109 protein-coding genes and 1 tRNA gene (2 of these 110 only partly in view) are annotated in these 115343 nt (G+C 54.8%); 66 read left to right on the top strand and 44 right to left on the bottom strand.

Going from position 1 to position 115343, the window contains the following annotated elements; all coding sequences use genetic code 11:
- Nucleotides 1-635, bottom strand: partial view of a substrate-binding domain-containing protein gene (locus KO486_RS09155; RefSeq protein WP_216036925.1) — the 5' portion only. It extends 394 nt beyond the left edge of the window; 635 of the gene's 1029 nt are visible here — the first part of the coding sequence; its start codon is at nucleotides 633-635; its stop codon lies off the left edge, out of view.
- Nucleotides 636-868: 233 nt separating this feature from the next.
- Between KO486_RS09155 and KO486_RS09150 the strand changes: the two genes are divergently transcribed.
- From KO486_RS09150 to glpK, 7 genes are all read left to right on the top strand, one after another.
- Entirely contained in the window at nucleotides 869-2164 is a 1296-nt protein-coding gene (locus KO486_RS09150; RefSeq protein ID WP_216036924.1) for an ABC transporter substrate-binding protein, read from the top strand.
- A 92-nt stretch (nucleotides 2165-2256) separates the two neighbouring features.
- Complete coding sequence (locus KO486_RS09145; RefSeq protein WP_216036923.1) at nucleotides 2257-3264, top strand: sugar ABC transporter permease; 1008 nt, start codon at nucleotides 2257-2259, stop codon at nucleotides 3262-3264.
- 28 nt (nucleotides 3265-3292) lie between these two features.
- Entirely contained in the window at nucleotides 3293-4450 is a 1158-nt protein-coding gene (locus KO486_RS09140; protein WP_216036922.1) for a carbohydrate ABC transporter permease, read from the top strand.
- 13 nt (nucleotides 4451-4463) lie between these two features.
- Complete coding sequence (locus KO486_RS09135; protein ID WP_252734631.1) at nucleotides 4464-6122, top strand: alpha-amylase family glycosyl hydrolase; 1659 nt, start codon at nucleotides 4464-4466, stop codon at nucleotides 6120-6122.
- Between the two features lie 18 nt (nucleotides 6123-6140).
- Entirely contained in the window at nucleotides 6141-7229 is a 1089-nt protein-coding gene (ugpC, locus tag KO486_RS09130; RefSeq protein ID WP_216036921.1) for a sn-glycerol-3-phosphate ABC transporter ATP-binding protein UgpC, read from the top strand.
- A 20-nt stretch (nucleotides 7230-7249) separates the two neighbouring features.
- A complete protein-coding gene (locus tag KO486_RS09125) occupies nucleotides 7250-7993 on the top strand; it encodes an RlmE family RNA methyltransferase (protein WP_216036920.1) in 744 nt (247 codons plus the stop codon).
- A gap of 9 nt (nucleotides 7994-8002) precedes the next feature.
- Nucleotides 8003-9493, top strand: a complete 1491-nt coding sequence (glpK, locus tag KO486_RS09120; RefSeq protein ID WP_216036919.1) for a glycerol kinase GlpK — start codon at nucleotides 8003-8005, stop codon at nucleotides 9491-9493.
- Nucleotides 9494-9496: 3 nt separating this feature from the next.
- On the opposite strand, the gene KO486_RS09115 is transcribed toward glpK, so the two are convergent.
- The 5 genes from KO486_RS09115 to KO486_RS09095 form a co-directional block, all read right to left on the bottom strand.
- Nucleotides 9497-9694, bottom strand: a complete 198-nt coding sequence (locus KO486_RS09115) for a hypothetical protein (RefSeq protein ID WP_216036918.1) — start codon at nucleotides 9692-9694, stop codon at nucleotides 9497-9499.
- 114 nt (nucleotides 9695-9808) lie between these two features.
- Nucleotides 9809-10159: a DUF5368 domain-containing protein gene (locus KO486_RS09110; protein WP_216036917.1), complete on the bottom strand. Its 351-nt coding sequence runs from the start codon at nucleotides 10157-10159 to the stop codon at nucleotides 9809-9811.
- 12 nt (nucleotides 10160-10171) lie between these two features.
- Complete coding sequence (locus KO486_RS09105; RefSeq protein ID WP_216036916.1) at nucleotides 10172-11485, bottom strand: FAD/NAD(P)-binding oxidoreductase; 1314 nt, start codon at nucleotides 11483-11485, stop codon at nucleotides 10172-10174.
- A gap of 294 nt (nucleotides 11486-11779) precedes the next feature.
- Nucleotides 11780-12547, bottom strand: coding sequence for a glutathione S-transferase family protein (locus KO486_RS09100; RefSeq protein ID WP_216036915.1), 768 nt, complete (start codon nucleotides 12545-12547; stop codon nucleotides 11780-11782).
- 68 nt (nucleotides 12548-12615) lie between these two features.
- Nucleotides 12616-13353, bottom strand: coding sequence for a sulfite exporter TauE/SafE family protein (locus KO486_RS09095; RefSeq protein ID WP_216036914.1), 738 nt, complete (start codon nucleotides 13351-13353; stop codon nucleotides 12616-12618).
- Nucleotides 13354-13576: 223 nt separating this feature from the next.
- On the opposite strand from KO486_RS09095, the gene KO486_RS09090 reads away from it, so the two are divergent.
- The gene (locus tag KO486_RS09090) at nucleotides 13577-14515 is read left to right on the top strand and encodes a TAXI family TRAP transporter solute-binding subunit (RefSeq protein ID WP_216036913.1); all 939 of its coding nucleotides are present in this window, start codon (nucleotides 13577-13579) and stop codon (nucleotides 14513-14515) included.
- 154 nt (nucleotides 14516-14669) lie between these two features.
- On the opposite strand, the gene KO486_RS09085 is transcribed toward KO486_RS09090, so the two are convergent.
- Nucleotides 14670-14757 (bottom strand) — tRNA-Ser (locus tag KO486_RS09085).
- Nucleotides 14758-14910: 153 nt separating this feature from the next.
- On the opposite strand from KO486_RS09085, the gene KO486_RS09080 reads away from it, so the two are divergent.
- Nucleotides 14911-15741 (top strand): DUF2059 domain-containing protein, encoded by an 831-nt coding sequence (locus KO486_RS09080; RefSeq protein WP_216036912.1) that lies wholly within the window; start codon nucleotides 14911-14913, stop codon nucleotides 15739-15741.
- Here KO486_RS09080 and KO486_RS09075 read toward each other — a convergent pair.
- Nucleotides 15738-16685 carry an acyltransferase family protein gene (locus tag KO486_RS09075; protein ID WP_303435032.1) on the bottom strand — a complete coding sequence of 316 codons (948 nt, stop codon included), beginning with the start codon at nucleotides 16683-16685 and terminating at the stop codon, nucleotides 15738-15740. The two genes, KO486_RS09080 and KO486_RS09075, sit on opposite strands and share 4 nt — an antisense overlap.
- A gap of 257 nt (nucleotides 16686-16942) precedes the next feature.
- On the opposite strand from KO486_RS09075, the gene KO486_RS09070 reads away from it, so the two are divergent.
- Entirely contained in the window at nucleotides 16943-19294 is a 2352-nt protein-coding gene (locus tag KO486_RS09070) for a DUF4214 domain-containing protein (RefSeq protein ID WP_216036910.1), read from the top strand.
- Nucleotides 19295-19317: 23 nt separating this feature from the next.
- Here the strand turns inward: KO486_RS09070 and KO486_RS09065 are convergent, their stop codons facing one another.
- Nucleotides 19318-19668 (bottom strand): hypothetical protein, encoded by a 351-nt coding sequence (locus KO486_RS09065; protein WP_216036909.1) that lies wholly within the window; start codon nucleotides 19666-19668, stop codon nucleotides 19318-19320.
- Nucleotides 19669-19864: 196 nt separating this feature from the next.
- On the opposite strand from KO486_RS09065, the gene rplU reads away from it, so the two are divergent.
- The 8 genes from rplU (at nucleotide 19865) to KO486_RS09025 (ending at nucleotide 26191) form a co-directional block, all read left to right on the top strand.
- On the top strand, nucleotides 19865-20617 hold the full coding sequence (rplU, locus tag KO486_RS09060) for a 50S ribosomal protein L21 (RefSeq protein ID WP_216036908.1): 753 nt from the start codon (nucleotides 19865-19867) through the stop codon (nucleotides 20615-20617).
- Nucleotides 20618-20628: 11 nt separating this feature from the next.
- Entirely contained in the window at nucleotides 20629-20898 is a 270-nt protein-coding gene (rpmA, locus tag KO486_RS09055) for a 50S ribosomal protein L27 (RefSeq protein ID WP_216036907.1), read from the top strand.
- Between the two features lie 141 nt (nucleotides 20899-21039).
- On the top strand, nucleotides 21040-21588 hold the full coding sequence (locus KO486_RS09050; protein ID WP_216036906.1) for a GNAT family protein: 549 nt from the start codon (nucleotides 21040-21042) through the stop codon (nucleotides 21586-21588).
- Entirely contained in the window at nucleotides 21585-22190 is a 606-nt protein-coding gene (locus KO486_RS09045; RefSeq protein ID WP_216036905.1) for a LysE family translocator, read from the top strand. The genes KO486_RS09050 and KO486_RS09045 overlap by 4 nt, the downstream gene beginning before the upstream one ends.
- Nucleotides 22187-22744 carry a GNAT family protein gene (locus KO486_RS09040; RefSeq protein WP_216036904.1) on the top strand — a complete coding sequence of 186 codons (558 nt, stop codon included), beginning with the start codon at nucleotides 22187-22189 and terminating at the stop codon, nucleotides 22742-22744. The genes KO486_RS09045 and KO486_RS09040 overlap by 4 nt, the downstream gene beginning before the upstream one ends.
- Before the next feature lie 71 nt (nucleotides 22745-22815).
- Nucleotides 22816-23850: a GTPase ObgE gene (obgE, locus tag KO486_RS09035; RefSeq protein ID WP_216036903.1), complete on the top strand. Its 1035-nt coding sequence runs from the start codon at nucleotides 22816-22818 to the stop codon at nucleotides 23848-23850.
- On the top strand, nucleotides 23838-24941 hold the full coding sequence (proB, locus tag KO486_RS09030; RefSeq protein WP_216036902.1) for a glutamate 5-kinase: 1104 nt from the start codon (nucleotides 23838-23840) through the stop codon (nucleotides 24939-24941). Before obgE ends, proB begins: the two co-directional genes overlap by 13 nt.
- On the top strand, nucleotides 24941-26191 hold the full coding sequence (locus KO486_RS09025) for a glutamate-5-semialdehyde dehydrogenase (RefSeq protein ID WP_216036901.1): 1251 nt from the start codon (nucleotides 24941-24943) through the stop codon (nucleotides 26189-26191). The genes proB and KO486_RS09025 overlap by 1 nt, the downstream gene beginning before the upstream one ends.
- Here KO486_RS09025 and KO486_RS09020 read toward each other — a convergent pair.
- A complete protein-coding gene (locus KO486_RS09020) occupies nucleotides 26188-26805 on the bottom strand; it encodes a histidine phosphotransferase family protein (protein ID WP_252734630.1) in 618 nt (205 codons plus the stop codon). The two genes, KO486_RS09025 and KO486_RS09020, sit on opposite strands and share 4 nt — an antisense overlap.
- A gap of 12 nt (nucleotides 26806-26817) precedes the next feature.
- Between KO486_RS09020 and KO486_RS09015 the strand changes: the two genes are divergently transcribed.
- The 3 genes from KO486_RS09015 (at nucleotide 26818) to KO486_RS09005 (ending at nucleotide 28686) form a co-directional block, all read left to right on the top strand.
- The gene (locus tag KO486_RS09015; RefSeq protein WP_216036899.1) at nucleotides 26818-27000 is read left to right on the top strand and encodes a DUF3553 domain-containing protein; all 183 of its coding nucleotides are present in this window, start codon (nucleotides 26818-26820) and stop codon (nucleotides 26998-27000) included.
- An 85-nt stretch (nucleotides 27001-27085) separates the two neighbouring features.
- Nucleotides 27086-27856 (top strand): GNAT family N-acyltransferase, encoded by a 771-nt coding sequence (locus tag KO486_RS09010; RefSeq protein ID WP_216036898.1) that lies wholly within the window; start codon nucleotides 27086-27088, stop codon nucleotides 27854-27856.
- Complete coding sequence (locus KO486_RS09005) at nucleotides 27853-28686, top strand: lysophospholipid acyltransferase family protein (protein WP_216036897.1); 834 nt, start codon at nucleotides 27853-27855, stop codon at nucleotides 28684-28686. Before KO486_RS09010 ends, KO486_RS09005 begins: the two co-directional genes overlap by 4 nt.
- Here the strand turns inward: KO486_RS09005 and KO486_RS09000 are convergent.
- Complete coding sequence (locus tag KO486_RS09000) at nucleotides 28654-29280, bottom strand: thiamine phosphate synthase (protein ID WP_216036896.1); 627 nt, start codon at nucleotides 29278-29280, stop codon at nucleotides 28654-28656. The genes KO486_RS09005 and KO486_RS09000 overlap by 33 nt on opposite strands.
- Before the next feature lie 92 nt (nucleotides 29281-29372).
- Here KO486_RS09000 and KO486_RS08995 point away from each other — a divergent pair, with 92 nt between their 5' ends.
- The 3 genes from KO486_RS08995 (at nucleotide 29373) to KO486_RS08985 (ending at nucleotide 32920) form a co-directional block, all read left to right on the top strand.
- Nucleotides 29373-30110 carry an RNA methyltransferase gene (locus tag KO486_RS08995; RefSeq protein ID WP_216036895.1) on the top strand — a complete coding sequence of 246 codons (738 nt, stop codon included), beginning with the start codon at nucleotides 29373-29375 and terminating at the stop codon, nucleotides 30108-30110.
- A 197-nt stretch (nucleotides 30111-30307) separates the two neighbouring features.
- Nucleotides 30308-31447: a heme A synthase gene (ctaA, locus tag KO486_RS08990; RefSeq protein ID WP_216036894.1), complete on the top strand. Its 1140-nt coding sequence runs from the start codon at nucleotides 30308-30310 to the stop codon at nucleotides 31445-31447.
- 3 nt (nucleotides 31448-31450) lie between these two features.
- Entirely contained in the window at nucleotides 31451-32920 is a 1470-nt protein-coding gene (locus KO486_RS08985) for a carboxypeptidase M32 (protein ID WP_216036893.1), read from the top strand.
- Here KO486_RS08985 and KO486_RS08980 read toward each other — a convergent pair.
- Nucleotides 32917-33699 carry an enoyl-CoA hydratase gene (locus tag KO486_RS08980; RefSeq protein WP_216036892.1) on the bottom strand — a complete coding sequence of 261 codons (783 nt, stop codon included), beginning with the start codon at nucleotides 33697-33699 and terminating at the stop codon, nucleotides 32917-32919. The genes KO486_RS08985 and KO486_RS08980 overlap by 4 nt on opposite strands.
- A gap of 54 nt (nucleotides 33700-33753) precedes the next feature.
- Between KO486_RS08980 and KO486_RS08975 the strand changes: the two genes are divergently transcribed.
- The gene (locus KO486_RS08975; protein ID WP_216036891.1) at nucleotides 33754-34176 is read left to right on the top strand and encodes a PaaI family thioesterase; all 423 of its coding nucleotides are present in this window, start codon (nucleotides 33754-33756) and stop codon (nucleotides 34174-34176) included.
- A gap of 62 nt (nucleotides 34177-34238) precedes the next feature.
- On the opposite strand, the gene KO486_RS08970 is transcribed toward KO486_RS08975, so the two are convergent.
- Complete coding sequence (locus KO486_RS08970; protein WP_216036890.1) at nucleotides 34239-34466, bottom strand: DUF1127 domain-containing protein; 228 nt, start codon at nucleotides 34464-34466, stop codon at nucleotides 34239-34241.
- A gap of 98 nt (nucleotides 34467-34564) precedes the next feature.
- On the opposite strand from KO486_RS08970, the gene KO486_RS08965 reads away from it, so the two are divergent.
- The 3 genes from KO486_RS08965 (at nucleotide 34565) to rpsI (ending at nucleotide 37087) form a co-directional block, all read left to right on the top strand.
- Nucleotides 34565-35965 carry a PLP-dependent aminotransferase family protein gene (locus KO486_RS08965; protein WP_216036889.1) on the top strand — a complete coding sequence of 467 codons (1401 nt, stop codon included), beginning with the start codon at nucleotides 34565-34567 and terminating at the stop codon, nucleotides 35963-35965.
- 157 nt (nucleotides 35966-36122) lie between these two features.
- The gene (gene rplM / locus KO486_RS08960; protein WP_216036888.1) at nucleotides 36123-36584 is read left to right on the top strand and encodes a 50S ribosomal protein L13; all 462 of its coding nucleotides are present in this window, start codon (nucleotides 36123-36125) and stop codon (nucleotides 36582-36584) included.
- A complete protein-coding gene (rpsI, locus tag KO486_RS08955) occupies nucleotides 36584-37087 on the top strand; it encodes a 30S ribosomal protein S9 (protein ID WP_216036887.1) in 504 nt (167 codons plus the stop codon). Before rplM ends, rpsI begins: the two co-directional genes overlap by 1 nt.
- A gap of 175 nt (nucleotides 37088-37262) precedes the next feature.
- Here the strand turns inward: rpsI and KO486_RS08950 are convergent, their stop codons facing one another.
- The 11 genes from KO486_RS08950 to guaA form a co-directional block, all read right to left on the bottom strand.
- Entirely contained in the window at nucleotides 37263-38222 is a 960-nt protein-coding gene (locus tag KO486_RS08950) for a choice-of-anchor A family protein (RefSeq protein WP_216037552.1), read from the bottom strand.
- A gap of 370 nt (nucleotides 38223-38592) precedes the next feature.
- Nucleotides 38593-39210 carry a TetR/AcrR family transcriptional regulator gene (locus KO486_RS08945; RefSeq protein WP_216036886.1) on the bottom strand — a complete coding sequence of 206 codons (618 nt, stop codon included), beginning with the start codon at nucleotides 39208-39210 and terminating at the stop codon, nucleotides 38593-38595.
- Nucleotides 39203-40087: a polyphosphate kinase 2 gene (gene ppk2 / locus KO486_RS08940; RefSeq protein ID WP_216036885.1), complete on the bottom strand. Its 885-nt coding sequence runs from the start codon at nucleotides 40085-40087 to the stop codon at nucleotides 39203-39205. The genes KO486_RS08945 and ppk2 overlap by 8 nt, the downstream gene beginning before the upstream one ends.
- 51 nt (nucleotides 40088-40138) lie before the next feature.
- Nucleotides 40139-41122 carry an alpha/beta hydrolase gene (locus KO486_RS08935; protein ID WP_216036884.1) on the bottom strand — a complete coding sequence of 328 codons (984 nt, stop codon included), beginning with the start codon at nucleotides 41120-41122 and terminating at the stop codon, nucleotides 40139-40141.
- A gap of 79 nt (nucleotides 41123-41201) precedes the next feature.
- Nucleotides 41202-42170 carry a homoserine O-succinyltransferase gene (gene metA / locus KO486_RS08930; protein ID WP_216036883.1) on the bottom strand — a complete coding sequence of 323 codons (969 nt, stop codon included), beginning with the start codon at nucleotides 42168-42170 and terminating at the stop codon, nucleotides 41202-41204.
- Nucleotides 42171-42211: 41 nt separating this feature from the next.
- Nucleotides 42212-43087, bottom strand: a complete 876-nt coding sequence (locus KO486_RS08925) for an ATPase (RefSeq protein WP_216036882.1) — start codon at nucleotides 43085-43087, stop codon at nucleotides 42212-42214.
- A gap of 91 nt (nucleotides 43088-43178) precedes the next feature.
- Complete coding sequence (locus tag KO486_RS08920) at nucleotides 43179-44231, bottom strand: outer membrane protein transport protein (RefSeq protein WP_216036881.1); 1053 nt, start codon at nucleotides 44229-44231, stop codon at nucleotides 43179-43181.
- A 118-nt stretch (nucleotides 44232-44349) separates the two neighbouring features.
- Complete coding sequence (locus KO486_RS08915) at nucleotides 44350-45237, bottom strand: DMT family transporter (protein WP_216036880.1); 888 nt, start codon at nucleotides 45235-45237, stop codon at nucleotides 44350-44352.
- Between the two features lie 73 nt (nucleotides 45238-45310).
- Nucleotides 45311-45658: a hypothetical protein gene (locus KO486_RS08910; protein ID WP_216036879.1), complete on the bottom strand. Its 348-nt coding sequence runs from the start codon at nucleotides 45656-45658 to the stop codon at nucleotides 45311-45313.
- A gap of 22 nt (nucleotides 45659-45680) precedes the next feature.
- Nucleotides 45681-46238, bottom strand: a complete 558-nt coding sequence (locus KO486_RS08905) for a YdcF family protein (protein ID WP_252734629.1) — start codon at nucleotides 46236-46238, stop codon at nucleotides 45681-45683.
- A gap of 98 nt (nucleotides 46239-46336) precedes the next feature.
- Nucleotides 46337-47914: a glutamine-hydrolyzing GMP synthase gene (gene guaA, locus KO486_RS08900; RefSeq protein WP_216036878.1), complete on the bottom strand. Its 1578-nt coding sequence runs from the start codon at nucleotides 47912-47914 to the stop codon at nucleotides 46337-46339.
- 162 nt (nucleotides 47915-48076) lie between these two features.
- On the opposite strand from guaA, the gene KO486_RS08895 reads away from it, so the two are divergent.
- On the top strand, nucleotides 48077-49630 hold the full coding sequence (locus KO486_RS08895) for a trimethylamine methyltransferase family protein (protein WP_216036877.1): 1554 nt from the start codon (nucleotides 48077-48079) through the stop codon (nucleotides 49628-49630).
- Between the two features lie 6 nt (nucleotides 49631-49636).
- Here the strand turns inward: KO486_RS08895 and KO486_RS08890 are convergent, their stop codons facing one another.
- Entirely contained in the window at nucleotides 49637-49975 is a 339-nt protein-coding gene (locus tag KO486_RS08890; protein WP_216036876.1) for a DUF6477 family protein, read from the bottom strand.
- A gap of 215 nt (nucleotides 49976-50190) precedes the next feature.
- On the opposite strand from KO486_RS08890, the gene KO486_RS08885 reads away from it, so the two are divergent.
- From KO486_RS08885 to KO486_RS08875, 3 genes are all read left to right on the top strand, one after another.
- Nucleotides 50191-51222 carry a DUF6456 domain-containing protein gene (locus KO486_RS08885; RefSeq protein WP_216036875.1) on the top strand — a complete coding sequence of 344 codons (1032 nt, stop codon included), beginning with the start codon at nucleotides 50191-50193 and terminating at the stop codon, nucleotides 51220-51222.
- A gap of 100 nt (nucleotides 51223-51322) precedes the next feature.
- Nucleotides 51323-52279 carry a lipoyl synthase gene (gene lipA / locus KO486_RS08880; protein ID WP_216036874.1) on the top strand — a complete coding sequence of 319 codons (957 nt, stop codon included), beginning with the start codon at nucleotides 51323-51325 and terminating at the stop codon, nucleotides 52277-52279.
- Nucleotides 52280-52336: 57 nt separating this feature from the next.
- Complete coding sequence (locus KO486_RS08875; RefSeq protein WP_216036873.1) at nucleotides 52337-53173, top strand: endonuclease/exonuclease/phosphatase family protein; 837 nt, start codon at nucleotides 52337-52339, stop codon at nucleotides 53171-53173.
- A gap of 2 nt (nucleotides 53174-53175) precedes the next feature.
- Here the strand turns inward: KO486_RS08875 and KO486_RS08870 are convergent, their stop codons facing one another.
- The 3 genes from KO486_RS08870 to hpt all read right to left on the bottom strand — a co-directional run bounded on the left by KO486_RS08870 (nucleotide 53176) and on the right by hpt (nucleotide 55160).
- On the bottom strand, nucleotides 53176-54045 hold the full coding sequence (locus tag KO486_RS08870) for a cytochrome c (RefSeq protein WP_216036872.1): 870 nt from the start codon (nucleotides 54043-54045) through the stop codon (nucleotides 53176-53178).
- A complete protein-coding gene (locus KO486_RS08865) occupies nucleotides 54045-54497 on the bottom strand; it encodes a cytochrome c (protein ID WP_216036871.1) in 453 nt (150 codons plus the stop codon). The genes KO486_RS08870 and KO486_RS08865 overlap by 1 nt, the downstream gene beginning before the upstream one ends.
- 102 nt (nucleotides 54498-54599) lie before the next feature.
- Complete coding sequence (gene hpt / locus KO486_RS08860; protein ID WP_216036870.1) at nucleotides 54600-55160, bottom strand: hypoxanthine phosphoribosyltransferase; 561 nt, start codon at nucleotides 55158-55160, stop codon at nucleotides 54600-54602.
- Nucleotides 55161-55243: 83 nt separating this feature from the next.
- On the opposite strand from hpt, the gene KO486_RS08855 reads away from it, so the two are divergent.
- From KO486_RS08855 to KO486_RS08840, 4 genes are all read left to right on the top strand, one after another.
- A complete protein-coding gene (locus KO486_RS08855) occupies nucleotides 55244-55687 on the top strand; it encodes a type II toxin-antitoxin system RatA family toxin (RefSeq protein ID WP_216036869.1) in 444 nt (147 codons plus the stop codon).
- Nucleotides 55688-56477: 790 nt separating this feature from the next.
- Complete coding sequence (locus KO486_RS08850) at nucleotides 56478-59876, top strand: ExeM/NucH family extracellular endonuclease (protein WP_216036868.1); 3399 nt, start codon at nucleotides 56478-56480, stop codon at nucleotides 59874-59876.
- Between the two features lie 260 nt (nucleotides 59877-60136).
- On the top strand, nucleotides 60137-62725 hold the full coding sequence (locus KO486_RS08845; RefSeq protein ID WP_216036867.1) for an AAA family ATPase: 2589 nt from the start codon (nucleotides 60137-60139) through the stop codon (nucleotides 62723-62725).
- Nucleotides 62726-62826: 101 nt separating this feature from the next.
- The gene (locus KO486_RS08840; RefSeq protein ID WP_216036866.1) at nucleotides 62827-63831 is read left to right on the top strand and encodes a VPLPA-CTERM sorting domain-containing protein; all 1005 of its coding nucleotides are present in this window, start codon (nucleotides 62827-62829) and stop codon (nucleotides 63829-63831) included.
- Nucleotides 63832-64169: 338 nt separating this feature from the next.
- On the opposite strand, the gene KO486_RS08835 is transcribed toward KO486_RS08840, so the two are convergent.
- The 4 genes from KO486_RS08835 to KO486_RS08820 all read right to left on the bottom strand — a co-directional run bounded on the left by KO486_RS08835 (nucleotide 64170) and on the right by KO486_RS08820 (nucleotide 67607).
- Nucleotides 64170-65351 carry an ammonium transporter gene (locus tag KO486_RS08835; RefSeq protein WP_216036865.1) on the bottom strand — a complete coding sequence of 394 codons (1182 nt, stop codon included), beginning with the start codon at nucleotides 65349-65351 and terminating at the stop codon, nucleotides 64170-64172.
- Between the two features lie 143 nt (nucleotides 65352-65494).
- Complete coding sequence (locus KO486_RS08830) at nucleotides 65495-65974, bottom strand: CinA family protein (protein ID WP_216036864.1); 480 nt, start codon at nucleotides 65972-65974, stop codon at nucleotides 65495-65497.
- Nucleotides 65971-66471 carry a phosphatidylglycerophosphatase A gene (locus KO486_RS08825; protein ID WP_216036863.1) on the bottom strand — a complete coding sequence of 167 codons (501 nt, stop codon included), beginning with the start codon at nucleotides 66469-66471 and terminating at the stop codon, nucleotides 65971-65973. Before KO486_RS08825 ends, KO486_RS08830 begins: the two co-directional genes overlap by 4 nt.
- A complete protein-coding gene (locus KO486_RS08820; protein WP_216036862.1) occupies nucleotides 66468-67607 on the bottom strand; it encodes a bifunctional 2-C-methyl-D-erythritol 4-phosphate cytidylyltransferase/2-C-methyl-D-erythritol 2,4-cyclodiphosphate synthase in 1140 nt (379 codons plus the stop codon). Before KO486_RS08820 ends, KO486_RS08825 begins: the two co-directional genes overlap by 4 nt.
- Nucleotides 67608-67767: 160 nt before the next feature.
- Between KO486_RS08820 and dusB the strand changes: the two genes are divergently transcribed.
- The 9 genes from dusB (at nucleotide 67768) to hflX (ending at nucleotide 79580) form a co-directional block, all read left to right on the top strand.
- A complete protein-coding gene (dusB, locus tag KO486_RS08815; protein ID WP_216036861.1) occupies nucleotides 67768-68733 on the top strand; it encodes a tRNA dihydrouridine synthase DusB in 966 nt (321 codons plus the stop codon).
- Nucleotides 68730-69794 carry an ATP-binding protein gene (locus tag KO486_RS08810; RefSeq protein WP_216036860.1) on the top strand — a complete coding sequence of 355 codons (1065 nt, stop codon included), beginning with the start codon at nucleotides 68730-68732 and terminating at the stop codon, nucleotides 69792-69794. Before dusB ends, KO486_RS08810 begins: the two co-directional genes overlap by 4 nt.
- On the top strand, nucleotides 69795-71156 hold the full coding sequence (locus tag KO486_RS08805) for a response regulator (RefSeq protein WP_216036859.1): 1362 nt from the start codon (nucleotides 69795-69797) through the stop codon (nucleotides 71154-71156).
- 151 nt (nucleotides 71157-71307) lie between these two features.
- The gene (locus KO486_RS08800; protein WP_216037550.1) at nucleotides 71308-73524 is read left to right on the top strand and encodes a PAS domain-containing sensor histidine kinase; all 2217 of its coding nucleotides are present in this window, start codon (nucleotides 71308-71310) and stop codon (nucleotides 73522-73524) included.
- A gap of 11 nt (nucleotides 73525-73535) precedes the next feature.
- Complete coding sequence (locus KO486_RS08795) at nucleotides 73536-74942, top strand: sigma-54 dependent transcriptional regulator (RefSeq protein WP_216037549.1); 1407 nt, start codon at nucleotides 73536-73538, stop codon at nucleotides 74940-74942.
- Between the two features lie 65 nt (nucleotides 74943-75007).
- Nucleotides 75008-76384, top strand: a complete 1377-nt coding sequence (gene trkA / locus KO486_RS08790) for a Trk system potassium transporter TrkA (protein WP_216036858.1) — start codon at nucleotides 75008-75010, stop codon at nucleotides 76382-76384.
- 24 nt (nucleotides 76385-76408) lie between these two features.
- A complete protein-coding gene (locus KO486_RS08785) occupies nucleotides 76409-77920 on the top strand; it encodes a potassium transporter TrkG (RefSeq protein ID WP_252734628.1) in 1512 nt (503 codons plus the stop codon).
- 125 nt (nucleotides 77921-78045) lie between these two features.
- Entirely contained in the window at nucleotides 78046-78282 is a 237-nt protein-coding gene (gene hfq / locus KO486_RS08780; protein WP_216036857.1) for an RNA chaperone Hfq, read from the top strand.
- Between the two features lie 2 nt (nucleotides 78283-78284).
- Nucleotides 78285-79580 carry a GTPase HflX gene (hflX, locus tag KO486_RS08775; protein WP_216036856.1) on the top strand — a complete coding sequence of 432 codons (1296 nt, stop codon included), beginning with the start codon at nucleotides 78285-78287 and terminating at the stop codon, nucleotides 79578-79580.
- A 90-nt stretch (nucleotides 79581-79670) separates the two neighbouring features.
- On the opposite strand, the gene KO486_RS08770 is transcribed toward hflX, so the two are convergent.
- Complete coding sequence (locus KO486_RS08770; RefSeq protein ID WP_216036855.1) at nucleotides 79671-82136, bottom strand: penicillin acylase family protein; 2466 nt, start codon at nucleotides 82134-82136, stop codon at nucleotides 79671-79673.
- A 112-nt stretch (nucleotides 82137-82248) separates the two neighbouring features.
- On the opposite strand from KO486_RS08770, the gene KO486_RS08765 reads away from it, so the two are divergent.
- Nucleotides 82249-83121, top strand: a complete 873-nt coding sequence (locus KO486_RS08765; RefSeq protein ID WP_216036854.1) for an NAD(P)-dependent oxidoreductase — start codon at nucleotides 82249-82251, stop codon at nucleotides 83119-83121.
- 8 nt (nucleotides 83122-83129) lie between these two features.
- Here the strand turns inward: KO486_RS08765 and KO486_RS08760 are convergent, their stop codons facing one another.
- Nucleotides 83130-83558 (bottom strand): hypothetical protein, encoded by a 429-nt coding sequence (locus KO486_RS08760; protein ID WP_216036853.1) that lies wholly within the window; start codon nucleotides 83556-83558, stop codon nucleotides 83130-83132.
- A 31-nt stretch (nucleotides 83559-83589) separates the two neighbouring features.
- On the bottom strand, nucleotides 83590-84591 hold the full coding sequence (locus tag KO486_RS08755; RefSeq protein ID WP_216037547.1) for a GlxA family transcriptional regulator: 1002 nt from the start codon (nucleotides 84589-84591) through the stop codon (nucleotides 83590-83592).
- A gap of 183 nt (nucleotides 84592-84774) precedes the next feature.
- Between KO486_RS08755 and KO486_RS08750 the strand changes: the two genes are divergently transcribed.
- Nucleotides 84775-86145, top strand: a complete 1371-nt coding sequence (locus KO486_RS08750; RefSeq protein WP_216036852.1) for a class II 3-deoxy-7-phosphoheptulonate synthase — start codon at nucleotides 84775-84777, stop codon at nucleotides 86143-86145.
- 7 nt (nucleotides 86146-86152) lie between these two features.
- On the opposite strand, the gene KO486_RS08745 is transcribed toward KO486_RS08750, so the two are convergent.
- The gene (locus KO486_RS08745; RefSeq protein WP_216036851.1) at nucleotides 86153-86854 is read right to left on the bottom strand and encodes a PAS domain-containing protein; all 702 of its coding nucleotides are present in this window, start codon (nucleotides 86852-86854) and stop codon (nucleotides 86153-86155) included.
- Between the two features lie 225 nt (nucleotides 86855-87079).
- Between KO486_RS08745 and KO486_RS08740 the strand changes: the two genes are divergently transcribed.
- The 11 genes from KO486_RS08740 (at nucleotide 87080) to phoB (ending at nucleotide 97665) form a co-directional block, all read left to right on the top strand.
- Nucleotides 87080-87967, top strand: a complete 888-nt coding sequence (locus KO486_RS08740) for a YicC/YloC family endoribonuclease (protein ID WP_303435041.1) — start codon at nucleotides 87080-87082, stop codon at nucleotides 87965-87967.
- Nucleotides 87968-87971: 4 nt separating this feature from the next.
- Nucleotides 87972-88622 (top strand): guanylate kinase, encoded by a 651-nt coding sequence (gene gmk, locus KO486_RS08735; protein ID WP_216036850.1) that lies wholly within the window; start codon nucleotides 87972-87974, stop codon nucleotides 88620-88622.
- Between the two features lie 12 nt (nucleotides 88623-88634).
- Entirely contained in the window at nucleotides 88635-89159 is a 525-nt protein-coding gene (locus tag KO486_RS08730) for a gamma carbonic anhydrase family protein (RefSeq protein ID WP_216036849.1), read from the top strand.
- Entirely contained in the window at nucleotides 89152-90333 is a 1182-nt protein-coding gene (locus tag KO486_RS08725) for an aminotransferase class I/II-fold pyridoxal phosphate-dependent enzyme (protein ID WP_216036848.1), read from the top strand. The genes KO486_RS08730 and KO486_RS08725 overlap by 8 nt, the downstream gene beginning before the upstream one ends.
- A 9-nt stretch (nucleotides 90334-90342) precedes the next feature.
- Entirely contained in the window at nucleotides 90343-91386 is a 1044-nt protein-coding gene (locus KO486_RS08720; protein WP_216036847.1) for an ATP-binding protein, read from the top strand.
- Between the two features lie 138 nt (nucleotides 91387-91524).
- The gene (locus KO486_RS08715) at nucleotides 91525-92562 is read left to right on the top strand and encodes a substrate-binding domain-containing protein (RefSeq protein WP_216036846.1); all 1038 of its coding nucleotides are present in this window, start codon (nucleotides 91525-91527) and stop codon (nucleotides 92560-92562) included.
- A 119-nt stretch (nucleotides 92563-92681) separates the two neighbouring features.
- On the top strand, nucleotides 92682-94154 hold the full coding sequence (pstC, locus tag KO486_RS08710; protein WP_216036845.1) for a phosphate ABC transporter permease subunit PstC: 1473 nt from the start codon (nucleotides 92682-92684) through the stop codon (nucleotides 94152-94154).
- Nucleotides 94154-95476, top strand: coding sequence for a phosphate ABC transporter permease PstA (gene pstA, locus KO486_RS08705; RefSeq protein WP_216036844.1), 1323 nt, complete (start codon nucleotides 94154-94156; stop codon nucleotides 95474-95476). The genes pstC and pstA overlap by 1 nt, the downstream gene beginning before the upstream one ends.
- A 22-nt stretch (nucleotides 95477-95498) precedes the next feature.
- Nucleotides 95499-96260 (top strand): phosphate ABC transporter ATP-binding protein PstB, encoded by a 762-nt coding sequence (gene pstB / locus KO486_RS08700; RefSeq protein WP_252734627.1) that lies wholly within the window; start codon nucleotides 95499-95501, stop codon nucleotides 96258-96260.
- A 12-nt stretch (nucleotides 96261-96272) separates the two neighbouring features.
- A complete protein-coding gene (gene phoU, locus KO486_RS08695) occupies nucleotides 96273-96977 on the top strand; it encodes a phosphate signaling complex protein PhoU (protein WP_216036842.1) in 705 nt (234 codons plus the stop codon).
- 4 nt (nucleotides 96978-96981) lie between these two features.
- Nucleotides 96982-97665: a phosphate regulon transcriptional regulator PhoB gene (phoB, locus tag KO486_RS08690; RefSeq protein ID WP_216036841.1), complete on the top strand. Its 684-nt coding sequence runs from the start codon at nucleotides 96982-96984 to the stop codon at nucleotides 97663-97665.
- Here the strand turns inward: phoB and KO486_RS08685 are convergent.
- The 4 genes from KO486_RS08685 to KO486_RS08665 form a co-directional block, all read right to left on the bottom strand.
- Nucleotides 97662-98477 (bottom strand): ABC transporter permease, encoded by an 816-nt coding sequence (locus KO486_RS08685; RefSeq protein WP_216036840.1) that lies wholly within the window; start codon nucleotides 98475-98477, stop codon nucleotides 97662-97664. The genes phoB and KO486_RS08685 overlap by 4 nt on opposite strands.
- Nucleotides 98474-99565: an ABC transporter permease subunit gene (locus KO486_RS16440; protein WP_252734684.1), complete on the bottom strand. Its 1092-nt coding sequence runs from the start codon at nucleotides 99563-99565 to the stop codon at nucleotides 98474-98476. Before KO486_RS16440 ends, KO486_RS08685 begins: the two co-directional genes overlap by 4 nt.
- A gap of 171 nt (nucleotides 99566-99736) precedes the next feature.
- A complete protein-coding gene (locus KO486_RS08670) occupies nucleotides 99737-100885 on the bottom strand; it encodes an ABC transporter ATP-binding protein (protein WP_216036839.1) in 1149 nt (382 codons plus the stop codon).
- Nucleotides 100886-100951: 66 nt separating this feature from the next.
- Nucleotides 100952-102040 (bottom strand): polyamine ABC transporter substrate-binding protein, encoded by a 1089-nt coding sequence (locus KO486_RS08665; RefSeq protein WP_216036838.1) that lies wholly within the window; start codon nucleotides 102038-102040, stop codon nucleotides 100952-100954.
- Between the two features lie 191 nt (nucleotides 102041-102231).
- On the opposite strand from KO486_RS08665, the gene KO486_RS08660 reads away from it, so the two are divergent.
- Nucleotides 102232-103629: an aspartate aminotransferase family protein gene (locus tag KO486_RS08660; protein ID WP_216036837.1), complete on the top strand. Its 1398-nt coding sequence runs from the start codon at nucleotides 102232-102234 to the stop codon at nucleotides 103627-103629.
- Nucleotides 103630-103638: 9 nt separating this feature from the next.
- On the opposite strand, the gene KO486_RS08655 is transcribed toward KO486_RS08660, so the two are convergent.
- A complete protein-coding gene (locus tag KO486_RS08655; protein ID WP_216036836.1) occupies nucleotides 103639-104535 on the bottom strand; it encodes a hydrogen peroxide-inducible genes activator in 897 nt (298 codons plus the stop codon).
- A 96-nt stretch (nucleotides 104536-104631) separates the two neighbouring features.
- Between KO486_RS08655 and katG the strand changes: the two genes are divergently transcribed.
- From katG to KO486_RS08620, 7 genes are all read left to right on the top strand, one after another.
- Entirely contained in the window at nucleotides 104632-106818 is a 2187-nt protein-coding gene (gene katG / locus KO486_RS08650) for a catalase/peroxidase HPI (protein ID WP_216036835.1), read from the top strand.
- A 187-nt stretch (nucleotides 106819-107005) separates the two neighbouring features.
- The gene (locus KO486_RS08645) at nucleotides 107006-107782 is read left to right on the top strand and encodes an ABC transporter ATP-binding protein (protein ID WP_216036834.1); all 777 of its coding nucleotides are present in this window, start codon (nucleotides 107006-107008) and stop codon (nucleotides 107780-107782) included.
- Nucleotides 107779-108495, top strand: a complete 717-nt coding sequence (locus KO486_RS08640) for an ABC transporter ATP-binding protein (protein ID WP_216036833.1) — start codon at nucleotides 107779-107781, stop codon at nucleotides 108493-108495. The genes KO486_RS08645 and KO486_RS08640 overlap by 4 nt, the downstream gene beginning before the upstream one ends.
- Nucleotide 108496: 1 nt before the next feature.
- Nucleotides 108497-109444, top strand: coding sequence for a branched-chain amino acid ABC transporter permease (locus tag KO486_RS08635; protein ID WP_216036832.1), 948 nt, complete (start codon nucleotides 108497-108499; stop codon nucleotides 109442-109444).
- Entirely contained in the window at nucleotides 109444-110544 is a 1101-nt protein-coding gene (locus tag KO486_RS08630; RefSeq protein ID WP_216036831.1) for a branched-chain amino acid ABC transporter permease, read from the top strand. Before KO486_RS08635 ends, KO486_RS08630 begins: the two co-directional genes overlap by 1 nt.
- A complete protein-coding gene (locus KO486_RS08625) occupies nucleotides 110541-111731 on the top strand; it encodes an ABC transporter substrate-binding protein (RefSeq protein ID WP_216036830.1) in 1191 nt (396 codons plus the stop codon). Before KO486_RS08630 ends, KO486_RS08625 begins: the two co-directional genes overlap by 4 nt.
- A gap of 351 nt (nucleotides 111732-112082) precedes the next feature.
- Nucleotides 112083-112835, top strand: a complete 753-nt coding sequence (locus KO486_RS08620) for an autoinducer binding domain-containing protein (protein ID WP_216036829.1) — start codon at nucleotides 112083-112085, stop codon at nucleotides 112833-112835.
- Nucleotides 112836-113234: 399 nt separating this feature from the next.
- Here the strand turns inward: KO486_RS08620 and tsf are convergent, their stop codons facing one another.
- From tsf to KO486_RS08605, 3 genes are all read right to left on the bottom strand, one after another.
- Entirely contained in the window at nucleotides 113235-114107 is an 873-nt protein-coding gene (tsf, locus tag KO486_RS08615) for a translation elongation factor Ts (protein ID WP_216036828.1), read from the bottom strand.
- A 77-nt stretch (nucleotides 114108-114184) separates the two neighbouring features.
- Complete coding sequence (gene rpsB / locus KO486_RS08610) at nucleotides 114185-114970, bottom strand: 30S ribosomal protein S2 (protein ID WP_216036827.1); 786 nt, start codon at nucleotides 114968-114970, stop codon at nucleotides 114185-114187.
- A 248-nt stretch (nucleotides 114971-115218) separates the two neighbouring features.
- Nucleotides 115219-115343 carry the 3' end of a diguanylate cyclase gene (locus KO486_RS08605; protein WP_216036826.1) on the bottom strand. It continues 1003 nt past the right edge of the window, so 125 of the gene's 1128 nt are visible here — the last part of the coding sequence; its start codon lies beyond the right edge, outside the window — the gene reads right to left on this strand; its stop codon occupies nucleotides 115219-115221.

The raw sequence follows: 115343 nt of genomic DNA, 5'->3' as shown, positions 1-115343 counted from the left end.
GAGAGGCCACGCGCTTTCAGTCCGTCCTCATAACCCAGTCTGCGGCGATGCGCGAAGTCCATATCTTCTAGGCCATTGATAAGACCAATTCGGCGATGCCCTAGGTCGATCAAGAACTCTGTGGCCCGTGTAAAGGCGCGTCGGTTGTTCACGTCCAGCCAGCTATAGTCGGTTTCAACACCCGATGCCCGACCGTGGACAACAAAGGGCAGGCCGATCTCTTGAAGGAGAGGTATGCGCTCGTCGTTTATCCTTGGACCGTGAAGAATGACACCATCCACGGTACCTCGTGTTTTGAAGGCACGATAGACCTTTTCTTCGTTACCATCTTCGACGATTGACAGGACCATTTCAAAATTGTTGGCGGCGTAAACTTCACCCGCACCCGCGATAAAGTCGCCGAAGATCGGATTAACAACCTCGTGGCGGTTCGCGATTGGAATGACGTGTCCAATCGCATGAGACCGACCAGTGGCTAACCCTTTTGCGCGGGTATTCGGGCTGTAGTTATGCTGCTTGGCAAAAAGCTGAACTTTTTCTCGGGTTGCTTCGCTCACCTCTGGGTAGCCGTTCAGCGCACGGCTGACGGTTGTTTGGGACAATCCCAGCTTTTCAGAGAGTTCTTTGAGGTTCATATGTTCTTTCAAACCGCTTTGGACGCGAAGGTGCTAGTATTCTTGAAGGCATACTCTGATGAAATCAACCGTTTTTAACTTATATTTATTATGCAGTTGCAGCATTTTACGTTGATTGACTCTCTCGATTCTTTGAAGCATGTTCAGGATATCCAAAGCGCTTTGGGAGCGAGGCGCAGGGTAGGAACCTTTTAAAACAACGGGTGAAACCACCCGTCTAGGGAGAATCAACAATGACAAGATCTTTATATGCGGGCGCAGCAATTGCAGCTCTGACAGTTGGAATGGCACAGGCCGACGGTCACGCAGCAGATATTTCCGGTGAAACAATTACTATCGCTGGGCCATTCCTGAGCCCGGAAGCTGACAACCTCGAAGCCGTGCTGGACATTTTCGAGGAAGCTACAGGCGCGACGGTCACATACGTCGGATCCGACAGCTTTGAGAGCCAGGTCGTGATCGACATCGAAGGCGGGTCCGCGCCAAATCTTGCGGTTTTCCCACAGCCAGGCTTGGCGTCCGATCTTGCGGCGCAAGGGCATTTGACGCCACTTCGCGACGGTACCGCCGATTGGATCGTAGAGAACTACGCTGCGGGTCAGTCTTGGGTTGATCTGGGCACATATGCCGACGCAAGCGGTGCCGACAACCTTTACGGTTTCTTCTTTCGTGTGAACGTCAAATCCTTGGTTTGGTATTCTCCTGAGAACTTTGAAGATGCTGGATACGAAATCCCTGAGTCCATGGAAGAGCTGATTGCGCTGTCCGACCAGATCGTTGCCGATGGCGGCACACCCTGGTGTATTGGTCTGGGGTCTGGTGCGGCGACAGGTTGGCCTGCAACGGACTGGGTCGAAGACATGATGCTGCGCACGCAGGAACCAGCTGTTTATGATGACTGGGTTAGCAATGCGATGCCGTTCAACGATCCTAAAGTGATCGAAGCTATTGATGCCTTCGGCATGTTCGCACGTAACGACGACTATGTAGCGGGTGGCGCTGGTGCGGTTGCAACAACTGACTTCCGCGACAGTCCAAAGGGTTTGTTTGACAGCCCGCCACAGTGCTACATGCACCGTCAGGCGTCCTTCATTCCGGCATTCTTCCCTGAAGGGACAGAAGTTGGCGAAGACGCTGATTTCTTCTACTTCCCAGCCTTTGCTGAACAAGACCTTGGAAAACCGGTATTGGGGTCCGGTACATTGTTCGCGATCACGGAAGAATCCGAAGGTGCGCACCAGTTGATCGAATTCCTTCGTTCAACTGAGGCACATGAGATGTGGATGTCTAAGGGTGGTTTCCTTACGCCACACTTGTCCGCTGATCTGTCCGTCTTTGGATCTGATTCCGAACGTGGTCTGAACGAAGTTCTGCTTAACGCTACGACGTTCCGCTTTGACGGATCTGACCTTATGCCGGGTGGTGTAGGTGCAGGTACGTTCTGGACTGGTATGGTTGATTATGTTGGTGGCGCAGATGCCGCAGACGTAGCGACATCCATTCAGGAAAGCTGGGACGCTTTGCAGTAAGCATTGGATTGTTTGACAACGGGTGGCGCAAGAGATTGCGCCACCCTTTATTGACAGCAGACTATCTTTAAGGCTCGGGGGAGGAGAACGACATGCATCCAGCGCTCTTAGGCGTAATCACGATTGTGATCGGTGTATCAGGGTGTGTTGGCTATTTTTACGGTGCCAACCTGTTGCTCGACAAAGTGATATTCCCCGCCAGAGGCCCGAACATGGGCCGCAATATTAACCGCCGTGAAATGATCCGCCCTTGGATTTTCCTGTTTCCTGCAATGTTGGGGCTGGGGCTGTATCTGGCTTATCCGGTCTTTGCGACGCTGCGGCTTAGTTTTTTGGAACGTGGGGCAGGTGATGTCTACACCTTCGTTGGGTTCAAAAACTACGTTCAGATGTTTGCCGAAGATAAGTTTATGGAAGCCTTGCGCAACAATATCCTCTGGCTCGTTGTGGTGCCTGCTGCGTCAACGGCGTTCGGCCTGTTGACCGCGCAATTGACCGACCGTTTGCGCTGGGGAAACTTTGCCAAGTCGGTTGTCTTTATGCCCATGGCGATTTCATTCGTTGGTGCGGCTGTTATTTTCAAACTGATCTATGAAGCCCGTCCCGAAGATGTGGCGCAGATCGGTGTGCTGAACCATCTTTATCTGACGTTCGGCGGCGATGCGCCCCAGCAATGGTTAACGATCCCGTTTTGGAATAACTTTTTCCTGATGGCGGTGTTGATCTGGATCCAAACGGGGTTTGCCATGGTGATCCTTTCGGCGGCCCTGCGTGGTATTCCGGAAGAAACCATCGAAGCCGCAGTCATTGATGGTGCGAACCCGTTCCAGATTTTCTTTAGGATCAAAGTGCCTCAAATCATGAGCACAATCGTAGTTGTTTGGACCACAATCACCATCGCCACGCTCAAGGTGTTCGACATCGTGTTCGCCATGACCAACGGGCAATGGGAAACGCAGGTTTTGGCCAATTACATGTACACAAAGATGTTCGTGGCCCGCGATTGGGGCATGGGATCCGCGTCGGCGATGATCATCATGTTGCTGGTGATGCCGATCCTTGTGTGGAACGTCTACAATGCCCGTAAGGAGATGCGCTGATGGCCCTCGACCCTAAGGGAGAAGAATAATGGATTCATTAGCTGGCAAAAAGCCTGCAGTCGTTTGGGCGCTGAATATTTCGGTGTTGGCACTGGTGCTGTTGTGGTTGTTCCCGACGATGGGGCTGTTTGTATCTTCGTTCCGAACGAGTGAGCAAATCACCTCATCGGGCTGGTGGGCCTCTCTGTTTCCGGCAGAGCAAACCTTGCAACTGCGCGCCCTTGATCCTGATGATTTCCGGATCGAGACCTCAGCAGGGGTGTTTGTCGTAGAAGGCAACATCAATGAACGAGACGCCGATCCCCTCGAAATTACGACTTGGGGCACGTCTTCGCGCGATCCTGCTGCTTTTGTGGCCGGAGAGACGTCAGACCTTGGCGATGGTGAAACAATGACCCTTAGCCCAGACGGAACCTACATCTGGCAGGGCAATGACGATCAGATGTCTGGCCGCGGACAACGCCTCTTTGTTGTGGCGACGGTCCCGCCGGAGTTCACTACGGATAACTACAAGAACATCCTTTTTAGCCCGACCAATTCTGAAAACATGGCCAAGGCGTTTTTTAACACACTCACGGTTGTTATCCCTTCGACTATCATCCCGATCCTGATTGCGGCCTTTGCGGCCTATGCTTTGGCTTGGATGGATTTCCCTGGTCGAGCGCTTTTGGTTGCTGCGGTTGTAGGCCTGTTAGTCGTGCCGCTTCAGTTGGCTTTGATCCCACTTCTTCAGCTTCACAATGCGATTGGGATCGGGAAAGGGTATCTGGGGGTATGGATGGCGCACACCGGATTTGGTTTGCCCTTGGCGATTTATCTGCTGCGAAATTACATGGTCGGCTTGCCGCGCGACATCATCGAGAACGCACGTGTGGATGGCGCGACCGAGTTCCAGATTTTCACGAAAATCATTCTGCCGCTCAGCTTTCCCGCCCTCGCGTCCTTTGCGATTTTCCAGTTCTTGTGGACTTGGAATGACCTCCTCGTGGCGTTGGTGTTCCTGATCGACAGTTCAGGCAATACAACTGTGATGACAAAACAAATCGTAGAATTGCTGGGCACCCGAGGCGGCGACTGGGAGGTTTTGGCCACCAGTGCGTTTATCTCGATCGCGGTGCCACTGGCTGTTTTCTTTATGATGCAAAGATACCTCGTGCGAGGCCTGCTGGCTGGCTCGGTTAAATAGAAAGACAACGAAGATGACGAAGATGGCGCAGGTTATGGCCGGACATTTGGACAAAGACGCTGATTGGTGGCGCGGTGCGGTGATCTATCAGATCTATCCGCGCAGCTATCAAGACAGCAATGGGGACGGCATTGGCGACCTTGCAGGGATCGTGCAGCGCTTGCCCTATATCGCCAGCCTCGGTGTTGATGCGATCTGGATTTCACCGTTCTTTACGTCGCCGATGAAGGATTTCGGTTATGACGTATCCGACTACTGTGACGTCGACCCGATGTTTGGCAAGTTGTCCGATTTCGACGCCGTGGTCGCCAAAGCCCATGACCTTGGTGTCAAAGTGATGATCGATCTGGTGTTGTCACACACGTCAGATCAGCACCCGTGGTTCCAAGAAAGTAAGGCCGACCGCACCAACGATAAGGCCAACTGGTATGTCTGGGCCGATCCCAAAGAAGATGGGACACCCCCCAACAATTGGCTTTCAATCTTCGGGGGGTCTGGATGGCAATGGCATGCTGGACGTGAACAGTATTACTACCACTGTTTCCTGACCTCACAGCCTGATCTCAACTTTTGGGAACCCGCCGTTCAAGATGCATTGTTGGACGTGGCGCGGTTCTGGCTAAAGCGCGGCGTGGATGGGTTCCGTTTGGATACGATCAACTTTTACACCCACGACAAAGAATTGCGCGACAATCCAGCACTGCCTAAGGACAAACGTAATTCCACGATTGCGCCCAGTGTGAACCCATACAATCACCAAGAGCACCTTTATTCAAAAAACCGCCCCGAAAACCTCGACTTCTTGCGCAAGCTTCGTGCGGTGATGGTTCCATATAATGCCGCCGCCGTCGGTGAGGTTGGGGATGCGCAGCGCGGCCTTGAGATCATGGGCGAATACACTGCGGGCAATGACCTGATGCAAATGTGTTATGCGTTCGAGTTTCTTTCCGGCGAGCAACCATCAGCGCAGACCGTGGCAGATGTAATGGCACGCGTTGACAGCGAGGCTGCGGATGGTTGGGCCTGTTGGGCCTATTCAAACCATGACGTTGTTCGCCACGCGACCCGTTGGGCATTGTCACCAGATGCGCAGCGTTTGTTCACAACTATGATGATGTGCCTGCGCGGGTCCGCCTGTATTTATCAGGGCGAAGAACTGGGACTGGGTGAGGCAGAGGTCGCATACTCAGATCTACAAGACCCTTATGGCATCGAATTCTGGCCAGAATTCAAAGGCCGTGATGGTTGCCGCACGCCCATGGTTTGGGAACCCAGCAACCAGAATGGCGGCTTCAGCACGGCGCAACGCCCTTGGTTGCCGGTAAGTCCTGATCACATCGCCAATAGCGTAGCCGCGCAGGAGGATGATCCAAATGCGATCATCCACCATTACCGCCGCGCTATCGCATTGCGCCACGCACACCCGGCGTTGACCAAAGGCGATCATGATGGCGTGAAAGCGATAGGTGACATTGTCTATTTTACTCGTAGCCTCAATGGGGAGAAGGTGTTCTGCGCCTTTAACGTTGGGGATGCTCCCGCTGATTTGGCGCTGCCCAAAGGCGCGTGGGAGTCGATTGCACAAGACCTCAGCGGTGCGGATGCGCCGGTAGGCGATACACTTACTCTGGCGCCGTGGCAGGTCTTTATTGCCGCGTCCCCGTCGAATTAATGTACAGGAGATCCTAAGATGGCTGATCTGAAGCTGACAAACGTTGGTAAGACCTACGGCGGCGCTGTGAATGTCCTCAACGACATCAACCTAGATATCAAAAAGGGTGAATTGATCGTATTTGTCGGTCCATCTGGCTGCGGTAAGTCCACCTTGCTGCGGATGATTGCGGGCCTTGAAAAAATCACCGACGGGGAACTGCAAATCGACGGACAGGTCGTCAATGATGTGCCGCCAGCCCAGCGTGGTATCGCCATGGTGTTCCAGTCGTACGCGCTTTATCCGCATATGACCGTGCGCGACAACATGAGCTTTGCGATGAAGCTGGCCAAGAAACCAAAGGCCGAAATTGACGCTGCGATCGAGAACGCCGCGCGGATTTTGCAGTTGGATGACTATCTGGACCGCCTTCCAAAGGCGTTGTCAGGCGGGCAGCGCCAGCGTGTGGCGATTGGCCGGTCCATCGTACGTGACCCAAAGGTTTACCTGTTTGATGAACCTCTTTCGAACTTGGACGCAGCCCTAAGGGTCGCCACACGGATCGAGATTGCCCAGCTCAAAGAATCCATGCCTGACAGCACAATGATCTACGTAACCCACGATCAGGTCGAAGCGATGACATTGGCGACGCGGATTGTTGTGCTTGCCAATAAGGGGATCGCGCAGGTCGGCACGCCGCTAGAGCTGTATGAGCGGCCAGAGAATGAATTCGTTGCGCAGTTTATCGGTTCTCCAGCCATGAATCTGCTGGCGGGCGAGATCATTGAGACGGGAGCGGTGACGAAGGTGCGTCTGGACAGTGGTTTGATGGTGGCCTCTGCCGTGCCGACGCAGACCGCCGACAAGGGGCTAAAGGTCAATGTGGGTGTTCGGCCAGAGGATATGGTCGTCGCTGCAGGGGATGCCATTTATGAGGGCACTGTCAAGTTTACCGAAGCCTTGGGCGAAGTGACGTTGTTGTATTTCGAAACGCCAGTGGATGGTGAACCAATGTTGGCGAAACTGCCCGGCATTCATCAGGGTCTGCGCGGGAGCACCGTGCGGGTCTGTGCCGCGCCGGAAAAGGTCCAGATTTTCGCAGGCGGGCAATCTCTTTACTACCGCTAAGGCGCGGGGTAATCGGGGGTATGGTAAAAAAACCGACATCACGCGCAGGCAAAAACACATCAGGCCGCGGACAACGCGACCTGACCGTAAAGGTAAAGACCGCCCGCGGGCGTAAAATCGGCTCGACCATGTGGTTGCAACGGCAGTTGAACGACCCGTATGTGGTGCGCGCAAAGGCTGACGGATATCGTGGCAGAGCGGCCTATAAGATTTTGGAATTGAATGAAAAGTTCAACTTCCTGACCCCCGGTAAGCGGGTCGTTGATCTGGGTGCTGCGCCAGGTGGTTGGTGCCAAGTGGCTGTGCCGAAGATCAATGCGTTGGGTGAACGCAAGGGAAAGCCGATTGGCACGATCCTTGGCATTGACCTTCAAGAAATGGAACCAATCCCGGGTTGTGAACTCCATGTGCTTGATTTCATGGAAGACGACGCGGACGTAAAGGTTAAAGAATGGCTCGGTGGTAAAGCTGATATCGTCATGAGCGATATGGCGGCGTCTGCGTCGGGTCATAAACAAACCGACCACAACCGCATCATGGCTTTGTGCGAAACTGCCGCTTATTTCGCGTTTGATGTGCTGGATGAGGGCGGTACATTTGTCGCCAAGGTTCTTGCCGGTGGTGCAGAAGCCGAATTGCAGCGTATGTTGAAAGTGAACTTCAAGAAAGTTCAATACGTTAAGCCACCTTCTTCACGTTCCGACAGTTCTGAAAAATTTGTTGTGGCAACAGGGTTCCGTGGAACCCAAGAGGCCGACGACTAGGAGAAATACATGCCCCATATCCTCGCGATTGACCAAGGGACCACATCCAGCCGCGCAATTCTGTTTGATGGGGATATGGCGATCGCCCATGTGGCGCAGAAGGAATTCACGCAGATTTATCCGCAATCGGGTTGGGTCGAACACGACCCCGAAGAAATTTGGGAATCTGTTGTGTCAGTCTGTTCGGATGTCGTCGCCAAAGCGGATGACATCGCTGCGATTGGTATTACCAACCAGCGCGAAACCACAATCATCTGGGATCGCGAGACCGGAAAACCGATCCATAACGCGATTGTCTGGCAGGATCGTCGTACAGCTGATTTCTGCGAAGACCTAAAGGCCGATGGATTTGAGGCTGAAATCACTGCCCGCACAGGGCTCTTGGCAGACCCGTACTTTAGCGCAACCAAGGTAAGGTACATCTTGCAAACCGTTGAAGGAGCGCAGGAAAAAGCGGAGGCGGGCCAGTTGTTGTTCGGCACCGTCGACAGTTTTCTGATCTGGCGGATGACCCGCGGAAAACGCCATGTCACGGACGCCACAAACGCCGCGCGCACAATGCTGTACAACATCCGTGAAGGCGCGTGGGATGACGTGATTTGCAAGCGCTTGGGTATTCCGATGTCGATGCTGCCAGAGGTTCTGGATTGTGCGGCTGATTTCGGGACCACGGATATGTTTGGGCCAGACCTGCCGATCTTGGGCGTTGCGGGCGATCAGCAGGCGGCGACGATCGGGCAGGCGTGTTTTGAACCGGGGATGTTAAAATCCACCTATGGGACAGGATGTTTTGCACTGCTCAACACGGGCGATGAACTGGTTCAAAGCCAAAACCGGATGCTCGGCACGATTGCCTATCAACTCGATGGCAAAACCACTTACGCGCTTGAGGGGTCGATCTTTATCGCTGGCGCTGTGGTGCAATGGCTGCGCGATGGATTGGGGATAATTAAAGACGCGAAAGAAACTCAAACCTTGGCGGAGAGCGCTGATCCGTCGGTCGAGCTGTATCTTGTCCCTGCGTTCACGGGCCTTGGCGCGCCGTATTGGGATGCTGATGCCCGTGGTGCGGTGTTTGGGCTGACACGCAACGCTGGGCCTGCGGAATTCGCACGTGCTGCGCTGGAAAGCGTCGGCTTTCAGACACGCGATTTGCTGGACGCAATGAAGGCTGATTGGGATGGTGCGGCTGAGGGCACTCTCAGGGTCACGGCAATTGACACGACCCTTCGGGTCGATGGCGGAATGTCCGCGTCAAACTGGGCCATGCAATTTCTGGCCGATGTGATCGGCGCCAAGGTTGACCGACCGAAGGTGCTGGAAACAACAGCACTGGGCGCTGCATGGCTTGCTGGGATGCGGGCAGGGATCTACCCGACGCAAGACGACTTCGCCGCGACGTGGGCGTTGGATCGACAGTTTACACCACAGATGGATGAGGCGGACAAAGACCGCCGCTATGCAGGGTGGAAAGATGCGATAGGCCGCACAAAGTCGTAAGACTTAGGCGTCCAGCGTGCAGATCTCGATGCCTTGGGGCAGGGTGGCTAGCACGGTGCCGTGGTCAGTTGTACGAACATCGTAGCCGTAACCACGCAGGCGGAATTTCCATTCGCGATCAGACACACAGCTTTTGCGTTCATCCATAACGAATGTGCGGACTTCGGACACGATTGTTGCGGTGTTGTTAGTGAAGTGCATTGTTAATTCTCCAGATACAAAAAGTCGTTCTGGGGATGATTGTGCACAGTCTTGATGGCCGGAATTCAACGCCATTGCGGCCACCAAGTGTTCATTTGAGACGTTTCTAAGGCGTTACTCTTCGCGTCCACGCAACAGGGACTGGCCCGTGTAGACAAGGATTGCCATACCGACAGCACCGCCGGCGGCAACCATCAGCAACACGATCAGATCAATCGGGCCACCCATGTCGCGCAGTTGCGAATGGGTCATCGCCAACAGAAACCAAACCGCGAGAACTGCGCCAACTGGCATCGACAGCTGCGCCCAAAGGAACTTGTGCCAGCTGACAGCGCGGTCACGGATCAGCACAAAGAGGTAGGCCAGCGTCACAACGCCAGCGACGGCAACCATGGCCCAGAACAATCCGCGCCCGAAGATTTCCTCGAAGACCGCAAGCAGGGTAGAGAGTGTCATATCTTTCATTGCATCGCTCCTTTATGCGCGGCCGCGTAGCATGGCGTTATAGGTGGCTTTCAGGGCGACTTCTTTCATCAGCCATGAAAGCCAGAGTTCTTCCAGCGGGGCGATGATGCCCGGGAAGGACGGCGTAAGATCGTTGTTGTAGTCAAATTCGACCAACATAGCGCGACCGATCCGTGTGATCATCGGGCAGGATGTGTAGCCGTTGTAGGTTTCAGTCGGGTCCGTGCCTTGGATGGCGCTGACAATGCCGTCCTCAACCACGGGAACCTGCCATTTGACGGATGCGGCTGTTTTGCCTTTGGGCACGCCCGCAACATCGCCAAGCGCCCAGATCGTATCGTAACGAAGGTGCTGGAGGGTATACATGTCGCATTCAACCCAGCCTTGGTCTGTCCATTTGTCGGCCCATGAGAGGCCAGAATCGCGGATTACGTCAGGGGCACGCTGAGGCGGGATGACGTGGATATAGTCGTAATCCATGTCTACCGAGGAGCCGTCTTTGTCTTCGAACGTTGCCTTTTGCTGGCCTGGTTCGATGGATTTGAGAGTGTGCTGCATCGCGGAATTGATGCCACGGTCCCCAAACAACATGCGCACCTTTTCGGCGACGATTGGAACACCAAACAGCGACCCTTGTGGGGCCGCGTAAGTGATATCCATGTTGCCACGGTTGTCTGCACGGCGGGCAAGGTCGTCGATCAAGAAGGTGTGCTTGAGCGGCGCACCGGCGCACTTCATTTCCGTTTCGGGACGGGTAAACAGACCCACGCCGCCGTCTTCCGTGAATTTGCCCGCGGCTTCCCATGTTTTTGCGGCATACTGCGGGCCAGCGTAAAGCGCGCCGATCCCGTTGGTGCCGACCATATCGAGGTCAAACCCATCAATGGCATCGTGATCTAGAACCAAGCCCGGTGCGACCACAAGGTAGTCGTAGGACAGCGTTTCGCCGCCCTCAGTTGAGACTGTCTTGGCCTCTGGATCAATTGCAGCGGCTTTCTCGGGGATCAGGGTCACGCCAGATGGCAGCCAATCGGTCGTGAGGGTTGTAACATAGTCGGCAGGTTTCAAGCCTGCTGCGACGAGCGTTAAGCCGGGCTGATAAAGATGCTGGGGGCGTGGATCAATGAGGGTGATCTCTGCGCCGTCCAAGCGGTCTACCAATCGGTTGGCCAAAGCGGTCCCACCGGCACCAGCGCCGATGATGATGATTTTAGCGTTTGTTGCGACGGGGGCCGCGCTACTGGGCGTGACGGACGCGATGGCGGCGCCACCTGCGGCAACGCCCAGAAATGCGCGGCGACTGATATCAAGATTGTTGTTGGTCATGTTGGCCTCTCTTATTCGAGGCCGATGGTTAACTCATATTCAGAAAGTTATATTTGATATATATCAAATACTCCTCGATTGATCGTGCCACCTCAAATAGGCCCGCCGAGTTGGTGTGACCTGGGACCAGATCAGAGCCCATGATCTTTGGTGATCTGACACTCGAAAGCGAGGCTCGTCAGTGCTCGATGGCTCGAAATGCGAAAGGGGAGGTATTGAGACAGCCCTATATGGTCTTGGCGGCAGTCTGACGCCAAGACCATATGGGACAATGTCCGTGAGTGACTTGATTGCTTAAACCGGCGCTTTCTCACGATGGAGCGGCCCGATTGGCAAAAACTCTGTCAGGCGGGATTTGGGGTAAAATGCCTCGGCGTAGGCGGGGCGACTGCTGAGCCGCTTGAACCAATCTGCAACCTGCGGCGATTTCGCCTCCCACATGTCCTCAAAGCCAAGATCATCCAGACGATCCATAAACGGTGCTGCGATGATATCCGCCAACCCAAAGTCGCGGCCAGACAGCCAAGGCTGATGAGCCAAGTCGCGTTCCATCCGCGCGATTGAAGTGGCAAGTTGCTCCATGGCGTTGTCTACTTCTGTGTCGTCGAACCCTTTGCGTCCCATCTTTTCATAGAAATGTTTGCGCAGGGGGCGGACGTCGGCTTGTTCGTTTTGAAACGTTTCATCGTCCAACCCGTCATAACGGGGAAGGAACGCCATATTAAAGGACGGCACTCGGATCGCTGACACCGGGACCTCGTCAATGTAGCAGATCCACGCCCGCACTTGCGCGCGTTCAACCGGGTCTTTGGGCATTAACGGATTGTCTGGAAACACCTCATCAATATATTCGCAGATCACGCCGGAATCCAAAATCGGACGGCCATCATGCACCAACGTCGGCACCACCCCGTTCGGGTTCATGGCCAAATATTCTGGCGCAAGCTGTTCCTTGGTCGCGAGGTTTACGAGTTTACTTTCGTACTCCAGCCCTTTCTCAGCGAGGCAAAGGCGGACCTTCTGACTGCATGTAGAATGGTTGGCGTGATAAAGTGTCAGCATAGTAACCTCGATTTTTTGGCGTTCTAGTAAAATATATCGATATTTTAGAGCAATGCAATCACCGCGGCTTAACCAAGCACTAGACTGCGTAATCCGTTGAAGATCGGTAAGATCGCCGTGACCCCAAGCACACCGAGAACCACATGTGAAAACGTGTCCGACTGCATCCTCGCGCCAATGAGACCCCCAAGATAAAGCCCCCCAAAGGCGAACGGCAGGATCACAATGCTGATCCAAAGGGCTTCCTCGTGGAACAACCCAAGTGAGAAAAGCACGGGGGCCTGCATCAAAGAAAACAAGGTAAACATAGACCCCGTCGAGAATACAAATTCAGGGCGCGGTAGGTTTAAGGAGTGCATATAAGGCGGCCCCACCAGCCCTGACAGTCCAGTTGAGCCGTGAACGACACCCGCCAAGAAACCGTACGCAGGTGCAAGGTCCGGGCGCGCGCGGCGTTTTGCTCCAGCGCGTCTTAGGCGGCTAACAAGGTATGCCAGCACCATAACCCCCAAGGCGATTTCAATGTAGGCATTGTTTATGCGAGACAGCAGCACCGCGCCAAAACACAGTCCGAACGCACCTAAGATAAGAAACTTTGGCAAGATCGGCACGCCGCGGTGCTGCCGAAAGGACCACAGTTGTGCAATGTTGGTTAAGACCGTGGGCAAGATCGCCACAGAGAGGGCGATCGGCAGTGAATGGGTCACGGTCATCACTGGAATAGCTAAGATAGGCAGTCCGAACCCCATCGCGCCTTTCAGAATGCCGCCAATAAAATAGGCCGCGATTGCAATCAGTAGGACCATGGGGTCACCTAGAAAATCCATCCTGAAGTCAGCCTTGCTTTTGTTGGGTGTCGAGGGTGTCCCGCCCATTCTTCTGCGCACAGGTTAATCGATATTCTTCGCGCTTAGCAAAAAAAATCGATAAAAAGTTGCGGAGCGCTATTTTGGTGTTAGGCTGCCCATCAATTGACGACGGACTGGGGACGGCATCCTCGTCATGATTGATACATAACGGGAGGAAAACATGAATAAATTTGTGAAAGTCGCTGCGGCGATGGTTTTGGCAACGGGCGCGATGCTCGGGCCTCAAATGGCCACTGCGCAAGATGAAATGCGAATCGGGACAGCCAGTTTGGGTGGGGCGTATTATCCGATGGGCCAAGCGCTCAGCAATTCGATCAATGAATTTGCGGACGGATATACAATGGTGCCAATCGTGACGGGTGGCGGTGCTGAAAACCCGCGTTTGATCGCGTCAGGTGAAGTTGAAATCGCGATCGCTCCTGCCAGCCTTTCGTACTTCGCTCACAACGGCAAAGGCCCATATCCGGAAGCGCTGGACATTCGAGCGATCGGCACGCTCCATTCCAGCATCCTGCACATGGTAACGCTGCCTGGTTCGGGCATTGAATCCATCGAAGATCTGCGCGGCAAACGGGTCGCCGTTGGTCCCGCTGGTGGCGGCACACTTAATATCCTGCGCGACCTTCTGGGACTCCACGACATGACGCTGGATGATATTACGCCCAGCTTTGTGTCCTATTCGGACGGCTTTTCCCAGCTGACTGACGGGGCTGTAGATGCATCATTTGCGTTGGCTGGTTTCCCGACGGGTGCTGTTGTACAAGCGCAGGCGATGAACGAGCTGTCCTTTATCGAATTAAGCGATGAGAAAATGGCCGAATTGTTGGACACGTTCCCATACTATTCCCAAACGGACGTGCCGACCGATGTTTATGGCACAGACGCGCCGATCAATGTCATCGCATCTGCCAACCTGCTAATTGCACCGGCTGCTATGACTGATGAATTGGCATTCACGATTGCAGAGGCGATTTACGAGAACATGGATGCCCTGATTGCTGAGACAGCACTGGCCGCTAAAATTGTTCCGGAAAACTCCTTGAGTCTTCCGATCCCGCTTCACCCCGGTGCAGCTGCGTACTTTGAAGCTCGTAACTAATTACGCATGATTGATTGTAAGGCCGTCGACGGGGAACACCGTCGGCGGCCTTTTTCGTTGGGTGTCTTGGATAGTCCGGCTCCAAAGAGCGGCAAACGCAGCGGATCTTTTGGGTAGATTTTCGGCGAAGCACCAAAATGTGCCTTGGGTCGACTGGCGGAGAGACAGGGATTCGAACCCTGGGAACCGTTAGGCTCAACGGTTTTCGAGACCGCCACGTTCGACCACTCCGCCACCTCTCCGCGTCAGATGATCGTCTTTGATCGCGGCGGTGTTAGTCCCATGTGCGCAGCCGTGCAAGGGAAATTCCTGACAATCCCGTGCGTTGGGCCACATGCCCCTTGGAAAGGGGCGCGGGCGACCTTATTGCTATAGAACCCAAGAAAGGTTCTTTGATGCTCAATCGTTTCGCTACACTCGCCACTGTCATGACATTCGCACTGCCGGTACTGCCCGCGATGGCGCAGGACCGTGACACGGATGTTTTGTTTGAGCTTCTGATGCTGCCCGAAATCATCGACATCATGCGCGAAGAAGGGATGAGCTATGGGGGAACCATCGGCGCGGATTTGTTTGCGGGGGAACCGTCCAGCGATTGGGACACCACAGTCGAAAAAATTTACGACCAAGACGTCATGCTGGGCATGGTGCGCGAAGATTTCGAAGTTTCGCTGTCGGATGTCGATCTTGGCCCGATCATTGATTTCTTTGGATCAGATCAGGGGCAGATGATTGTCGGTTTGGAAGTCAGCGCGCGACGCGCCTTGCTTGATGAAGCGGTGGAACAAGCCAGCGAAGACGCGGCAGCCATTGCATCCGCAGACAATGATCCACGCTTTGCCTTGGTTGGCGAATTTATCGACGCCAACAGCCTGATTGAGACCAATGTAGCGGGCGCGCTGAATTCGAACCTCGCGTTCTATAACGGGTTGCTCGATGGACGCGCCTTTGACGGTGCCTTGAGCGAGGAACAGATCCTGTCCGATGTCTGGAGCCAAGAGCCCGACATCCGCGACAGCACGACACAATGGCTCTATTCGTTCTTGTTTATGGCTTATCAGCCGTTGGATGACGCAGATTTGCAGGCTTATATCGCATTTTCGGAAACAGAGGCCGGGGCGCAGGTGAACCGAGCAATGTTTGATAGTTTCGATCGTTTGTTCACGGGGATCAGCCGGTCCTTGGGGCGGGCGGCCGCGAATGAGATGACCAGCCAAGAGCTTTAGGTCGGGCGACCAAATTGTTTGTTTTTGACGATCGGTGATGCTGCCCGCGCAATCGCGAGTGTTAGAATGATTGCTAGAACGGCTGTCGCCGCGAGGAAAGCAAACTCTGAGTTCGGCAGTACTTTCGCTTTCCAAACGAGCATCACAGGGAAGCCGTGCAAGACATAAATGGGCATGGTGTTTTGCCCCAAAAACATCAGCCACTGTGAGCGTTGTGGAAGAACGGCAAGGAACGCAACAGATGCGATCAAGCCCGTCGCTATGGCGCCAGCACGATACAGTATCTCCGGAGAGCTATTGAGGATTTCACTGTATGGTTTGACTGCCCAGAGCCAACGGATGGTCACATGGTCCGAAATGACGAAGGCACCACAGATGAGAGCGACGAACACAACGCAAAGCGCCGGCCGATAGTTTGTCACCACTTGGAATATCTGGTCTTTGTAAAGGTGGCCGAGCAAGAATGCCGGAAAGAATACGACGGTTCTTGAAAGGCTCCATGCCGCGGAGATGCTATCGATATACCCTGCGGCTAAGGCAACGATGAGACTTAGCGGGATCCGGTAGGGCACCCGTACGGCAAAAGGTAAGATCAGTTTCCACGTGATTAGGCTAAAGAGAAACCAGATAAGCCATGCTGGCGTCTGTAAGTTAGTTACACGGTTCGGTGAAACAATTCCAAGAGCATAAAAGTATGCGAGTTGAAATGCGATCAATGGAATAACGAATTTCTTGACGATTATCATAAGGTCATGCGCGTTAAGCTTTGCTGCTGAAAACATACCAGCCAGCATGACAAATGCGGGCATGTGAAAGGTATAGATCGCAAAATAGAGCCTACCGTTAGTGCCATTTGTCTCAAGGAGATGCCCCCAAACGACCAAAAGTATGAGAGCCCCGCGCGCAACGTCGGAGAGATCATGTCTTTGTGTCAATGAGTTCACCTTGTTGGGTATTGAGGAATGGCTAGATGGTCGATCAACACTGCGTTGCGGAGCGGGTACAGTCAAATTCTATCGTTTGTTCACGGGGATCAGCCGGTCCTTGGGGCGGGCGGCCGCGAATGAGATGACCAGCCAAGAGTTGTGATCTTGCACCTGACTGATCTGTCGAAGTATCAACATAATTGGCGGGTAGAACGCGAACTCGGAACACTTGGGGTCTGCGAGACCCTGATCATTTGTATTAAGGAGCCGAGAGTTTGGCAGAGTTTACATCCCCGTTTGGAGAGCAAATTGACATCACGGGTAAGACCGTTGAACTTTGGGACACTTCGGTGGCGGCCCTTGGGGATGGTCGAACGGCTGTCAGTTGGACCGAAGACGGAAACGAAGCCGTCTGGCTGCGCCTTTATGACAGTGACGCAAATCCGGAAGGCGCCGCGATACGCGTGACCGCTGCGAACGAAGAAGGCAACCGGCCCTCGGTCGCGGTTCTGGAAAACGGGACGTTCATTGTCACGTATACGTCTTTGCTGGGTGGAACATCAGCCATCTATTCACGGGTATATTCGTCTGATGGAACCTCTCTAGGAAGCGGCACACAGCTCTTTACTGATCCGGATGGTTTGGCTGTAAGCCCTGAGACGACAGGGCTTATGAACAGTTCATCTGTGACGGTGTTCTTTGCGTACGATGAAGACCGTTTTGGTGTGTTCGCCCAGCTTGCTGATGCGGACGGCGTTGCCATTGGCACGCCTTGGCGCGTCAATCAAACAACCGAGGGCTTTCAATCCTCCGGCGCGCCCGTCGCGTTGGACGATGGTGGTTTCGTTGTCACGTGGCGTTCAAGAGAAATCGATGGAAGCTTTTACGCGGTTATGTTTCGCACCTACGATGCCGACGGCACAGCGCGCAGCAATGAAGTCCGTGTGAACCAATATTCCTACGGATCCCAAACCAGTCCGGATGTGACTGTGTTGTCAGATGGTCGGTTTGTTGTGACGTGGGAAAGCCAGTCTTTACTGAGTTCAACACAAGATGGGTCTGGCGACGGGGTTTATGCGCGGATTTATTCGGCTGACGGTGTTCCTGAGGGCGGCGAGTTTCGGGTAAATAGTACGACGCTATATGATCAAAACAGCGCAACAATTGCGGCGACGCCCGATGGTGGATTTGTCATTGCTTGGATGAACCTTCCGACGAGTGCGTCTGACGTGACCGAAATCAAATTTCAACGATTTGATGTGAATGGCGACACGGTCGGAGACGAGACCACACTTGGCGAAAGTCCTGAAGGGGTGCATTTGGCGCCCGATATCTCAATTGGCGACGATGGTATTGCGCGGATCGTTTGGAACTTCACCGTCCAGAACAGTTTGATCAGTAATGTCTTCTTTCAAACCGTGAACCTTAACGGGTTTGCGACCGCAGGCGATGACACCATCGTCGGGACGGATGCTGATGAGTATCTTGGCGGGCAAGGGGGCCACGACGTTCTTGATGGCGGGGCAGGCGATGACATCGTGTTGGGTGACGGCTTTGAGGTTCGCTATGCGCCAGATGAGGCCAACCAGATTTTCCGTCTGTATCAGGCGACGCTGAACCGTGCGCCCGATGCAGGTGGCCATGAAAGATGGACGTCGGACCTTTTGACGGGGACCGCAACCTTGGCAGATGTCCGCGAGGGGTTTGTCGGATCTCAAGAGTTCCAGAACAAATACGCGGGCCTGGATGACGCAGGTTTTGTCAAAGAGCTGTATATCAACGTGCTGGATCGTGACTTTGATCAAGGCGAAGTGTCTCAGCAGGAAATCGACAACTGGACGAACCGGATTAATGGCAATTTTACCCGTGCGGACGTGGTCAATGGCTTTTCCGAAAGCCAGCAGTTGATCAACAATACAAACCAAGCGGCGAACAAACTGGCAAACACCAGTGATAAGGCTGTGTGGTTTGATGAAGTTTACCGCTTGTATCAAGCGACATTGGATCGTGCGCCTGACGCGACCGGTTTTGAAAACTGGTCTGTGCGTCTTGCCGAAGGGCGTGCGCTGACGGACGTCATTACGGGCTTCACCAATTCGGACGAATTCGGCAACGTCTACGGACCGCTTGACGATGCCGAAGATTTTGTAAAGCTGCTGTACAACAACGTCCTGGGGCGTGACTTTGGTTCAGGTGACGTGACACAGTCAGAAGTGGACGGCTGGACGTCGCGACTGAGCGACACGTTCACGCGTGCAAACATCGTGCAAGGTTTCTCGCAAAGCCAAGAATTCATCAACAATACGGCAGCTGATGTAAAAGCATATGTTCGCGCGCAAGGCGTTGATGACGAAGTGAATGGCGGATCGGGGACAAATGTGCTGGCGGGCGGTGCCCTGGCGGATACGTTTGTCTTTGATCAAGACGATGCGGGTACGAACACAGTGCTTGATCTGGAAACTTGGGATTACCTGTCCTTTGAAGGGTTCGGCTATAGCACTGCGACGGACCTGCGGGCGCATCTGAACCAGATGGGCAATGACGTTGTGTTTAGCCATCAAGGCACGGAAGTAACGTTAGAGAAGACGCAGCTTACCGAGATCACGGATGATATGCTCCTTGTTTAAAGGATGCCTGTGATGTTGGCCGCTTAGTTCGACACGACCATGATCGCGACGACCAATGCATCTAAGTTGTTGGAATAGAGTGCCAAGTCCGATTGCATTTGAAGCGTGTGCGGTGCCCGTGTGGATACGGGCACGTTGGCGATATCGAATGCTTGCGAAAGGGTTGTCCCACCGCCAGCCTGCAGATCGGCAATAAGGGCAGGGTGGTTGGTTTTGACAAAGACTTCGACCTGACCACGCCGCTGTCCATAGGCGGCATTGGACGCAGCATTGCCGAGCGCATGGATCGGCAACAGCAGCGGATTACCGATGTGATTGGCCTCAGTGCTGCAAGCACTTAGAAGGATCAGGAAAATATAGGCGATCTTACGCATGTCTGCTCCGTCATTTTGGTTGACTTGATAGGCAGCCTTCGCGATAAGCCGCCATCCGAGCAAGGTATTTGTTCGGGTTAAGCGAAAACTCGCCCCAAGATGGGCGCGCTGTTTACGGGTTGCGAAAGCAATGAACGCCTTAGAAACATGATGTTTTCTTGGGGACCCCAGAGACGCGATTGAAAAGGAAAACGATATGTTTGCGGTTCTCAAAACCGGTGGCAAACAGTACCGAGTCGAATCTGGCGATGTACTGCGTGTCGAAAAAGTTGCTGCTGAAGCTGGCGACACAGTTCAATTCAACGAAGTTCTGATGGTTGGAAACACAGTGGGTGCACCACTTGTTGAAGACGCAGGCGTGCAAGCCGAAGTGATCGACCAGATCAAAGGCGACAAGACAATTAACTTCGTTAAGCGTCGTCGTAAGCACTCCTCCAAGCGTACCAAAGGCCACCGTCAGCAACTGACACTGGTTCGCATCACTGACATCCTTGAAAAAGGTGCGGGCAAATCTGGTGTTAAAGCTGCTCTGAATGGGTCCGGCTTTATGTCCGCATCCATGATCGAACGCGCTGCTAACCCTGGCATGCCATCTTCTGACAAAGCTGCCGCTGCTGCTGAACGTGCATCCGCACCGAAGAAAGCTGCAAAAGCTGCTGCGCCAAAGAAAGCTGCTGCTCCTAAGAAGGAAGCAAAGCCAGCTGCCGAAAAGAAAGCCGCACCAAAGAAAGCCGCGAAAGCAGCTGAAGGCGCTGATGATCTGACTAAGATCAGCGGTGTTGGTCCGGTTATCGTCGGCAAACTGCACGATCTCGGCGTCACAACATTCGCCCAAATCGCAGCATGGACCCCAGAGGACATCGCTGATATGGACGACAAACTGAATTTCAAAGGTCGCATTGACCGCGACGAGTGGCTCAAGCAAGCCGCTGAATTCGCGAAAGCGTAAGGAGAGACCTAATGGCACATAAAAAAGCAGGCGGTTCATCCCGTAACGGTCGCGACTCAGCTGGTCGCCGCCTTGGCATCAAGAAGTACGGCGGCGAAGCTGTCATCCCAGGTAACATCATTGCACGCCAGCGTGGCAACAAGTGGTGGCCGGGTGAGGGCGTTGGTGAAGGCAAAGATCACACGATCTTCGCAGTCACTGAAGGCGCTGTATCCTTCCGCAAAGGCTTCAAAGGCCGCACCTTTATTTCGGTTCTCCCGGTGGCGGAGGCCGCTGAGTAACCGAACCTTAGGTTTTTAAGAATTTGAAGGGGTCGGTGCAAACCGGCCCCTTTTTCTGTTTCAGACCACAATCAATTCTGGGTTGAGTGTTTTACATTCAACCATTTGCGCAATCTACGTTCTCGAAAGGAGGGCCATGTCATGATCGATCAACATAATCGGCCCGCCCTTACAGACGGGGTCGTTGCCGTACGTGCGCCAATTTCATCGGATATCGAAGACCGGTTCGCTTTGGGACGCTCGTCCGAAATATTGCGGATGTTTGTGGAAGCCGCTGATCCAAATGAACCCTACACCCGCGAAATGGCGGAAAAATGGGTCGCGCAGAACAATGATGGCCCAAATCGTTGGTGCATTACCTATCAAGGATCGTTGGCTGGTTGGATTTGGCTACATTCCGCGAACGATAAAGATAGAAATTGCACGTTGGCGATTGGCCTGCTTGACGAAGACATGCTCGGTAAGGGGATTGGCACACGTGCTATGCGATTGGTTCTGTCTTACGCGTTTGACACGCTGAACATGCACCGAGTTGCCTTGCGCGCAATTGATTATAACGTGCGCGCTGTAGCGGCGTATAAAAAGCTGGGTTTCGTTGAAGAAGGTCGTCTGCGAGAGAACGCATGGTTTGCGGATCAGTGGCACGACGACATCATGATGGGTCTTTTGGCGTCGGAGTATCAAAGATGAGCGTAGCAGTTCTGCCATTCCTTGCCTTTGGTGCATCACAGGTCGGCACGCCCGGACCTGCAAACATGGTTTTGCTGGCCACGGGCGCGCGGTTCGGGCTGCGCCGTGCGCTGCCGTTCGTGGCGGGTGTCGCGCTTGGTAAACAGCTGATTATCTGGCCGTTGGGGCTGGGTCTAATGGCAATTCAGGACGACTATCCACTTGTTTTTGAGATACTTAAATGGATTTCCGTCGCCTACATCTTGTATTTAGCCTACCGCGTTGCAGGCCTACGCCTGAAGGTCGGCGAAGCCGAAGGCACACCACCCGGATTTCTGTCTGGGCTGATTGTGCATCCGCTGAACCCAAAGGCATGGGCCATGATCACAACGGGGTTCACAACCTTCGTGAGCGCCGGAACACCGCCCTTGCAAGCTACAGCGACCATCGCCATCTGTTTATTGGGACTGCAAATCGTATTGCACCCTATGTGGACCTACGCGGGACAAAGGGTGGCAACTGCTTTGGCGGGTAAACCGGCAGAGAAATATCTAATGTGGACGCTCGCGGTTTTGACCGTGATGTCCGTGATCTATGCACTATTTGCAGGAGGCACATCATGAGTAGTCAAGCTGAACTGGCTCAGAACCAAGACCAGGCTGTGATCGAGGCGGAACGCTTTGTTTTGCGCCCGCTGACTTTGTCGGACGGTGGTCTTTTGGAACGGTATCTGGGGGATGAACGCGTCGCCAAAATGACCCGTGCGATCCCGCATCCTTTGCCGCCCAATTACATCGCGAACATGCTGGATCGGGCACAAAACCCAACCCGTACGGAAGATATCTGGGCGATCGACGGGACTATCAATGGCCACGCTGAGGTAATGGGTGTGATCAAACTCTTGACGCTCGACCGTGACCAAAGCGAAATTCGGTATTGGGTGGCGCCTGCGTTCTGGAATGGTGGGATCGCGACGACTGCTGTCGAGGCTATCTTGGCAGCCAACCCGCAAGGGTCCAAAGACGTCTATGCCGAAGTGTTTCAGGATAACCCGACATCGGCCCGTGTGCTGAGCAATGCTGGGTTCTCATACCTCGGTGATGCAGAGACGTTCTGCGTTTCGCGCAACGCCGTAATCCCCACATGGACATATGTCCGTAAGATGACTGCCGCTTAAGGGCGGCAAACGGTTGAGGCAGGCGCGGCTTTCGCGTATCGGCCTTACTGAACAGTTAGAAAGCGATCCCGATGAACTTCCTCGACCTTTGCAAAGTCTACATCCGCTCCGGCAGCGGCGGAGGCGGGTGTATCTCGTTTCGGCGGGAAAAATACATCGAATACGGTGGCCCGAACGGTGGTGACGGTGGCAAAGGCGGTGATGTCATCGTTGAGGCGGTTGATAACCTCAACACGTTGATCGATTTCCGCTATCAGCAGCACTTCTTTGCGAAGAATGGTGAAGCGGGCAAGGGCCAGCAACGCACCGGCGCGGATGGCGATGATATCTTGCTGAAGGTTCCAACCGGAACCGAGATTATGGACGAAGACCAAGAAACGGTCATCGTCGATATGGCGACAACAGGCCAACGGGTCGTGATTGCCAAGGGCGGCAATGGTGGCTGGGGCAACCTGCACTTTAAATCTGCCACCAACCAAGCGCCGCGACGCGCCAACCCGGGCCAAGACGGCATCGATCGCACGATCTGGATGCGACTGAAGCTCATCGCGGATGCTGGTTTGTTGGGTTTGCCCAATGCGGGTAAGTCGACGTTCTTGGCTGCGACATCCAATGCCCGCCCAAAGATTGCCGATTACCCGTTTACCACGCTGGTTCCGAACCTTGGTGTTGTAGGCGTTGACGGCTCTGAATTTGTGGTTGCTGACATTCCAGGCTTGATTGAGGGCGCTTCTGAGGGCAAAGGGCTGGGCGATTTGTTCCTTGGTCACGTCGAACGCTGCTCGGTGTTGCTGCACCTGCTTGACGGCACATCTGGCGATCCGGTTGGCGATTACAAAACCATTATTGGTGAGCTTGAGAACTACGGCGGCCATCTGGCCGATAAGCCGCGCGTGACCGTCTTGAACAAGGTCGATACGTTGGATGCCGAAGAACGCCAATTCATCGTGGATGAGATTAAAGCGGGAACCGGTGTTGATGTCATGTTGATGGCGGGTGCAACCGGTGAAGGCACGGTTGACGTGCTGCGCGCGCTCAAGATCGAGATCGAAGCCGACAAACTGCGCCAGAAGACCCCCGAGGAGCAAGAACCGTGGAAGCCCTAAGCACTGCGAAACGACTGGTCGTTAAGATTGGGTCTGCGCTGCTTGTCGATCAGGATCAGGGGTTACGTACTGATTGGCTTCACGCACTTGCACAAGACGTCGCGGCGATCCGCGCACGTGGGACGGATGTAATACTGGTGTCGTCGGGCTCAATCGCGCTTGGGCGCGGTGTCTTGGGTCTTCCAATGACGGAACTGGCGCTTGAACAAAGCCAAGCAGCAGCGGCCGTTGGCCAAATTCGCCTTGCGCGCGCCTATGAAGAAGCTTTGGCACCGCATGGGATCACAACGGCACAGGTTCTTGTGACGCTTGAGGATTCAGAGGATCGTCGGCGTTACCTTAACAGTCGCGCGACGATGGAGACGCTGTTGTCGCTAGGTGTCACGCCAATTGTGAATGAGAACGACACAGTTGCGACGGATGAAATCCGATATGGCGACAACGACCGTCTGGCGGCGCAGGTCGCTGTTACGGCTGGGGCAGATTGTTTGGTGCTATTGTCGGACGTTGACGGTCTATATGACGACAATCCCCAGATAAACTCCAATGCGCAACACTATGATATTGTGAGTGAAATCACACCTGAGATCGAATCTCAGGCGGGGGATGCTGGGTCCGGTTTGTCCAAAGGTGGGATGAAGACCAAGATCATGGCTGCACGGCTTGCCACGGATGCGGGCTGCACCATGGCAATCACACTAGGAACACCAAATAACCCGCTGAAATTACTAGAAAATGGGGCGCGTGCCACTTGGTTCACGGCGCAAACAAACCCGCAGGCTGCTCGAAAAGGGTGGATCGCAGCAATGAAGCCACACATGCAGGTGACGATTGATGCGGGTGCTGAGGCGGCGTTGAAATCCGGCAAATCACTGTTGCCGATTGGTATTACGGACGTGCAAGGTAGCTGCAAGCGGGGCGATCCTGTCTTGATTATCTCCGCCACGGGCGAACGTTTGGGGCTTGGCTTGTCCCGTTACTCCGGCGCTGAAGCGCAAGCGATCAAAGGATTGCGAAGCCAAGACATTGCTGCGGTTTTAGGATATGAAGGCCGCAGTGTATTTATCCATCGCGACGATATGGTGATCTGATGAAAGACCTCGACAACATTCCCGAACTCATGGCGGACATTGGTGCGCGTGCAAAAGCAGCTGCGCGGGAGCTGGCAATCGCACCGTCTGACGCCAAAACTGCGGCATTAAATGCGGCAGCAGATGCCGTTTGGGCGGCGCGGGCTGATATTATCGCTGCGAACCTACAGGATATGGCGTTTGGTCGCGATAAGGGCCTAAGTGCGGCGATGTTGGACCGCCTGATGCTAAATGAAGACCGCATTCAAGGCATGGTTAACGGATTGCGCAGTGTTGCAGCGCAGGATGATCCAGTCGGCGCAGTGACAGAAGAATGGACGCAGCCCACCGGTTTGAACATTCGACGTGTCCGCACGCCCTTGGGTGTGATCGGTGTGATCTATGAAAGCCGCCCGAACGTAACGGCGGACGCGGGCGCGCTGTGCCTTAAGGCGGGCAACGCCGTTATTTTGCGCGGCGGGTCAGAAAGCTTCCATAGCTCTGGTGCAATTCATGCCGCGTTGCAGGCTGGCCTGCGCAGTGCTGGCTTGCCTGAGGATGCCGTGCAGCTTGTTCCGACACGCGACCGCGCGGCGGTTCGTGAGATGCTCACTATGACGGACACCATCGATGTGATCGTGCCACGGGGTGGCAAGGGACTTGTCGGGTTGGTGCAGCGCGAAGCGCGTGTTCCTGTGTTCGCCCACCTTGAAGGGATCGTGCACATCTACATCGACAAAGATGCGGACGCTGAAAAGGCGCGCGCAGTTGTGATGAACGCCAAAACGCGCCGTACTGGGATTTGTGGTGCTGCTGAATGCTTGTTGGTTCATCGTGATGCGACTGAACTGGGCCAACAGATTGTGGATGATCTTATGGCGTCCGGCGTCGAAGTTCATGCAGCCGGCCTTACAGGCAGCACGGTGGCGACAGAAGATGACTGGGGGATGGAGTTCCTCGACATGAAGATTGCGGCAAAAACCGTTGATAACATTGACGAAGCCATCAATCATATCCAGACATACGGGTCCAATCACACAGATTGTATCATTACGGAAGATACGCAGGCCGTATCGAAATTCTTTGCGGAATTGGACTCGGCCATTTTGATGCACAATGCCTCAACCCAATTCGCCGATGGCGGTGAGTTTGGCATGGGCGCCGAGATTGGCATCGCCACTGGCAAGATGCATGCGCGTGGGCCTGTTGGGGCCGCACAACTGACGAGCTTTAAGTATCTGGTCGTTGGCGACGGCGCTGTTCGCGCCTAAAACGCGATCTTGACCCAATCTGCGCCGTGGCTAAGGCTAAGTTCGCGCCCAGCCTCGGCCGTCATATCCGGCAATAAGCCAAAATGAACTTGTGCGCCGCTTAGCGTGTCAGGCACGGCGTTCTTGCTGAGCGGGACCCAAAGGGCAGGGTCTAGGTTAAGTCGTTCGTGCTGGGCAATAACCGTCCACGTCGTGTCGTCCTTGTCGATCTTGATGTCGCCACCAAGCGGAAGCGCAGTTTCCACACACATGGCCGCGAGCAAAGCCGCGCGGACGTCCAATCGACGAGCGTCTTCGAGGACCATCCATGAATAGCTTAGCCGACCGCCAACCGCGACGTCCTCAAGGGTGCTCAGAACCTCGGCCCGGGCGCAGATTTGATCTGCGGATGCTTCACCAAAGGCGAGGCGGAGGTATTTCAGCCGTGCTGTCGCGCCCGCAACACTATCGACCACCAAATCCATTTCCGGTCCTGTACTCGATCCTGTCAGCTCAAGCAGCTCAATCCCATTGCCGATCGCGCCCAATGGGTTAATGAGGTCGTGACAAATACGGGAGCCCACAAGTGCGTTTAGGTTCAGGGCATTCGGCTTAGTGGTATTCGTAGTGGGCAAAGGAGGCTCCAATTGGATAATGAGCGTTCGATTTTCGAACCGGGGATGATTGTGGCCCATCCAGAAAAGCCAGACTGGGGGCTGGGACAGGTACAATCGTCGGTGAGTGGTAAAGTTACGGTTAATTTCCGTGAGGCCGGAAAGGTGGTTATTGACGAAACCACTGTGACACTGCGGATTGTGTTTGACCATTAGAATACACGTTAAAGATGCGCATTCTTGCATTTTTGCGCCGCAAAGCCGCACTTAGGAACGCACCAGAAGAAAAGGTTGGGAGGCCATGACGGAAACGACACCGGTATTTCAGACCCGCTTGGCGGAGTCTGACGATGACATTCGCGCAGCGCAGGCGTTGCGGTATCGTGTCTTTGTGTCCGAATTGGGCGGGGACGGGCCTTTGGTGGATCATCGGGCTGCGCTGGAACGTGACCGTTTTGATGACTTCGCTGAGCAATTGATCCTGCTCGATGTTGCGCGTCCTGTTAGGGAACAGGTCGTTGGCGTCTATCGGTTTATGGATGAATGTGCTGCAAAGGCGGCGGGACAGTTTTATTCGGAAAATGAATACGATCTGACGCCGCTTAAAGTTTCTGGACGATCACTATTGGAAATGGGCCGGTCCTGTCTCCATCCAGATTACCGAGGCGGAGCAGCCATGGTCCATCTGTGGCAAGGGTTGGCTCAGGTCGTACAGGCCAAAGGGGCCGAAATCTTGTTCGGGGTTGCCAGTTTTCATGGACAGGACGTTCAGGCACTTGCCCAGCCGTTGTCTTTATTGGCGCGCGATCACCTTGCTCCAGACGATTTACGGGTCAGGGCGTCACCTTATCAGAGCATGCAGCTTGCGGCCGAGATTGATCGCGTCGGTGCGATGAAACAAGTGCCTGCCTTGATCAAGGCCTATCTGCGGTTGGGTGGGTTTGTCGGGGATGGCGTATTTATTGACCGCCAATTTAACACAACAGATGTCTGTCTCGTATTAGATGTGGCACGAATGAATGCGCGCCAATCCGCGATTTACGGGGTTCGACCTGAAAGGGGCCGTTTATGACGTGGGAGTCTGATCACACATCACCAAACAGCCCCATTACTTTGGCAGGCTGGGCCCGTGTTGTTCTGCGCGGCTTGGCCGTTGGAACTTTGACCTTTGGCGGGCTGATGATTTTACTTTTACTGCGATTGGTTGAAAGACCCTTGTTTGGGCAAGGGCGCCCCGTGACACCGTTTATCACGCAGTTCGTTTGCCGATGTGCATTCTGGTTTTTGGGTATCCGTTACCGTCGTATCGGTGCGCCGATGACGGGTGCGGGGGCTGTGGTTGCCAATCATTCGTCATGGTTGGACATCTTTGCGCTGAACGCCGCAAAGCGCATTTATTTCGTAAGCAAAGCTGAAGTCGCGGGTTGGCCAGGGATTGGCTGGCTGGCACGTGCGACGGGCACTGTTTTTATTGCGCGGGATCGTCGTCAAGCGGCCAGTCAAGTAGACGTCTTTCGCACACGACTTAGCCACGGTCATAAGCTGTTGTTTTTTCCTGAAGGCACATCCACCGACGGGTTACAGGTCCTGCCGTTCAAACCGACGTTGTTTGCTGCGTTTTATGACGACGCCTTGCGCGACACCTTGTCGATCCAGCCTGTGACGGTGGTGTATCAAGCGCCCGACGGCGAAGATGCGCGGCTTTATGGGTGGTGGGGTGACATGGATTTTGGCCCGCATTTACTGCACACCTTAGCACAATCCCCTCAAGGGGCTGTCACGGTCGTCTATCATGATCCCGTCAGGGTCGCCGATTTCGAGAATCGAAAAGCCCTAGCGGCGTACCTCGAAGAACGGGTACGTGGTGGTTTAGCTGATCATCGCCACAGCATAGGCGCTTAGGGCTGCAGACGGATCATCAGCGCCCCAGATCTCGTCGCCGATGCCGAAAAAGTCGGTGTGTGGCGCGAGCGTTTTTATAAGCGCATCGTCGAGCATGCCTTCGGCAACGACGGGGACTTCGATCATCATGGACCACCACTGGAACAGTTCCAGTTCAGCCTGACGACCATCGCCAAGCGAAGACGCACCAACAGGGCCAAAGCTGATGTAGTCCGCACCCAGTTCACCAGCGGTCATGCCGTCATGACGTGAATTGCCACAAAAGCTTCCGACAATCGCATCGACGCCAAGATCATCGCGGACCTTTTTGACAGAACGCGCACCATCCGTGAGGTGCACACCGTCCAGACCAAGGCGGTCCACCATCAAAACATGCGTATCGATAACCAAGGCCACATCGCGCTCATGGGTCACGACGCGCAATGCATCGGCCGCCTTGGCGATACGGGCTTCGTCCGTTGTTGACAGTGCAAGGCGTACGCAAGCAATTTCGGTCGTATCAAGGCACCGTGCGAGCATGTCTGGAAAGGTCGATAGTTCGAATTCAGACGGTGTGATGAGGTAGATTTGCGGCTGATCAGGTTGGTCGGTCATAGAGAAGTCCTTAAACGTTGCGCCCGCTATAGCGGTCATGTTGCGCATTGAATAGGGGTGGGTTACTTCGACGACGAATTTGGAGAAACCTGATGCCTACAGACGCCCCCCAGCCAAGCTTTGTTCTGATCCGCCCCCAAATGGGCGAGAACATCGGCGCAGCCGCCCGTGCGATGTGGAACTTTGGGCTGGACCGGATGCGCATTGTTGCCCCGCGTGACGGCTGGCCGAACCCCGCCGCAGATGCGCTGGCCAGTGGTGCAGGGCGGTTGCTGGACGAAGCAGAAGTGGCGCCTGACGTCGCAAGCGGCATTGCCGACCGAACTTATGTCTACGCCACAACGGCGCGCCCACGCGAGCTGACAAAGCCCGTGTTTTCACCTGAAGCGGCGATGAAAGACGCGGCTGATCGGATCGCACGCGGTGAGAAAGTCGCCGTGATGTTCGGGCCTGAACGCTCAGGCATGGAAAACGCGGATATCGCCCATGCCAATGCTATTATAACGGTACCTGTGAACCCAGAATTTCCGTCCCTCAACCTTGCGCAATGCGTGCTGTTGGTGGGCTATGAATGGCGCCGCGCGAGCGAGGCGATCGTTGACGTCGTCCTACAAGGGCAAACGATCGAGACCGCCGATCAGCGCGATATCGAGGCTTTGGCGCGTCACTATGAGGATCGCCTTGAGGAGGCGGGATTCTTTTATCCCGACCACAAAGCCGAGAATATGAAGGTGAACCTGCGCAATCTTTGGAGCCGGATGCCGCTGACGCGGGCGGATGCGCAGATGTTGCATGGGGTGCTGCGCCAATTGCTGCGTGGTAAAAGCTGAGAGAGTTGAATGATCAGACGATCAGCGCCTGCGGCGGGCGGGGTAAGGGGGCCGGCCCCCGTCCTTCGGACTCCCCCGAGGTATATTCGAAACAAAGGCAAAATTAGAGGTTTGGGCGCGGCTTTGAAGTGGCAATGGGTTGCTCAATGAGTAGGTGATGCCTAGGTTTCGCGTAAGACAGATTTTGAGGTGACAAGATGGCAGTCAAGCCGCGCAGTATTTTTGAAGAGGTCAGCGACGTTCAAAAGCCCGTTGCCGCCCCAGGTGGGATTGACGGCAAGGGCAAAGGCGCGCGTGGCGGTATTCGGGTCTGGTTGATGATCCTGTTTGCGATGGTTGTCGCGATGATTGCCGTTGGGGGGCTGACACGGCTGACCGACAGTGGGCTGTCTATTACGGAGTGGGCGCCGATTTCTGGATCCGTGCCGCCGATGAGTGCTGAAGCTTGGGACGCCGAATTTGAGGCCTATAAGCTGATCCCCGAATACACCGAACAGAACGCAGGCATGAGCCTGAGTGAATTCAAGGGAATTTACTGGTGGGAATGGGGGCATCGCCAGCTGGGACGTGTCATCGGTTTGGTTTGGGCCGTCGGGTTTCTTTGGTTCTTTGTACGCCGCCAAATCCCGGTCGGTTGGACTGGGCGTTTGGTTTTGATTGGTGCTTTGGGCGGTCTTCAAGGAGCGATTGGCTGGTGGATGGTGCATTCCGGCCTACAAGCGGGGATGCTTGATGTGGCCTCATATCGTTTGGCCACACATTTAGGATTGGCCTTTGTGATCCTAGGGTTCATCGCGTGGTATGTGTTCTTACTCGGCCGTCGTGAGGCGGACTTAATGCAGGCGCGGCGCAGTGGTGAGGCCAAGCTGTTTTCAATGTCCACAGGGCTGATGCATTTCGCATTCTTGCAAATCTTGCTTGGTGCTTTGGTGGCTGGGATTGATGCGGGGCGTGCTTTCCCGACGTGGCCTTTGATGGGGGATGGATTTTTCCCACCAGAGCCGTTCCAGATTACTCCGATTTGGCGCAACTTCTTTGAGGATGCGGGGCTGGTTCAGTTTATCCACCGCATGTCCGGCTATCTGTTGCTGACGTTTGGCGTTGTGGTTTGGCTGCGCGGGCGCAAGTCCGCCAATGGCCAAACGCGATTTGCCGTTAACATGGTGTTTGCCGTTTTGCTGATCCAAATGGTGATCGGCATTGCCACTGCACTTTATTCAGCACCGGTTCACATCGCTATTGTTCACCAGTTTACAGCGATCCTGCTTTGGGTCGCGATATTGCGGGCGCGTTATCTGGCGCGTTATCCGCTTCCCCAATCCATCAAAGGAACCTGATCTATGACCGCTTATGAAGACCTCATGGCCATGCAGCGCGAAACCGAGGCCCTGTCACAGGTCGCCGGACGTCTGGGTTGGGATCAAGAAACCATGATGCCGCGCGATGCGGCCCCCCAACGCGGTGTGGAGATGGCCGCGATGGAATCTGTTCTCCATGCGCGGCGCACGGATAGTCGGGTTGCGGACCTGCTGGCACAAGCTGAGGCGAGCTCGGACGTGGAAACCGCACAGCTGCGCCACATCCAACGTTCTTTCGATCGCGCAAGCAAGGTTCCAGCCAAGCTGGCCTCAGAGATTGCACGGGTGACATCCGAGTCCCAAGGCAAATGGGCCGAAGCGCGCGAAGCCGATGATTTCGAAGCCTTTGCGCCTGTGCTCAAAGAGGTTGTTGCGCTCAAACGCGAAGAGGGTGCTGCACTCTCCGCAGGCGGTGATGTTTATGACGCGATGTTGGATGACTACGAACCCGGCGCGACGGCGGCCGAGCTGGGGGCGATGTTTGATGCCTTACGGCCCCGTTTGGTGGATTTGCGGGCAGCCGTTTTAGACGCACCTGCGCCGCCAGCCTTGCAGGGCAAGTTCGACGAAAGCGCGCAAATGAAACTCAGCCGTCAGATCGCTAAGACCTTTGGCTATGACATGGCAAAAGGGCGCGTTGATAAGGCGGTGCATCCATTTTCCAGCGGGTCCGGGTTGGATGTACGGATCACCACGCGGACCAGTGAAACCGACCCGTTCAATTGCATCTATTCCACGATCCACGAAGTCGGCCATGCGTGTTATGAACAAAACATCGACGCCGAATACCTTCTGACACCCTTGGGAAATGGCGTGTCGATGGGAGTGCATGAAAGCCAAAGCCGGATTTATGAAAATCAGATCGGACGTGGGCGCGCGTTTACCGGATGGCTTTATGGGCAAATGCGCGATGCCTTTGGGGACTTTGGCATTGACGGTGAGGATGCGTTTTACGGCTGCGTGAACCGCGTTGAAAACGGGTTTATTCGCACCGAAGCAGACGAGGTTCAGTATAACCTGCACGTCTTGCTGCGCTTTGATCTGGAACGCGCCTTGATTGCCGGCGACATCGAGGTCGAAGACCTTGAGGCGGCGTGGAACGAACGCTTCGAGGCTGATTTTGGCTATCCCGTAGACAAAGCCAGCAATGGCGTGTTGCAAGATGTCCATTGGTCCGTCGGGCTGTTTGGCTATTTCCCGACCTATTCATTGGGTAACGTCTATGCAGGCTGTCTGAACGAAGCGATGCGCAAGGCGGTACCGGATGTTGATCTGGCGCTCGCACGGGGCGAAACCCAATACGCCACGGGTTGGTTGCGCGACAATGTGCAGACCCATGGCGGGTTGTTCAAGCCGCGCGGAGTGATCGCGAATGCTTGTGAGTTTGAGCCGAGCGAAGCGCCGCTTCTGACCTACCTTGAGGACAAGTTCCGCGGGATTTACGGGCTCTAGGACCAGTCGGGTTTGCGTTTCTCCAAGAAGGCAGTGATGCCTTCGTTGGTTTGCGCCTCGAGCATATTTTCGACCATCTTAGCGCCCGTGTAGGCGTAAGCGTCGGCAGTGTTCATCTGCGCTTGTTCGTAAAAGGCCTGCTTGCCGGTTTTGACGGCCACGGGCAGTTTTGATGCGATGGTCAGGGCAAGGGCGCGGGCCTCTTGGGCCAGATCAGCCTCGGGCACAGCACGGTTGATCAGGCCGAGGGTCTGAGCCTCAGCCGCATCAATCAGGCGGCCCGTTGTCAGCAGCTCGAACGCGGCTTTGCGGCCAAGGTTGCGGGTCAGCGCGACCATGGGGGTTGAGCAAAAAAGCCCGATGTTCACGCCATTGACGCCAAAGCGGCATGTCTCGGCGGCAACGGCCAGATCACAGCTGGCAACCAATTGGCAGCCTGCGGCGACAGCAACGCCATGGGTTTGGGCAATCACAGGCTGCGGCAGTTTCTGGAGCGTCTTCATCATCGTGGCGCATCGATCAAACAGATCACCGAGGGCCGCAGCACCTGCGTCCTCGGCTTGGCGGGCGGCTTGCATTTCTTTGAGGTTGTGGCCCGCGCAGAACGCTTTGCCTGCGCCGGACAAAATCACGACGCGCGTGTCGCGATCATCCATCAAGCCGTCAAATTCATCCTGCAGCGCTGCGATCATCCCGTCAGACAGGGCGTTCAAACGTTCTGGCATGGTCATTTCGATGTGGGCAATGCCGTCTGCATCGGTACGGTTCAAATGGGGCATCTTGTGTCCTTCTAAATTCTAGGCAAGCTTAGGACAGAGGGCAGGGGGAATGCTATGGAAATCAAGATGGATAAGGCCGCGTTACAGGCTTTTCTAGAAACGGACTTTGCACAGGTCGCGGATCAATTTGGATTTGTTGAGGTCGCACCGCCGTTTTTAACGATGGAACTGATCGCGTCGGATCAGCATTTACGACCAGGAGGCACGGTGTCCGGCCCAACGATGTTCGGGCTGGCCGATGTTTGCGCCTATTTTTGCATCCTGTCCGTGATCGGCCCTGTGGGTCTGGCGGTGACGACCAATTGTTCCATTGATTTTATGCGCAAGCCACAGGCAGGACGATTGCTGTGCCGCATGGAACTGTTGAAACTCGGGCGGGCATTGGCTGTTTGTGAAGGGCGCATTTACAGCGAAGGGGCGCAGGATAAACCTGTCGCGCGCGCGTCTTTGACCTATTCGATACCACCCAACAAGTAGCACGCAAAAAAAGGGCCAGCGCAATGACGTGCAACTGGCCCAAGTCAGGAAGTTCTATAAAATCAGTCTTGCCAGAAGGGTTTCACCCCTTCGCGCCGCGCAGAAATCGGGTCAACGCCGATGTCACGCAGCAGATGCGGTTCAAGGCGCGTCAGGTGTTTGCGTGAGCGTTGGCGGGCATCCCATTTCGTCACCATAACCGCGATCGTCACTGCGACGCGGGCCACAAACGGAAGGCTGTGGGCGGCGTTGAGGTACTGGATCTGGGTCGCATTGGTGGAAAGTGACATGGGGATGCTCCTTTGTGTCACGGGGTTGATTGTATCAATACAATTTGGCATTGTGCCGTAAGAAATAGATACAATGCGCAAGCACGGCGGTAAATGAAATGATTGTACCCGATACAACTTGGTCGCCAGACCTGAGCACCGCTGGCCGGTCCAAATACAAAGCCCTTGCCGAAGCGATCCGTGAAGGGATCGTGTCAGGACAACTTACAGCGGGCACAAAACTGCCCCCAGTGCGCGAGTTGGCCTATCAGATCGGGGTAACACCGGGCACCGTGGCGCGCGCCTATTCCATGATGACGGACGAGGGACGTTTGATCGCCGAAATCGGCCGAGGAACCTTTGTTGCAGGGCGGACCAAAGCTGAACCCGTCGCGGACGTGCCTTTGATCAACACGGTCGATGAAACGATCGCGGATTTCCGCAGCAGCCGCGTGCCGGATGTGGGGCAGGGTTTGCTGATTGATGCTGCTCTGATGAAGATCGCACAGTCGCACCGGCGCAGACATATTAACTACCCAACCCAAGAGACCGACCTTGAGGCCCGCGAAGCCGTCGTTGGCTGGCTGTCGAGCGTTGATATGGGAAGCGTGGACGCGGATCATATCGTCTTGGCCAATGGCGCGCAGAATGCATGTATCATGGCATTGCTGAGCGAACTGAGCGGCGCAACGCCTGTGATCCTGACCGAAGACCTTGCCTATCCCGGTGTGCGCCATGCTGCGCGACTGTTAAGGGCAAAGGTCGTCGGTGTGGCGATGGACGAACACGGGATTATCCCCGAAGCCCTTGCGGCGGCCTATCGCGAACACGGTGGGCAGGTGCTGGTGACTGCGCCTGAGGTCCACAGCCCGACAACAATCAAGACGCCACTTGAACGCAAACAACAGATCGCAGAGGTCGCGCGGGCGTTGAATATTGTCATTATCGATGATGATTGCCACTCCACCGTAAAATCCGACGTGCCCAGCTACCGCGCGATTTTACCCGAACAGACTTATTACGTGTCCTCGCTAACAAAATCCGTGACGGGCGCTTTGCGGTTCGGCTTTGCGGTTGCCCCCACAGGGCGGGGCGCTTTGCTGCGGCAAGTCGCACAAAGTGCCCATTATGGCGTGTCCCAGCCGGTTGTTGATCTGTGTTGCGCCCTGATCAAATCCGGGGACGCCGCAAAGATACGGGCTGACGTGGCTGAGGCGATCGCGCAACGGGTGCGTTATGCGGTGAATATGCTTGGGCGGTGGGACATCAAATGGCGCGAAGATGCACCTTTCATTTACTTGCAATTGCCGACAGGGTGGCGTGCATCCAGTTTTATGGCAGCCTGTGAAGTGCGGGGGATTCTGGTAAAACCAGCGGATGAGTTCGCGCTGCCAAATGATCGCGCCCCAAATGCGGTGCGCCTTGCGATCGGGACATGTGTATCCGAGAAACGTTTTATGACTGCGATGGCGGAAATCGATGCGATGTTGGGCAATCCAGAGAGTCGGATCGATAATTGATGGGGTAAAATAATACCGTTTTAGCAAGCCATTGAAAACACTTACTTAAAGGTGTCGCAAGGCACTTGACCGTATATCCAACCCAGCTATAACCCCCCAATCGAATGTCGGGCCGGCCCCAAATACGGGGTGCGGTCCTTTCACTTAGGAAAAACCGATGAAAACTTTCTCTGCTACACCAGCGGACATCGACAAGAAATGGATCCTGATCGACGCTGAAGGCGTTGTTCTGGGCCGTCTTGCTTCGATTATCGCTATGCGGTTGCGCGGCAAACACAAGCCGTCCTTCACGCCACACATGGACATGGGCGACAACGTCATTGTTATCAACGCTGAAAAGATCCAGCTGACAGGTAACAAGCGTGAAAAGCCTAACTACTGGCACACTGGCACTGTTGGCGGCATCAAGTCCCGCACAACTGGTGAGATCCTTGAGGGTGCACACCCCGAGCGTGTTGTTATGCAGGCCGTTAAGCGCATGCTTCCAGGCAACCGTTTGTCCCGCGTTCAGATGACACACCTGCGTGTGTTCGCTGGCGAAGAGCACGGCATGGACGCGCAAAAACCTGAAGTTCTGGACGTTAAGGCCATGAACAAGAAAAACACGAGGACTGCGTAATGGCCGATCAAGTGAATTCCCTCGAAGAGTTGGGCCAAGTTGCTGAAGGCATCGAAACTGTCGAAGCTGCAGCACCGTCCACAATCGCTATTCAGCGTGAAGTCGTCAAAGACGAACTCGGCCGTTCTTATGCCACTGGTAAGCGTAAAGACGCGGTTGCCCGCGTTTGGATCAAGCCGGGTTCCGGCAAGGTTATCGTAAACGGTCGCGACCAGTCCGTATACTTTGCACGTCCGGTTTTGCAGATGATCCTGCGCCAGCCGTTCGAAGTTGCAGGCGTTGACGGTCAGTTCGACGTTATGGCGACAGTCAAAGGCGGCGGCCTGTCTGGTCAAGCTGGTGCGGTTAAGCACGGCATCTCCAAGGCGCTGCAGTTGTTCGACCCATCCTTGCGCGCAGCTTTGAAAGCTGCTGGCTTCATCACACGCGACAGCCGTGTTGTTGAACGTAAGAAGTACGGTAAGGCGAAAGCCCGTAAGAGCTTCCAGTTCTCCAAGCGTTAAGCTTTGGAACCACACATTGGAAAAGGGCGCACCGTTTGGTGCGCCCTTTTTCGTTGAGTGGTGTAAGCATCCGGTGCTGCTCGTCTGTCTCAGGTCACTCGTCGGCGATAGACCTGAGACCCTGAATAGCAAAAGCCCCGCAGGGATTGCACCTCTGTAAAAACAGAGGGTGCGATTAAGATGCGCGACGACGCATCAAGCCAAGCCCACCGAGAGCAGCCAGCAGCATCCACGCTGCAGCCGGAAGCGGAACCGCGGAAACTTGAGACGCGGGCAAAGTCCCGTCAAAAACTCCGGTCGTTCCATAGGGCCGCAATTCAACCCGTTGATCTAGATTGTAGGCTACCAATGTGCCGTCCATCCCGCCGGACCCCAAGGTCACATCTGCAAAAGGTGACAGGACGGAAAATCCGAACGTAGCGTTGATCTGAAGGGTTGAGGCCTCAAAGAAATTGAACAACACGGAGCTGTCGTCTTGGTTGAAGTTACCGGACAGCGTTATGTCATCGCCAGCAAGGTTTAGAATTGTGGTCACACCGCTGTCGAGGCTCAGGTTTGCCAAGTTGCCACCGGAAAGAAACGCCATGGTTGCCGCAGCATCCAGGTTAATGATGGCAATGTCTTCCAGCTCATCTGTGCCACCGGCGCCGCTTGTCAACGACTTCAGGTTCGGATCACTGGCATCTACGCTCGCGCCAGCCGTATCGCCGTACATCGAAAGCGCGTCGGACAGCTCAGTCATCGCCGCCGCAACGTCATTGACAGCGATGGTCGTTCCGGTGGTCAGTCTTGCGTTTGAAGCAGACGAAACATTCCCAGAGACTGTGCCGCCAACTACGATGTCGCCTTGGCCGCCGTCATTTAAACCGTTCGTGATGTTGCCACCTACAATTAACGCGCCCGAAACGTCGCCAACGGTTCCATCCGCGAGGCCACGGTTGTTTACATAAAATCCAGAGTTGGCGATCAGATCGCCACCCACAAAAAGCGTGCCTTCAACGTGGTTTACCGTGGACGTCAAGTCATTCAGGACGATGCCGTTAAAACCGCTAAGCAGTTCTAGCGGGTCCAAAGTAGCGGCTTGGGCGACTGGCGCTGCGCAAACCAAAGCGGCGGTTACATACTTTTTAATCATTATGGGCTCTCACATACTTTGAGGTTCAGTAACAAATTCTTATCATGACCCTTAAAGAGCCTTCGCTGTTAGTCGAAAGGGGAACTCCGCCAAAAATGGCTCACTTTCAGTTGTATTATGAAAATACGTAGCGTCAACTTACCCTCCAAAGTAGAATCTAGCGTCCAATTTCGGGGTAGAATTGTATTGAGATCGTCATTCTCGATCTCGGGTTATTGGGCCAAACAGGGCATTAGTGAGTTGGACTGCTTTTCCTAATTCGTCCCAAAACCAGCGTTCGTTAAGCGGGTTTCCAGAAGCCGACATACGGCGTGTAATGCGAAATGGTGCTTTGTCCCGCAGGCCGGACACTGCCGCGCGGGTCGTGGCCTTATTCGTCTGGCTTTACCAACCCAAGGCCGCGCAAATAAACCCCGATACCAGATTCCAGTAAATCTTCGGGGGGGAACGGTGATTTCGTTCCCGGGGATCCACGAGCAAACAGTTCAACCACGCCGTGGCTCATGGCCCAGATATGGGCGCTGAACATCTGGGGAGGAGGGCGTTTTTCCTCGGGGATATGCATGGACAGCTCAACCGCGGCCTTTTCAAGCACGCCCATGGCGCGGGTCGCGGCATCGTTAAGCTCTGGTGTGCGTTGGATCGAAATGCCAGATTCAAACATCGCGACGTAGTGACCCGGATATTTTCGCGCAAAGGCGAGGTAGGCGCGACCAGTTGCCTCAAAGCTGGCGAGTGCCGACGGTTGGCCCTTGTCGTAGGCGTATTCCATGAGGTCGCCAAAAATGACGTAGCCTTGTCGCGCGGCTTCGGCGATCATGTCTTCGCGGCCATCGAAATGACGATAGACGGCCGCCGGCGTCACGCCAGCTTCGCGTGCGGCTTCTGAAAGGGTAAACCCTGTCGGGCCCTTTTCTTCGATCAGGCGTAAAGCCCCATCGACAAGCGCTCGTTTCAGATCGCCATGGTGATAGCCGCGTTTAGCCACCCGCGTTCTCCGCCATGATGTCGGGTCCGCCGGTGACCCTTTGATCGACCACCCCAAGGGCTTTGGCGTCTTTTCCCGTGTAGTCCAACTGGGACAGAACGGCGCGAATAGCGTTGACGCGCGCACGGCGTTTGTCGGCGCTTAGCACCGCAATCCACGGCGTGTCATCGGTGTGGGTTTTGGACAGTGTTTCCTTAATGGCGGCCGTGTATTCATCCCATTTTTTGAGACCCTCAACGTCGATCCAGCTTAGTTTCCAATGCTTTAGAGGATCACCTTCGCGTTCCATGAACCGTTGAAGTTGGGCGGCGCGATCAACATTCAGCCAGATTTTGAAAACCTTGATGCCTTCATCTACCAACATCTGTTCAAACGGATTGACCTGTTCGAACCACTTGTCACGCTGCGCGTCCGAACAGAACCCAAAAACCTTTTCTACGACACCGCGGTTGTACCAAGATCGATCAAAGAACACGATTTCGCCCGCAGTCGGAAGGTGTTGGATGTATCGCTGAAAATACCACTGGCCGGCTTCTGCGTCCGTGGGTTTGGATAGGGCAACGACGCGCGCGCCCCGCGGGTTAAGGTTTTCGCGGAACCGTTTGATTGTGCCGCCTTTGCCTGCGGCATCGCGGCCTTCAAACACGATTGCGATCCGTTGGCCTGTTTCCTTGGCCCAACGCTGCATCTTCACCAATTCAATCTGAAGCGCGGCGAGCGCTTCTTCATATTCGGACCGTTTCCATTTCTTGTCATACGGGAAATCCGTGGCAAGGATTTCTCCCTTTTTCACGCCTTCGATTTCCGCGCGAACATCGGCGGGCGCATCTTCGCGAAAGTAGCGGCTGATTTCGCCGTCAAAGGGCAGGTCGGTCATGGTTTGGCCTCGTGTTTCAATGAGTTGCGCCACTATGGGGATGTGCGCGGCTTAGCGCAATCCAACTTGCGTGGCGATCCTGTCGATTGCGGCTTCGACGAGTTCTGGATGAGCGTGGTGCGGCATGTGACCAACTCCGTCCAGAACAGTCAGGTTCGCGTGCGGCACGGCCTTACTGAGCGGAATGGAGTGGATGTCGAGCGGCACAGTGGCGTCTAGATCACCGTGCAAAATTTCGAGCGGGCGGGTGAATTCACTGGCGTAACGGGCCGCCATATCCACAATATGGGGGCGCAGCGTTGTGACCTGACGCGCGTTGGTGCGCAAATTGGTCGGCCGAATGGTAAGCGGCGCGCCGATATGATCGACGTAGCCGTCTGGAACTGGCTGGGGCGCGAAAACGTTGGCGATGGAGGTTTCTATCTGTTGGGCACTCGCGTAGGCCGAAATCATCGGCGGCAATACGGCGCAGCCCCAGATGGATGCATTCACCGTGTAGAACGGGCCCAGATCACCTGGCCACGGGTGGCTTGGCGCCGCAAGGTTCACAACGCCCGCAATGGCGTCGGGATGGTTCAGACCCCACGCCAATGCAACAGAACCACCAAAGGAATGCCCAAGTACGATAGGCCTGTGTGCGCCAAGGGCCGCCGCAGCAGCTTGAAGCATTTCAGCCTGTTCAGCGGGGCTTTCGGCGGTCGTATTGAACACACCATCATAGGTATCAGACGTGCGATCTGTGTACCCCAAACCGGGGCGATCGAAGATGATGACACGGTAACGATCCGTCAATCGATCCATGAAATCAAAGGTAAATTCACGGGTGTTTCCACCAGCACCATGAAGCAGAACAACATCAGGACCTACACCGCGAACAACCGCGTGGACCTTGCGGTCGCCCACGTCAATAAACTGCCCTTCAGGAGGGTAGTCTTGTTCTGCGGTGTCCTTGCGTGCGTTGACTTGGCTGTTCGTCACGGCGGCGACACCGGCGACGGCAGCAAGAGACAGTGTAGCAATCAGGTTTATGGCCACGATGATGTCCTGCGTTATGTTTCTCTTATTAACATAAGTGCGGGACGTCAAAACGCAAACCTCGTCGGTCAAGTTTTACCTATTCCGTAACGTCGTCTGTGTTTGTGCGCAGGTCAGTGGTCTTCAGGCCGATTTCGTCGACATTGTAAGGCGTTGTCAGATAAATCTCTGAAATCCAGTTGCCATAAAGCAGGTGCGCATGGCTGCGCCATGTGTTCGGCGGCGATTTTGTCGGATCATCGCCCGGGAAGTAGTTCACCGGAAGCTGGATCTCTGCGCCTTCGACTTGGTTGCTTTCAAGATCGCGTCGATACTCCTGAGCCAACGTGTCGCTGTCATATTCAAAGTGGTTAAAGACATAGATCGCGCGATGTTCTGGGTCCTCGACCAAGGCGGGACCGACTTCGTTGGAATGCAGCAGAATGGGCAGGCCAGCGGCCTCGATTTCTTCTTTGCGCATCTCGGTCCAGCGGCTGACCGGCATAGACATTTCGTCAGAAAATCCTCTGAGATAAGGGCTTTGCGGGTCGAAGTTCATGTGCCGATACAAGCCAAACAGCTTTTCATCGAGAACATGTTTACGCACCCCATGAAAGTGGTTGATCATCGCCATACCACCCCAACACACCCCAAAAGTGGAATGTACATTGGTCTGGGTCCAATCCATAATTTCCGACAGCTCATTCCAATAGGTCACATCCTCAAAGTCGAGGTGTTCAATCGGGGCACCTGTAATGATCAGCCCATCGAACTTCTGGTCCTTTACCTCTTGGAAGGTGCGGTAGAATTCGGTCATGTGGTCAGCGGCCGTGTTGCGGGCCTGATGTTCGCTCATCCGGATAAGGGTCAACTCGATCTGCAGAGGCGTTGCGCCCATAAGCCGAGCGAACTGATTTTCCGTCTGAATTTTCTTTGGCATCAGGTTCAAGATACCAATCCTAAGGGGCCGAATGTCTTGGTGATCGGCAGCAGACCGTCCCATCACCATTACACCTTCGCGCGAAAGCACGTCATAGGCGGGCAGGGATCGGGGAAGGCGGATGGGCATTGGATTAAACCTGTATTGGAGTTCGTAAGGAAATAGACAGCTTAGCTGCGCATCTCAAGGGCGTGAGCGAGCCCCTGAGCGATCACTTTCGTGAAATCAGCCTCATCGCGCACGGTGGCCATATCAGAGGCCTGCACAGTAACACCCCAGTTCTTAGCCATGGCGGCGTAGCGCGGTTGGCGATGGGCAAGGGCGCGTGCATAGGTCCAGCGGATGAACGTATCAGGATCAACCGCATTCGAGTTCTGGTCGTGAACCTTCAAGAATTCAGCCCAAGTTTCCATCAGGAACGTGGGGTCATATGCCATCGGTTTTGGCGCTTTGTCGAACCGTTCGATCAGGTCGGCTGTGTGGTCTTCACTACCTTCAATCCAGACCATAAGGCTTTGAGAAGACAGTTCTTTTAGCAACGGATCGTCGGGATTTTCTGCGTCAACCCATTCGCAAATCGACCCGCCTGTATCACAAACAAAGTTCTTATAGCCATAAAGAGCCTTCGAGCGTTCCATGAAATACCCAGTATCCTGCAGCGCGGAAATTTCAGCGCGCTGGAACTGATCCTGACGACGGCGATATTCTGACATTGGCAAGCCACCCTTGGCCGGATCGCCGGGTTTTCCGAGATAGGTGCTGACGGTGCTTAGATCATCAAAAGAGATATTGGAGCCGATATAGATGCTGTCAGACATCAACAATTCGCGCAGAAACGGAACCTTCATCGCCTCTGCCTTGGCATTATCGGCAATGAATTCACCCATGTAGCGGGTGCCAATGCGGTAATCGACAGAATAGTGAAACCAATCACCCGTATCGCGCAACATGTTGGAGACATGGGTTTTTCCCAGTCCAGACATTGCGAAAATCAGCACGCGCTTTTGCGCGGCGTCGGTCCATTCAGAGGCGGAATTATACAACATGGGCTAGGGGTAGCGCGAGACGCGCAAGGGGGCAATAAAAAAGCCCCGACCGGTTCTGGGTCAGGGCTTTGATGTGTTGTTTTTGGTTATCTTAGAAAGACATGCCGATCTTGAGACCAACCGCGAGGGCAGAGTTGTCAGCGAAGACGCCTCCAACACCGCTTGTCGTTGCGTCACCTACGTCAACATAGCGAACACCGCCGGAGAGCTCGACACCGCTGTCCATGGTGTAAGCACCGCCGATTTGGTAGCTGATATAACCGTCTGTCGGCCCAAGCTCACCAGTCGCATCACCTGTAGACGCTTCGTAACCGATGGCGAATGAGGCTGCGAAATTGTCTGTGAAGCGGCGGCCAACACCAATGTTGTAGGTGATCACGTCATCATCATAAGACAGAATGGAACCGGAACCCGTTGGGTTGTTGCTGTCAACCAACGCAAAACCATCCCATGCGACATAACGAATAGAGCCGAACAACAAAGTATCGGCTGCAATGCCCGTTTGGAAATCGAGGTTTACGCTCTCAGGAAGGGTGGTTGTCAGCGTTGTGCCCGCGGAAAAGTCGCCTTCAAGCTCCAGATCAATCTCACTGGAGTAGGTCAGTGCAATGCGAAGTGCGATATCGTCGCGTTCATATGCACCACCAACGACATAACCTACGCCGCCATCCGTATCGTACCCGGATTGATACCCAGCGAGGTTGAACTCATAGTTGCCGCTTGCTTGAACATAACGCAAACCGCCGTGGACACTGTATTTCTCGTTAATCTCATAACGTATCAACCCAGTAACGCCATCTGACTCAACTGACGCTGCAGATGTGCCCAGAATATATGTGCTGCCTGTATCATAGTCGACGGCTGCACCAAATGGTTGGTCGTAAATCAAAGCCAATGAAACCTGATCGTTCACCTGCGTTTTGTAGGCCGCACCGAGTTGAGTGTAGCTTGGGGCGATGTTGCCGGTATCACCACCGATACCAGTGCCATCCAACGTCGGGTTCACAGACCCAAAGCTCAGCTCTGCATAGTCACCATCTTCGAAAATCACTCCAATACCTTGGCCGGAGCGGTCAAGACCGCCTGCGGTTGCGATGCTGGTCGTCAAAAGCAGGGCAGCGCCTGCAGTTACAAACTGTTTCATTTTTCCCATTTTTCCCTAATACCAAAACTGTGCAGTCTTGGATGTTTCCTCACCCTCAGCTTAGTTAGGGCGCTACGTTTTGGTCAATGAATTTGATCGTTTGACGCTGCGTCCCATTTTACTGTTCGGCTTCAGTGTGATGTTTTTGTGACCCTGCTTTTGACCATGAAATGTTAAGATAGTTTGCACCAAAGATCACAGCCGCGCCGATAAACACCCATATGTCCAAGGGCTCGTCATATATTAGTGCCGCAACAATCGCGATTACGGGCAGACGGGCAAAATCGATCGGCATCACGATCCCGGCTGGGGCTAAAGACAGGGCGGTTGTCAGGCAGAAATGCGCGCTTAGTCCAGCCAGGCCGATCAAGATAACCCAAGGGAGCGCGGACACCGACGGCAGCGTTATCTGCCCATCATAGCCCGCCGCGATCAACCCAAAGACGGCTTGGGTGACCGTAAGCCAAAACAAAATACAGGTGATCGTTTGGGTTCGCGTCAGTTTACGCGTGAGAAGGGCGGTGATCGCGAACCCGATTGCAGCGCTCGCCGCCGCGATGGTTGCGGGGGACAGTGGCGTGCCGATGGGCCGCGTTACGATCATAACACCGACAAAACCAATCGCTGCGGCCAGCAGGCCAATGGACGTAATCCGTTCCCGCAACAGCAGTGGCGCGAGGAGGATCACCCAAATTGGCGTGGTGAATTCCAACGCAAAGACCTGTGCCAGCGGCAACAGAGGCAAGGCATAAAACCACAGGTTTTGGCCCGTGAAATGCGCCAGATTGCGAACGCCATGCAGCGCCAGTTGCTGGGTGTTGATTTGACGGTAAGCCCCCGACACTCCCGCCAACGTCACGACGACAATTACACCGACAAGAGACCGGAACAGCATAATCTCGAAGGTGTCCAGCTCGTGACTGATTTCGCGGCCAGCAATGGCCATGGATGTAAAGGCGACGATAGCACCGATCATCCAAAGGGCCGCGCGTACTGTGTCTGACATAGGGGTCGTCCTTGGTGTTGCACCTTGCTGTCAGCTTGTGCGCTGTGGTGCAACTATTTGTTATCGCACGGCGCTAGTTAGATTGGTCCTGACAACATCCCACCAGCATCAATGGTGTTTCACCACGTTGGGTCAAAACCGTGATCCCGAACGATCCATCACATTGTTCTGGCGTTATGATCGCAATCGCACTGTCACCACGTCCTATCAGTGTCAGGGCCACAGGCCACTGCGCATCACGAGGTCGCGTTTGCAAAGGGATGTCCATGTTGGAGGTGAAGAGATAGCTAAACTCTGCCGTGTCCTGATCGATCTTTAGGGACCATTCATCGTCTGGCCCGGCACAGATCATTGGAGTCGGGAGGTCCTGCGCCGCGGCGGGCAGGGCGATGGCACAAACAAGAATGGATAATACACGCATAATGTGAGGCTATCGCGTCTCTTCAGTGAAGCCAATCCAATGGCTTATGCGGCGATATCGAATAGGCTGTCGCCCGCAGACCATTAAACCAGATCGCAATGCTTTCGCGAAACAGGATGTTCCAGTTGACCGAGCCCGTTATCGGATCGCGCCGCACGTCTTCTGATTTCACCAAGGCGACCGACACATCCGATTGATTCAGTTCCCACGACGCCCAGTGGAAAGACGCCCATGACCTCGGCAGATGGAAGGCTTCTGTGACGACGATTAAGCTACGTGCCTCTGGGATAAGGCCCAATGAAAACAACGCATTCTGCAGCGTTGATTGTGCACGGCCTTCTTCGACAACGGCACTGACGGGAAGACCAAGCCCGACGGCATAACGCCCCATCTGACCACCGGCGGTGACCCCTTCGGGTGTTGCAGTGCCTCCCGTAAATAAAATCACGGGGGCGAGGCCGGCCTCATAGAGCTGCACACAGCGTTCAATGCGGGTCAAAACAGGTGCACCCAAGGTGCCATTGGATGACATGCCACCGCCCAAACAGACAATCGCGTCCGCCTGTTTTAAATCCGCCATGTCAGATTTTGGCCAAAGAAAAGTCCACGCAAGCATCGCCGCCGTCATTAAGACATAAGCAGCGACACTCCATTTCAGAACCCGAAGACCTAGGCGGGTTATTCCCACTCAATCGTGCCCGGAGGTTTGGACGTGATGTCGTAGGTGACGCGATTGATCCCCGGCACTTCGTTGATGATCCGCGTGGCGGTTTCGCCCAAGAATTCATGGGTGAACGGGTAATAATCCGCCGTCATGCCGTCCACTGACGTCACCGCGCGCAAGGCACAGGCGAAATCATATGTCCGACCATCGCCCATCACACCAACGGTGCGCACAGGCAGGATTGCAACGAAGGCTTGCCAGATTTCATCATAAAGACCGTGCTTGCGGATCTGGTCGATATAGACGGCATCCGCTTCGCGCAGAATGTCGAGCTTTTCACGCGTAATCTCACCGGGGCACCGGATCGCAAGACCCGGACCAGGGAAGGGGTGACGCCCAATAAAGGATGCAGGCAGGCCAAGTTCATGGCCCAACACGCGGACTTCGTCTTTGAACAGTTCACGAAGGGGTTCGACCAGTTTCAGGCCCATCTTTTCAGGGAGGCCGCCAACATTGTGGTGGGACTTGATTGTGACGGACGGGCCGCCAGAGAACGACACCGATTCAATGACATCAGGATAAAGCGTCCCTTGGGCTAGGAATTCAGCACCGTCGATTTCATTGGCGTATTTCTGGAACACGTCGATGAACAGCTTGCCGATGATCTTACGCTTGGTTTCTGGGTCGGATTGCCCTTCAAGTTCACCAAGGAACAGGTCTGCCTCATCCGCGTGGATGACTTTCAGGTTCATGTTGTCACGGAACATCGCAACAACGTCCGCACCTTCATCAAGGCGCAGCAATCCATGATCAACAAAGACACATGTCAGCTGATCGCCAATTGCTTCGTGCAGCAGGGCCGCCGTAACGGATGAATCCACACCGCCGGACAAGCCACAGATGACCTGTTTGTCGCCAACCTGTTCACGGATGCGCGCAATCGCGTCATCCTTGTAGCCCGCCATGGTCCAGTCGCCAGAAAACCCAGCCAAGCGGACGAAGTTTTCGTACAATGTGGACCCGTTCGGAGTGTGGTGCACTTCGGGGTGGAACTGAACGGCATAAAAATTACGCTCAAGATCGGCGGTGATGGCGTATGGCGCGTTGGGTGATGTGCCGTAAACCTCAAAACCGGGGGCGAGTTTGGCAACGTGGTCGCCATGGCTCATCCAAACTTGTTCCTTTTTCTCAAGGAACCAACCCGCCAGCAAATCAATGCGTTCATCTGTCGGGGTCACGTAGGCGCGACCAAATTCAGCCGTGCCGCCGCCGCCCGTATTCTTGCCACCGTGCACTTCGCCGCCAAGCTGCTGCATCATGGTCTGTTGACCGTAGCAAATGCCCAGAACAGGAATGCCCATGCTCCAAAGGCTTTCGGGGGCCCTTGGGCTGCCTTCGCGGGTGACAGAATCCGGACCACCAGACAGGATCACCGCCTTTGGCGCTATCTGTGCCAGAACGTCATCGGTGACCTTCTGGTAGGGGTGAATTTCACAATAGACGTTTTGTTCACGCAAGCGGCGCGCAATCAGCTGCGTCACTTGGCTACCAAAGTCGATGATAAGAAGGCGGTCGTGTTCGATTATATCCATGATGCGTCGTAAAACGCGAGCGGCGCGGACGCAAGGATTCGGGGTGTCGAAAATCGACAGGTAGAATGTCGCATTTGCCCCGTAGAGGCCGCTTCTTAGGGGCGAGCGGGCGCTTGGCCCGTGTAGTTTTTGGATCAACAGGATTCTTACGGGGTAATCATCATGTCAGAGACAGCAACACCAGCACGCGGACGACGGGCACGTGGAGGCGGCGGCGCCGCACGTCGGGCGGAACGCACAGCGGTAAGTTTTGAGACAGCGCCAACAATCGTGCGCAACATTCCGAACCTCGAAATGTTGAGCGATGAAGCCTTGGATATCATCGAAGCCAACGCCGAAACCGTTCTCGAAGAAATCGGCGTTGCCTTTGTCGACAACCCAAAAGCGCTTGAACGCTGGAAGGCCGCTGGGGCATCGGTCGATGGTGAACGCGTCCGTATCCCCAAAGGATTGGCGCGAAAGCTTTGTGAAACTGCGCCTTCCGAGTTTACCCACCACGCCCGCAATCCTGAAAAATCCGTTCAGGTGGGCGGCAAGAACCTGGTGCTGGCGCCGGTCTATGGCCCTCCGTTTGTGCGCGATGCCGATGGTGGACGGCGCTACGCGACGATTGCTGATTTTCAGAAGTTCGTAAAACTCGGTTATATGTCCAAGTGGTTGCACCTGTCAGGCGGCACAGTGTGCGAACCCACGGATGTTCCGGTGAACAAACGCCACCTTGATATGCTCATGGCGCATATGACGCTGAGCGATAAGCCCTTCATGGGGTCCGTTACAGAACCAAGCCGCGCCCGTGACAGCGTTGAAATGTGCGAAATCCTGTTTGGCAAAGAATTTGTCGCGCAAAACACCGTGATGACGTCGCTCATCAATATTAACAGCCCGTTGACGTTTGATGAAACAATGATGGGCGCCTTGGAAGTTTACGCTGAAGCCAACCAAGCGAGTATCATCAGCCCGTTTATCGTTGGCGGGGCCATGGCACCGGTCTCGGTCATGGGAACTTTGACGCAGGTCTTGGCCGAGGTTTTGGCCGGCGTCGCCTATAGCCAGTTGATCCGCCCAGGTGCGCCTGTGATCTTTGGGACCTTTGTGACATCAATCGACATGAACTCCGGTGCGCCTACATTTGGCACGCCAGAGGCTGCACATATCACCAACGGCGCAGGACAATTAGCCCGCCGCCTTGGGTTACCTTATCGCTCGGCTGGGTCGTTCTGCGGTTCTAAACTGCCGGATGCGCAGGCCGCTTACGAAACGTCCAACAGTTTGAATATGGGTCTGCTGTCCGGCGTGAACTTTATGCTCCACGCCTGCGGCTGGCTTGAAGGCGGTCTTGTGGCGGATTTCGAAAAATTTGTGCTGGATGCCGATCAACTTGGCACGCTGCACCACATGGCCAAAGGCGTCGAGATCGATGAGAACGCCCAAGCCATGGATGCGATCCGCGAAGTCGGGCCGGGTGGGCACTATCTTGGTTGTGCCCACACGCAAGCAAATTTCAAAACGGCTTTCTGGCGCTCCGAAGTGTTTGATTACAAGCCTTTCGAGACATGGGAAGAAGAGGGCGCGCGCGACAGTCAAACCCTTGCCTCTGAACGAGTTGCAAAACTGATCGACACCTATGTCGCTCCGCCGATGGACCCGGAAATCCTGACCAAGCTGAATGCTTATGTCGAAGAGAAAAAGGCATCCATGCCAGACAGCTTCATGTAACAGCCTTTATATGACAGGTGAGGGCTGTTCGACCACCGCGAGGGCAGCTCTTCGTTTCGCGGCTTTGGATGCTTTGAGGATCCGTGCTTCGGACATCAAGGCGACAATGAGTTCCACATGACGCGCGATTGAGTATTCGGCGCGGTCGTCTAAACGGTGCTCGTTTGCGATTCCTTCGATCTCCATAAGCCGTACAATGGCCTGACTGGGGCCGGGTATGGTGTCGCATTTCAGCAGACGCCTTAGGTGTGCAACACGGTTGTAGTCCTCTAACCCGTGTCGGGCCGTGTTGACCAAAAGAGTCGGTCGGTTCAGGCGGGATATTTGGCTTAGTACGTCTTCCATTGCGGCACTCCAGTTCAAACAATGTCACAATCATGACACAACCCAAAGTAGTGTTGCGCGTGGGTAACTCGCGGCGGTCGGTGCATTAAACATTGTTTATCTTTTGGAAACAATTCTGTGTGCCTGTGGATAACATTAACGAAACGGAAACAATTGCCCGCCAAGATTGCAGGGCTTGGCGTGGCAGTCGTTAAGCAAGGGAATTGGGAAACGAGATGATCGAGAGCAGACGCGCAAACCGCGCGATCCCATCATGGGTACCTGTAGAGGTGCGCAATTACATTTTTCATACCGAAATGGGGCAGGCCATTCGTGTGCTGGCACGTGGGCAAAACTGTCACCCGTCAACGATCATGCGTCAGGTGCGCAAGGTCGAACAGCGGCGGGATGATCCGCTGGTGGATCGGGCAATAAAAGTTCTCGCTGAGGAAGGTCCAAACGCACTGACGCCGTCCTCGTTGGAACTGATGCAGGCGCTACGCCGCCTTGCCTTGCCGGACGTGTTATTGGCAATCGCTTTGGGAATGGAGCAAGGGGTCATTTTACAAGACATTCCATCAGGCGAACCCGACCACGGCAGTAAGTTACCCATGGACACCGCGACGACGTTGGCGTTGCGCGGATGGATTTCGTGCGGGCAGACCACGTCACGCGTTTTGCGATACAGGATCACTGCGGGGGGCCGCGTCGCTCTGCGGGAACTTACAGCGATGTCAGAAAACAACGCGCGTGAAATGGCCGAAGGGCCTGCCAGTTTTACGGGTGCACCCAAAGGCGTCGGGACTTGGGATGAAAAACCAGTTCCAGTGCGCGCGGCGTCCATTGACAGCCCCGTTCTTGCCCTGTCGCGGCGTAAGGATCTGGACGGCAATCCCTTTATCAACCGAAGTATGGTTCAGGCCGCTGAACGGTTGCGGGAAGGCTATGAGCTGTCCTTGATCGGACGTTCGATGGGGCCAGACCCAACGCCGGACTGGGACACCATGCTGGCCCAGATCGAAGCCCATAAACCCATTGACACCCTAAAAAACCCCGCCGCGGATCAGGTGGCCAAGGCGCTATCTTATTTAGGGCCAGGGTTGTCTGAGATCGCGCTACGGTGTTGTTGTTTGCTTGAAGGGTTAGAGACCACCGAAAGGCATATGGGCTGGGCTGCGCGGTCGGGTAAGGTCGTGTTGCGCATCGCGTTGCAACGTTTGGTTTTGCATTATGAGGCGATTGGCGGGCTAGGGCCAAAGATCGGGTAGGGGCACGTTATGCACCATAAGCAAACCCGCGACCCAGTGCGTTGAGACCCTTGGACAAATCTCTTCAAACGGCCTAAACAGGGCCCAAGAGGAGACCCACATGACAACGCGTGATCTAAAGATTCCGGCCCAACGTCACCCTGAGAAGCAGAGGCGCCCAGATGCGCCGCAGCCCAAAAAGCCAGATTGGATCCGTGTTAAGGCCCCCGTGAGCGAAGGCTACATGGAAACGCGCGACATCATGCGTGAACACAAACTGACGACAGTCTGCGAAGAAGCGGGTTGTCCGAATGTGGGGGAATGTTGGTCTCAGGGTCATGCGACCATGATGATTATGGGCGAAGTTTGCACGCGTGCCTGCACGTTCTGCAACATTGCGACTGGCAAGCCACCAGAAGACTTGGACGTTTTTGAACCGGGTCGCGTAGCGGATGCCGTCAAGAAACTTGGCCTGAACCACGTTGTGATTACATCTGTGGATCGCGATGACGTGGAAGATGGCGGCGCAGAACACTTTGCGCAGACCATTCGTGCCATACGTCGCCAATCCCCGAACACCACCATCGAAATTCTGACGCCGGACTTCATCCGTTGTGATCCAAGCGTTCTAGAGATCGTGGTCGAAGCGCGTCCTGATGTGTTCAACCACAACCTCGAAACTGTTCCGGGCCTTTATCCAGAAGTGCGCCCAGGTGCGCGGTATTTCCATTCCTTGCGCCTTTTGCAGCGGGTTAAGGAACTTGACCCGACGATGTTCACCAAATCTGGGATCATGGTTGGCCTTGGCGAAGACAAACAAGGTGTGACGCAGGTGATGGAAGACATGCGCGCGGCGGATATCGATTTCCTGACCATCGGTCAGTATTTGCAGCCCACGCCGAAACACCACAAGGTGGACCGTTTCGTGACGCCTGAAGAGTTCGAAACCTATGAAAAGACCGCCTATAACAAGGGCTTCTTGATGGTTTCCGCCACGCCACTGACGCGATCAAGCTACCACGCGGGCGACGATTTCGCGAAGTTGCGCGCGGCGCGGATGGATAAACACGGCTCTTAACCCTAGGTTGAATCGCCACAATCGCCTAACCTTTGCCCATTATGGACGGAGGCGATTATGGATTTGAAAATACTGACATGGAACGTCGAGCATTTTAGCGGCACCAAAACGGCTGCGAAGGCAGGACGCGTGGACCGTGTAATTGCCGAGCTCGAGGCACAAGACCCCGATGTCTTTGGCTTGCTTGAAGTTGAAGGCGCCGAGAGTTTTAACCTCATCGCGCAGAGAATGACGGATTACACCTTTATGCTGACCGAAGGGCGGCAAGTTCAGGAAATCCTCATCGGGTTCAAAAAGACATTGCGAGCCTTCATCACGCAAAAAGGTCAGTTTAAAGAGAACAACCTTGATCTGCGGCCCGCCGCGCTTTTGACCATTACGTCTGACAGCGGCAAACATCTTCCAATCCTGTTTGGACACTTTAAATCCGGCAGCGACCCCAAAGGCTGGGGGCTGAGAGTGTCGATGTTTGAAAAGGTTAGCAGCCTTAAGAAGGTCATCAACAAGATCGCCGTGGCACAGGGGGAGGCGTCGGGCGGTATGGTTGTCTTGGGTGATTTGAACACGATGGGGATGATTTTGACGGATTCGGATGGTGATCTGGATGCCGACGCCGAAATCTTACGGCTCAACAAAAGATTTGCCCGCGTTGCGTTGCGACCATTGCTGAAAAGCCACCCGCATACATTCTCCAACGGCACCGGCAGCAGCTATCCCGATAGCGATTTGGATCACGTTTATGTGGATGAAAGCATGTCCATTGAAACAGACGCCAATGGGCATGAGGCAAACGTCGGGGGGTGGGCCCTGCTACAGCAAGGCGCCGAGCGGGACGCATGGATTGCGTCGATGTCCGATCATGCACCGGTGTCTTTCACCGTTTTGAACTTTTGATCTTACGGTAAGGCGACCAAGTAAGCCGCGATAGCCCCGCGATCATCGTCGGGCAGTTGTGACGTGTTTTCAATCACGTCAACCATTTCACCGCCTGCTGTATCAAAGTCAGGCGTGAACCCGCTATCGAGGTAAATGGCGATATCCTGCGCGCTCCATCCAAGGTCATCGGGGTGAATGGACGGAATGCGGCCTTCGCCGGACGGGTTTGCAGCGCCGCGCAGCCATTGGTCTGTTTGCGATCCACCAAGCGCGTTGCGCGGGGTGTGGCATTCGCTGCAGTGGCCCAATGCTTCAACCAGATAGCGACCGCGTTCGATTTCGGGGGTTGGAACGTCCGTGATCACCCATTCATCACTGGCGAACAAGAATTTCCACCCGCCAAGACTGCGGCGGATATTAAAAGGAAACCCGACATCATGGTCCCGTGACGGGGTCGCTTCAGCGGGCAGGGTGCGCAGGTGGGCGATCAGGTCGACCGCGTCTTGCGGGGACATCTTTGAATAGGTCGTGTAGGGGAATGCGGGGTAATAATGTGCGCCGTCTGGCGACACACCAGCCATCATTGCGTTGACGATTTCATAATCCGTCCAGCCGCCGATGCCATGATCTGTATCGGTCGATATGTTGGGCGCATAAAAAGTTCCGAAATCACTGACAAAGGCTTTGCCCCCCGCCAAGGCCTCACTGCCTTCAGCGCTGTGACACGACGCACAGCCAGCGGCGGCAAGCACCAGTTCGCCGCGGGCAGGGTCACTTTTGAACGGAGCATCCGTCAGAACTCTGGGGTCAATGCTTTGAGGGGCGGTCACGAAAAACGCGACAACCGCCCCAACAACGCCAACAGCTAAGACGAGGGCTCTTTTACGCATTAGTCGCGCGCGCGGTATTCACGGTGACAGGCCGAACAGGTGCCGCCAAGGTTACCCATCGCGCCCTGAAGGCTGGCGAGGTCAGTGCCCGCAACGTCGGCCATGCCTTCAACCTCAAACGCAAGGTCTTCGCCTTTGGACATGAAATCATCCAAGTTTTCCCAAATGGCAGGCTGCGCCTTAGTGCCTTCAGCTGTGCCTTCGGGCCAGTAACTTGCCGTGTTCATCGACGTCAGGGCCACCATGCTATCGGCCGCTGTTTGGGCCGCTTCGGCGTCATAGTCGATCTTGCCCTGTGCCATGCCACCAAGAATGCCAAGATTATACGCATAAAGCTGCATGTGCGACTGGCGAGCGGTGACAGCTGGGTTCACCTCTTCGTGGCTGTCAGCCATAGCAAATGATGCGGCAGTGATCGCGGCTGTACCAGCGATTAGGGAAATGTATTTCATCGAACGTCTCCTGAGGAAAAATGGGGCAACTCAGGGAAGGTTAGCACAAGAATTTCACTTGCCGAGGGGTAGTTCTGCGCGGTGACGCACAAATTAACGTGACTAGGTGAACCGTACTTTGCCAATGAACGGCAGATTGCGGTTGCGTTGGGCGTAATCGATTCCGTAACCAACAACGAATTCATCAGGAATTTCGAACCCGGTCCAATCGGCTTTCATGTCGACCTCGCGGCGTGATGGTTTGTCGAGCAGCGCAATAGAGCGAAGCCGCGCAGGTTTACGCGTGTTGAGCATATCAATCACCTGATGCAGCGTATGTCCCGTGTCGACGATGTCTTCGACGACCAACACGTCGCGTCCTTCGATCTGGCCGCGCAAGTCCTTGAGAATACGCACTTCTCGAGAACTTTCCATGCCGTCGCCATAGCTGCTGGCCTCAAGGAAATCGACCTCGACCGGAAGGTCCAGTTCGCGAACAAGGTCAGCGATAAACACAAACGATCCCCGCAACAGGCCAACAACAACCAGCTTATCAGTGTCTTTGAACTCGGCTTGAATGGTTTTTGCCAAGTCTTCGATCCGTGCGGCGATCGACTTGGCCGAGATCATGACGTCAATCACATAGGGCGGCGATGCGGGGGCAGTGTCGTTTGCTTGCGTCATAGGGTCCGGACCTTGTGCAATTGCTTGAAATTCCGCACAAACCATACGACATGAAACAGTAATGTCACCCGTGAAAGCGACCAATGCCTGCCCATTCTGAAACCAAACACCTGCCGTATTCAGCGGCGCAAATGTATGACCTTGTTGGGGACGTGGCGAATTACCCAAAATTCCTGCCATGGACTGCCGCTGCACGCATAAGATCGCGCAGTGATGAGGGCGATCACGAGGTGATGTTGGCCGATCTTGTGGTCAGCTTTAAAGTCTTTCGCGAAAAGTTCGGCAGCCGTGTCGTCCTTTGGCCTGCGGAGCGTAAGATCGAGACCGCCTACATCGACGGGCCGTTCAAATTTCTAGAAAGCGTTTGGCGGTTTGAAGACGTCGAAGACGGCTGCAATGTCCACTTTGAAGTTGATTTCGAGTTCAAGAACAAGCTGTTGCAGGGCGCTGCTGGCATGTTCTTTAATCAGGCCATGCAAACCATCGTGCGCGCCTTTGAAACTCGCGCCAAAGACCTTTACGGATAGATGCGGTATCCGAGAACCGCGAACGGCAGCTTTGAGCCCATTTTGACGGATAATGGGGGACTACGAACGGCCGCTTTGATGGCTTGGAAAAGACGGAAGGGCTTTTCACATGTCGCCCCAACAGAACGTCCCTAGGAGCGGACGATCCGGTGCGTGTGCGTCGCTTTTGGGTCAGTGAATACGAGGCTGCCGGCTACCCGCAGTGCTATAAAAACGCCATTGTTAAGATCGCTCCGAGTTTCAACTCTTTGGGCTGAGAAATCCAGCGATCGATCTGCTGCATTATTTTTTTAAAATGCGGTCTGCAACGTCGCTCCAATCCCTGCGAGATCAAAAGTCGCTGTGTAAATGGTTGTGTCGCTAAGGTTGTTTACGGGTACCGATACTCTCATCGGCTTCGATACACTTCTTCGAATAGCCCAATGAAGGCGAAGGCTGTGTCGCATCAATCAAAGTGGCGCGGTAGGGGGCGTGAGCCCTGAAAGACTCACGTTCTAAGGCGTTCGGACGGCCCGAAGCCATCAGGAAGCAAAGCTTCTAGGCGGCCTTGCACTCACTTACTCCATTGTATTTCCAAACCACCTAGGGTTGTCTGTTGATCATTGCGGAATGAATCAAACCTAGCTCGATATGCCAAGGGGGCCCGCAATATGATTTTGGATCGCCCGCATCTAGCCGTTCTGGCCTGAAACCTTGGCCTGACATTTGGTTGTTACGTGCCTTCAATACACTGGCCGTACAGGTCTTTACAGTCCGCTTTTCTGCTGGGACTGCCAACAAGGAGAATGATATGTCGTTGATAATTACAGGTGTTTTGGACGGTCCTCTAAGCGGCGGGTTGCCTAAGGCGGTAGAGCTATTCGTGACTGCCGACATCGCCGATCTCTCAAGTTATGGTTTAGGATCAGCAAATAACGGTGGTGGGTCGGACGGAGAAGAGTTCACCTTTCCTGCCGTGGCGGTCACTGCTGGGTCTTATATTTATGTGGCCTCTGAAACAGCCGGGTTTACCGAATTCATGGGGTTTGCCCCCGATTACACAGCTGGGGCATTGTCGGTGAACGGCGATGACGCGATTGAACTGTACGCGTTTGGATCGGTCATTGATCTTTTCGGCGACATTAATGTTGATGGAAATGGCCAGCCTTGGGAATACCTAGACGGATGGGCAGCACGAAACCCTGGGGCGACAGCAAGTTCTACTTTTGACGTGGCCGACTGGACCCTGTCGGGAGCAAACGCCTTTGATGGGCAAACGAGTAATGCAACCGCGGCAACGCCGTTCCCAACCGGGTCCTTCGAAAATGTTGTGACGGCGCCAACTTTCGTGATTAACGAAATCGACGCGGATCAGGACAGTACCGATAGTCAGGAATTCATCGAGATCTACGATGGGGGAGTTGGCAATGCGTCACTGGATGGGCTGACACTCGTGCTTTTTAACGGGAACGGCGAAGCGAGCTATGATACAATTTCCCTAGACGGTTTCACCACAAACGCCGATGGCTTCTTTGTTGTTGGGTCTGCCGATGTTCCTAACGTTGATCTGGTCGAGTTCACGACCAACGGTCTGCAAAACGGCGCGGATGCGGTGGCACTTTATGAAGGGGCCGCGCCAACCGCTGCCACAACCGTAAACCTTGTGGATGCTATCGTTTACGGAACCAATGACGCCGACGACACTGAGCTTTTGGCGGCTCTCGGCCAAAGCGTTCAAGCAAATGAAAGCGCCAATGGCACGTCGACGTCAGATGCGCTGGCCCGCCAACCTGACGAAACGGGTGATTTCGTTGCTCAAGCCCCGACGCCGGGCGCCAGCAACTTTATCGAGCCACCGGCTGAAATCACACTGATCAGTGAAATTCAGGGCAGTGTCGGAACCGGCGACCTGGATGTGATCGGCGTGGATGATCGAAGCGCGCTCGAAGGTCAGATTGTGACTGTCAGCGCCATTGTCACGGCTGATTTTCAGGATGGCCTGTTTGGCACACAGGGTGATTTGAACGGTTTTTATATTCAGGAAGAAGAAATCGACTACGATTTCAACGACCTAAGTTCTGAAGGCATCTTTATTTTCGATGGCACAGCGCCCCTGGTGGACGTGAACATTGGTGATCTGGTCGAAATCACAGGCTCCGTCAGTGAATTCTTTGGTCAGACCCAGCTCTCGGCGACGTCTGTGGTCGTGATGGACACAGATCAACCGATACCACCAGCGATGGACGTCGTGTTCCCGACAGCCAACATCATGGATGATGGCAGCGGTAACTATGTTGCCAACCTCGAAGCATATGAAGGTATGTTGGTTAACGTCGCTCAGGACATGACAGTATCCGAAATGTTCAATCTTGATCGTTTTGGCCAATACAACGTCACTGCCGACGGACGGGTAACTCAGTTTACCCAAAACAATGATCCGGACGCCGAAGGTTATGAACAACACCTACAAGATACGGCGGCCCGTACACTGGTTTTGGATGATGGCTTGTCAGCCCAAAACCCTGACACGCTGGAAATCATCGATGGCAATGACGGAGTGCTCACCGCAGATGACAGTTTCCGAATGGGAGACGAGATTTCTTCGATCGAGGGCGTCGTGGGGTATTCCTTCGGGGAATTCCGCATAAATGATGCAACCGGTGTCTATGATCAAACCAACCCTCGTGATGAGACCCCAGAAGACATTGGCGGCAATTTCACAGTCGCCAGCCTGAACGTGCTCAACTATTTCACAACAATCGATGAAACTGGCGTCACCACAGACAACGGGTCCGATCCGCGTGGTGCCGACAGCCTAGAAGAGTTCGAACGTCAAGCCGACAAGCTGGTAAAGGCCATTGTTGCAATCGATGCGGACGTATTGGGACTTATTGAAATCGAAAACGACTTCGCTGGCGACACTTTTGCGATTAAGGATATTGTCGAACGTGTAAACGCCGACCTTGGGTCGGAAATCTATGCCTTCGCTGATCCGAAACAGGAATTTGTCGGTGGCGACGCCATTTCCAACGGGTTGATCTACAAGGTGAACGACGTAGGCCTTAAGGGCGACATGGCTATCCTCGAAACCTTCAACGGACAGAGTTTCCTTGATCCTTTGGGCGCGGGCCGAGACCTGAACCGTCCTGCAATTGCACAGACGTTTGAAGATTTGGACACAGGGCAAACACTCACCGTGTCTGTTAATCACCTCAAGTCCAAAGGATCCCTATCAGGGCTCGCCGAGGATGAAGCGCAAGGGGACGGTCAAGGCAATAACAATGCGACACGTACCGAAGCAGCAAGCATCCTTGCTCAGTGGCTGAAAGATGATCCAACGGGGCAGGGGTCAGAAAACACGCTGATTTTGGGCGATTTGAATGCCTACGCCAAAGAAGACCCTCTTACGACTTTGTCCGACGCGGGGTTCACTGATCTTGCGGCGACAGAACTGGGCGACGACGCGTATTCTTATGTGTTCGATGGTCAAGTTGGCACGCTCGATTATGCATTGGCCAATGATGCGCTTGCTGAAAACCTCGCGGGGGTCACGGAATGGCATATCAATTCTGATGAGGCAGATGCTCTGGATTACAACCTCGATTTCGGACGGGACCCGACCCTTTACAGTGATGATAGCCCAGCCCGAAATTCTGATCATGATCCAGTGATCGTTAGCTTTGATTTCGATCCCGTCTACAATCTGGTTGCAGGCACAAATCGCAGGGACTTCTTGTACGGTACCGAAGGTCGTGACCAAATCGACGGTATGAGTGGAAATGATTTCATATTCGCCGCTGGCGGGGATGATCTTATTTTCGGCGGCAGCGGAAACGACAAAATTTTCGCGGGCAGCGGACACGATGATATTGATGCCGGTAGCGGCAACGATTTTGTTTTCGCAGGAGACGGTGATGACGTCATCAGAGCGGGCGACGGCAAAAACGATAAGTATTGGGGCGGTGATGGTGCCGATACATTTATCTTCTCTGCTGAGCTTGCAGAGGACCGCACGCGGGATAAAAGCACCGTTTATGATTTCAATGTCTTGGAAGACGTCATCGATTTGGGTGGTGCCGTTGTTGACGATGTCCGCGAACATTGGGGATCCGTCCGCATTACGCTAGAAGGGGGCAACGACCGGATCACGCTCCTTGGTGTTTCCGATTTCGACGACATCGTCTTTGCGGATCAGTTCACGATCGCATAATTGCAAGCACCCTCGCGCGGCGAAACATAGCGCGAGGGTTATTCTTGAGGCGGCCTATTAACGGTTTCCAAGGAAACCTCTCAGGCTCGGACATTGGCGCATTCGTGGCGAATGTCCGTTTCGTCCGCAGTGCAGACATTCACACGGCCAAACAGCTCCAGAACACCAACCCTAGAAAGGGGCCAAGTTGTAAAGCCTGGACGCTTTAGCGATAGTGGTTTCAACACTCGATTGCTAAGCGGCCTGATAGGATTGTTGGAATGATTGTCGAACGTGACGCCGAGCTTGACATGCTGAGCCAGATTTTAGCGTCGATACCGCAAGCCGGTGGGAGACTAGTTCTCGTTCGCGGTGAATCCGGCATCGGAAAATCGACTTTCATCGAACACTTTCTCTCGGAAACGTCCATGCAACATCAGATCGCAATTGCGTGGTGTGATCCGCTTAATACGCCGCGCCCACTTGGCCCGGTCCGTGACCTTGTTGCTGAGGTGAACCGATTTACGACAAGACCTTCGGAAGAAGCTGATTATTTCGAGGGTTTCGTGGCTCAAGCTCAATTGACCGCTTTGCCACTGGTTCTGGTCATAGAAGACCTTCACTGGGCCGATCATAAATCCCTTGATTGGTTAATGTATGTTGGCCGACGATTGTCACAATTACCAGTGCTTTTGCTTGGCAGCTATCGCGATGACGAAATCGGCCCAACGCACCCTTTGCATCATGCGTTGTCGACAATCTCTGCTGCTCGCAAAACCCATATCGATTTACCGTCTCTGTCTTTGAATGCCGTTCGCCAACTTGACCAGCACCAGAAATACAGCCCGGAAGACGTGCACAGGATTACAGGCGGGCATCCGTTTTTCGTGTCTGAAATTCTCTGTTCAGACAACGGGGCTGATACGCCGCCGCATTCCGTGGCCGATTTCATCAACACGCGAATTTCGTCTTTTCCTAATGCTCTGCAAAATTTTCTTGAGTTGATCAGTTGCGTTCCGGGAGAGCTGAAACCATCCATCTTGGACGCACTTAACTTGAAAAATACCGGAGCACTATGTGACGAAGGCGTTGCTCAGAATGTTCTGGTTCCGATTGGGCAAGACCTTAAGTTTCGCCATGAACTGACACGTATGGCTGTTTGCGCGCGGATGGGACCTGCGCGCAAACGCGAAAGCCATGCATTGTTTCTCGCAGCATATTTGGAAATACCGGAGCTTTCGCAAGAGTTCGACAGGATCCTTTTCCATGCTGAAGGCGCCCAGGATCAGGCTGCAATCTTGACTTTTGCACCACTGGCTGCTGACCGTGCGGCAACACTGGGGGCACACCGTGAAGCGGCGATGTTTTTGGGAACGGCGCTTACTTGCATTGATCATGCAACGCCTGAGGTCGCTGCACATATCACCGAGCACTGGGCCTACGAAGCCGGTTTGTCCTTGGGCATCGATGATGAGGTCATTGCCGCCCGCGAACGCGCCGTCGACTTGTGGACCAAACTTGGGCGGGCTGACCGGGTCGGCGAAAACCTGCGGTGGCTTTCACGATTGTTTTGGTATCGAGGAGAAGCCAAAAAAGCCGAAACCTATATTTTGCAAGCGATTGACGTCCTCGATGGAGAAGGTCTGACAGCTGAAACTGGCAAAGCCTACGCGATGCGCGCACAATTCTTTATGTTGCAGGACATCATGGACGAGGCAGGCACCTGGGCGACCCGTGCATTAGCGATCGCGGAGCAGTTTGGCGACCTCGACACTCAAGCTCACGCCTTGAATACGATGGGATCTGCAAAACTTTTCAGAGGCGATCCTGAAGGTGAAACCTATCTGCGCCAGAGTCTTAAGATTGCCCATACATACGATCTGCATGAACAAGCCGCGCGGGTCTACACCAATCTGTCTGAATGCCTCATCGAGATGCGTGAGCTTGATCGCGCTGAGGCATTGCTCGATGAGGGCATCGCCTATGATACGGCGCATGATCTGGACGCTTGGACGTTTTACCTGGTTGGTCGAAAGGCACATTTGCGGTTTGAACAAGATCGTTATGATGATGCCGTTCAAATCGCACAGTCTGTGTTGAAGCAAAAAAAACAAACACTTTTGATGCAAATGCCTGCAAGGATCATTCTGGCGCGCGCGAAAGTGCGGTTGGGGAACGTGGACGCAGCGGATTTGCTTGATGAGGCCATATTGGATGCCAAGCAGATCGGTGAACCTCAGTATCTCGTGACACTGTTGGTGGCCAAGATCGAACAGGCCGTGCTGCAAAATGACCCTTCGCTTTCACGAGATGCGCTCGCCCTCTTGTCCGACATGGATAGCTCAGTCTTTAGCGCTGCTAAACGCGGTGACTACCAATTCTGGACACATCTGGTGGGCGAACCCTATCAGAAAATGGATGTCCCTGAACCATATGCGCTGTTCTTGTCAGGTGACTACGATGCTGCCGCGCAGGCATTTAAAGCACAAGGCGCAAACTATCTTGCAGGATGGGTTCGCGTAAGTCAGCTGGATCCAGAAGCCGCCGACAAAATTTTCGAAACGATCGGTGCAACTGGAGCACGCCGATCAATAAGAAAGCGGTTTGACATGCCAGAAGTAGCGATGCGTCCGCGGGGGCGATACCGTGCTGCCAAAGCCCATCCCTATGAGTTGACGGGCAAAGAACAAGCCGTGCTTGCTATGCTGGCTGACGGCAAAAGCAACGCACTGATTGCCAATGAGCTTTCTCGCTCACCTAGAACAATCGAAAACCACGTGTCTTCCATCCTTTCAAAACTCAGTTGCAAGAACCGGCTGGAAGTGGTCCTGCGTACGCAGAGCGAGCCGTGGATTTTGCTTGAAAATTAGGTAATCCAATCCCCAAAATTGAGTATGGGCACGCATGCGCAGGCCGGATCTCCATGCTATGCTTTGGCATGATTTTAAAGGTCAAGATTTTGGAGATTAAGATGAATAGAACGTTGATTTCAGCCGCATTCGCAATTGTTTATGCAGCCAATACGGCTTATGCAGCGCCAATATCTGCCTTTTCCGAACATGAGCTGAACCACAGTTTTGTGATTAACGGCGGCAATTCGCCCGAGGGGATCGACATTGGCTTTGGGCCGAATGCCCTAACCATTGATCGTGACTCGACCACATTCGTCGATGATCCCACAGCGATCGCAGACGATGACATTCACGTCGTGATCGGCAATCCCTTCACTGATCCGCCGGTGGCCGCCGAAGGGTCTTGGGTCAGCACAACGATCCTGCCAAACGGGACGGAAGGCGCGCTTGCCTACTATAGTTCCACTGTCACCACAGAGGATGATCCGGACCCCGATGAGTATGACATCACCCGTCGGTCTGTTGCCATTGAGGGTGAGGCAAATGCAGTCATTACGTCTGCCCCTATTGCTGCCTCCGCTGCTGCATTTGAGAGGTTAACGCGAAGCTACCTATTCGAAAACACGACAAATTCTCTGATTTCATTCAACATAGCAGGTCAGTTCGAAGCTGCGTTGGGCGCACAATATAACGGCATTGACGGGTTCGCCCGTGCCTCCGCTGGATTTGATCTGCTTTTTGAGCCTGCCCTTGGTGCAAGCGTCACCTATTTTCCCATCGCACCGTATTTGACCAGTTCTTCGGACGATGATCCCGGTGCAATCGCGCTTGAGCAGCTTCTGATTGGTTCGGAAGGTATTAGTTTTACTGCCAGCACTTCCGCCATGGGTGACGGTGGCACAACGACGGCGCTCTTGGAGGCTCAGACCCGCTACATCTTTGGCATAAGCCTTGATGCTGGCGCATCGCTCGTCATGAATACCGGGTTCCAGCAGGCCAATTCGGTGGAATACACACCTCAGCCAGACGTGCCCGCTGTTCCGCTTCCGGCGTCCATTGCTTTCATGACGCTTGGGTTGGGTTCTCTTGTCGGTCTGCGCCGCCGCAAGGCAGTGAAAAACTGACATCGCCACAGAGCCACCGCCAAAGCTGTCGTGGTGCGAAGTTTCTTTAGACAGCCGGTGGATCGCTGAAGCAGTCTTTGATGCAAACGCAGTGAAGGCTAGGTTTGCCCCGCCCAGCTGCCTTTCATCGACAATACAAAGTTATTCTCTAAGGCCATCTTGTAGGAAGAAAATCTCAAATTTTATCGATTCAAGGACGCTAAGCCGCCATTCGCTAACCGACGGCGTATGACTGCTTCGTCCGCATAGCGGACCTCTCGCCTTAAGCGTAACTTTACGACTATAGAAACGAAAAAGGGCGCCGATTAGGGCGCCCTTTGTGTTGTTAGCAGATTGAATTAGCTGCTCATGTCGTAGGCGCGTTCGCCGTGGGACGACAGGTCGAGGCCTGTGTATTCGTCTTCTTGGCTGACACGGATCGGGAAGATCGCTTTGACGACCAGAACGATCACGACTGTTGTGACAACCGTCCAAACACCGACAACCGCCAGACCGCCGAGCTGTTCTGTCCAGCCCGCGTGGCCAAAGACAGCCAGCATAATGATACCGAACATACCACCCACGCCGTGCACCGCGAAAACGTCCAGCGTATCGTCGAGCTTTAACTTGTTCTTAACAATGGAACACAGCTCCTGACACATGACGCCAGCAATCGCACCGATGATGAGCGCTTCGATAGGACCAACAGAACCGGAAGCAGGTGTGATAGATGCAAGGCCCGCAATCGTACCTGTCACCAAACCCACGAGGGATGATTTACCGAAACGAATGCGTTCCCACAGGGCCCATGTCAGAGACGCGGTGGCGGCGGACAAATGCGTCACAGTGATCGCCATCGCGGCGGACCCGTTGGCGGCCAATTCAGAGCCGCCGTTAAAGCCGAACCAACCAACCCAAAGCATCGCCGCACCGATCATGACCATACCAGGATTATGCGGAGGCTTGGATTTGTCAGACCGACCTCCCAAGAAGAACGCAACGATCAAAGCCGCAAGACCTGCTGTCTGGTGAACCACGATGCCGCCGGCAAAATCGTTAACCCCATTCGGGAACAAGGACCATTCCTCGCCAGCCAACAAACCGCCGCCCCAAATCCAGTGGGCAACAGGTGCGTAGCAAATCAACATCCACAGCCCCGAGAACGTCATCACAAAAGCAAACCCGATACGTTCAACATATGCGCCAACAATCAGTGCAGGTGTGATGATCGCAAAGGTCATCTGAAATGCGAAAAACAAGACTTCGGGGATGTTGCCCGCCATGGTGTCTTCGGTCACACCATTCAAGAAAGCCTTATCCAGACCGCCCCAGTAAGCATTCCCGTCGCCAAACGCGATGGAGTACCCAACGGCCAGCCAAAGGACTGACATCAAGCAGGCAATGCCGAAACACTGCATGAAAACGCTCAACACGTTGCGGGCGCGCACAAGGCCGCCGTAAAATAATGCCAACCCGGGCAGGGTCATAAACAGCACCAAAGCTGTTGCGACGAGTATCCAAGCGGTGTCCGCTGCGTTCATTGTTCCGTTCCCCTTTTTCGTTTGGGGCGGTTAATCGTAAACGAACTGCCTTAAAAAGGGGCGCGAGGGACTCACGGTGCTTAAATTTGCCGCTTTATTAAAAATGCCGTGTAAATAGGCGGTATTTGACCTGAACGGCTAATTTATGAGCAGACCTGAATCACTGCGGCATTCAGAAGGTCTAGCGCTGTTTGAACGCTTTTTGTGCGGACTTGGGCACGGCCCAATGCACCAAAGTCATGGGTTACGGCCTGCACGCCATCCGCCGTAGCCACTCCAAAACACACACGCCCTTCGGGTTTGTGCTCAGAGGGGCCAGGGCCTGCAATGCCCGTGATCGAGACCGCGATGTCGGCCTTTGCGGCGTTGCGCGCGCCATTGGCCATTTGGGCTGCAACCTCCTCGGAGACTGCACCGAAACGGTCGAGCGTTGCAGTCTCAACGCCCAGCATGTCGACCTTGGCCGCGTTGGAATAGGTGACAAAACCGCGCTCAAACATTGCAGAACTGCCCGCAATATCGGTGAGCGCCGCACTTACCATCCCACCTGTGCAGCTTTCGGCGGTGGTCAAGGTTACACCTTTGGCAATAGCGCGTTCAACGATGTCTTGTGCAAGGCTCACAGCAAGAACACGTGCCAGATGATCGCCAAAAGAACGACGAAGAGCGCGGCAAACACGCCTGCGATCACATCATCCAACATCACACCCGTCGCGTTGTCCTTGCGATCCGCCCACCCAACGGGGCCGGGTTTGGTGATGTCAAACAGGCGAAACAGCACAAACGCCGCCGCCCAACCGGGCCAAAGCCCGAGGACATCCGCATTCACCCAATACGCGCCAAAAAACACCGGAAGAAGCGCAATCCATTGGCCGATAACTTCATCGATAACAATTTCGGACGGATCGTGATTATCCGCACCTTCGGTCATCCATTTCGTCGCGATGTAGCCTTTGATGTAGCCTGCGGGGATAGCAATCAGAAACAGCCAAAAGCCGCCGATCCAATAAATCAACAACGCCAAGGGCAGGGCGGCCAGTGACCCCCATGTGCCCGGCGCGGGTTTCATGTAGCCGACGTAGAACACCGTCGCTGTGATTTTTGCCCAAGTGTCTTTCATGTCTTCACCAATGTTACGGTTGCGATGGCAGCGATCCCTTCGCCGCGCCCAGTAAAACCAAGCCGTTCGGAGGTCGTGGCCTTTACGCTAACACGATCAATATCCAGTTGCATTATCTCGGCCATGCGGGCGCGCATGGGCTTTGCGACAGGCCCGATCTTGGGGAACTCGCAGATCAAAGTGCAATCCATATGCGTAATCTCAAACCCCATGTCGCGGGCAAGACCGCAAGCATGGCTCAGGAAAATATGGCTTTCTGCGCCTTTCCACTGGGGGTCACTGGGCGGGAAGTGTTGGCCGATATCACCACGACACAGGGCGCCATAAATCGCGTCCGTAACCGTATGCATTCCGACATCGGCGTCCGAATGACCTTGCAAACCGCGCTCATGGGGGACTTTTACGCCGCAGAGCACCACGTGATCGCCCTCGCCAAAACGGTGAACGTCAAAACCGTTTCCGGTGCGGATATCTGGGATCATTGGGGGCTCCAAAAGAAGAGATGCGGCACGGTCGAAATCCGCGGGCGTTGTGATTTTGAGGTTGCGTTCATCACCATCGACGATGGCAACAGAAAGTCCCGCACGACGGGCAACTTCAACATCATCGGTTGCGCCATGCCCATGTTTGGCGTGGGCCGTGCGGATCGCATCAAGGTGAAAGCCTTGCGGAGTTTGTGCGCGATAAAGGCCAGTGCGATCCTGAAGCCCGGTGACCAGCCCGTCGTCGCCCTGCCAAAGCGTGTCGGAAACTTGAACAGCAGGCGCTGCAGCGGGTGAGGTTTCGAGCGCGTTCAAAACACGATCAATCACTTCGGCAGGCATGCAGCACCGCGCAGCGTCATGGACCAAAACGTGATCGGCTTGCGCCTCAGCCAAGCCAGCAAGGACGGAGAGGGAACGTTCTGCACCGCCAATGACGATCTGGGCACGGCTCTCGAGGCCCAAAGCGGCGACATGTTCAAGATCATCGGCCGACACGACAAGGAGAATGGAACCCACACGCGGATGGCTTTCGAAAACCGCAAGCGTGTGTTCCACAACAGTTTTCCCAGCAATGGACTGCCATTGCTTGGGGATATCCCCGCCAGCACGAACACCGCGTCCCGCTGCAACGATAAGGGCGTCCACTGTCATGAAAATTCCTTTGTGTTTCTTGGGTTCGTTCTAGTCAGTGACTGGGAAATGGGGAAGGGGTTAAGGGTGTTTGCTTAAAAATTGTGCACATGCCGTTTTCCGCCTATAATTTGAACTCACTTTCCTTGAGGTCTTACCACCGCCACGTTAATTCATGCGCATGACACAACAGATACCCTTGCCTGATCCTGACAGCCCCGTCGCGCTCGCGCCGCTGGCCGGAATCACGGATTTGCCGTTTCGCCAGCTTGTGGCGTCATTTGGTGCGGGTTGGGTTGTCTCTGAAATGGTCGCAAGTCAGGAAATGGTTCAAGCCAAACCCGGCGTGCGTGAAAAAGCAGAACTGGGTTTTGATCAGGCCGCCACAGCCGTACAGCTTGCGGGACGCGACGCCTATTGGATGGCAGAAGCCGCGCGTCACGTCGCAGCCAACGGCGCTGCAATGATCGACATCAACATGGGGTGTCCGGCCAAAAAGGTAACGAACGGCTATTCGGGCTCCGCGCTGTTGCGCGATCTGGATCATGCGCTGACGCTGATTGAAGCCGTGGTTGATGCTGTTGATATTCCGGTAACGCTAAAAACAAGACTGGGTTGGGACGATGCGCTGTTGAATGCTGCAGATCTTGCTGTTCGCGCGGAAAACGCAGGCATTGCGCGGATTGTGATCCATGGTCGAACACGGTGCCAATTTTACAAGGGTCACGCCGATTGGAATGCCATCGCGAAAGTGAAGGACGCCGTTAGCATTCCTGTAATTGCCAATGGTGACATCGTTGATGCCAAGACAGCGCGCGCCGCATTGGCGGCGTCTGGTACGGATGGCGTAATGATCGGGCGCGGCGCGCAGGGGCGACCATGGATTTTGGCGCAGGTGGCTGCACAGCTGGCGGGCGCGCCCATGCCAGAGGCCCCAAGCGGGCAGGGTTTCATCGACATGGTCTTACAACATTATGACGCGATGCTTTCATTTTACGGAACTGAACTGGGCGGCAAAGTCGCCAGAAAACACTTGGGTTGGTATATGGATCAGATCACGCAAGAACCTGCGCTTCGCAAAGCGGTGCTTACGGAACGCGACACAGCGAAGGTTTTCGACCTTCTGCCGGAGGCGCTTGCAGCATGAATGCGCTTTGGACCTCTTTGCCCGTACCAGCGTTGTTGCTGAACAAGGACGACACAATTGCCGACAGCAATCCTGCCGCTGAAAGCTTTTTGAATCTGTCCACGAAATCACTGCTTGGCGCGTCCTTGTGGGATAAGGTGATGATCGACGCCCCACTTGAGGGCGCCTATGCTCGCGCATCCGCGAACCGCTCATCTTTGTCGGTCAATGACGTTGATGTGGGCAGCGGTGAACGCCCGCCAGTTCTGTGCAACATTCAGTTCGCGCCGATGGTTGGCGAAGACGATCAAATGCTGATGCTGTTTGAACCAACCGAAACAGCGGCCCGCCTTAACAAATCCACACAGTCCGCACGGGCCGCGCGATCAGCGATTGGCATGGCCGAAATGCTGGCGCATGAAATCAAAAACCCGCTCGCCGGAATTACAGGTGCCGCACAGTTATTGTCGATGTCACTGTCGACTGAAGATCGCGAAATGACCGACCTGATCGTCGAAGAATCCCGCCGTATCGTAAGCCTGCTGGAACAGGTCGAACAGTTTGGAAACCTTCAGGCGCCAAACCTTGCCGCCGTGAACATTCATGATGCCCTTGATCGCGCGCGACAATCTGCGTCTGTCGGGTTTGGCGCGCATATGATGATGATCGAACAGTATGATCCGTCCCTGCCTCCCGCTTTGGTTGACGCGGACCAGCTGCTACAAGTGCTTTTGAACCTTCTGAAGAACGCTTCTGAAGCGGGTTCAGCAGGTGGATCGATCACGCTTCATACGTTTTACGACCCGTCTTTGCGGGTAAAGGGCGGAACTGGCGCGTCTGCGCGACTGCCGCTTCAGATTGAGATCATTGACGATGGCCCCGGATTGCCGCCCGACATTGCGGCGGATGTGTTCGAACCCTTCGTGTCCGGCAAAGAGAACGGCACCGGGCTCGGTCTGGCGTTGGTCGGCAAACTGGTGGCGGATGTGGGTGGCATGATCACCGTGTCCTCCGTCCCCGGTCGCACAGTTTTTCGGGTTTCATTGCCCGTCGTTCCAAAAGATTACCAAGGAGAGAACTAGATGGATGGCACAGTACTCGTCGCGGATGATGACCGCACAATCCGCACCGTTCTAACACAAGCGTTGACGCGGGCAGGCTGTAAAGTCCATGCGACGTCCAGCTTGGTGACGCTTATGCGTTGGGTCGAAGAAGGCAAGGGCGACCTTGTGATCTCCGACGTTGTAATGCCCGACGGGAATGGGTTGGAACAGTTGCCTCAGATTTCAGCCCTACGCCCTGATTTGCCCGTGATTGTGATTTCTGCCCAGAACACCATCATGACAGCGATTAAAGCCGCTGAAGCCGATGCCTATGACTATCTTCCCAAACCGTTCGATCTGCCGGATTTAATGAAACGGGCAGCGCGTGGCCTTGAGATGAAACCGCGCCGCACACCTGCGGCTTTGGTGGCTGACGCGGAACCTGACGATCTGCCGCTTGTCGGGCGCACGCCCGCGATGCAATCGCTGTACCGACTGGTGGCGCGTGTGATGAACACGCCGTTGTCCGTTCTTGTGACGGGGGAAAGCGGTACAGGCAAAAGCCTGATCGCCAAAGCCATTCACGACTTTTCCGACCGCCGCACACAGCCTTATGTCGTGGCAAACGCCGCCGACCTAGAAGGCATGGACGGCCCACAGGCACTGCTGTCACGGGCCAAGGGCGGTAGCTTGGTTTTTGACGAGGTGTCTGACCTTCCAGAAGCGATGCAAGCGCGCATTGTGCGGATGTTGGATGCTTTGGGCGAAACTGCGCCACGTATCATGGCCACCTCCCGCAATGACCTGATGCAGGCGCTTGAAGATGGCACACTGCGTGAAGACCTCTATTACCGCCTTGCAGGGGTTACGGTGTCAATGCCGCCGCTGCGCGATCGCGTCGATGACATCCCGCTTTTGGCCCAACACTTCTTGGCCCGCGCAGAACAGCAGGGATCCCCACCGCGCGTATTGGCCAGCAGCGCGATTGATCTGATGCGTGCCTACACTTGGCCCGGAAATGTGCGCCAGCTTGAAAACGTTGTGCACCGTTTGGTTGTGACGTCTAGCAACGCCGAAATTCATCGCCCCGAAGTGGAACAAGTCCTTGGTTCGCAACCCGCGATCGAACCGTTGCAGACGGGATCGTCAGAAAAGCTGTCGGGTTCGGTTGCCCAACACCTTAAACGCTACTTCGATCTTCACGGCGGAACCCTGCCGCCAGCCGGCCTTTACCAACGGATTCTGCGTGAAGTGGAAGCCCCGCTGCTTGAAATCGCGCTAGACGCAACCTCCGGCAACCAAGCTAAATGTGCCGAGCTTCTTGGCATCAACCGCAATACCTTGAGAAAAAAGATCACGGAGCTGGATATCCACGTGACACGCCGCCGCAAAATGATGTAAAAGGGCAACATAACCGTGGCCCTCTGGCCCCACTTTGGGATCAGGGCAGGACCACATCAACAGGCGGTGGGCGAAGGGGTGTTAAAGAGCACCTGATAAGCCCTTGGTAAGTGGGGCATTTCGCGTGCAGCGATCCCTTATTGGTACAGCAATGCTGGCGTTTTCGCGCTGGCGCCGCAGACGTAGCGTTCGTAACGCTTCCACTGTGGTGCTAGTGGCGTTGGCTCCTGTTCTGGTGATCTTGACGATCACGGCCTTGCGTCCGCTTGATCAAACGGGCCGCACAGACGTTCTACGGCTGATCTTGCTGGCCGATATCATCTACGTTCTGATTATCGCGGCATTGGTTGCCTCACGCGTGGTGTCCATGATCGCGGCGCGACGCAATAAATCCGCGGGTTCGAGATTGCACCTTCGATTGACGGGCGTCTTCGGGTTGTTGGCCTTGATTCCGACGGTTGCCGTCGCGGTCTTTGCCGTTCTGACCATCAATATCGGGCTTGAGGGCTGGTTTTCTGAACGTGTTCGCAATGTTTTGGGTAATTCTCTGTCCGCCGCGCAAGCCTATGAAGAAGAACACCGCCAAGAGGTCGCCCGCGACGGCATTGCCTTGGCCGGATTTCTAAACACCGAACGCCTGCAGACATTCTTCATGCAAAGCGGCGAAGTCCGGCAGGCGCTTGCGCGGGTCCAGCCCCAAATAGAACGTGGGTTGACGGAAGTGTTCGTTCTGGATGCCGCTGGTGAAATTTGGGTGCGCGGGGAGCAATCATACGAATTCTACTTTGAACGCCCCGAGTTGGAGCAACTCACAGAAGCCCGCCAGCTCGGCATGCTCATTATCGAGGACTATTCCAACAACGAATTTCGCGCCTTGATCCCGCTCGAAGCCTTTAACGAGAAGTATCTTTACGTCACGCGCGAAGTAGATGGTGAAATTCTGTCTTTGCTGGACAACACGCAAGAAACTGTTTTGCTTTACGGTCAACTGGAGGACGAACGCGGGCGGGTCTTGTTCGAGTTTGGCCTTATTTACTTAGGCTTTGCGCTGATCCTTATCATCGCGGCAGTCTGGGTAGGTCTTTGGTTTGCGGAGCGTTTGTCACGCCCCATTGGACGCCTGGTTGGTGCCTCTCAGCGGGTTGGTTCCGGCGATTTGACCGTGCGCGTTCGCGAAGAAGATGGCGAAGATGAGATCGCGCAGCTGGGTCGTTACTTTAACCAAATGACCGAACAGTTGAGCACGCAACGCGAAGAGCTGTTGGACAACACGCGCCAGATCGAACGGCGTCGGCGCTTGTTTGATTCCGTTTTGTCATCGGTTCCGTCAGGCGTGGTTGGTCTGGACGAAGAGGGGCGTGTAACGTTCGTGAACCGCTCGGCGGGGCGTTTGCTTGAGGTGGATGGGGGCACACAGACAGCCTTATCAGTAGCCGTTCCCGAGTTCGCAGCGCTGTTTGATGAGATGACGTCAGAAGGCAAATCTGTGGTGCAGGGACAGGTAAACCTTGTTCGTGGCGGGAAACAAGAAAGCCTACTGGTGCGCATGTCCCACCGCTCGCGCGAGGATGACTCTCTGGAAGGCTATGTTGTTGCCTTTGAGGACGTGACCGATCTGGTGTCAGCGCAGCGTATGGCGGCCTGGGGCGATGTCGCACGTCGGATCGCCCATGAGATCAAGAACCCACTAACCCCGATCCAACTGTCGGCCGAGCGGATCAAGCGCAAATTTAGTAAGGAAGTCGAGGTTCCGGGTGATCTCGAGCAACTTACAGACGTTATCGTGCGCCAAACCAACGACTTACGGCGCATTGTTGATGAATTTTCGAAGTTCGCTCGAATGCCCGAACCTGACCGCCACGTCCATGATCTGGCAAATATTCTGCGCGATGCGGTGACACTGCAAGATGCGGGTCAGCCAGACGTGACGTTCAGCAGTGATATCCCTACGGGTGAGGTTTGGGCGGATCTGGACAGCACGATGATGTCTCAGGCGCTGACGAACCTGATTAAGAACGCAGGCGAAGCCATTGAAAGCTTGCGAGAAAAAGAACCTGGATTCAACATAAAACCGCAGGTCAAAATCGCGATGTCGCTGCGAAATGATGTTGCCGAAATTACCATTGCGGACAATGGGATCGGCCTACCAGAGGATCGCGCCAAGCTGTTTGAACCCTATGTCACGACGCGTGACAAGGGCACGGGGCTCGGCCTGCCGATCGTAAAGAAAATCATAGATGAACATGGCGGAACGCTGACGTTAACGGATGCGCCCGCATTTGATGGAGCAACGCGGTTTGGCGCGATGGCTGTCATCACACTTCCAATCCAGGCTGCCGCTGTGCAGCCGATAAAAGAAACTGCATGAGGACCACTGTTATGGGCGATATTCTGATTACCGACGATGAACGCGATATTCGTGAGTTGATTTCGGACATTCTAAAGGACGAAGGGTTCAGCACACGTTTGGCGGGGACGTCCGATGAATGCATGGCCCAGATCGAACAGGACACGCCCGCGCTGATGATCCTTGATATTTGGCTGAAAGACAGCCGGATGGACGGGATCGACATCCTCAAGCAGGTCAAACGGGATCACCCGGAGGTGCCTGTCGTGATCATTTCGGGTCACGGTAACATCGAGATCGCCGTCGCAGCGATCAAACAGGGTGCTTACGATTTCATCGAAAAACCCTTTAATATCGACCAGTTGATGGTTGTTATTCGCCGTGCAATGGAAACCAGCCGTTTGCGCCGTGAGAACATCGAATTGAAACGCACAGACGCTGCACCGTCCGAAATGCTCGGCGAAAGTGCTGCGTTCCGCACGTTGATCAGCCAGCTTGAGAAGGTGACCAAATCCAATGGGCGGGTGATGCTGTCTGGTGAGGGCGGCTCTGGCAAGGAAACCGCCGCGCGTTTCATTCACATCAATTCTGATCGCGCGGATATGCCGTTCGTGTCCGTGAATTGCGCGTCGATTGAACCGGACAGCATGGAAGAAACCCTGTTCGGGCGTGAAACCGAAGGGCGCGGTGTTGAACGTGGTCTCTTGGAAGAGGCCAACGGCGGGGTGATCTATTTCGACGGGGTCGCGGACATGCCGCTGGGAACCCAGACCAAACTGCTGCGTGTCTTGGTGGATCAAAAATTCCAACGCGTTGGCGGCGTGGACAAGGTGCAGGTAGATGTCCGCGTTATTTCGAGCACAAACAAAGACTTGCAGATCGAAATTGAAGCAGACCGTTTCCGCCAGGAACTGTATCACCGCCTGAACGTTGTGCCGATCCACGTGCCGAGCCTTGAGGAACGCCGCGAAGATATTCCGTTGCTGGCGGCACATTTCATTTCTGAACTGAATGCCTCTCAGGGGCTGATCGCCAGAGAGATCAGCGATGAAGCCGACGCCTTGTTGCAAACGATGCAATGGCCCGGCAATGCCCGCCAGTTGAAGAACGTGATGGAACGGGTTTTGATCCTTGGCGACGGCACAGGCCCGATCGAGGCCAAAGAGCTGCCAAATCAGAACGAAGGTCCATCCGAAGAAGGCCGCGTGTTGCTGTCAGGCAGTCTTGCGACCTTGCCATTGCGCGAAGCACGAGAGCTATTCGAGCGGGAATACCTGCTGACACAGATCAACCGATTTGGCGGAAATATCAGCCGTACGGCCAGCTTTGTCGGGATGGAACGGTCTGCTTTGCACCGTAAACTCAAGACCTTAGGGGTTGTCACGTCCAACAAGGCGGGGGCACGAGTAGCCTATGTTGAAGACGATGCAGACGCATAACCAGAGTTGACCGCTGTGACCTGTTCTGTCACCACAATCCAATTGCAACCATTCAAGGGTAACCCATGAAGGTCATCATTTGCGGGGCAGGTCAGGTGGGGTGGCAAATCGCCCGTCATCTCGCGTCGGAGCGAAACGACGTCACCGTCGTTGACAACAACCCCGAACTCGTCGCCCGCGCGACGGATACGCTGGATGTGCAAGGCATCGCCGGCTTTGCGAGTTATCCGGACATTCTGGAACGCGCTGGCGCGAACGACGCTGATATGATCATCGCTGCGACCCATTCCGATGAGGTCAATATGGTGACCTGTCAGGTGGCGCACTCGGTCTTTGCTGTGCAGCGTAAAATCGCGCGTCTTCGCGGTCAAAGCTATCTAAACGCGATCTACTCCGACCTTTATCGGCGCGACCATTTGCCGATTGATGTTGTGATCTCACCAGAGATGGAAGTCGCCGAGGCCGCGTTGCAACGTTTAGCGGCGCCTGCGGCCTTTGACACAGAACGGTTCCTTGAAGGTCAGGCGCAGTTGCTGGGGATCTCGATCGACGAGGATTGCCCCGTCATCAATACGCCATTGCGCCAGCTCAGCGATCTGTTTTCGACGCTGAAGGCCGTTGTTTTGAGCATCCGTCGCAATGGGGCGTTGTTTGTTCCGAGCGCAAACGATCAGATTTTCGCTGGTGATGAATGCTACGTCATGACCGAAAACAGTGACATGGCCCGCACCCTAGAGATTTTTGGCAAGACACAAGGGACTTTGGAACGGGTCGTTGTGATCGGCGGCGGCAACGTCGGCCTTGCTGTGGCCCGCGCCCTTGAGGCGCGCACAGAACGGGTTCGCGTTCGCGTTATCGAACGCAACCGCGAGATCGCAGAACATGCCGCGGATGCCTTGGAGAGGACGATTGTTCTAAATGGTGACGGGCTGGATTCTCGATTGCTGGAAGAAGCCAACATCAGCAGCGCCGATGCGGTGTTGTGTGTCACGGATGACGATAAGACCAACCTGTTGGCCGCAGTGCGCGCCAAGGGTCTGGGGTGCCCGATGGCGATCTGTCTGACCAATGATCCAACGTTGGTCCCACTGATGGGACCGCTGGACATCGACGCCTATATCAACCCGCGCGCAACCACCGTAAGCTCAATCCTGCGCCACATCCGCCATGGACGCGTCCGTGCGGTCTATTCCGTCGGTGATGCCGAGGCCGAGGTGATCGAAGCGCAGGTTCTCACGACAAGCCCGATTGCGGGCAAGCGTCTGCGTGACATTGATTTCCCGGAAGGGGTCTTGCTTGGTGGTGTTTTGAAAGCCGGCAAGATGCACAAGCCACGCGGTGATCTGCGCATTGAAGAGGGCAATGTTGTCGCCATCTTTGCCATGGCCAGCCAAGTGGCCGAGGTCGAGGCACTTCTACAAGTGTCCATCGACTTTTTCTAATGGCCGTGCGCGGGCAGGTGTCCAATGATTAAAGCGCTATTCAGGCGGCCGTTTTCCGTTGTCCTTATGGGGATTGGTGCGCTGGCGATGCTGGTGCCGTCTATCCATGCGTTCCTGATTGGCGACGACGCTGTCGGGCGTGCGTTTTTGCATTCATCGGTGCTATTTTTTGTCCTCGCCTTGTTCATCACTTTGGCAACGGCAAACTATACCCAGGGGCACCGATCCCGCGGGTATTTGATGTCACTTTTGGCCGCGTTTCTCGTGCTGCCGATTATGCTGGCCGTGCCCATGTATGAGGCCGTGCCGCAGATGAGGTTCTTTGAGGCCTGGTTTGAGGCTGTTTCCTCGATCACCACAACGGGGGCCACGCTTTATGACAGCCCACAGGATTTGCCACAGTCGGTGCATTTGTGGCGGGCGTTCTTGGGCTGGCTCGGTGGGTTGTTGATTTGGATCGCAGCGATCTCGATCCTTGCCCCCCTGAACATCGGTGGCTTTGAGGTCCGCGCCATGGGGACGGGCGATCGCACCTATGCACAGGTCGGGCGCGTCTCGGACCCATCAGAACGCTTGATCCGTTTCGGAGCGAAACTGATCCCCCTTTATACTGCATTGACGCTGATGCTCTGGCTGGTTTTGACCGCCACAGGCGAAGTGCCTTTTGTGGCCTTGTGTCACGCGATGTCTGTGCTGGCCACGTCAGGTATTTCACCGGTCGGGGGCGTCGTCTTTTCGCCGTCGGGTTTTTTCGGTGAGTTCATGATCTTGATTTTCATGGTGTTTGCCATGTCTCGGGTGTCGTTCTCTCGAGGGTTGTCAGGCCTGGAAATGAAGCCGCTTCACAAGGATAGCGAATTTAGGATGGCCCTAAGCCTGATCGGCCTTTTGACCTTGGTTCTATTCGTTCGACACGCATTGATCGCGTTTGAATCCGACGCCATCAATAGCGCGCAGGAAGCCGCCCGCGCCGTTTGGGGCGCGCTGTTTACGATCACCAGTTTCCTTACAACGACTGGATTTGAATCTGCCGATTGGTCAGCCACACGCAATTGGTCTGGGCTTGGATCACCGGGGTTGATGTTGGTCGGGCTGTCGCTGATCGGCGGCGGAGTGGCCACCACAGCAGGTGGGATCAAATTGTTGCGCGTCTATGCGCTCTGGAAACATGGCCAACGCGAAATTGAACGGCTGGTTCACCCGTCCTCCGTGGGTGGCGCTGGGGCCGAAGCCCGCCAAATTCGCCGCCACGGGGCTCAGATCGCATGGATCTTCTTCATGCTGTTCACCATCTCGATTGCCGCCGTGATGGTTCTATTGGCTCTGACTGGGGTGCAGTTTGAAACAGCAATGGTGCTGTCTGTCGCGGCCTTGTCGACCACAGGCCCCTTGGCCTCCATCGCGGGCGAGACGCCGATTTCTTACGCAGGTCTGCCCGATTTTGCCAAAGCCGTGCTGGCCCTTGCAATGGTTTTGGGCCGCCTTGAAGCCCTCGCAATCATCGCATTGCTGAACCCGGGGTTCTGGCGTCGCTGACACACTGCCTTTGCATCCTTATTTTTGGGGGTGGATGTTCAGAAGCCATCGCGACATAGTGCGAATGGATGGATGAAAAATGGCTGCAACGTCAGCCACAAGAACAATAAGGGACGGGGAATAAAATGGCCTCAGACAAAGCAAACCTGCAAGACGCATTCCTGAACAATGTGCGAAAAGCGAAAGTTCCGGTCACGATCTTTTTGATCAACGGTGTGAAACTGCAAGGCGTCATCACATGGTTTGACAGCTTTTGCGTGTTGTTGCGCCGCGATGGCCAAAGCCAGCTGGTTTACAAATCCGCGATCAGCACAATCATGCCATCAACACCGATCAGTCTTTATGACGGCGAAGAAGCCTAATCATGGGTGAGGAGCGGTCCGCGACGCGGGCTTTCGTTCTGCACCCCGAGATTAAGTCCGACCACATGCGCCGAGACGCTCAAGCGGCCCTTGATGAAGGGGTATCGCTGGCGCACGCGTTGCCGGAATTGGACGTTGTCGGGGCAGAAGTCGTTAGATTGCCAAAAGTCCATCCGGGGATGTTATTTGGCAAGGGCAAGATAAAAGAAATTGGCGACTGGCTCGAAGAGGCCGAGGCCGGCCTCGTTTTGATCGACGGCCCTGTTAGCCCTGTGCAGCAGCGAAACCTGGAGAAAGAGTGGGGCGTAAAGCTGCTCGATCGCACGGGTTTAATCCTCGAGATTTTCAGCGATCGTGCGCGCACCCGTGAAGGTGTGTTGCAGGTTGAAATGGCAGCACTATCTTATCAGCGGACACGTCTGGTACGGGCTTGGACCCACCTTGAACGCCAGCGCGGTGGTCTTGGATTTGTGGGTGGCCCCGGTGAAACCCAGATCGAGGCCGACAGACGCGCCATTGATCTACAACTGAACCGCTTGAAGAAATCCCTCGAGAAAGTGGTGAAAACCCGCGAACTGCACCGTAAGGCGCGCGCCAAGGTGCCATTCCCGATTGTCGCTTTGGTTGGCTATACGAACGCTGGCAAATCCACGCTGTTCAACCGTTTGACTGGCGCTAACGTCATGGCCAAGGACATGTTGTTCGCTACATTGGACCCAACCATGCGGCGCGTAGAACTCGAAAGCGGCGATGAGATCATCCTCTCGGACACGGTTGGCTTTATCTCTGAGCTGCCAACACAGCTTGTCGCAGCCTTCAGCGCCACGCTCGAAGAAGTTCTTGAGGCCGATGTCATCTTGCACGTGCGCGACATCAGCCATGCGCAGACGGACGCACAGAACCGCTCCGTTAAGTCAACGCTGCAACAGCTTAAGGTCAATCCGGACGTGCCGATGATCGAGGTGCTGAACAAGATCGACCTTCTGCCCGAAGAAGACGCCAACTACCTGCGCGCCACCAAAGGGTCAGACGCCACAACCTTCCCGATTTCGTCCCTGACAGGGCAGGGCCTTGATGCGCTTCTTGAAGAAGTCGCAAACCAACTCAAAGGCCAAACCCGCGAAGTCACCCTGACACTGGACTGGGCACAAGGCGGCGCACAAAGCTGGCTACAGCGCGAAGGCGTAATCCAATCTGAAACCCAAACCGACACAGGTTGGACATTGGACGTCCGCTGGACTCCAATCCAACAGGCTAAATTCGAAAAACAGTTCCCAGACGCCTTCAACGCCGCCTGATTGCCTTTGTTTCAAAAATACCTCGGGGAGCGCGAGGGGCTGGCCCCTCGCCGAATCGGATTGGCGCAGCCAATTCGATCTGGACCTCACCTATTGCGCAGGCCGCAAGACCGTGATGCCAACAGCACCACCGCGCGCCAAAGCGGGGTCCAGCGACATCGGAATAAATTCCCCACGCCGCCACAGATCCCCAAGGTCGTCGTAGTGCCGTGACAGGAAATGCCCGGATTGACCGGTCGACGTGATGAATACCGAACTGTCAGGGTCTGCGAAGTCATAAACACCTCGGTAGGCTGCGGCATGGACGTTCTGGAACGGATACTCTCCCTCGCCGCTGGTGCGACCACGCATCAAGGTGTTGTCTCCACCTGACGTCGATTGGCGAATGTTAACGAACCAATGCAAAACTGGCGCTTCACCAAGAACCGCGTGATCATGGGTGGCTTCATGCGCATCGCCCCAGCGCAGGGATTCCAATGCATCGCTGTGGTTCTCGGACACCCAGATCAAGGCATCATCTAACGCGATACGTGCAATATCGCTACAGGTCTCTGTCGGGGCGGATTGCAGGACGTCACACCAGACAGCGGCGCCATCTGTGTTGCGGAATACTCGTTCGATAAACAGTGGCTCCACATGGGTGAATTCACGCGACAACGGGCCCAGTTCATCGCGGATCAATCGATCCTGCAATGCACGCATCCAAGCAGAATACAGCAGCGGTTCAGGCAGATGTTCGTTCATCTCACCGTTCCATTCGCCCAGCAACGCAAGCGCATCTTGTCGTAAGCGTTCCGGCGTGCCATCTGGTGCGGCTTCGCCCGTAAACCAAAGGTCCGCGCCGATAAGCGGAAGGATAGACCGCGCGGTATAGCTTACCGTGTCCAACTGAGCCTCAATGAAACTATCGCGGGTGTGGACTTCGCGGGCCTGCATCAACAACCGCCAGCGATTGATCCGCTGGCTGTCGCCCCACATGAAACTGACGTGCGCAGGAAATGGTTCTTCCACAACTTTGTTGTTGGTGTTGCCGACAATGCCACCTGTTGGATCAATCCATTCAGGGTTTGTGTCATAGGGGCGGCGTCCGTTCCAACGATTTTGCAGCAGATAGCCATAGTGCGGCAGACGCCCTTGTGTAACGTGATCGGGGCTGCGGTTTGGCACATGCCCGATCAGTTTAAGCCCGACAGAATTGCGGTCCGCCAGCGTCAGCATCTGGCTTGGCGCGACATAGTCCTCCGCAGCGGCGATACCTGCTTCGACGTTTCGGGCGCGCATCAAGGCCATCGCTGCCTGAATTGTTGTGTCCTCGCCCGAAAGAGCCGTCCAACCCAAAGCCGTCACATGCCCAGCAGGGCGGATCGAGGCGAGGTCGTATTGGCTGGGCGGAAGAACGGGGCCGTTGACCGTCCATTGCAGCTGCAGCGTGACTGATGGCGCGTCCTTGATCCGGATGATGCTGTCACGCGTTTCAAAGGACGCCCAGCCCTCAGGGGTGCGGTATTGGCTGGCGTCGCTGGGGTTCACTTCCTCGATATAGATATCCTGATCATCAAGATAGCTGGAGGTAATCCCCCAACCAAGGTTCGAAGACCGCCCCAGCATCACAACAGGAACACCGGGAATGGTGCCGCCGATGACGCCACCCTCGGACAGTTCCAAACGTGCCAGATACCAGATCGACGGGGCCGTCAGGCCAAGGTGTGGGTCATTTGCCAGCAGGGTCGACCCTGTGGCAGAGCGGTTCACTCCCGCCGCCCAAGCATTTGACGCGCCAGCAAGACTGCGTGGCACAACGGGCGACAGAGGGTCAAACGCCATACGCGTGTTTGGGGTAAAAGACGGCACATCCGGCATCAGGCTTGCGTAATTCGGCAGCGCCGCAAGACCAGACCCCGGTGTAAGCGGTAGAATGTCATTCAACCGCTCATCATCATTCAATAGCAGAGAGGCACGTGCGCGCAGCACTTCTTCTTCGAGATGACTGCTCAGCTGCACAGCCATAAGTTTGATAATCGAAACGGAATCAGCAGGTTGCCAAGGCGCGATGGCATGGTTGAACATCCACATTTCCGGCGCGCCGCGCCCGCGCGCACCTGCATTCACCTGATTAATCCAAGCGTTCACACCGTCCGAATAAGCCCGCAAAGCGGCCTGCGTTTCATCGTCCAAAGCCTGCACAGAAGACTGGGACAGCGGATACAAATCAAGACGTCGGATCAGGCTGTCGATGGGCAGCGTGCGTTCCCCGAAAAGTTCTGACAATCGGCCTTGGGCCGTGCGGCGCAGCATCGTCATTTGCCACAGGCGGTCTTGGGCATGGGCCATGCCAAGCGCAAAGAACACGTCTTCGTCTGTTTCGCCAAAGATATGGGGCACATTGGCGTTGTCGCGCACGATTTCCACTGGCGCGCTAATGCCAGCAACTTCAACCGTGCCATCATAGTCGGGCAGGGATCGGGACGCGAAGTAATAGGCCAGCGCAAACGTCGCCACAGCCAACACAATCAACGCCGAAGCGAGCCGAATGAGCCATCGAAAAATTAACGCCATAGTCTGGTCCTTTGCCCTTAGGGGTGAGGTGAGGCGCGCAACTGGTTGACGCCCGCTAAGGGTCCGTTACCTATCTTCTAACAGCACTTCTTATGCAAGCAGGAGAGAGATCATGGCAGTAATCGCATTTTTGGGACTTGGGGTCATGGGTTACCCGATGGCAGGGCATCTGGTGAAGGCGGGTCACGACGTCACCGTCTATAACCGCACGACCGCCAAAGCCGAAGCGTGGGTCGCGGAAAATGGCGGTGCAATGGCCACAACACCAGCGGACGCGGCCAAGGGTGCGGATTACGTGATGTCATGCGTGGGCAATGACGATGACCTACGCGCAGTTTGCATTGGCGAAGACGGCGCGTTTTCGACTATGGCCAAAGGCAGCGTTTTCGTGGACCACACGACAGTGTCGGCCAAAGTCACCCGCGAATTGTATGACGATGCCGCAGCGCGTGGATTGTCGTTTGTTGATGCGCCAATCTCGGGCGGGCAGGCGGGGGCCGAAAACGGTGTGCTCTCTGTTATGTGTGGCGGCGACGCGGACGTCTATGCAGCCGCCGAGCCCATAATAGGCGCTTATGCCCGTGTCTGCCACCGGCTTGGTGACAGCGGTGCAGGCCAAATGACCAAGATGTGCAACCAAATTGCGATTGCTGGTTTGGTTCAGGGCCTGTCAGAAGCGCTCCATTTCGCCGAGCAGGCGGGTCTGGACGGGACTGCTGTCGTCGAAGTGATCAGCCAAGGGGCTGCGGGATCGTGGCAGATGCAAAACCGCTATCAAACCATGCTGGACGATAAGTTCGATCACGGGTTTGCAGTTGACTGGATGCGCAAAGACCTCGGCATTTGCCTTGATACTGCGAATGAAACCGGCGCGTCGCTTCCGGTGACGGCCTTGGTCGATCAATTTTACAAGGACGTGCAGAAACAGGGCGGCGGACGTTGGGACACATCGAGCCTTTTGAAACGTTTACGTGGTTTCAACTAAGCCAGAGTTTACGGCGTATGCAACCGCAGGCATGATCCGGTGGCGAAGTGTTCGACAGTTCCTTCGTCACCCACTGCCGATCCGATAAAATCAAACTTCCGATTGCGCAGCAGCACGAATGTGCCCGAGATTTCTCCACCAGAGGTTTTGAACTCAATCCGGTTGTCGAACCGTTCCATCGTCGTGCTTGTGCTTGTGCCAGGCATCTCAAGGCGCGGATTGCCATCTTCGTATTCAAGATAAACCACGAAGGAGTCCTCATCCTTGGTGCATTCATTGCCGGCGCAATAGCTGTCAAAGGTGCAGATATGATGCGGGTAGGCGGGGTTCCCAACCACTCCAAGGTCCTTTGGACCACCTGTTAGCATTGCAATGATTGCGAGCAGGACAATTACAATGACCATTACGACGGGAATCATGGTGTGACGTTTGTGCATTGGGTCCTCGTTAATCGGGTTCTAACAGTTACTATACAGACAATCGTGCCGCATGGGCACCACGTTCGCGATACGGTGTCGTATCATAATGCGCACGGTAACACTTGGAAAAATGGCTCGGCGAGGCAAAACCACACGCCAAGGCGACGTTGATCACCGACATATCCGTTTGCATCAACAGGTTGCGGGCCTTTTGCAGGCGCAATTCCATGTAATACCGCTTAGGCGAACGGTTCAGATAGCGACGAAACAGCCGTTCAAGCTGGCGCGTGGACATGCCAACATCTTTGGCAAGAATGCTGGGGCTGATGGGTTCTTCGATGTTGAGTTCCATCGCCTGAATAACACGGCTAAGTTTCGGGTGGCGCACACCAATCCGTGTCGGGATCGACAAACGTTGGGTGTCTTGGTCCGTGCGAATGGCGGAATAGATCTGTTGGTCTGCCACCGCATTGGCAAGTTCTTCGCCGTATTGATCGGCGATGATCTGCAAAAACAAATCAATGGAGGATGTCCCGCCCGCCGTCGTTAGGCGGTTCCCGTCCTTTACGAAAACAGATTTGGTCAGCTCAACCTCGAGAAACTCTTCAGTGAAACTGTCGTGGTTTTCCCAATGGATCGTGGCGCGTTTGCCGTCCAGCAAGCCCGCTTTCGCCAACGCAAAGGCCGCCGTGCACAAGCCGCCAATCGTCAGCCCACGCCGTGCCTCGCGGCGTAGCCAGTTCAACAGTTTCTTTGTGGTCGCGGTCTGAACGTCCCGTCCGCCACATATCATCACCGTGTCATCGCGATGTAGTTCATTCAGATCATCGTCAAGCTTGAAGACGGTCCCCGTGGAACAGACGGCGGTGTCGCCGCCTTCGCCAACAAGGCGCCAGCTATACAGCTCTTGGCCCGACATCTGGTTTGCCAGACGCAAACAATCAATCGCTGCCGCAAAAGACAGCATCGTAAATTGATCCAGCAGAACAAACACGAACCGGTGCGGCGCACCGCGTGTGGATTCTACATCAATGATATTGTGACGCTTCATATGGCTGCCAATCCGATTCAGATAAGAATGCTCACCACCTTTCGCTTGGCGGATCAAGCGAATTGAATCACGAAATCGTCCAAAGCTGTCGCTTTTTGTCATTGGACCTTATCCACAGCTTCGTTATAAGCGGGGCTGGTATCGCTAACGAGCCAATAGAAACTTAACTTGCGGAGCAAGAACATGACGGACTGGAAAAAATCTGACTGGCGCAACAAGCCCCGGGTTCAGATGCCCGACTATACCGACGCTGCGGCACTCGCCGCTGTTGAGGAAAAGTTGGCAAGCTATCCACCGTTGGTTTTTGCAGGCGAAGCACGCCGTCTTCGCGCCGAATTGGCAGATGTGTCCCGTGGGGATGCATTCCTGTTGCAGGGCGGCGATTGCGCCGAAAGCTTTGCAGCGTTTCAGGCCGACCCGATCCGCGACACATTCAAAGTGATGTTGCAGATGGCAATGGTGCTGACATACGGCGCCAAAGTGCCTGTCGTAAAAGTCGGCCGCATGGCTGGGCAATTCGCCAAGCCGCGCAGCGCAAACACCGAAACCATTGATGGCGTGGAACTGCCAAGCTACCGCGGTGACATCATCAATGAGTTGGACTTCACACCAGAAGCCCGCATCCCGAACCCTGAAAAGATGCTGCAGGCCTACACGCAGGCCGCAGGCACGCTGAATCTGTTGCGCGCGTTTTCTACGGGTGGGTATGCGGATGTGCATCAGGTGCACGGCTGGACGCTGGGCTTTACCGGCGCACCAGAGGCCGAAAAGTACCGCGCTATCGCTGAACGGATTTCAGACACGCTGGACTTCATGGAAGCCGCTGGTCTGACGTCTGATCAAAACCACGAGCTGAAGACAGTCGACTTCTACACCTCTCACGAGGCGCTGTTGCTGGAATACGAAGAGGCGCTGACGCGTCTTGATTCTACATCCGGTAAATGGCTGGCTGGTTCCGGTCACATGATCTGGATCGGCGATCGCACACGTCAGCCAGACGGTGCGCATGTTGAATTCTGTAGCGGCGTTCAGAACCCGATTGGCCTAAAGTGTGGTCCGACAATGACATCTGGCCACCTCAAGGCGTTGATGGCGAAGCTGAACCCAGAAAACGAAGCAGGCCGTTTGACGCTGATCGCACGTTTTGGTGCGGGCACTGTGGGCGAACACCTGCCACGCCTTATCAAAGCCGTTGAAGAAGAAGGCGCCAAAGTTGTTTGGACCTGTGATCCGATGCACGGCAACACGATTAAGTCGTCGTCTGGTTATAAGACACGTCCATTCGAATCCGTTCTTCGCGAAGTTCGTGAATTCTTTGGGGTTCATAACGCCGAAGGCACGATCCCGGGTGGCGTTCACTTTGAAATGACAGGTGCAGACGTAACAGAATGCACGGGGGGTGTTCGTGCGGTCACGGATGAAGATCTGTCAGCGCGTTACCACACAGCATGTGATCCACGCCTGAACGCGTCCCAATCTCTGGAACTCGCGTTCCTAGTTGCCGAAGAACTGTCCGCGCGACGCAATAAGGTGAAAGCCGCACAGACTGCGTAAGGTCAATCTACGGATTAGAAACAACAAGGCGGAGGGCAGGACTGTCCCCCGCCTTTTTTCTGTCTGTTGTGACGCCCTTTGACGGCAGAAGACTTGGGCGGTGAGGAGGCTTGTCAATGGTCGAGTTTGACACGACCGCACGTAGCCCATGTGCTGGCACGAACCGTGGTTCTGCATCATCACAAATCGCAAAACGACGTCCTCCAATGCCGCGAATGCCGCTCATGACAAGCACACCCAAGGCACGGCTGACGCCCCCATGTTCATCGCGCAACGGCAGCATCAGGATTTTACCCTTGAGCAATGGCTGACCCACCGCGCGCGGCGCTTCGAGGTTCAGTTCCATCAACCCAGGGGAGGTGAACACAGCTTCCAAATGCAGCCCCAAAGCCCCCCGTGATTGTGGAACAAAGGCTGTGGTTATGGGCAGGCCGCGAGGTTCAATACCGATCAGCCGACCGATATTGCGGCCCGCAACGCGGAAACGTGCAACACCAGGCGCCACCCGTTCGAGGATGAAACTGTTTTCCAAAAGACCACCCATCTCACTTGGATCCACGTCCTTGCGCAACGGGACGCCATTGTGACGCGGCAGAGAGGCCCAATAAGTCTCCAGCTCGTTCAACTCTGTTGGATTGGTCATCAAGACACCTTTCTCATGATCGGCAAACGCGGACTGGTGGCTGTTTTTGTCGAAGAAAGCACTCATTATGAAAAACCCTTTAGTGTGGTGTCGTATTTTCGCGGCGATCTTGATTGACCCGCTTGCCCTATTCTTTTGACACATTCGCGCCTTAATTACTCTAAACAAAGTCTTAACAGGTTAACCGGTTAACGAAATCGCACTGGTTTTTCAGGGGCCAGAACCGCGCTGCTCTTGCTCAAGTGTGAACTTTGCCTTTAGGTGCAAGGACATACCGAAAAGGGGACAGCTGTGATCCGATCCATGACTGCATTTGCAACTCTGCAAGGACACGCCGATGGCGCATCTTGGACGTGGGACGTCAGAAGTGTGAATGGTCGCGGGCTCGATATCAAAGTGCGCGTACCAGATGGAATAGACGGGCTTGAGGCCAAGGTTCGTGCGGCGGTTACCAAGGCTGCGACACGCGGAAACGTCACAATCGGGCTGCGACTGGCGCGCGAACAGGCAGACGGGGCCTTGCAGATTGATCCTGCACGCCTTGATCTTATCCTTGAGGCGTTAGACGCAATTCAAGACCGCGCCTTTGATAAAGGAGTCACATTGGGCCAGCCAACAGCGGCGGATGTATTGGCCCATCGCGGGGTCCTTGTGGCGGCGCAAACGGATATAAACGTCGATTTTGCTGCCCCGGTGTGGGCGGACTTTGAAGCCGCATTGAACGCCATGATCGAAATGCGTGAAGTCGAGGGCGGATCGTTGTTGTCGGTTATAACGGCACAAGTGGATCAGATTGAAACGCTGACCGCGCAGGCGGTTGAAGCCGCCAAATCCCGCAGCGAAGCGATAAAGATACAGATGGCCAAGGCGCTTGGCCGCATCATGGAAGACGCAACCGGCGCAGACCCTGATCGTGTGGCCCAAGAATTGGCGTTGATCGCCGTGAAATCTGACATCACCGAAGAAATCGACCGCCTTGGTGCGCATGTTCATGCCGCGCGCGATCTGCTGGCCGCAGGCGGGCCATGTGGACGCAAGCTCGATTTTCTGACGCAAGAATTCAATCGCGAAGCCAATACATTGTGTTCCAAGGCGCAAGATGTTGCACTGACCCAGATCGGTCTTGCGCTTAAGGCTGTGATCGATCAACTGCGCGAACAAGTTCAAAACGTGGAGTAACTGCATGACGCGGCGTGGCCTACTAATCATCCTTTCATCGCCATCGGGCGCAGGAAAATCGACCCATTCCAAACGGTTACGGACTTGGGACCCGACGATTGAATTTTCTGTGTCCGCGACCACGCGTAACCCACGCGACGGCGAAGAGGACGGCAAGGACTATCATTTCCGCACCGAAGAACAATTCCGCGAACTTGTCGCAGATGGTGAAATGCTGGAACACGCCCATGTTTTCGGGAACTTTTACGGATCGCCCAAAGGGCCTGTTAAGGCGTCCATCGATGCGGGGTGTGATGTGTTGTTTGATGTGGACTGGCAGGGCGCCGAGCAGATCAAGGATTCATCGCTGGGCCAACACGTCCTAAGCGTGTTCTTCCTTCCGCCCTCCATTGCCGAATTACGCCGCCGTCTGGAAACACGCGGGCAGGACGACAAAGAAACCATCGACAAACGCATGACCCAAAGCTGGGACGAGATCAGCCACTGGCGGTCTTATGACTACGTATTGGTCAATGATGATCTGGACGCCACAGAAGCGCGCTTGCGCACCATCGTCGAAGGCGAACGTCAACGCCGCGATCAGCAGCCTGATTTGGCAGACCACGTACGTTTGTTACATGACGAGTTTACAAATGGCCTCAAGCAGGGCCGATAAGCGGAGGCAATAATGCTCTATGAATTGGACGGCCATGCGCCGGATGTACATACAAGCGCGTGGATCGCGCCGGGTTGTCATGTCATTGGTGATGTCGCGGTGCTTGATCTGGCATCTATCTGGTTTGGCGCGACACTGCGTGGTGATAACGAACGCATCACAGTCGGTGCGGGCAGCAACATTCAGGAAAACAGTGTCCTTCACACAGACATGGGGTTTCCGATGGTGATCGGCACCAATTGCACGATTGGCCATAAGGCGATGCTCCATGGCTGCACCATCGGCGATAATTCATTGATCGGGATGGGCGCGACTGTTCTGAACGGCGCTGTAATCGGCAAAAACTGTCTAATCGGGGCAGGGGCGTTGGTTACCGAAGGCAAGGTCATTCCTGACGGGTCTTTGGTCATGGGAATTGGCAAAATCGTGCGCGACCTTGACGGCCCAGCCATTCAAGGGCTGACGGCATCCGCACTTCATTATCAAGAAAATGCCGCGCGGTATCGCGCAGGACTGAAGGAAATACCGCATGGCTGAGACACCAAAATCCCTCGCTCGGCGCCCAGAGTGGCCGAGTTCTGTTTCACGCCCGGTGGCGACACCATTGCAGCCAAGTGTTGTGTATTCTTCCCCAGATCCGACCGCTTTGGATAAGCAATATGCCGAAGGCACTGGATATACCTATGCCCGCGAAGGCCACCCAAACGCGACCGTTCTGGCGCAAAAGATCGACATGCTCGAAGGGGTTGAGGGCGGGATCGTCAACGGATCAGGCATGGCGGCGGTGTCTACCGTGTTGTTTGGGTTGTTAAAGTCCGGCGATCACGTGATCGGTGCGGATCAGCTTTATGGGCGCACCTTGCGTTTGATGACACAAGACTTGCCACGCTTTGGCATTGAAACAACATTGGCGGACCCAACGGATGCAGCGTCCTTTGAGGCCGCGATCCGGCCCAACACCCGCATGATGATTGTTGAGGTGGTGTCGAACCCGACCATTCGCATCGCCGACATGGAAGGCATTGCAAAAATCGCCAATGAGCGCGGTATCTTATTGATGGTCGACAACACCTTTACCACGCCGCGCGGGTATCGCCCGTTTGATCACGGCGCAGATATTGTGGTGCATTCGGTGACAAAACTGTTGGCGGGGCATGCAGATGCGACGCTCGGGTATGCCGTTGCGAAAGACCCCGCCTTGAACGAGGCGATCTACATCGCCAACACCACATTTGGCATGACGGCCAGCCCGTTTGATTGCTGGTTGGCGGAACGCGGCCTGCAAACATTTGAAATCCGATATGACCGCGCAGAGGCCACGGCCACAACTTTGGCGGAAGCATTAGCGGACGTAAAAGGCGTGAAACGGGTGTTCCACCCAAGCCGCAACGATCACCCCGACCACAATCGCGCCCTTCAAATTCTGGGGAACCGCCCCGGCAACATGCTGTCTATTGAAATCGAAGGCGGGCGTGCGGCGGCGGATGCTATGACACGGGCAGCGCCCGAGCTGCCTTTTGCGCCGACATTGGGCGATGTGGGCACGACGCTAAGCCATCCTGCGTCTTCATCCCACCGAGCGCTTACGCCAGAGGCGCGCGCGGATCTGGGCATCTCGGAGGGCTTCTTTCGGATCTCCGTTGGCCTTGAAGACCCGGATATGTTGATCGCCGAATTCACCAAGGCGATCACCGAGAGCCAAAAGGTCTAGGCGCGCGTCATGATTGACACCCATGCCATGGTCAAAGCGCTCCCCAACCCAGTCATCTTGGTTGGGCCCGATGGGAGGTTGGCCTGCGCGAATAATCCTGCGATGAGCTTGCTTGGCACGGATGCGACGGGTTGGTCCTATGTGACGGCGCTGCGCCAACCAGCCATTCTGGAAGCCATTGAAATCTGCCTGTCCGGCATTGGCAGCCCTGTGGTGCGCTACACCAGCAATGACGGCGCACGTGACACGCTTTGGGATGTTTCAGTAACACCGCTGAGCCTTGAGCATGACGGCGGGCTTGGTGGATTTTCGGCCTTGATGAGCTTTACGGATACAACGGCCCAGTCGGATGCCGATGAAAAGCGCCGCGAGTTTGTGGCCAACGTCAGCCATGAACTTCGCACCCCTTTGACATCGCTGGTTGGGTTCATTGAAACCCTGCGCGGCCCCGCCAAAAATGACCCCGCAGCACAAGATCGGTTCCTTGCGATTATGGAACAAGAAGCAGGTCGAATGCATAGGCTGGTTGAGGATTTGCTGTCCCTAAGCCGAGTTGAGGACCTTGAGCGGATCAGGCCAACGACGAAAGTGGTTTTGAACCAATTGGCCAAAGACATCGTAGCAGGACTGGGGCCGGTCGCCGCCCCCCAGAACGTTGAGTTGGTCGTCGATGTTCCAGATCAAGACATCGAAGTTCTTGGGGATTGGGATCAACTGGCACAGGTTCTGCGCAACCTTGTTGAGAACGCGATCAAATATGGAGGCGAAGATCGCACTGTAACGGTTCAACTGAGCACGCCGAGCAAGCAAACCGCCAAATTGAGCGTGATTGATCAGGGCGAGGGAATCCCTAACCACAACATCGCCCGCCTGACCGAACGCTTCTACCGAGTCGATTCTCATCGCGGGCGCGATAAAGGCGGGACTGGGCTGGGTTTGGCCATCTGCAAACATATTATCACCCGTCACAGGGCACGTTTGCGTATCACCAGCACATTGGGGCAAGGGTCTGAATTTGCGGTATTATTCCAGATGGTGACGGACAATTCCTGACCCGAATAACGGCCGACCTTCGACTGTCACATTACTTTTACATAAGTGTCACAAAAGCGTTTTGCAGCGCCAGTAGTCAACGCCCTGTAAGTCCCGCGACAAGCGTGGGGCGACATCGAAAATCACTAGGAGTGACACATGTCCTTTCTCAAACTGACCGCCTCTACATTGGCCGTCGCAGCCGTCTCCGCTACATCCGCAGCAGCACGTGACAACGTCCAGATCGCTGGCTCGTCTACAGTTCTGCCATATGCGTCCATCGTCGCAGAAGCATTCGGCGACAACTTTGATTTCCCAACACCGGTTGTTGAATCTGGCGGCTCTTCTGCTGGTCTCAAGCGCTTCTGTGAAGGCGTTGGCGAAAACACAATCGACATCGCGAACTCTTCCCGCCCGATCCGTCAGTCCGACATCGATCTCTGCCTTGAGAACGGCGTGACAGACATCATCGAAGTTCGTATCGGTTATGACGGCATCGTATTTGCGTCCCAGATCGACGGCCCTGACTACTCCGCGTTCGAACCAGCTGACATCTTCAACGCACTTGGCGCGACTGTTCTGGTTGACGGCGAAGTTGTTGCAAACCCGCACACACAGTGGGCTGATTTCAACGCTGACCTGCCAGCTGAAGACATCGTCGCCTTCATTCCGGGCACAAAGCACGGCACACGTGAAGTGTTCGAAGACAAAGTTCTGATGGTTGGTTGTGAAACAACTGGTGCGTTTGATGCGATGATCGCATCCGGCATGTCCGAAGACGACGCTGAAGATGCATGCATCGAAGTGCGCGGCAACGGCATCACAGTCGACATCGACGGTGACTACACAGAAACACTTGCACGTATCGAAGCGAACCCGAACGGTATCGGCGTTTTCGGTCTGGCGTTCTACGAGAACAACACAGACACACTGCAAGTTGCGACAATGTCTGGCGTAACACCAGAAACAGCGACAATCGCATCCGGCGAATACCCTGTATCTCGCCCATTGTTCTTCTTCATCAAGCAAGCGCACATCGGCGTTATCCCTGGTGTGAAAGAATTCGCTCAGTTCTTCATCGCTGACGAAGTTGCTGGCCCATCAGGCCCACTTGCTCAGTACGGTCTGGTATCCGACCCAGAACTGGCTGCGACACAAGCGGCTGTTGAAGCAGAAGAAACACTGGAAATCCAGTAAGCGTTCCGAAACATGGGTGGCCCGATCATTTGGGCCACCCAACCACCTGAACAACCGAAAGACAGACGATTGTCTGCGTGCCCGAAAGCGGGCACAAGCCGTGCCGGGGGGCACAGAATATGTCATTGATCTTGATCGTCAGCATTGTCATCGCTTTAGCAGTCATCGGCTATGTCTTAGGGGTGCAACGTGCCGTTTCATCTGCGGACGGGGATCAACGCATCCTTCACTCGCTTAAGGGGTACTACGGCCAGAACGTCGCGTTGACGGTTCTTGTGCCATCCCTGCTGGTTCTCGCGATCTGGGCGATTGCACAACCTTTGTTGATCGATCAGTCCGTTTCCGGACTTTTGAATTTAGAGGATAGCCGCGCGCAATCCTTGGCCATGGCCGATGTGCGGCGTGTCGCCGAAGGGCTCGACACCGCCATCGCCCAAGGCGCGCTGACCTCTGATGCCGCCGCCAACATGGACGCTGAAACAACTGATGTGCGCGACCTTCTGGGCGACATCGGTGTTGCTGTCGGGTCTGACGTCACACCCGAAACACTTAACGCGGCGCAACGCTATCGCGGTCTGTCCAACACAGGAAGCTGGGCGCGCGGATTTGTTGTGCTGGCAATTGCGCTGGCGGGATTTGCCTTTGCCCTTAGCCGCATCACCAAAGATTTCCGCGCCCGCAACATTGTTGAACGTGGTGTGCTGGTTCTGCTCATCGCGGCCGCATCTGTCGCCGTGCTTACGACCATCGGTATCGTGCTGAGCTTGATCTTCAACACCATCAACTTTTTGCAGGCCTATCCGGCTGCTGACTTCTTCTTTGGAACCCGCTGGGAGCCGAGCTTTTCTGGCCGTGGCGGTTCATCAGAACTGGGTTTCTTGCCGCTGATCTGGGGCACGATGTTTATCTCGATCATTTCCCTGATCGTCGCTGTGCCGCTCGGGTTGTTTTCAGCGATCTATCTGTCTGAATACGCGTCGCCACGTGTGCGTTCGATTGCCAAACCCATGCTTGAAATCCTCGCGGGTATCCCGACCATCGTCTACGGTCTGTTTGCTTTGCTAACCGTCGGGCCGCTTTTGGTCAGCGCCTTCGGTCAGGGCGGGTTCTTTGGTGTGGATTGGATGTCTGGCGGTACCGCCGCAATGACGGCTGGTTTGGTCATGGGCATCATGTTGATCCCCTTCGTGTCCTCGCTGTCAGATGACATTATCAACGCCGTGCCACAGGCGATGCGTGACGGGTCCTACGGACTGGGCGCCACGCAAAGTGAAACGATCCGCCAGGTCATCATTCCTGCTGCGCTACCTGGCATCGTCGGTGCGATCCTGTTGGCCGCGTCGCGCGCCATCGGTGAGACCATGATCGTGGTGCTTGGGGCAGGGGCCGCAGCGAGCCTTTCTCTCAACCCGTTTGAAGCCATGACAACCGTGACCGCCAAAATCGTCAGCCAGCTGACAGGTGACGGTGAATTTAACAGCCCTGAAACGATGGTGGCCTTTGCGCTGGGGATGACGCTGTTTGTGATCACTCTCTGCCTGAACGTCTTCGCGCTTTATATCGTTCGTAAATATCGGGAGCAGTACGACTAATGACTGATCTTTCTTCTACAGAACCCAAGGCACACCGTTCTTTGAAGGTCGCGGACGCCCGCACCAAAAAGCGCAACGCGGCTGAAAAACGCTTTCGCGCCTACGGGATCGTTGCCATCGCGATTGGCGGCTTGTTCCTACTGGCTCTGACCTACAACATTCTGAAAGCGGGCCTTCCAGCCTTCACGCAGTACGTTGTCGAACTTGAAGTCACATTGACCCAAGATGAATTTGACGCCGCCGAAAGCCAAATGCTAAAAACAGCGGCCTACACGGACATCTTTATCGGCAACTTTGAAGCCAACCTCGCAGAGCGAGGCGTTGCAGTGCCATATGACGCCGACGCGATTGAACGCCTTCTTGGTAAGGTCGGCGGCGACATCCGCTCTTATTACCGCGAAAACCTTGATGACATTGGCCAACCTGTCACGTTCCAACTGCAAACATCATCTCGTGTTGAGGGCTACTTTAAGGGCCGCGTAAACCGAGACACGATTGTCGACAGCCGGTTCTTAATGGGATCTGATCTCGATATTGTGGACGCGTTGCGCGATTCTGGGGTTCTCACATCTCGGTTCAACTGGGACTTTATCACCGGCAAGGATTCTGGTGTGGACAACCCAGGCGGCGCTGGGATCGGCGCATCTGCCATCGGGTCGTTGTTTATGATGTTGGTGGTCTTGTTCCTAAGCCTGCCAATCGGTGTTGCGGCATCTATCTACCTAGAAGAATTCGCACCTAAGAACCGATTGACCGATCTGGTTGAGGTGAACATCTCAAACCTTGCTGCGGTGCCGTCAATTGTGTTCGGTATTCTGGGCCTGTCAGTGTTCATTCAGTTCGCGCATTTGCCGCAATCCGCGCCTTTGGTGGGGGGACTGGTCCTGACACTGATGACATTGCCAACGATCATTATTTCCACCCGCGCGTCTTTGAAATCTGTGCCGCCGTCCATCCGTGATGCGGCCCTCGGGATTGGCGCGTCGAAGATGCAGTCGGTGTTCCATCACGTCCTGCCTTTGGCGATGCCGGGCATCCTGACGGGGACGATCATCGGGTTGGCGCAGGCCTTGGGCGAAACAGCGCCGCTGTTGCTGATCGGGATGGTAGGCTTTGTGGCCCGTGAATACCCTGACGGTGTCGTCAGCGGCTTTATGGACCCGAACTCGGCCATGCCAGCACAGATTTACACATGGGCCGCACGGGCTGATGTTGGGTTTTACGAAAAAGCATGGGGCGGTATCATCGTTTTGTTGATCTTCCTCCTTTTGATGAACGCGCTAGCCATCTTCCTGCGCAAAAAATTCGAGCGCCGGTGGTAAGCAGATGAAGGATACGAGCCTAATGACCGACTACAAAATCTCCGCCAAGGGTGTCCAAGTCTACTATGGCGACACCCACGCAATCAAAGACGTGGATGTCGACATCGAAGACAAAACCGTTACGGCGTTTATCGGCCCGTCAGGGTGTGGCAAGTCCACCTTCCTTCGGACGCTGAACCGCATGAACGACACGATCGACATCTGTCGCGTTCAAGGTGACATCCGGATTGACGGGGAAGACATCTACGACTCTGCGGTCGATCCGGTGCAGCTGCGCGCCAAGGTCGGCATGGTGTTTCAGAAACCAAACCCGTTTCCGAAATCGATCTATGACAACGTCGCCTATGGTCCGAAAATTCACGGGTTGGCGCGCAACAAAGCCGAACTTGACGAGATCGTCGAAAGCTCTTTGCGCAAGGCCGCGCTTTGGACCGAAGCCAAGGATCGCTTGAATGCCCCCGGCACGGGCCTGTCAGGGGGGCAACAGCAACGTTTGTGTATCGCCCGTGCCATCGCCACAGCACCAGAAGTATTGTTGATGGATGAACCCTGTTCTGCGCTGGACCCGATTGCGACGGCTCAGGTCGAAGAGCTCATCGATGAGCTGCGCCAATCTTTCAGCGTCGTGATCGTGACCCACTCGATGCAACAGGCCGCCCGAGTGAGCCAGAAGACGGCCTTCTTTCACCTCGGCAATTTGGTTGAGTACGGCGAAACAGATAAGATTTTCACCAACCCAGAAGATCCACGGACGGAAAGCTATATTTCCGGCCGGATCGGGTAAGGAGCAAACGCTATGAACGAGCATATTTCATCCGCATTCGATCGCGACCTCGAAAATATTCAAGCCCAGATTATGAAGATGGGTGGCCTTGTGGAACATGCCATCCTCGAAGGGGCAAAGGCGTTGGAGCAGCGCGATGCAGCCCGTGCCGATATCGTGCGCAAAGGCGACAAAGCCATTGATGCGCTAGAAGAACAGATCAATGAAGACGCGGCACGCACCATCGCATTGCGCGCGCCTGTGTCTAAGGATTTGCGCACGTTGCTGTCAGTTCTCAAACTTGCAGGTTCGCTGGAACGGGTTGGCGACTACGCCAAAAACATGGCCAAACGGACACCAATCATCGCCGATATGTCGCCGCTCAACGGCACCGATGCCGCCCTGCGCCGGATGAGCAAGGAAGTACAATCCATGCTGAAGGACGTGCTGGACGCCTATGTGCGCCGTGACGTTGATCTGGCCGAAAGCGTGCGTCAACGCGACCTTGAGGTGGATCAGATGTATAACGCGCTGTTCCGCGAATTCCTGACTTTCATGATGGAAGACCCGCGCAACATCACGGGTTGTATGCACTTACACTTCGTCGCGAAAAACGTTGAACGGATGGGCGACCTTGTCACAAATATGGCCGAGCAAGTGATCTATATGGTCACCGGTGAAATGCCCGATGAAGAACGCCCCAAGTTGTCCAGCACCGCGATCCAGTCGGACGTATAAGACCATGACCCAACCTCATATTCTGATCATTGAGGACGAACCGGCACAGCGCGAGGTCTTGCGCTATAACCTCGAGGCCGAGGGCTACCGTGTCAGTTCCGCCAGTGATGGTGAACAGGGCCTGCAGATGGTCCCTGAGGACGTGCCTGATGTCATCGTGCTGGATTGGATGATCCCCCTGGTGTCGGGCATCGAGGTTTGCCGACAGTTGAAGGTCAACAAAGATACGCAGTCTATTCCGGTGATTATGCTGTCGGCCCGTTCCGAAGAAGTCGATAAAGTGCGAGGTCTTGAAACTGGCGCGGATGATTACGTTACCAAGCCCTATGCTGTTGCAGAACTCATGGCGCGGGTGCGTACGCAATTGCGCCGTGTGCGCCCATCATCGGTGGGCCAGATGCTGACCTACGAAGACATCACCTTGGACAGCGAGACCCACCGGGTGACCCGTGGCGATACGGATTTGAAACTCGGGCCGACCGAATTTCGCCTGCTGACCACGTTCATGGAAAAACCGGGCCGTGTCTGGAGCCGTGAGCTGTTGTTGGATCGTGTGTGGGGCCGTGACATCTACGTCGACACCCGCACCGTAGACGTACACATTGGACGGCTGCGCAAGGTTTTGACGTCAAACGGCGGCCAAGATCCACTGCGGACCGTCCGCGGCGCGGGCTACGCGCTCGGCTAGGATTGATCGGCAGCGCGTTCATCCGCGCGTGCCTTGATGGATGTCGCCCGTGAGATGAGCGAGGCCGTGATCACCCCAATCGTCACCAGCGCGATCATGATCGTCGAGAGCGCATTGATTTCAGGTGTCACACCAAGGCGCACCGCTGAGAAGATGCGGATCGGCAGGGTGGTTGATGACGGGCCTGATGTGAATGACGCGATAACCAGATCATCCAACGACAGCGTAAACGCCAAGAGCCAGCCAGACACAACGGCAGGCATGATGATCGGCAGTGTCACACTGCGAAAGGCATCAAAGGGCGTACAGCCAAGATCGAGCGCGGCTTCTTCTAGGGATCGGTCAAAGCTCACCAAACGTGAAGTGACAACGACACTGACGAAACACATCGCAAAGGTGGTGTGTGCCAGCACAATAGTGACCACGCCACGGTCCAAACCAATGGCGATAAAGAACAGCAATAGCGACAGACCTGTGATGACTTCGGGCATCACCAATGGCGCGTAAATCATACCAGAAAACAGCCCGCGCCCACGAAATGGGCCAGATCGTACCATGATATAAGCGGCCATTGTCCCAAGCACCGTCGCAAAGGTCGATGACCAGAATGCCACTTTTATCGTCACCCAAGCGGCATCAAGGAACTGTTCGTTCTGCAACAGCTCTCCATACCATTTGGTGGAAAAACCCGCCCATACAGTCACCAGTCGGCTTTCGTTGAACGAATAGATAATCAGGATCAGCATCGGCAGGTAGAGGAACGCAAAACCGAACGTAAGCGCCGTGGCGTTGAACCAAGAGAACTTCCTCATTGATCTGTCTCCTCTTGATTGCGCTGGAACAGCACGATGGGGATGATCAGGATCAGTAGCAGGATGACGGCAACAGCACTCGCCACTGGCCAGTCACGGTTGTTAAAGAACTCTTCCCACAGAACCTTACCAATCATCACAGTGTTGGATCCGCCTAACAGGGACGGAATAACGAATTCGCCCAAAACGGGAATGAAGACGAGGAAACATCCCGCGATGATGCCCGGTTTCGAGAGAGGCGCTGTGACGAGCCAAAAAGCAGACAGTGCCGAGCAGCCCAAGTCTTCTGCGGCTTCGATCAGGCTGTCATCCATCTTTTCAAGCGCGGCATAGATCGGCAGCACCATGAACGGCAGGTAGGTATAAACGATGCCGATATAGACGGCGATATTGGTGTTCAGGATTGTCAGGGGTTCGCCAATGATACCCGCACTCATCAGCATCTGATTGAGGTAGCCTTCTTTGCTGAGAATGCCGATCCACGCATAAACACGGATCAGGAACGACGTCCAAAAGGGCAGGATCACCAACATCAATAGCGTCGGACGCCAATGTTCAGCAGTGCGCGCCATCGCATAAGCAATCGGATAGCCGATCAACAGTGTAAAGAAGGTCGAGATAATCGCGATCTTGAGCGATGACAGATAGGCCGCGAAATACAAGAAATCAGGAATATCGACAAAGCTGGATAGGGCAGGGAACAAGAAACTGAGAACCGCCACCAGCAAAGCTACATTAACCACCGCGACTGCAAGCGCCGTCAGCGCCCCAGCCGCACTGTCAAAAAGACCCGAGCGCGCATCGCCCATCATGGCCTTTTTAGCGCGTGGGTAGACGATCCGAAACATCCCGATCAACGCGACAAGCCCGACGAACGCCGCAAATACCGCGCCCGCACCGATGAACGCGTAGTTTTCCAAATCAAGCCCCGCCAGCATGCTCCAGAACCCATCCTTCAACGTCGGCGTGTAAGGCGGAATGGCCAGCGCAATATCCGAGAGCGAAATCTTCAGAACGATGCCAAAGGGAACCAAAAACAGCAGAAATAACCAGCTATAAGGTGTCGCGATCAGGGTTTGGCGTCCCATTTCACGACGCAAACGATGTGGTAACAGGTAAAGTCCAGCCACCAAGGAGACCGCGATCAAAAGACCAACCCACCACATCAATGTGCCCGCGATCCATCCATAGGCCAGCGTCACGAGAACAGCCATAATGTAGGTCACGAAAATGGATGAGGCCGTGCGCGCTGTCATGATCTACTCCGTCAAAACGACACCAGCGGTGTCGGTCCAGCTGAGGTAAACATGATCTTCCCACGTCAGGTTACGACGCGAAATTCGACGATTGTTGGTTGCTTGGGCCTTGATGATCAGACCGGGCGCGACTTCTACGTGATAGGTGGAAATATTGCCCAAGTAGGCGATGTCGAGGATTTTGCCCTGCATCACGTTGGCCGCCTCTGGTCTCTCGCTTGAGATCGCGACTTTCTCAGGCCGGATTGCAAAGGTAACAGTGCTGGCCGCTGGCGGAGGCGTGTCACTTGCAGCATTGATCGCCGGTTCAGTCGGCGACCATTTGATGGTGACGTCGGTGGGTTTCCTGCCTTTGGCCTGCACTTCGACGGTGCCTTCAATCAGGTTTACATCCCCAATAAAATCAGCAACATAGGAGGAATTTGGCGCCTCATAAATCTGATCAGGTGTTGCGACTTGGGCCAATTTTCCTTCGGTCATGACCGCAACCCGCGACGCGACTGTCATCGCTTCTTCTTGGTCGTGTGTGACGATCACAAATGTGGTGCCCGTGGTTTCCTGAATGTCCATCAGTTCAAACTGGGTTTCATTGCGCAGCTTTTTGTCCAATGCGCCCAAAGGCTCATCCAAAAGAAGAAGTTTAGGGGCCTTCGCCAAAGACCGCGCAAGGGCGACACGCTGGCGTTGACCGCCAGAAATCTGGTGCGGTTTGCGTTTGGCAAACTTACCAAGCTGCGTCAGTTTCAGCATCTTTTCGACACGATCACCGATCTGGTCTTTGGGCATGTCAGACCGTTTCAGACCAAAGGCGATATTGTCCCAAACCGTCAGGTGCGGGAACAGCGCGTAGGACTGGAACATCATGTTAACGGGGCGCTCGTTTGGGGGGATGGGGCCGATATCGACGCCATCCAGCAGGATCGTGCCCTCTGTCGGGGTTTCAAATCCGCCCAGCATCCGCATCAACGTTGTTTTGCCGCAGCCCGACGGGCCCAGGAGGGCGAAAAATTCTTGCGCGTAAATGTCGAGGGTCAAATCATCAATGGCCGTAAAATCGCCAAAACGTTTTGTGACATTTTTAAACTGGATTAACGGTTTGGCGTCTGGTTCATCCCATGGGGCGAAAACTGTATCAGGTCTTGGCTGCGCCATTCAAACGTCCCCTTTCTGGAAATCCCCCGCGCCGACTAGCGCGAGGGATCAATCTTGTGATGGTGCTTACTGACCGGACTTAATCGTCGTCCAAAGACGGGTCACAACACGTTGAACACGGGCATCATATGGCGTGGTCGTAAAGAGGTTTTCCAGCGTCGCAGCATCGGGGTAAACAGCTGGATAATCCAGGATCTCTGGGTCGATGAATTCCTGCGCAGCTTCGTTGCCGCTTGCATACCAAACGTAGTTAGTGGCCGCTGCGGCGTTCTCGGCGTCTAGGATGAAGTTAATGAACGCGTGTGCGGCTTCAGGGTTCGGCGCATCCGCTGGAATTGCCATTTGGTCAAACCACATCTGTGCGCCTTGGCTCGGGATCGCATAATCGATCTCGTGGCCATTCTCGGCTTCTGCTGCGCGTAGCTGTGCAAGGAAGACGTCACCAGACCAGCCCACGGCAACGCAGATGTCACCGTTTGCCAGCGCGTTGATGTATTCAGAACTGTGGAATTTCTGGATATAAGGGCGAACCGCGGCGAAAACATCTTCGGCCTTTGCGATCACGTCTGGGTCGTGGCTGTCGGGGTCTTCACCGATGTAGTTCAACGCAGCCGGAATCATTTCGGTCGGTGCATCAAGGAAGTACACGCCACATTCGGCCAGCTTTTCCATGTTGGTTGGATCAAAGACGAGGTCCCAGCTGTCAAACGGTGCATCTTCACCCAGAACTTCGGTTACTTTGCCAATGTTGAACCCGATCCCTGTCGTGCCCCACATATAGTTTACAGAATAGGCCCCATCCGGATCGTACTGTTCGGTACGTTCTTGAACCGCACCCCATAGATTTCCGTGGTTCGGCAACTGGTCCAGATCAAGCGGCTGAAAAGCACCCGCAGAGATTTGGCGCTGTAGGAACGTGGCGGATGGGACAACGACGTCATAGCCGGAACTGCCTGACAGCATCTTTGTTTCCAAAAGCTCGTTGGAATCAAATACGTCGTAGATCAGATCAATGCCGGTTTCTTCTTCGAACTGCGTCAGCAGCTCTTCGTCGATGTAATCGGACCAGTTGTAGACGCGGACTTCTTCGGCCATTGCGCTTCCTGCCACGAGGGCAAGTGTCGCAATTCCGGACATAAGGTGGATGTTTTTCATGAGTATTCCCTGTGGTTTGAGTGGCGGGCTTTCCCGTCTCTGACAGCGACTATGAATATCACCAAGGGAATTGGCAATATAGACCGTGGGTTCATAGCGTCAAACGCAGTTCCACCGATTGACTTGGACAAAGTTGCGCATAGTCTGTCGGCAAATGGCGATCATGCCGCTCAAATTTCAGGACATCCGCAATGAACGTGATCTCAAACCACATGCCCACGGCCGATCTACAAGCACTTGATGCAGCCCATCACATGCATCCGTTTTCGGATGGTGCGGATTTGGCCCGCGTCGGGGCGCGGGTCATTACAGGGGCAAATGGCGTCACGCTCACCGACAGTGAGGGCCACAAGATCCTTGATGCGATGGCTGGGCTCTGGTGCGTTAATATTGGCTATGGGCGCGATGAACTGGCCGATGCTGCCGCGCGCCAGATGAAAGAACTTCCGTATTACAACACGTTCTTCCAAACCACCCATGTTCCCGTCATCGCGCTGTCAGCAAAGCTGGCAGAACTTGCGCCGCGCGATTTGAACCACGTCTTCTATGCAGGCTCGGGTTCTGAGGCCAATGACACAAACATCCGTCTTGTACGCCACTACTGGATGGCCAAGGGCAAGCCCGACCGCAACATCATCATCAGCCGCAAAAACGCCTATCACGGATCCACCCTTGGCGGTGGCAGCCTTGGGGGCATGTCGGGCATGCAGAACCAAGGCGTTCCTGTAATCCCCGGCATACACCACATCGACCAGCCTGATTGGTGGTCCGAGGGCGGCGACAAGACGCCAGAAGAGTTCGGACTTGAGCGTGCACGTCAATTGGAAGCCGCGATTATAGAACTTGGCGCGGATCGCGTTGCAGCCTTTATCGCTGAACCCGTGCAAGGGGCAGGGGGCGTGATCGTTCCGCCCAGCACCTATTGGCCTGAAATCCAGCGCATCTGTGACGAATACGGCATCCTGTTGATCGCTGATGAGGTGATTTGTGGGTTCGGGCGCACCGGCCATTGGTTTGGCAGCGAACACTACGGTATCCGCCCGCACATCATGACCATCGCGAAAGGTCTGTCATCTGGTTATGCACCGATTGGCGGATCAATGGTCTGCGACGAGGTGGCCCATACCATCAATGAGGCTGGCGATTTCAACCATGGTTACACCTATTCGGGCCACCCTGTGTCCTGTGCAGTGGCGTTGGAAAACCTGCGGATCATGGAAGAAGAAAAGATCGTTGAAACCGTCGCCAATGAGACCGGCCCATACCTCAAGGAAAAATGGGAGGCCTTGACGGATCACCCCATGGTCGGTGAGGCAAATATTGTCGGCATGATGGGATCAATCGCATTGACGCCGCACAAGGAAAGCCGCGCAAAGTTTGCGGCAGATGCGGGCACTGTCGGATTGGCCTGTCGCACCCGTTGTTTTGCAAATGGGTTGGTAATGCGCCACGTTGGGGATCGGATGATTATCTCTCCGCCTTTGGTGATCTCAAAGGCAGAAATCGACACCTTGATTGAACGCGCACGCCTGTCGCTGGATGAAACTTATGATCAGATCAAAGCGGACGGGTTGTTTGTAGCGGGCTAATCACGAAAGCTAACAAATAGCTTCGCTGGCTTGTTCCAGAATGCTAACGATCTCGCGGTATTGGTCCGCCAACGGTGAGGACTTGCGCCAAACCATGCCGATGGTCCGTTTGGGTTGGGTTCCCTTAAAGCTGGCAACGGCGACGTTCGCGGATTGGGTTTCCACACCAATTGCCATACGCGGGATTAGGGTAACACCGATGCCCGCGCCAACCAATTGCACGAGGGTCGAAAGGGATGATCCATCCATGCTTTCGCGCGGAAGTGCCGAGCGAAGCGAACAGAACGCCAAGGCCTGATCTCGAAAACAGTGACCTTCTTCCAACAATAACAGCCGCATCTTCGCAAGATCAGCTGCGTCTGGGACCGGTGCAGCGCGATCGGCCACAGGTCGTACCAGTACGAAGTCCTCTTCGAAGATTGTGACTTCTTCCAACGTCGGCTCAGAGACCGGTAAGGCGACGATCGCCGCATCCAAACGGCCATGTGTCAGTTCTTCTATCAGGGTTTGCGTTTGGGTTTCGCGCACATGCACATCTACAGTGGGATAGGCGTGCGTCAGGTGCCCCAGAAAAGACGGGAGCAAGTAGGGGGCGATGGTCGGAATCACCCCGATGCGCAAACGGCCCGTCAATGTGTTTTGGGATTGCCGCGCGAGGTCTTCGACCTCATCCACTGAGCGCAAAATATCGCGCACGCGCGGTGCGAGGTCTTCGCCAAAAGCCGTCAAACGTACTTGACGCGCAGAGCGTTCAAACAACTGAGAACCAAGACTATCTTCCAACTCTTTGATCTGCATCGACAATGCAGGTTGCGAAATACCGCAGACATCTGCGGCCCGTCCAAAGTGACCATGCACGGCCAGCGCATCAAAGTAACGGAACTGTTTTAGGGTCAGATTATTCATAAGTATTACTTATCGCCACAATCAGAAAATACAACTTAAACTAATCAATTGGGATTGTTAAACTTGCCCCAAATTCAACACTAGGAGGATTCCCAAATGGACGGCGCAGATAACTCATCCCAAGGCCAATGCCCTTTCGGTCACGGCACAACGCAAGAAACAGGTTCCGTCGCCAACGCCGGTTGGTGGCCCAATTCCCTGAACCTGAAGCCACTGCATCAGAATGGCGATCAATCCAATCCGATGGATCCTGACTTCGATTACGCAGAAGCATTCAACGGGCTTGATTTGGATGCGGTCATTGCTGATTTGACAGCCTTGATGACGGACAGCCAAGACTGGTGGCCTGCGGATTACGGTCACTATGGCCCGTTCTTCATCCGTATGGCGTGGCACTCTGCCGGGACATACCGTGTGGGTGATGGCCGTGGTGGCGCTGGGTCCGGTTCGCAGCGTTTTGCGCCGCTGAATTCTTGGCCTGATAACGGCAACCTCGACAAGGCGCGCCGTTTGCTGTGGCCGATCAAGCAGAAATACGGCAAGGCGCTGTCTTGGGCTGACTTGATGATCCTGGCTGGCAACGTCGCACTGGAATCCATGGGCTTTGAAACCCACGGATTTGCGGGCGGGCGCGCCGACATCTGGGAGCCAGAAGAAGACATCTATTGGGGCCCAGAAACAGAATGGCTGGGCGACGACAGTGAGCGTTACAAGCAAGACAATCGCGAACTGATCGGTGAACTTGGCGCCGTTCAAATGGGGCTGATTTACGTCAACCCAGAAGGCCCTATGGGCAATCCTGACCCGTTGCTGTCTGCCAATGACGTGCGCGAAACATTTGCCAAGATGGCGATGAACGACGAAGAAACCGTTGCATTGGTTGCTGGTGGCCACACCTTCGGTAAGTCCCACGGCGCTGCGGACCCAGAAGCCTACGTTGGCCGTGAACCTGAGGCTGCGACACTGACGGAAATGGGCCTTGGTTGGGCGACCTCCTTTGGCACGGGCAATAGCGTTGACACCATTACGTCCGGCATCGAAGGTGCTTGGACACCAACCCCTACCAAATGGGATATGTCTTATTTCGGCGTGCTGTTTGGCTATGAGTGGGAACTCACAAAATCCCCAGCTGGTGCTCACCAGTGGCAGCCAAAAGATCTTAAAGACTCCGACATGGCACCAACGGCGGACAACAAAGACAAAACGTTCATCATGATGACCACTGCGGACATGGCCATGCGGATGGACCCGGAGTACGAGAAAATCTCGCGTCGGTTCATGGAAAACCCAGCCGAGTTCGCCAAAGCCTTTGCCAAAGCTTGGTACAAGCTGACTCACCGTGACATGGGCCCTTATGATCTTGGCCTTGGTAAATTGGTGCCTGCAACGGCTGAAAGCTGGCAAGATCCAGTGCCAGCTGTCGATCACGCGTTGATTGAAGGGGCTGACGTTGATGCGCTGAAGGCTGCGATTGCTGCGTCTGGTCTGACACCGGCACAGATGGTCACAACCGCTTGGGCATCTGCGGCTTCCTTCCGTGGCTCTGACAAGCGGGGCGGGGCCAATGGCGCACGTGTTCGTTTGAACCCAGCCAAGGATTGGGATGTAAATGATCCGGCAGAACTGGCCAAAGTGCTGGCGAAACTGGAAGAGGTGCGCAGCGCCTTTGCTAAACCAGTGTCGCTTGCGGATACCATCGTTCTTGCGGGTTCTGTTGGTGTTGAACTGGCGGCGAAGGCTGCTGGTAAAGACATCACTGTTCCCTTCAACGCAGGCCGCACAGATGCCAGCCAGGAAGACACCGATGTTGAATCCTACGCTTGGCTTGAGCCAAAAGCAGACGGGTTCCGCAACTACATCAAGCCCGGTGCAACACGTTCAGCCGCAGAGCACCTTGTGGATCGTGCTCAGCTGTTGACGCTCACAGCGCCCGAGATGACCGTTCTGGTCGGTGGCTTGCGCGTTATCGGTGCGAACACGGGCGGGTCATCGCTTGGCGTTTTGACCGAAACACCGGGAGTTCTGGATCAATCGTTCTTTAACAACCTGCTCGATATGGGCACGGTCTGGACCGAGAACGGCGACATCCTTGAGGGGCGCCCACGTGCTGGTGGCGACGTGAAATGGACAGCAACGTCCGTTGATCTTGTGTTCGGGTCCAACTCGATCCTGCGCTCCTTGGCTGAGGTTTATGCCTCTGCGGATGCGGGCGATAAGTTCTTGAACGATTTTGTTGCGGCTTGGGTCAAGGTTATGGAGCTCGACCGCTTCGATCTGAAGTAAACCCAAAATACAGTTCAAATGAACGGCGTCCCAAGGCTTGGGGCGCCGTTTTTCCTTTTGACGTAGGGATCAAGCGGCAAAATCTATTTTGAGATGGATTAGCGGGCTTAAGATTGTTAGCAATTTAAGACTGATACGCGGGCACTAGACCTGCGGCAGGCAAAATCCTTTGTGGGAGAGGGTACGAATGGCGAACGATATTGTCCTCAGCGTTGCTGGGCTGGCCAAGAGTTTTGGCGGGCTGCATGCTGTTCGAGGCGTTGATTTTGAGGTTGAGCGCGGCGCAATCGTCGGGCTGATCGGCCCCAACGGCGCAGGCAAAACCACCACATTCAACATGATCGCGGGCGAGCTACCACCCACAAGCGGTAAGATCACATTGCTAGGCGAAGACATCACAGGCCAGCGCACGGATGTGCTGTATCACAAAGGCCTGATGCGCACGTTTCAGCTGTCCCATGAATATGCGCGCATGACAGCACTTGAGAACCTTGCCGTGGCCGCACCCGTGCAGACGGGCGAAAGCATTTGGTCCACGTGGTTCGCTGGTGGCAAAGTCCGTAACCGCGAGGCCGAGGTGATTGATCTAGCCCGAGACACGTTGGAATTTCTTGGCTTGACCCATGTGGGTCACGAACTGGCGGGCAACCTGTCTGGTGGGCAGAAAAAGCTGCTCGAAATTGGTCGCACGATGATGAACGACTCCAAGGTTGTTTTGCTGGATGAACCCGGCGCTGGCGTGAACCCAACTTTGATGCGCAAAGTCGCTGAAATGATTGAACAATTGAACGAAGAACGCGGCTACACATTCTGCATTATCGAACACGATATGGACATGATCGCGCGGTTGTGTGGCAAGGTTGTCGTGCTCGCCGAAGGCCAAGTTCTGATGGAAGGCACGATGGATGAAGTCCGCAATGATGAACGGGTTATCGACGCCTATTTCGGGGGGGAAGTGGTATGACGCAACCTGTGCTGTCACTCAATAATCTGAAGGCGGGTTATGGTCAGACCGAGATTTTGCATGACCTGTCGCTCTACGTGAACCCCAACGAGATCGTCGCGATTATCGGGCCAAACGGGGCAGGGAAATCCACTGCGATGAAGTCCGTTCTGGGCCTGTTGAACATCCGCGAAGGTTCCGTGGTTCTGAACGGTGAAGACATCACAGACACGCCGGCGCAAAAGGTGATCGAAAAGGGCATTTCTTATGTGCCGCAAACCAACAACGTATTTGTAAACCTCAGCGTTCAGGAAAACCTTGAAATGGGTGCATGGACACGACCGACTGGGGTCTCGGAGCGTATCGCCGAAATGTATGAGCTGTTTCCGGATCTCGCCGAAAAACGACATCAAGCTGCAGGCAGCCTGTCGGGCGGTCAGCGCCAGATGGTCGCTATGGCCAAGGCGCTGATGGTGGATGCGAAAATTCTGTTGCTGGATGAACCGACGGCGGGGCTATCGCCCAAGTATCGCGGTGAGATTTTCAGCACCATTCAAAAGATTAAAAATACGGGCGTACCCATTCTAATCGTTGAACAAAATGCGAAACAGGCGCTTGGCGTATCGGACCGTGGTTATGTTCTGGTAGACGGTGCAAACCGCCATACTGGCACTGGCGAGGGACTGGCCAACGACCCTGAAATTGCGCGCATGTTCTTGGGCGGGGGGCACTGATATGTGGGATGCTTATCTGTTTGAATTCGTCAACTTTTACCTGATTCCTGGATTGGTTCTGGGCTGCATCTATGCGCTTGGTGCGATCGGGATCACGCTGACTTTCGGCATTTTGCGGTTTGCCAATTTCGCCCATGGCGAGATCATGATGAGCGGCGCATATCTAACGTATACCGTGATGGCGGTGGCGGCTGGGGCAGGGCTGACGCTGCACCCGCTGGTGGCCATGGTTCCTGCCGCGTTCATGGTAATCTTGCTGTTTCTTGGAACAGACCGCTTTTTCTACAAACCGTTCCGTAAAGAAGACACCATCAAGGTTGTTATGGCATCCTTTGGTATGATGTTGATCATCCGCTCTGCGGTGCAGGTCATTTGGGGACCAAACCAGATCGCCTTTGTACCCGGTATCGCAAAGCCAAACGCTTGGCTGCAAAGTTTCACCGGTGATCTTGGCGCAATGATCATCATGCCCAACAAGCACCTGTTTATCTTTGCCGGTACGATCATCATCGTGATCGCGCTTGGCTATCTCTTGAACCGCACACGCATCGGGAAAGCCATGCGCGCGGTATCAGACAGCCCTGATCTCGCCCATGTCACGGGCATCAACGTCGACAAGGTTATTAACGCCACATGGATCGTTGGCGGCATCTGCGCCACGGCGGCAGGGGTGTTTTTGGTAATGGATACGCAGACGTTGGAAACGACGATGGGCTTTAGAATGCTCTTGCCTATGTTTGCTGCGGCCATCCTTGGCGGGATCGGCAAACCCTACGGGGCGGTCTTTGGCGGCTTGGTCATCGGACTGGCGGAAGAACTGTCAGCCTATCCATGGATCGGCGACGCACCACTGTTGTCACCGGGTTATAAAACAGGCGTGGCCTTTGCGATTATGGTCATCATGCTGATCGTTCGTCCGCAAGGTCTGTTCAAGGGGAGGTCGTTCTGATGGAAGCTTATCTTGGGTATTTCCTTTATTTCCTGTCTCTTCTGACCGTTGGCGGGATCTACGCTATCTTGGCACTGGGTCTGAACGTCCAGTGGGGGTTTGCGGGGCTGTTTAACGCAGGCATCGTTGGGTTCGTCGCCGTGGGTGCCTATACATACGCGCTGTTGACGACCGCGGAATCCACATTCCATTTGGGCGGCTTTGGCTTGCCATTGCCCATCGGGATGGCGGTTGCGATGCTGGCCTCGGCACTGGTTGCCGCGTTGATCGGACTGGTCTGTATCAGGCTGCGGTCTGACTATCTGGCGATTGCGACCATCGGTATTGCAGAGATCATCAAACTGATCTTCAAAAACGAAACCGAAGTCACCAACGGCCCGCGCGGCATCAACAAGATCCCGCGTTCTTGGGAACATTTCAGCGAAGAACGCTTCTATTCCAGCTGGCCCATGAGCTGGTTTGGCACGCCGGAAAACTGGGACGCCTTCTTTGACAGCCTGCCAAACTGGTACTGGCAGCCGCTGTTTGCTGGCACGATCGTTCTGGTGGTCTTTGTTATCTACAAGATGCTTGAACGCGCTCGTACATCGCCGTGGGGCCGCATGATGACCGCCATTCGTGAAAACGAACCAGCGTCCCGTGCTGCCGGTAAGAACGTCACCCGCCGCCGGATCGAAGCCTTTGTTATTGGTGCTGCAATCATGGGGCTTGGGGGGGCATTTCTGGCCCAGCACCTGCGTCTTATTGAGCCCACAAACACCTTTGATCCGAGCAAGGTGACATTCCTTGTCTGGGTCATGCTGATCGCTGGCGGATCTGGAAACAACCGAGGTGCAATCCTTGGTGCGTTTTTGATCTGGACCATTTGGTCAGCTTCTGAATTGATGATTTCAGGGATTATTGATCTCATCACCGCTATTTTCTCCACGATGGATGCAAGTATTTTGCAGACACGGGCAGGGTTCTTGCGCATGATGCTCATCGGTATTCTGATGCAAGTGATCCTCCAACGTTATCCAGGGGGGATACTACCTGAGGTGAGACCCGCATCACCAAAGGCTGACACTAAGACTGCGGACACAACGGGAGATACACAATGAAAACGACACTACTCGCGACTGCCGCAACTCTGCTGGCGACAACTGCAATGGCCGACGTCACAATCGGTAACCCAATGGCGATGACGGGCCCAATTCCGGACCTCAACGCACCAATCGCGGCGGCTGTTGATCTGGCGGCTGCCAACATCAACGAGCAGGGCGGTATGTTCGCCGATGGCGAAACGCTCTCGATTGAACGCGCTGACTCTGCTTGCGACCCAACAGCGGCTGTTGATGCTGTGACTAAACTGATCAACGTCAGCGGCGTTTCCGCAATCATTGGCCCAGTTTGTTCTGGCGCCACTATCGCGCAGGCTGAATCCGTATCGATCCCAGCAGGCGTAATCACACTGTCCGTTTCCGCGTCTTCACCGGCGATCACAAACATGGAAGACGGCACTGACCTCGTGTTCCGCGCGGCCGCATCTGATGCTTACCAAGGCGTTGCACTGGCTGAGCTGGCGATCGCAAACGGGTACACAGAAATGGCCGTATCTTACGCCAACGACGACTATAACGCAGCCATCGCTGAAGTTTTCGTTCAAGCCTACGAAGGTATGGGCGGCACCGTCACAGCCAACGAAGCACATGAGCCAAACAAAGCGTCTTACCGCTCTGAAGTTGCGACAATCGGTGCAACCTCCGACAACCTCGCGCTGTTCTCTTACTACGGCTCTGGCGGCATCACACTGATGCGCAACGCTCTGGAAACAGGCGCGTTCACAAACTTCATCGGTGCGGACGGTATGTTGTCTGATGAGCTGATCGAACAACTCGGCGCTGAGAACCTCGCGAACGCAACCTTCACAACATCCGCATCCGACGACAGCACACCGTCGTTTGGCGCATGGAAGGCAATCGCGGACGCAGCAGGGGTTCCAGCGGGTGATCCGTTCGTGGCCAACGGCTATGATGCAACCTTCATGATGGCGCTTGCAATCGAAGCGGCTGGCTCTGGCGACCGCGAAGGTCTGGCCGAGCACCTGCGTGCGATTTCATCTGCACCAGGCGAAGTGATCCTGCCGGGTCAGTGGGCCGAAGCCAAAGCGATCCTCGCTGCAGGTGGTGAGATCAACTATGAGGGTGCCGCTGGCAACCAAGACTTCGACGAGAACGGTGACGTTGCCGGTAACTTCTCCAAGTCAACCATCGTAGATGGCGCATGGGCAGCTGAACTTATCGAGTAAGCTGAACGAACCTAGATAAAAGAATGCCGGCGCACCAATGCGCCGGCATTTTTGTTTATTGGATCACGGGACGGGGCCATCGTGTCACTGCGTTGGTCACATCACCGGCGGGTCTCATGACTTCAACAGGAAACTCACTCAGCCGGCTGCCCTTAAACCTCCATGCATTATTCCTATAATCAGTATTATGTAAAATAAAGCCATACTAACCATTACCTCAAGCATGAAATAAAATGCGCCTCGTCAAATACTTACCAACACTCCTTAACCTCAGGCCCTTGGCGCCACTGATAGTTTGATCAAAAAGTAAATTTTGTTTCGTCCAAACGAAAACAATGCTACTTCTACCCCATGACCAGTTTCGTCGAACACCTCGAATCCATCGCCAGCGCCCCGACCGTCGAGGCTCTTTGGGCGCTGCACTCTGAGAAAATGGCGTCTTACGGGTTCGACCGTTTGATCTACGGCTTCACACGGTATCGCAGTGGTGGATCTCTGGGAGATCCTCAAGACTGGGTTTTACTGACGAACCACGGTGACACCTACATGGAACAGTTCCTTGGCAAAGGATTGTTAGCGAACGCCCCGATGACGAACTGGGCGCTGGAGAATACAGGATCATGTTCATGGCGCTGGATGTCAGAGACGGATCAACTGACCGACGCAGAAAAAGCCGTTGTCGCGTTCAACCTCAGCCAGAATGTCACAGCGGGCTATACAGTCAGTTTTGTCAGCACCAACGAACGATCCAAAGGTGCGGCAGCACTAACGGCGAAGCCCGGAATGACGCAACATGAGGTCGACGCGCTTTGGGACACTTATGGACGCGAGATCGAGGTCATGAACAACATGATGCACCTCAAAATCCAAACCCTGCCCTATAGCCAGCGCAACCTGACAAAGCGACAACGTGAGGTTTTACAATGGGTTGGCGATGGTAAGACAACGCAAGACATCGCGATCCTGTTAGAACTGACACCTGCAACGATCGAGAAACATCTTCGGCTCGCGCGTGAGAATTTGGACGTTGAAACGACTGCGCAAGCCGTCCTAAAAGCCGCTTTCTACAATCAGATGTTCGTGATCGAATCCGAGGCAGCGTAGCCTCGTGTTTGACGGGTAGAACCCAATTTTCCCCTAGAAACTTTAACTTTCTCAATTGGTAGGGAATCCCTGACTGTGCTTTCCCTTACGTTAATGTCAATGTAACCTTGTTCCGTGAGTGGTGGCCTAAGGCCTGGGAACAGCGGTTAAGATACCTTGTGATTTTTGGGGTTCCTCTTTTTCGCACCGGGAAACCGGACGCTGATCTGATCGGGCTAAGCCCGCATTGGATCAGCACCCTAAGGGACGTGGGAAAGTACCATTATATCCCTGTGGTCCACGTCTTGAACGGCCCTTCCAGTCCCATGGAAAGGGCCGTTCGCCCTTCCCAGAAACAGAAAAGCCGCCAATTAAATGGCGGCCTTTCATAGACTTACAAGCAAAAGGTAACGTGTTACCTTAGCTGTTCATCTTTGCAACTTCTGCTGCAAAATCTTCTTTCTCGACTTCGATGCCTTCGCCAACTTCAAGGCGAACAAAACCAGTGATGGTTGCGCCAGCATCAGCTGCCGCCTGCCCGACTGTGACGTCTGGGTTTACAACGAACGCTTGGTTCAGCAATGTGGATTCACCGATGAATTTCTTCATACGGCCAACGATCATCTTTTCGATCACAGCTTCTGGTTTGCCGCTTTCGCGAGCGATATCCATCTGAACCTGCTTTTCTTTTTCAACAACAGCCGCATCCATATCTGCTTCGGACAAAGCAGCTGGGTTCACGGCAGCGATGTGCATCGCGATCTGCTTACCGAGGGCTTCGTCGCCGCCAGTCATTGCAACCAGAACGCCGATCTTACCCATGTCTGTGGCAGCAGCGTTGTGAACGTAAGACACAACGTTATCGCCGGACAGCGCGTTCATACGGCGTACGGACATGTTCTCACCGATGATCGCAACAGCGTCGGTCACAGTCTGCGCAACAGTCTTGCCGTCAAGATCAGCTGCGTTCAGTGCAACAACATCGTCAACTGACAAAGCGACGCCAGCAATGCCGGATACCATTTTCTGGAAGTCCGCATTTTTGCCAACGAAGTCAGTTTCGGAGTTCACTTCAACAGCGATACCCTTGCCACCGGCAACCGCAACCGCAACCAAGCCCTCAGCAGCCGTACGGCCGGATTTCTTAGCAGCTTTCGCCAAACCTTTGGTGCGCAGCCAATCAACAGCAGCGTCCATGTCGCCGTTTGTTTCTGTCAGCGCTTTTTTCGCGTCCATCATGCCTGCGCCTGTGCTGTCGCGCAGTTCTTTTACCAATGCAGCTGTAATCGCCATCTTTGGTCTCCTTAGATATGAATAGGGTCCGGGCGCAGATAGTCGCGCCCGGTATCAGTTTCGTGAAACGTCAGCGCTTATTCAGCGGCTGGTGCTTCTTCTGCTGGTGCTTCGGCGGCGACTTCTTCTTCAACAGAAGCTTCCATTTCACCGATGTCGATGCCAGCTGCGCCCATTTGAGCAGTCATACCGTCGAGTGCAGCGCGTGCAGCGAGGTCTGTGTACAGTGCAATCGCACGTGCCGCATCGTCGTTGCCTGGGATGATGTAATCAATGCCCTTAGGGGAGCAGTTTGTATCAACAACAGCTACAACTGGGATGCCCAGTTTCTGTGCTTCTGCGATTGCCAGATCTTCTTTGTTGACGTCGATGACGAACAACAGATCAGGAACACCGCCCATTTCACGAATACCGCCGAGGGACGCTTCGAGTTTGCCCTGCTCACGTTCCATGCCAAGACGTTCTTTCTTGGTCAGGCCTTCAAAGCCGCGCTCAGCAGCTTCGTCGATCGCTTTCAAACGCTGGATGGACTTGGAAACAGTCTGCCAGTTTGTCAGCGTGCCGCCGAGCCAACGGTGGTTCATGTAGAACTGTGCGGATTTCTCAGCAGCGTCTTTGATTGGCGCTTGCGCCTGACGCTTGGTGCCAACGAACAGAACGCGGCCGCCTTTAGCGACTGTATCACGAACGATGTTCAACGCAGCGTCCAACATAGGAACCGTCTGTGTGAGGTCCATGATATGGATGCCGTTGCGGGCGCCGTAGATGAATTCTTGCATTTTCGGGTTCCAGCGCTGTGTCTGGTGGCCGAAGTGTACGCCTGCTTCAAGCAATTGGCGCATGGTAAACTCTGGAAGAGCCATGGTCGTTTCCTTTCCGGTTTCATAGCCTTGGACGGGGGTATCAGCATTCGCCAACCGGTGGATGTCTTGGGATTTCTCCCCAATGCACCCGCCCCCGTCTGGGGATTTCGTGGGGGTCCTATAGATCGAGTTCGCCCATGGCGCAAGGGGTTGGGGGTATAAACTACGGCTGTTTTGGGCTTTCCGTTACCGACGATATCGCCCCCTGCCCCAAACGACACTTTGCTGAAGCGTTATGGCGCTGGGTTTCAGGCCGCAACTTGGCTGTCCTCAGCGACAACAGAAGGCCTTAATAATTGAAATTCTACATTATTACGACTGCTTTGTTTTACCTTGTACAGCGCCGCGTCCGCTTGATCGATGAGTTCGTCGA

It is taken from the genome of Octadecabacter sp. B2R22 (assembly GCF_018861045.1).
In the GTDB taxonomy this organism is placed as follows: domain Bacteria; phylum Pseudomonadota; class Alphaproteobacteria; order Rhodobacterales; family Rhodobacteraceae; genus Octadecabacter.
This window is presented reverse-complemented; position numbering and strand designations above follow the sequence as displayed.

Coding starts and splice junctions, on each gene's coding strand:
- KO486_RS09000 (WP_216036896.1), bottom strand. CDS start 29,280: ATGACCGACCAACCTGATCAGCCGCAAATCTACCTCATCACACCGTCT.
- ugpC (WP_216036921.1), top strand. CDS start 6,141: ATGGCTGATCTGAAGCTGACAAACGTTGGTAAGACCTACGGCGGCGCT.
- KO486_RS08870 (WP_216036872.1), bottom strand. CDS start 54,045: ATGCGTAAAAGAGCCCTCGTCTTAGCTGTTGGCGTTGTTGGGGCGGTT.
- KO486_RS09040 (WP_216036904.1), top strand. CDS start 22,187: ATGAGTAGTCAAGCTGAACTGGCTCAGAACCAAGACCAGGCTGTGATC.
- phoU (WP_216036842.1), top strand. CDS start 96,273: ATGAACGAGCATATTTCATCCGCATTCGATCGCGACCTCGAAAATATT.
- ctaA (WP_216036894.1), top strand. CDS start 30,308: ATGGCAGTCAAGCCGCGCAGTATTTTTGAAGAGGTCAGCGACGTTCAA.
- KO486_RS08950 (WP_216037552.1), bottom strand. CDS start 38,222: ATGATTAAAAAGTATGTAACCGCCGCTTTGGTTTGCGCAGCGCCAGTC.
- lipA (WP_216036874.1), top strand. CDS start 51,323: ATGACAACGCGTGATCTAAAGATTCCGGCCCAACGTCACCCTGAGAAG.
- KO486_RS08980 (WP_216036892.1), bottom strand. CDS start 33,699: ATGCCCCATTTGAACCGTACCGATGCAGACGGCATTGCCCACATCGAA.
- KO486_RS08770 (WP_216036855.1), bottom strand. CDS start 82,136: ATGGCGTTAATTTTTCGATGGCTCATTCGGCTCGCTTCGGCGTTGATT.
- rpmA (WP_216036907.1), top strand. CDS start 20,629: ATGGCACATAAAAAAGCAGGCGGTTCATCCCGTAACGGTCGCGACTCA.
- ppk2 (WP_216036885.1), bottom strand. CDS start 40,087: ATGACCGACCTGCCCTTTGACGGCGAAATCAGCCGCTACTTTCGCGAA.
- KO486_RS09005 (WP_216036897.1), top strand. CDS start 27,853: ATGACGTGGGAGTCTGATCACACATCACCAAACAGCCCCATTACTTTG.
- metA (WP_216036883.1), bottom strand. CDS start 42,170: ATGCCCATCCGCCTTCCCCGATCCCTGCCCGCCTATGACGTGCTTTCG.
- KO486_RS09050 (WP_216036906.1), top strand. CDS start 21,040: ATGATCGATCAACATAATCGGCCCGCCCTTACAGACGGGGTCGTTGCC.
- KO486_RS08975 (WP_216036891.1), top strand. CDS start 33,754: ATGGAAATCAAGATGGATAAGGCCGCGTTACAGGCTTTTCTAGAAACG.
- rplM (WP_216036888.1), top strand. CDS start 36,123: ATGAAAACTTTCTCTGCTACACCAGCGGACATCGACAAGAAATGGATC.
- KO486_RS08785 (WP_252734628.1), top strand. CDS start 76,409: ATGATTAAAGCGCTATTCAGGCGGCCGTTTTCCGTTGTCCTTATGGGG.
- hpt (WP_216036870.1), bottom strand. CDS start 55,160: ATGACGCAAGCAAACGACACTGCCCCCGCATCGCCGCCCTATGTGATT.
- KO486_RS08855 (WP_216036869.1), top strand. CDS start 55,244: ATGCCTGCCCATTCTGAAACCAAACACCTGCCGTATTCAGCGGCGCAA.
- KO486_RS08670 (WP_216036839.1), bottom strand. CDS start 100,885: ATGGCGCAGCCAAGACCTGATACAGTTTTCGCCCCATGGGATGAACCA.
- KO486_RS09125 (WP_216036920.1), top strand. CDS start 7,250: ATGGTAAAAAAACCGACATCACGCGCAGGCAAAAACACATCAGGCCGC.
- obgE (WP_216036903.1), top strand. CDS start 22,816: ATGAACTTCCTCGACCTTTGCAAAGTCTACATCCGCTCCGGCAGCGGC.
- hflX (WP_216036856.1), top strand. CDS start 78,285: ATGGGTGAGGAGCGGTCCGCGACGCGGGCTTTCGTTCTGCACCCCGAG.
- KO486_RS08995 (WP_216036895.1), top strand. CDS start 29,373: ATGCCTACAGACGCCCCCCAGCCAAGCTTTGTTCTGATCCGCCCCCAA.
- KO486_RS08640 (WP_216036833.1), top strand. CDS start 107,779: ATGACGCAACCTGTGCTGTCACTCAATAATCTGAAGGCGGGTTATGGT.
- KO486_RS08835 (WP_216036865.1), bottom strand. CDS start 65,351: ATGAACGCAGCGGACACCGCTTGGATACTCGTCGCAACAGCTTTGGTG.
- trkA (WP_216036858.1), top strand. CDS start 75,008: ATGAAGGTCATCATTTGCGGGGCAGGTCAGGTGGGGTGGCAAATCGCC.
- KO486_RS08845 (WP_216036867.1), top strand. CDS start 60,137: ATGATTGTCGAACGTGACGCCGAGCTTGACATGCTGAGCCAGATTTTA.
- KO486_RS08745 (WP_216036851.1), bottom strand. CDS start 86,854: ATGAGTGCTTTCTTCGACAAAAACAGCCACCAGTCCGCGTTTGCCGAT.
- KO486_RS08840 (WP_216036866.1), top strand. CDS start 62,827: ATGAATAGAACGTTGATTTCAGCCGCATTCGCAATTGTTTATGCAGCC.
- KO486_RS09145 (WP_216036923.1), top strand. CDS start 2,257: ATGCATCCAGCGCTCTTAGGCGTAATCACGATTGTGATCGGTGTATCA.
- KO486_RS08685 (WP_216036840.1), bottom strand. CDS start 98,477: ATGAGGAAGTTCTCTTGGTTCAACGCCACGGCGCTTACGTTCGGTTTT.
- KO486_RS08620 (WP_216036829.1), top strand. CDS start 112,083: ATGACCAGTTTCGTCGAACACCTCGAATCCATCGCCAGCGCCCCGACC.
- KO486_RS08885 (WP_216036875.1), top strand. CDS start 50,191: ATGATCGAGAGCAGACGCGCAAACCGCGCGATCCCATCATGGGTACCT.
- gmk (WP_216036850.1), top strand. CDS start 87,972: ATGACGCGGCGTGGCCTACTAATCATCCTTTCATCGCCATCGGGCGCA.
- KO486_RS08655 (WP_216036836.1), bottom strand. CDS start 104,535: ATGAATAATCTGACCCTAAAACAGTTCCGTTACTTTGATGCGCTGGCC.
- KO486_RS08755 (WP_216037547.1), bottom strand. CDS start 84,591: ATGAAGCGTCACAATATCATTGATGTAGAATCCACACGCGGTGCGCCG.
- KO486_RS09065 (WP_216036909.1), bottom strand. CDS start 19,668: ATGCGTAAGATCGCCTATATTTTCCTGATCCTTCTAAGTGCTTGCAGC.
- KO486_RS09100 (WP_216036915.1), bottom strand. CDS start 12,547: ATGCTGACACTTTATCACGCCAACCATTCTACATGCAGTCAGAAGGTC.
- tsf (WP_216036828.1), bottom strand. CDS start 114,107: ATGGCGATTACAGCTGCATTGGTAAAAGAACTGCGCGACAGCACAGGC.
- KO486_RS08820 (WP_216036862.1), bottom strand. CDS start 67,607: ATGACAGTGGACGCCCTTATCGTTGCAGCGGGACGCGGTGTTCGTGCT.
- KO486_RS09110 (WP_216036917.1), bottom strand. CDS start 10,159: ATGAAAGATATGACACTCTCTACCCTGCTTGCGGTCTTCGAGGAAATC.
- pstB (WP_252734627.1), top strand. CDS start 95,499: ATGACCGACTACAAAATCTCCGCCAAGGGTGTCCAAGTCTACTATGGC.
- KO486_RS08760 (WP_216036853.1), bottom strand. CDS start 83,558: ATGCACAAACGTCACACCATGATTCCCGTCGTAATGGTCATTGTAATT.
- KO486_RS08825 (WP_216036863.1), bottom strand. CDS start 66,471: ATGAAAGACACTTGGGCAAAAATCACAGCGACGGTGTTCTACGTCGGC.
- KO486_RS08645 (WP_216036834.1), top strand. CDS start 107,006: ATGGCGAACGATATTGTCCTCAGCGTTGCTGGGCTGGCCAAGAGTTTT.
- guaA (WP_216036878.1), bottom strand. CDS start 47,914: ATGGATATAATCGAACACGACCGCCTTCTTATCATCGACTTTGGTAGC.
- dusB (WP_216036861.1), top strand. CDS start 67,768: ATGACACAACAGATACCCTTGCCTGATCCTGACAGCCCCGTCGCGCTC.
- pstA (WP_216036844.1), top strand. CDS start 94,154: ATGACTGATCTTTCTTCTACAGAACCCAAGGCACACCGTTCTTTGAAG.
- KO486_RS09105 (WP_216036916.1), bottom strand. CDS start 11,485: ATGACCAACAACAATCTTGATATCAGTCGCCGCGCATTTCTGGGCGTT.
- rplU (WP_216036908.1), top strand. CDS start 19,865: ATGTTTGCGGTTCTCAAAACCGGTGGCAAACAGTACCGAGTCGAATCT.
- hfq (WP_216036857.1), top strand. CDS start 78,046: ATGGCCTCAGACAAAGCAAACCTGCAAGACGCATTCCTGAACAATGTG.
- KO486_RS09140 (WP_216036922.1), top strand. CDS start 3,293: ATGGATTCATTAGCTGGCAAAAAGCCTGCAGTCGTTTGGGCGCTGAAT.
- KO486_RS08985 (WP_216036893.1), top strand. CDS start 31,451: ATGACCGCTTATGAAGACCTCATGGCCATGCAGCGCGAAACCGAGGCC.
- katG (WP_216036835.1), top strand. CDS start 104,632: ATGGACGGCGCAGATAACTCATCCCAAGGCCAATGCCCTTTCGGTCAC.
- glpK (WP_216036919.1), top strand. CDS start 8,003: ATGCCCCATATCCTCGCGATTGACCAAGGGACCACATCCAGCCGCGCA.
- KO486_RS09115 (WP_216036918.1), bottom strand. CDS start 9,694: ATGCACTTCACTAACAACACCGCAACAATCGTGTCCGAAGTCCGCACA.
- KO486_RS08765 (WP_216036854.1), top strand. CDS start 82,249: ATGGCAGTAATCGCATTTTTGGGACTTGGGGTCATGGGTTACCCGATG.
- KO486_RS08715 (WP_216036846.1), top strand. CDS start 91,525: ATGTCCTTTCTCAAACTGACCGCCTCTACATTGGCCGTCGCAGCCGTC.
- KO486_RS09025 (WP_216036901.1), top strand. CDS start 24,941: ATGAAAGACCTCGACAACATTCCCGAACTCATGGCGGACATTGGTGCG.
- KO486_RS08805 (WP_216036859.1), top strand. CDS start 69,795: ATGGATGGCACAGTACTCGTCGCGGATGATGACCGCACAATCCGCACC.
- KO486_RS08875 (WP_216036873.1), top strand. CDS start 52,337: ATGGATTTGAAAATACTGACATGGAACGTCGAGCATTTTAGCGGCACC.
- KO486_RS08665 (WP_216036838.1), bottom strand. CDS start 102,040: ATGAAAAACATCCACCTTATGTCCGGAATTGCGACACTTGCCCTCGTG.
- KO486_RS09090 (WP_216036913.1), top strand. CDS start 13,577: ATGAATAAATTTGTGAAAGTCGCTGCGGCGATGGTTTTGGCAACGGGC.
- KO486_RS08865 (WP_216036871.1), bottom strand. CDS start 54,497: ATGAAATACATTTCCCTAATCGCTGGTACAGCCGCGATCACTGCCGCA.
- KO486_RS08800 (WP_216037550.1), top strand. CDS start 71,308: ATGCTGGCGTTTTCGCGCTGGCGCCGCAGACGTAGCGTTCGTAACGCT.
- KO486_RS08905 (WP_252734629.1), bottom strand. CDS start 46,238: ATGGCGGATTTAAAACAGGCGGACGCGATTGTCTGTTTGGGCGGTGGC.
- KO486_RS08750 (WP_216036852.1), top strand. CDS start 84,775: ATGACGGACTGGAAAAAATCTGACTGGCGCAACAAGCCCCGGGTTCAG.
- KO486_RS08965 (WP_216036889.1), top strand. CDS start 34,565: ATGATTGTACCCGATACAACTTGGTCGCCAGACCTGAGCACCGCTGGC.
- pstC (WP_216036845.1), top strand. CDS start 92,682: ATGTCATTGATCTTGATCGTCAGCATTGTCATCGCTTTAGCAGTCATC.
- KO486_RS08630 (WP_216036831.1), top strand. CDS start 109,444: ATGGAAGCTTATCTTGGGTATTTCCTTTATTTCCTGTCTCTTCTGACC.
- KO486_RS08910 (WP_216036879.1), bottom strand. CDS start 45,658: ATGCGTGTATTATCCATTCTTGTTTGTGCCATCGCCCTGCCCGCCGCG.
- KO486_RS08730 (WP_216036849.1), top strand. CDS start 88,635: ATGCTCTATGAATTGGACGGCCATGCGCCGGATGTACATACAAGCGCG.
- KO486_RS08920 (WP_216036881.1), bottom strand. CDS start 44,231: ATGAAACAGTTTGTAACTGCAGGCGCTGCCCTGCTTTTGACGACCAGC.
- KO486_RS08810 (WP_216036860.1), top strand. CDS start 68,730: ATGAATGCGCTTTGGACCTCTTTGCCCGTACCAGCGTTGTTGCTGAAC.
- KO486_RS08925 (WP_216036882.1), bottom strand. CDS start 43,087: ATGTTGTATAATTCCGCCTCTGAATGGACCGACGCCGCGCAAAAGCGC.
- rpsI (WP_216036887.1), top strand. CDS start 36,584: ATGGCCGATCAAGTGAATTCCCTCGAAGAGTTGGGCCAAGTTGCTGAA.
- KO486_RS08895 (WP_216036877.1), top strand. CDS start 48,077: ATGTCAGAGACAGCAACACCAGCACGCGGACGACGGGCACGTGGAGGC.
- KO486_RS08635 (WP_216036832.1), top strand. CDS start 108,497: ATGTGGGATGCTTATCTGTTTGAATTCGTCAACTTTTACCTGATTCCT.
- KO486_RS09010 (WP_216036898.1), top strand. CDS start 27,086: ATGACGGAAACGACACCGGTATTTCAGACCCGCTTGGCGGAGTCTGAC.
- KO486_RS08850 (WP_216036868.1), top strand. CDS start 56,478: ATGTCGTTGATAATTACAGGTGTTTTGGACGGTCCTCTAAGCGGCGGG.
- KO486_RS09045 (WP_216036905.1), top strand. CDS start 21,585: ATGAGCGTAGCAGTTCTGCCATTCCTTGCCTTTGGTGCATCACAGGTC.
- KO486_RS08915 (WP_216036880.1), bottom strand. CDS start 45,237: ATGTCAGACACAGTACGCGCGGCCCTTTGGATGATCGGTGCTATCGTC.
- KO486_RS08970 (WP_216036890.1), bottom strand. CDS start 34,466: ATGTCACTTTCCACCAATGCGACCCAGATCCAGTACCTCAACGCCGCC.
- KO486_RS08795 (WP_216037549.1), top strand. CDS start 73,536: ATGGGCGATATTCTGATTACCGACGATGAACGCGATATTCGTGAGTTG.
- KO486_RS16440 (WP_252734684.1), bottom strand. CDS start 99,565: ATGGGACGCCAAACCCTGATCGCGACACCTTATAGCTGGTTATTTCTG.
- phoB (WP_216036841.1), top strand. CDS start 96,982: ATGACCCAACCTCATATTCTGATCATTGAGGACGAACCGGCACAGCGC.
- KO486_RS08890 (WP_216036876.1), bottom strand. CDS start 49,975: ATGGAAGACGTACTAAGCCAAATATCCCGCCTGAACCGACCGACTCTT.
- KO486_RS08725 (WP_216036848.1), top strand. CDS start 89,152: ATGGCTGAGACACCAAAATCCCTCGCTCGGCGCCCAGAGTGGCCGAGT.
- KO486_RS09095 (WP_216036914.1), bottom strand. CDS start 13,353: ATGGTCCTACTGATTGCAATCGCGGCCTATTTTATTGGCGGCATTCTG.
- KO486_RS09135 (WP_252734631.1), top strand. CDS start 4,464: ATGACGAAGATGGCGCAGGTTATGGCCGGACATTTGGACAAAGACGCT.
- KO486_RS09150 (WP_216036924.1), top strand. CDS start 869: ATGACAAGATCTTTATATGCGGGCGCAGCAATTGCAGCTCTGACAGTT.
- KO486_RS09080 (WP_216036912.1), top strand. CDS start 14,911: ATGCTCAATCGTTTCGCTACACTCGCCACTGTCATGACATTCGCACTG.
- KO486_RS08625 (WP_216036830.1), top strand. CDS start 110,541: ATGAAAACGACACTACTCGCGACTGCCGCAACTCTGCTGGCGACAACT.
- rpsB (WP_216036827.1), bottom strand. CDS start 114,970: ATGGCTCTTCCAGAGTTTACCATGCGCCAATTGCTTGAAGCAGGCGTA.
- KO486_RS08720 (WP_216036847.1), top strand. CDS start 90,343: ATGATTGACACCCATGCCATGGTCAAAGCGCTCCCCAACCCAGTCATC.
- KO486_RS08660 (WP_216036837.1), top strand. CDS start 102,232: ATGAACGTGATCTCAAACCACATGCCCACGGCCGATCTACAAGCACTT.